This window comes from Laribacter hongkongensis DSM 14985, from assembly GCF_000423285.1.
GTDB lineage: Bacteria > Pseudomonadota > Gammaproteobacteria > Burkholderiales > Aquaspirillaceae > Laribacter > Laribacter hongkongensis.
In genome coordinates this window covers 1-115,343 of record NZ_AUHR01000011.1, presented here as the reverse complement: position 1 = coordinate 115,343, position 115,343 = coordinate 1, and the positions used below count along the sequence as shown (strand labels likewise).

The window sequence follows — 115,343 nt, the reverse complement described above, 5'->3', positions numbered from 1 at the left end:
CTGGACGCCCTGCGCAGTGAACGGGCGCAACTGCTGGAGCGGGCTGCGCGCCTGCCCGAGCTGGAAGCCGCCCTGCAACACAGCCGTGGCCAGCAGGAAGCGGCGCAGCAGCTGGTTGCCGAACTGCGGGCACAGTGCGCACAGGCCGAAACCCGCCTGCAGGCCGAAGTCGCCCAGGGCGAAGAAAAACTGGCCCTGCTGCGCGAAGCACGCGAGCAGCTGTCCGTACAGTTCCGCAATGTCGCCAACGAACTGCTGGAAGAAAAATCCCGCCGCTTTGTCGAGCAGAACCGCGAAAGCCTCGGCGCCGTGCTCGAACCCCTGCGCGAACGGCTGGGCGAATTCACCCGCAAGGTGGAAAGCAGTTACGCCCAGGAAGCCAAGGAGCGTTTTTCCCTGCAACAGGAAGTGCTGCGTCTGGCAGAACTCAACCGCAAGATCAGCGACGACGCTGTCAACCTGACCCGCGCCCTCAAGGGCAGCAACAAGCAGCAGGGCAACTGGGGCGAAGTGGTACTGGAAAGCGTGCTCGAATCCTCCGGCCTGCGCCGCGGGCAGGAATACGAAGTGCAGACGAGCTTCACCCGTGAAGACGGCCAGCGCCACCAGCCCGACGTGGTGGTGCACCTGCCGGAAGGGCGCGACATCGTCATCGACAGCAAGGTGACGCTGACAGCTTACAGCCGCTACGTCGAAGCCGAGGAGGACGCCGCGCGGCAACTGGCGCTGCGCCAGCACCTCGATGCCGTGCGTGCCCACGTAAAGGGTTTGTCGGCCAAGCGTTACGACACGCTGTATGACCTGCGTTCACTGGATTTCGTGCTGCTGTTCATCCCGGTCGAGCCGGCCTTCATGCTGGCCGTCACCGAAGACCGCGAGTTGTTTGCCGATGCCTATGCCCGCAATGTGCTGCTGGTCAGCCCGTCCACCCTGCTGGCCACCCTGCGCACCATCGCCAACCTGTGGCGGCAGGCGCAGCAGTCGCACAACGCGCAGGAAATCGCCCGCCAGGCCGGTGCGCTGTACGACAAGTTTGTCGGCTTCATCGGGGATCTGGACGACATCGGCCGCCATCTCACGCAAACCCGCCAGGCTTTCGACGGTGCCTGCAACAAGCTTTCCAGCGGTCGCGGCAACCTGGTGCGCCAGACCGAGCGCCTGCGTGAACTGGGCGTGAAGCCGGGCAAGAGCATTCCCGCCGGCTGGAAGGAAAAGGCCGGAGCCGATGACGCCGACACACCGGTGCTGCCGGAGGGCCACGCCTGATTGCCGGTTATGCCAATTGGGGATTTCCCTGATGCAGGCATGATGGATATCGGTAATGTTTATTGCCATAATCGGTTTCACGCCCGGCATGGCAGGGGTTTGGCTCCGCCATGCGGCAGCAGGTGAACCACCGGGCCCACCTGCAACCGGAATCATGGCTTGCAAGGAGAACAGCCGCATGTACCAAGATCGCATCCGTATGCCGTCACTGCTCAACCGTGTCATGAGTGCGGATGAAGCCGCCGGCCTGATCCAGGATGGCATGGTTGTCGGGATGAGCGGCTTTACCCGCGCCGGCGATGCCAAGGACATTCCGGTGGCACTGGCCCACCGGGCACAGCAGCAGCCGCTCAAGATCACCCTGATCACCGGCGCGTCGCTCGGACACGATTCGGACAAGATCCTGGTCGAAGCCGGCGTGCTGGCGCGGCGGATGCCGTTCCAGGTCGATACCACCCTGCGGGCGGCCATCAACCGCGGCGAAGTGATGTTTACCGACCAGCACCTGTCGGAAACGGTGGAGTTCCTGCGCGCCGGCCAGTACGGCGACCTCGACGTGGCCGTGCTGGAAGCGGTGGCGATCACCGAAGACGGCGGCATCGTGCCGAGTTCGTCGGTGGGCAATTCGGCCAGTTTTGCCATCCTCGCCAAAAAGATCATCATCGAGCTCAACCTGGCGCAGCCGGCGGAATTCGAAGGTCTGCACGACATCTGGATTCCGCACCGGCGCCCCGAGCGCGAGCCGCTGCCGCTGACGCGCGTCAGCGACCGCATTGGCTCGGCCACCGTGCACGTGCCACCGGAAAAGATCGCCGCCATCGTCATCACCCGCACGCCGGACAGCCCGTCCAACGCGCAGGCACCGGATGCGGAAACGCAGCAGATCGCCAACCACCTGATCGAATTCTTCAAGCACGAAGTCCGGCGCGGCCGCATGCCGGATCCGCTGCCGCCGATCCAGTCCGGCATCGGCACCATTGCCAATGCCGTGCTGACCGGCTTCCTGCATGCGCCGTTCGAGCACCTGACCATGTACTCGGAAGTGTTGCAGGATTCCACCTTCGAACTGATCGATGCCGGCAAGATGGACTTTGCCTCGGCCTCGTCGATCACCGTGTCCAAAGCCATGCAGGAGCAGGTGTTCGGCCATCTGGAGCGCTACCGCGACAAGCTGGTGCTGCGGCCGCAGGAGGTCAGCAACCACCCCGAAGTCATCCGCCGGCTGGGGCTGATCGCGCTGAATACAGCACTGGAAGCCGACATCTACGGCAATGTCAATTCCACCCACGTCCGCGGCTCGCACATGATGAACGGCATCGGCGGCTCGGGTGACTTTGCCCGCAATGCCTTCATGGCCATTTTCGCCACCAAGTCGGTGGCCAAGGACGGCAGGATTTCCAGCATCGTGCCGATGGTGCCGCACGTCGACCACAACGAGCATGACGTCGACATCCTCGTGACCGAGCAGGGTCTGGCCGACCTGCGTGGCCTGGCACCGCGCGAGCGCGCCCTGGCCGTCATCGAGAACTGCGCCCATCCGTCCTACCGGCCGCTGCTGCGCGACTACTACAACGATGCGCTCAAGTACGGCGGCCATACGCCGCTGGCACTGGAACGGGCATTCGAGATGCACATCCGCCTGCGCGACACCGGCTCCATGCTGCCGGCCTGACCGGCCGCGTTTGCCGCCTGCCTCCTGACCGGCTCCGGCCTGGCTCCGCTGCCGGCCGGCAGCTATACCTGCAAGATGCCTTGCCGGGAGGTTGGTGTGCATGCCGTCCTGACTGAAATCCTGCTGTTGCTGGCGGCAGCGGTGTTTGCCGTGCCACTGTTCCGCCGTTTCGGACTGGGAGCAGTGCTGGGCTACCTGTTTGCCGGCGTGCTGATCGGTCCGTCGTTCACCGGCCTGATTTCCGACGTGACCCGCATCCAGTCGCTGTCGGAACTGGGCGTGGTGCTGCTGCTGTTCGTGATCGGTCTGGAACTGCAACCGTCGCGCCTGTGGGTGTTGCGCCGGCCGGTGTTCGGTCTGGGCAGCCTGCAAGTCGTTGCGTGCAGCCTGCTGTTTGGCGGCCTTGCTGCCATGCTGGGCCTGCACTGGCAGGCGGCACTGGTGGTGGGTGTGGCGCTGTCGCTGTCATCCACCGCCGTGGTGTTGCAGGTCATGTCGGAACGGCGCGAGCTCACCACCCGGCACGGACGCGATGCCTTTGCGGTCCTGCTGTTCCAGGATCTGGCTGCCATTCCGGTGCTGTCGTTGCTGCCGGCGCTGGCCGGCCGGGCCGAGGGCATGGACTGGCTGTCGGCCCTGCGCATCCTCGGACTGCTGGTGGCGTTCTTGCTGGCCGGCCGCTGGGGCTTGCGGCCCCTGCTGGGCTGGGTGGCACGTTCCGGCAACAGTGAAGTGTTCACTGCCATGGCGCTGCTGCTGGTGGTCGGAGCCGCCGTGCTGGCCGAACAGGCCGGGCTGACCATGTCGCTGGGGGCCTTCCTGGCCGGCGTGCTGTTGTCCGGCTCGGCTTATCGCCATGCACTGGAAGCCGACATCACGCCGTTCAAGGGCATCCTGCTCGGGCTCTTTTTCATGGCCGTGGGCATGGGAGCCAATTTCAGCCTGCTGCTGGCGCATCCCGGATGGATGCTGGGCGGATTGCTGGCCTGGCTGGTGCTCAAGACCGGACTGTTGCTGGCGCTGGGCTGGATCGCCGGCCAGCGCGACGGCGAGCTGTGGCGCTTTGCCGCGCTGATGGCCGTGGGTGGAGAGTTTGCTTTCGTGATGCTGGCGCAGGCGCGCAGCCTGTCGCTGCTGCCGGCCATGCTGGCGGATTCGCTGGTGGTGCTGATCACCCTGAGCATGATGCTGTCGCCCCTGATGCTGTGGCTGCTCGACCGCTGGCTGGCCCGCCGGCGGCCGGTGGCCGCACCGGTGGACCCGGCCCCGCCGCCGCCGGCACCGGTGCTGATCATCGGCTTTGGCCGTTTTGGCCAGATCGTGGCCCGGCTGCTGCGCGCACACGGCATCCGTTTTACCGCCATCGACATTGACCCGGCACGCATCGAGTTTGTCGGCCGCTTCGGCATTCGTGTGTACTTTGGTGACGCGCGCCAGACCGCCCTGCTGCAAACCGCCGGCATGGCCGAGGCGCAGCTGGTGGTGCTGGCCGTCGGTGACGTGGCGCGCTCGCTGGAAATCGCCCGGGTGTTGCGCGAAGCCTATCCGGACCGCAAAGTGCTGGCGCGTGCGCGCAACCGCCAGCATGTGTACCAGCTCTGGCAGCTCGGCATCCGCCAGGTCTGGCGCGAGACCTTTGATTCGGCGCTGTCGATGGGGCGGGCAGCGCTGGAAGCCACCGGGCTGACGGCCGCCCGTGCGCGGCGCGATGCGCGGATCTTTCGCCAGCGTGACGAGGCGCTGCTGGTCGAGCAGGCCGAGATCTACCTGAACGAGCCGGAACTGGTGCAGTCGATGCAGCACGCCATGAACGAATTGCGCACCCTGTTCGAGCGGCAGGACGAGGCGGATGCAGCCGGCGGCCCGCCTCCGGCTGCACCTGCGGCCGAGCCGCCGCTCAGGCCGGATCGCTGACCGCGTCCAGCAGGGCTTCGATGCTGTGGTAAGTCAGGCCGCTGTGGGAGCTCAGGCCGATCTGGCAGGTGCGGCTCATCGACACGCCGGCCTGGCAGCCAGCCGGCAGGGCCGGCGGCAGGCGCCTGAGGCTGTTGGTGTTGAGCTCGGGCAGCACGAAACCCTTGTCGCCGGCAAAGCCGCAGCAGGCGATGTCGGGCTCGGTGAGCGTACGGCAGCAGCGCTGCGCCAGCGCACGCAAGGCATCGCCGCAGCCGAGCGAGGTGGCACTGCACGGCACATGCAGGGCCAGTGAATCCAGCGGGCGAACGAAATCGATCCGGGGTGCGACAAAGCGGTGCAGGAAGCTCGCGGCGTCAAAGAGTTGCAGGCGGGCATCGACCAGCCCTTCGGCCTGGGCGCGGATCAGGCGCAAGGCACAGGGGCCGTTGTCGAGATACACCGGAATGCGCCCGTTGTCAGACGCCTTGAGCAGGGCGGCATTGGTGTCCTGCGTGGCATGACGGGCCGCGGCATTGGCGTTCATGGAGTCAAACGGCTGGCCGCAGCACAGCTGGTTGAGCGCGTCGGGATAGATGGCGCGGAACCCGGCCTTGCGGAACAGGTTGAGCGTCGAAGCCGCCACGCTGGCGCCGGTGTCGCCCTCGGCCAGCGTGCGATTGACGCAACTGACGAAATACACCACCGGCTCGCCTGCCGTGGCGGGGGCCGGCAGCGGGGCAGCGGCGCGCGGGGTGGCGGCAGGCACCACCGGAATCTGCTTCAGCAGCCGGTTGGCGCGCTGGTTCAGTCGCGCCGTGGTGTCCTCGCCCAGCACGCTGCGGGCGGCGGCCAGTGCGGACAGCCCCAGCCGGGCGCTGCCGGTGACGGTATCCATGTGGCCGGCGGCCCAGTCGGCCAGCTGCGGATGGGCGGCTGGCCCCTTGAGCTGCTTCATCAGGGTACCGGTATTGATGCCGACCGGGCAGCGGGTGGCGCACATGCCGGTGGCGGCACAGGTGTCGATGCCGAGATACGGATACTCCGCCTCGAATGCCGCCAGCCGTTCGGCTTCGGTGCCCCGGCGGCGCAGGTCCTGCATGGCGCGCCACAGCACGATGCGCTGGCGCGGGGTGAGCGACAGGCCGTTGCTCGGGCAGGCCGGTTCGCAAAAGCCGCATTCGATACAGCGGTCGACCAGCGGATCGGCCGCCGGCATGGCCTTGAGGTGACTGAGGTGCACCGCCGGATTGTCGGTGATGATCACGTCCGGGTTGAGCAGGCCCGCCGGATCGAACAGTTTCTTGAGCGCCACCATGATGGCGTAGGCCTCGTCGCCCCATTCCAGCCGGACAAACGGCGCCACATTGCGACCGGTACCGTGTTCGGCCTTGAGCGAGCCGCCGAATTCGACCGCAACCAGCTGGCTGACTGCATCCATGAAGTCGCTGTAGCGTTGTACCTCGGCGCTGCTGTCAAAGCCCGGCGTGAACACGAAGTGCAGGTTGCCTTCCAGTGCGTGGCCGAAGATCAGGGCTTCGGTGTAGCCGAAGCGGTCGAAGAGGGCGGTCAGGCGGCGCACGCCCTCGGCCAGATGCTCGACCGGAAAGGCTACGTCCTCGATCACCACCGTGGTACCGACCGGGCGCACCGCTCCCACGGCCGGAAACAGTCCCTTGCGCACCGCCCAGTAGGTATCGATGGTGGCGGCGTCGGTGGAAAAGCCGCTTTCGGCCGCCGGGGCAAAGCCGGCCAGCAGCGCGTTGATGGCGCGGCACTGCTCGTCCAGCCGGGCGGAATCCGGTGCCCGGGTGTCGATCAGCAGGGCGGCAGCACCGTCCGGGATGTCTCCGTACAGGAATGCCGGCAGGCCTGACTTGTCCTGCACGGCGCGGATGCCACGGGCATCGATCAGCTCGACGGCTTCGACCGGTGCCGATTCGCGCAAGGCGGTGACGGCACGGCAGCAGGCATCCAGATCGTTGAACAGGGTCAGTGAACTGGCCTTGTGCGGATAGTCCGGCACGGTGGCGTAGGTGATGCTGCTGATAAAGCCGAGGGTGCCTTCCGAGCCGATCATCAGGTGGGCCAGCATGTCCACCGGGTCGGTAAAGTCGAGCAGCGCATTGATGCCGTAACCGGTGGTGTTTTTCAGGCGGTATTTGTGACGCACCCGTTCCGCGAGTGCCGGGTTTTCACGCAGGCGGGCCGCCAGCCCGGCCAGTCCGTCCAGCAGGCTGGCGTGCGAGCTGCGGAAAGCGGCAACCGAACCGGTATCGGCCGTGTCCAGCACCGTGCCGTCAACCAGCATGACCCGGATGGCTGCCAGCGTGTGGTAACTGTTCTGCCGGGTGCCGCAGCACATGCCACTGGCGTTGTTGGCCGCCATGCCGCCGATGCGGGCGGTGTTGATCGAGGCCGGGTCCGGGCCGATCTTGCGGCCCAGCGGCGCCAGTGCGGCATTGGCGTGGGCACCGATCACGCCCGGTTGCAGGCGGATGCGGTCACCGTGCTCCTGCACCTCCAGTCCGTTCCAGTCCTCGCCCAGCCGGACCAGTACCGAATCGGTGACCGACTGGCCGGACAGCGAGGTGCCGGCGGCGCGAAAGGTGACGGCCACGCCGTGCTGGCGGGCCGCCGCCAGGATCCGGCGCACGTCGTCCTCGTGACGGGCCTCGATCACGATCTGCGGGATCAGCCGGTAAAAGCTGGCGTCGGTGCCGTAGGCCAGCGTGCGGGTCGGGTCGGTGGCCAGCCGGTCGGCTGGCAGCTGGGCGCTGAGCGTGTCGAAAAACGCCTGGTGGACAGGGGACAGCATGACGGTCTTTCAGGAACGGGGTTGCCGGCGGGCGATGAGTTCGGCCAGCCGGTGCGGAGCCGGCTGCAACGGGGTGCGGTGACGGGTCCAGCCACCTTGGCGGGCGGGCGTCAGGCGGCGCAGGCGGGTGGCTAGCCAGCCGAACAGGCGGTAGCGGCCCGGATGGGCATAAACCAGGCACCAGACGCGCCAGGCCAGCGTTTCGCGCCAGTCGCGGCCGGCGCCCTGGCCGCGCAGCGGATGCGGCACGTCGTCGTCGGGATCGCGCTGGGCTTCGGTGCGCAGGCGCACCAGCAGGTCGGGAATCGGAATCCGCACCGGGCAGACTTCGCTGCACGCACCGCACAGGCTGGAGGCGGTCGGCAGGCTGGCGGTGGCGGCCAGCCCCTGCAGGTGCGGCGACACGATTTCGCCGATCGGCCCCGGATAGACCGTGCCGTAGGCGTGGCCACCGATGCGGGTGTAGACCGGGCAATGGTTCATGCAGGCGCCGCAGCGGATGCATTGCAGGGTCTGGCGCAACTGCTCGTCGGCGTAGGCTTGCGAGCGGCCGTTGTCGAGCAGCACCAGATGGACTTCTTCGGGGCCATCCTTTTCGCCGGGCCGGCGCGGGCCGGAGACCAGGTTGAGGTAGGTGGTGACCGGCTGGCCGGTGGCCGAGCGCGTGAGCAGGGTGTAGAGCGGTGGCACGTCGGTGAGTTTTTCCACCACCTTTTCAATGCCGGTGATGGCGATGTGCACCGGCGGAATGGTGGTGCACATGCGGCCGTTGCCTTCGTTCTCGACGAGGCACAGGGTGCCGGTTTCGGCCACGGCAAAATTGACGCCCGACAGGCCGATGTCTGCGGCCTGGTAGCGGTCGCGCAGGGCATCGCGGCCGATCCGGATCAGCTCGTCCACGTCTTCGGTATAGGGCGCGCCGGGGACGTGCTGGTGAAACAGTCCGGCAATGTCGGCCTTGGTCTTGTGGATGGCCGGCATGATGATGTGGCTGGGCGTTTCGCCGGCGAGCTGAACGATGAATTCGCCCATGTCGCTTTCCACCGCCTCGATGCCCTGCCCGGCCAGATAGTGGTTGAGCCCGGTTTCCTCGCTCACCATCGACTTGCCTTTCACCACCAGCTGCCCGTGCCGGCGGGCGATGATGCCGTGGATCAGGGCATTGGCCTCGGCCGGGGTGTCGGCCCAGTGCACCTGGATGCCGTTGCGGGTCAGGCTGGCTTCCAGCGTTTCCAGCAGTTCGGGCAGCCTCGCCAGACAGCGCTGGCGGATGGCCTGTCCGAGCGTACGCAGGCGGTCGAGTTCGGCAGCATCGGGGAACTGCGCCGCCCGCTTCATCATCAGGAAATCCATGGCGCCACGGAACGACTGGCGCAGCGCCGGATCGTTGACGGCATCGCGGGCGCGGTCGTCGAAGCCGGCAGACGGATAGACGGTGATCGGCTGCGGGTTGCTCATGCCACTGCCTCCATGGCAGCTACGGTCAGGTCGTCGGGCAGCATGGCCAGGATGACCAGCTCGCGCGGGCCGTGGGCGCCGTAGGCCAGTGTCTGCTGGATGTCGGCAGTCTTGGACGGCCCGGACACCAGCAGCGCATTGGTCGGCAGGCCGTCGGCCCAGTCCTGCCCGGTGATGATGTCGTACAGCGTGGGGTAAAGCTCCTGCGTGTCCCACAGCACGAAGTGGACCGGTGGCACCAGGCTCATGCTGCGTGGCTCGTCGGCATCCGGCCACAACACCAGGCTGCCGGTATCGGCGATGCCGGCGCGGGCCAGCGTCAGGCTGGCGTCGACCGTACGGAACAGCTCGGCTTTCCAGCGCTCTAGCGGCAGGTCGAAGCCGAGTACCTGCGGCGGGCTTTCAAGCCGGGCCAGCGCGGCGAGGGTGCGGGCACCGTGGGCGGTCTGGCGGGCCAGCAACAGGCGCCGGACCTGGCGGGATCGCAGCTGCTGCAACAGCGCGTCTTCCCAGTCGTGGGCGTGGCACCAGACCACCTGTCCCTGGTAACTTTTCATGCTGCGTGCCCACTGGGCGAGCTGTTGCGGCAGCCCGGCCGGCGGACTGGCGGCATAAAAGCCGGCAATGTCCGGCTCGGGCAGGGGCGGACGCGGTGCAGCGCGCAAGCGGGCGAGGATGCGGTCGCGGGTGTTCATGGGCGGCCCTGGCTGCGTTCCAGCAGGAAAGTGGCAAGATGCTTGCCGGGCAGACGCTGGTGGTCGTGGGCCAGCTTGCCGTTGAGGTTCATCAGGCAGCCGGCGTCTGCCGTCACGAATTCGGTGGCGCCACTGGCGAGCAGGGCGGCGGTCTTGTCGTCGGCCATGGCGCCGGAAATGTCCGGGTGCTTGACGGAAAACACGCCGCCGAAACCACAGCATTCCGGCTCGTGATCGTGGACGACACGGGTGACGTGTGCCAATTGGTCTACCAGTTGCCAGCTGGTCAGGTGCGTGCCCATTTCGCGGCGTGCGCTGCACGAGGTATGTACGGCCACGCGGGCGGGAGCGCCCTGGTCCGGTCGCTGCCAGTGCAGGACGTTGACCAGAAAGTCGCTGAATTCGATGACCCGGGCGGCAACGGCGGCGGCGCGACCGGCGTCACGGTCGCCCTCGAACAGCTGCGGCCAGTGGTGCTTCATCATGCCGGCGCACGAACCCGACGGCACCACGATCGGCCACAGTTCGGGAAACAGCGCGAGCTGGGCCCGCGCCACTTCGCGGGCTTCGTCAGGGTGGCCGCTGCTGTAGGCCGGCTGGCCGCAACAGCTTTGCTCCGGCGGGTAATGCACGGCTACGCCTTCGCGCTCGATCAGCGTGACGGCATCCAGCCCGGCTTCGGGCAGGAACAGGTCGAGCAGGCAGGTGCCGAACAGGTAGACCGCGCTGGGGCGGCTGGCGGGAGCGGGCATGCTGTTCTCCGGTTTGGCTAATTGGTCAGGCCAATTTTCATGACATTGGCGAAAATCTAAAGGGATGGCAGAAGAGTCGTCAATTGTTGATAGTCCACGCGGGCCTTTTCTGTGGCGTGCGTGTCGCGGTCATCTGCCGGAACAGGTATGTCATGGGCATCTCTGGGCCAGACTGGAGTAACATCACCGCCGGCCCGCTTGCGGGCTGTACCGTTTGTTCTTCGTGGCCTGCCAACCCTGTGGATACCATGACTTACCAGCCTGTCCGTGTACCGCGTCTTGCCGACGCCATCGTCAAGGAGCTGGAAGCCATCATTCTTGATGGCGTGCTCAAGCCCGGCGACCGCCTGCCGCCCGAACGCCAGCTGTCCGAGCAGCTGGGCGTGTCACGTGCTTCGCTGCGCGAGGCGATCAAGCAGATGGCGGCGCGCGGATTGCTGGAAAGCCGCCAGGGAGGTGGCACGTTCGTGACCAACCGGCTGGATCGCACCTTTGCCGGGCCGTGGCAGGAAATGCTGGCGCAGCATCCGAACCTGCGCGAAGACGTGCTGGAATTCCGCCGCATGATGGAAGGCCAGGTCGCTGCCCTGGCAGCCGTGCGGGCCACCGAGGCCGACCGGGCCCGCCTGGTCCGGCTGTATGACGAACTGGAGTCAGCCTGTCAGGGCGATGACCTTGCCCGCCAGTCGCGGGCTGACGTGGCGTTTCACCTTGGCATTGCCGACGCCGCCCACAATGCCATGCTGGCACACCTGATGGCCGGGTTGCTCGACATGCTGGCCAGCAACATCCATGAAAACGTTGCCAACCTGTTCCACCATGCCCAGCCGGTTGCCGGACAGTTGCTGGCCCAGCACCGGGCGATCCAGGAGGCGGTGTTGGCCGGCCGACCGGACGAGGCGCGACAGGCCGCCGAAGGGCATATCCATTTTATCCATTCCACGCTGACCTCCTGGCGTGACGAGGCCCGCCGTATCGAGCGCGCCAGCCGGCGGCTGGCCGTCGACGACATGACAGGTTGACCGGTATCAGACTGGATTTCCGTTGCAAGTGGTTTCATGCTGGTTGAGTCACGCGAGCCGCGGGAGGCCGTCATGCAGTTTCACCGTTTGCAGTGCCGACAGGACAATGTGCAGGTATTGGGCGACTTGCCGCAGCCGGGACAGCCCTTGCCCGGTTTCATGCTGGTCGACAGCCAGTTCAACGATGTGTCGCTGGCGGCTTTTGCCGGCCAGCCGGTGGCGGTGATGACCGTCCTGTCGCTGGAGCTGGAAGACAGCCGGCGCCTGGCCCACCGGTTTGCCGAGCGGCCATGGCCGCCACAGGTCTGCCGGCTGCTGGTCAGCTCCGACCTGCCGCTGGCGCAGTCGCGGCACTTGCAGGAAATGGGTCTGAGCAGTCTGGTTCCGCTTTCGACCCTGCGCGGGCGCGATTTCCACCCGACCTGGGGGGTACTGGTGATCGAGCACCCGTTTGCCGGGCTGACGGCTCCGGCCCTGGTGCTGGCCGATGCCGGTCACCGGGTCTGGCATGCCGAGCGCCTGTGGGAAACCGAGGGTGACTTTGACTGGGATGCCCTGAGCGAATGGCCGCGTGAACTGGCCTGAAGGGCCGGTGACACCTGCCGGAAAGACCGGTGCCTGGCGAGGCTGTCCTGCCCGGAATGATGGTTGCAAACCATCGTCTGGCCGGGAAACCGGCGGGCTTGTCCTTGCCGTTTTCTTCCCTGCTTCCTTGCCGGTCGTGACCATGCTGTCACGTTGGCTGCCTGTCGCAGAGTAGAGGGCATGACCGGTGTGGCGCATGCCAGAGAGGATTGATGGTGCAAAAAAACCGCGCCGGTCGGGCGCGGTTGCAGGAGTGGGCCGGCGGGCCTCACTCGGTTTTGGGCTCGCGAGCAAGCAGGCTGGTGACCACGGCATCGGGCGAGGCGTGCTCGAACAGCATGGCGTGTACGGCCCGGGTGATCGGCATGTCGACACCGTGGCGCTCGGCCAGTGCAGCCACCTCGCGGGTGGTGGGTACGCCTTCGGCCACGTGGCCCAGTTCGGCCAGGATGGTGTCGAGATGCTTGCCCTGTGCCAGAAGCAGGCCGACCGTCCGGTTGCGCGACAGTTCGCCGGTGCAGGTCAGCACCAGGTCTCCCAGTCCGGCCAGCCCCATCAGGGTGGACGGCCGGGCACCGAAGGCCTCTGCCAGCCGGCTGACCTCGGCCAGGCCGCGGGTGATCAGTGCCGCGCGGGCGTTGTTGCCGTAGCCCAGTCCGTCGCTGACGCCGGTAGCGATGGCCATGACGTTTTTCACGGCCGCACCGACTTCGACGCCGGTCAGGTCATCGTTGGCGTACAGCCGCAGGCGCGGGGCGTGCAGCCTGGCCACCGTGGCCTGGGCAAACGCTAGGTCGGTCGAGGCGATGGTGACGGCAGCCGGCAGGTCGCGCGCCACTTCGCGGGCAAAGCTCGGACCGGACAGGACGCCGACCGGCACGTCAGCCGGCCACAGTTCGGCGACCACTTCGTGCGGCAGGCGGCCGCTGCCGGCCTCAAAGCCCTTGCAGGCCCACAGGATCGGCGGCGTATGACCAGCGTCGCGCATGGCGGTCAGCGTGGCCCGCAGCCCGGCGATCGGCGTGGCGACAATCACCAGTTCCGCCTTTGCTAGTGCGGTGCCGAGGTCGGCCGTGACGGCCAGCCCTTCGGGGAACGGGCACTCTTTCAGGTAACGCTGGTTGACACGGGCAGCGGCCATGTTGGCGCACTGCGCCGGATTGCGCGCCCACATCACCACCGGCTGGTGGCGGGCAAAGGCGATGGCCAGTGCCGTACCCCAGGCGCCGGCGCCCAATACCGCGAGCTTGTGATCTGCCATGACTACAGTCCCCACAAGGCTGCCAGCGGCAGGTAGCCGCCGCTGCCGTCGGCATGCCGCACCTTGGCCCAGCCCGATTTGGGCGGTTCGACCAGGTCCAGCACGACATCACGGGCAGCATGGAACGATACCGGTGCCCCGGTGTCCGGCGCGGTACGCACGCTGGCGTCGGCGGCGGTGACGATGACCGTGCGCTGCGGCGACAGCCGGGCGTAATCCACCCAGGCAATGCCGCCGGTCGCATCACGCACCCGGGCCCAGTTGCCCTGGCGGGCCAGTACTTCCACCGGATAGGCGCGGCTGACGACAAAGAGCTTTTTGCCCTGGCCGCCCGGCGCGTCGTACAGCAGGGTGCCGGTTTCCTTGACCGACCGGAATTCCAGTGCCTGGGCGCTGGCCGCAGCCAGTGCCAGACACGCCAGCAGGACGAGCTTAGTGGGTTTCATTGCTCGGATTGGCTGCAGCCTGGGCACGCTGCTGGGCGTACAGGGCGTCAAAGTTGATCGGAGCCAGCAGGACCGGCGGGAAACCGGCACGGTTGACCACGTCGGACACGGTTTCGCGCAGGTACGGGAACAGGATGTTCGGGCAGGCCACGCCGAGGATCGGGTCGATTTCGGCTTCCGGCAGGTTGCGGATCTGGAAGATGCCGGCCTGGGCGGCTTCGATCAGGAAGTTCACCTGGTCGCCCAGCTTGGCAGTGATGGTGACCGTCACGCTGGCCTCGTAGATGCCGTCTTCGAGCAGCTGGGCGCCGGTACCGAGCTGCATGTCGATTTCCGGTTGTTCGCGGCCGAGGAACACCTGCGGGGCGTGCGGGATTTCGAGGGACAGATCCTTGACGTAGATCTTTTCGATCGAGAAGACGGGCTGCTGGTCCTGTTGCTCACTCATGATGGACTTTCGGTGCAAAAGAGGTCAGAAAACGAAAACGCGGGCAATCTTCGCAGAAAGCCCGCGATGGCGCCACGCCGGGCCGGCATCAGCCGGCCAGCAGGGCATCAAGCTTGCCGGCGCGGTCGAGGGCGGCCAGATCGTCGTAACCGCCGACGTGGGTGTCACCGACATAAATCTGCGGCACGGTCCGGCGACCGGTCCGCTCCATCATGCGCTGGCGCTCGTCCGGGTCGAGGTCGACGCGGATTTTTGTCAGGTCGGTCACGCCCTTGCTGGCCAGCAGGCGCTCGGCCATCTGGCAGTAGGGACAGAACGCGGTGGTATAGAGGGTGACGGGGTTCATGGTCGGTTGGCCTGGATCAGGGTCGGGGAAAAGGCATCTGCAAGCGATGCCGTGCTCATCATTGTAGCCCGGCCGCGTCGTGGCCTGCGGCCTCGAGCTGCGGATACAGCCCTTCGAGCACCTGGTCGAGCTGGGCATTGCTGATGCCGGCGCGGTTGGCAATCAGCACCACCGCCCAGCGCCGGCCTCCGGCGTCCAGATAACCGGCCAGTGCCCGTACGTCGTTGAGGGTACCGGTCTTGAAGCGGGCCTGTTCGGCCAGCGCCGGCAGGCGCCGCTTCAGCGTGCCCTCACCCCCGGGGCGCGGCAGCAGGCTGGCAAACTCGGCCCAGAAAGGCGTAGCCTGGGCTGCCCGCAGCATTTCCCCGAGTCCGGCTGCGGTGACGCGCTCATGCCGCGACAGGCCGGCGCCGTTTTCGAAGGCAAAGCCCTGCGTGTCGATGCCGTGGCGGGCCAGCGAGGCACGCACGGCACTGGCGGCATCGCGGGCGGTATCACCGCTTTGCGGATTGGCCGCACCCAGTGTCAGGAACACCTGGCGGGCCATGACGTTGTTGCTGTAACGGTTGAGGTCGGTCAGCACCTGCGACAGCGGCGGCGAATCATGCCGGGCCAGTTCGCGGGCGCCGGCCGGGGTGCTTCCGCTGGCGGCGGCGGGCTGGCCCTGTCCGCCGGCAGCCTGCCAGGCGGCGGCGAAGGCTTCGCTCTGGAAACGGGCGTGGTCAAATACCGGTACGTACAGGTGGCTGCCATCGCAGCTTTCCGGCAGGCGGCCGCTCAGCCTGACCTCCTGGCCACGCACGGTCTGGCTGACCAGCCGGGCGGCAGACGGGCACTCGCGTCCGCTGTCGTCGCGTTGCAGCCGGTTGTCGATCTGCAGGCCGGGCAGGGCCGGGGCCGGACGGACGGCCCAGCCGGACGGCGTGGCAAGCAGGGTCAGCTCGACGGTCTTGAACTGGGTCAGCAGGGCGTCGGGCCCGACCTGATAGCTGCGGCCTTCGTCGGGATCGAGTTCGCTGGAGCTGCCCAGCGTGCGGAAGACCTGTCCGTCCAGCAGCAGCCGGCCGTCGATCTGTCCGATGCCGCGGGCGCGGATGGTACGGGCCATGTCGGCCAGCGCGTCACGGTCAAAAGCCGGGTCGCCGCTGCCCTGCCAGTAAAGGTCGCCGGTCAGGTGGCCGTCGCGGATGGCGGCCGGGCTGAGCCAGCGGGTGCGCCAGCGGTAATCCGGCCCCAGAAGGTCAAGGGCGGCAAAGCTGGTGACCAGCTTCATGGTCGAGGCCGGATTGACGGCCACGTTGGCCCGGTGGCTGAGCCACGGTGCACCGCCCTCCACCGGCGCGATCCAGACAGAGAGGTCGCGCGCAGAGAGGCCCGGTACGCCGGGCAGGGCCGGTGCTGCCACCGCCCATCCGGCCGGGCCGAGCAGGCCCGCAACGAGGACCGCTGCGCTCAGCCAGCTGTGAGACTTGTCACTGATATGTTTGAATTTCATTTTTTACTAATAAATTGAATTGATTAGGGCCGCCCTGTATCAGCTAGAAACGCGACATGCAGAGGGGGCAATGCTGGTGTCCGGCCGGGCTTGCCACCAGAATCCGTCCCTTGATAAACACCCGAACGCCGACTCCTGGCATTTGACATGGCTGCGACGCTCACCCGCTGGTATCCCGAAAACCTCGACTTCTGGCTCACACGAGGCCGCTTTGTGGCGCGCCGCAACTTGGCCTGCTCGGTCTTTGCCCTGCACCTGAACTTCAACATCTGGATGATGTGGAGCGTGGTGGTGGTCAACCTGCCGGCGGTGGGTTTCCAGCTGTCGACCGACCAGCGCTTCTGGCTGGTGGCGATTCCGCCGCTGGTGGGGGCTGTCATGCGCATCCTCTATTCGATGGCGTGGTCGTGGATCGGCGGGGCCAACTGGCTGGCCCTGTCGACGCTGGTCCTGCTGGTGCCGGCGCTGGGCGTGGGCTGGTCGGTACAGGATATTGCCACACCTTACTGGGTGTTGTTCCTGATGGCCGGCCTGTGCGGGATCGGCGGCGGCGCTTCGGCTTCGCATCTGGCCAATATCAGCTTCTTTTTCCCGGCGGCCAAAAAGGGCGGTGCACTGGGGCTGAATGCCGGCATCGGCAACCTGGGCGTCTCGGTGGCGCAGCTGGTGATTCCCATCGCCATCACCCTGCCGCTGTTCGGCAGCCTGGGCGGAGCGCCGCAGGTGTGGGGACGCGGTGACGAGGTGCGGCTGGTGTGGTTGCAGAATGCCGGCTTTGTCTGGGTGCCGATGATCCTGCTGGCGGCGTGGGCGGCGTGGCGCTTTGGCAACAACGTGGCCAGTGCGCGCATTTCTCCGAAAGAGCAGCTCAAGGCGCTGCGCGTGCCGCATACCTGGCGGGTGTGCATGCTCTACATGGGCAGCTACGGCACGTTCCTCGGCTTTGCCGCCGCGTTTCCGCTGCTGGTGAGTGCCATGTTCCCGCTGGAGGATGCATCGGGTTACCTGTTTGTCGGTCCGATGCTGGCCGCGCTGGCGCGCCCCCTGGGCGGCTGGCTGTCCGACCGCATTTCCGGCGGCGTGGTTACCTGCCTGGCCTACCTGGTGATGGCGCTGGCGCTGGCGGCGTTGCCGCTCAGCTTTCCGTCCGGCGGCAACGGCGGCATCTATCCCCTCTTCGTGGCGCTGGCGCTGGTCCTGTTCACCGCTGCCGGCTTTGGCAACGGTTCGTCCTACCAGATGTCGCCGAAGATCTTTCTGGTCGAAGCCGGCCGGGCGGCACGCCGTACCGGCCAGCCGGTGACCGAGGTCTACGCCGGCGCGTCGCGCCTGGGCGCGGCGGCGATGAACGTGTCGTCGGTGATGGCGGCGTTCGGCGGCTTTTTCATTCCCAAGAGCTTCAGCTGGTCGCTGGACCTGACCGGCGGCTTTACCGCTGCCATCGGCGTGTTCCTGCTGTTCTACGTGATGGCCATTGTGGTGTGCGCGCGTCACTATGCGCTGCCGCACGCGCCGGTGCGCGTATAGCGCTGCCGGCTGACGGCAGCCTGCCAGGAGCCGGCCTGACCGTGCAGGATCAGTGAACCGGCGGGCAGCGGGCTGCCCGGAGCCGGATCAGCGGGTCCGGAAAAAGCGGGTGGCGGCGTGCAGCTGGCCGGCCACTTGGTCCAGCGCCTGCACGTCGCCGGTCAGCTCCTGCAGGGTGAGCCGGGTGGTTTCGCTTTGCCGGCCGGATTGCTCCACTTGTTGCGCCACGCTGCGGGTGGTGTCGTTCTGCCGGTTCAGCGCGTCGGCCATGGTGGCGACTGAAGCCGTGGCCTGCTCGACGATGCGGCTGATGTCCCGGATGGCGCGGCCGGCCGCGCTGGCCTTGTCTACGCCCCGGCTGACGCTGCGGATGGCGTCGTCCATGGTGCCGAGCACGTCGGCGTTGGAGCGTTCCATTTCGCCCATGGTGGTGCTGATGACATCGGTGGCTTCACGGGTGCGCTGCGCCAGATGGCGGACTTCGTCGGCGACCACGGCAAAGCCGCGTCCGGTTTCACCTGCCCGTGCGGCTTCGATGGCGGCGTTCAGTGCCAGCAGGTTGGTCTGGTCGGCAATGTCCTTGATGACCTGCACCACGCCCATGGCACGCTCCGAGCGCTGGCGCAGGGTTTCGACATTCTGGTGGACCCGGGCGATGGCGGTGTCGATCCGTGTCATTTCTTCGGCGGCGGCTTGTGCCACGTCCCGTCCCTGTACGGCAATCAGCCCGGAATCGTTCATCAGCCGGCGCACGTTTTCGGCGTCGGTGCTGAGCTGGCCGATGCCGGCGCTGATGGCCTGGACGTTGCTGGTCATGTCGCGGGCGGCACGGGTCTGGGCTTCGGCCGTGTCATCCAGTGACCGGGCCTTGCCGGCCACGCCCTGGGCGGTGCCGGAAAGTTCGCCGGCGGCACTGATGACGTGGTCGAGGGCTTCGACCAGCTGGCGGCGCATGGCTTCGGCTGCCTGCAGCATGGCATCCTGGCTGGCCAGCCGCTCATCAAGCGGTTGCGCCAGATTGCCTTCGCGGGCTTCGCGGGCAAACTGGGCCAGCCGGCTGCTGGCCTTGAGCTGGCGCTCGATCTGGATGGCGATGACGGCCAGGGCGGCTGTTTCCACCACCACATAGGCCGCGTGGACCAGTACGCGGGCAAGGTCGGGGCCGCTCGGGAACAGTTGCAGGCGCGGCAGTCCGGCCTGGGCTGCGTAGTTGAAACCCAGATGGTGGACGGCAATGACGGCGGCGGCGAACAGCAGCACGCGCCAGTCGAAATACACCAGCAGCAGGCCGAGCAGGACAAAGATGGCGAAGTGCGCCTCGATGGCACCACCGGACAGGAAGATCGACAGGGCCGACAGCAGCATGGCAGCTGCGCCGGTGGCCAGCCGGGTGACAAGGGCTCCGGGTTCGCGCCAGACCAGCAGGGCGGGCATGGCCAGCAGGATGGCACCGCCAGTGATAGCGCTGGCCAGTTCGCCGGCCAGCCAGCCCTGGATCAGGGTGATGCCCCAGAAGGCGGTCAGGACCAGCAGCAGGAAACGGTCGGCGCGCCGGCGCAGCTGGCCGGTGAGGGGCAGGGAGTCGAGAGGCATGGATTTATTTCCGGACAACGGAGGAACACAGGGTCAGGCGGGTGGCCGATCTGGCCTCGGCCCACCAGAGGCCGGCGAGACTGAAAGCCAGCCACAGGGCCAGAAGGCCGCTCCAGAGCCGCTGACGGGCCGGTCTGCTCATGTCAAATGGGTAGTAAGTGCATGGTGAGGGGTCGCACTTTATGAATGATGATGAGATATGGCAAATGCAAAATGCGCGGGATTTGTATCGATATGTTGCAGACAGGGTGCGGATCATGCGGCAAAGGGGCTCTGGCCGTGCCGGAGCGGTGGCCGGCGGGATGACCGGAAACCGGCTGCGGCTTTTGCCTGGCGGGGAGCTCGGGTAACCTTGGCGCATGCGAGATTCCCTGTTCGTTGCCATGGATGACCCTCACGCCGTATTGCCGCTGGCGCGCCATTTCGTGTCACGCTGGTTTGCCCTGATATGGCTGGGCGTGATCGTCGTCGTCAGCTTCTATCCGTATGACTTGCAGGGCAGCAACGAGCCGCTGCTGGATTTCCTGTTCTATCCGCTGCCCTACTACCAGCGCGACTTTGACAATCTGGTCAACGTGGTGGCGTACCTGCCCTACGGTTTTGCCCTGGCGCGGGTGCCGCACCGGCGCTGGCTGGGCTTTTTGTTCGGCTGCTGCGTGGCGGCCGGGACCAGTCTGGCAGTGGAAGTCACCCAGCATTTCTTTGCCGGACGCGTGTCGTCCAACCTCGACCTGCTCTACAACAGCGCCGGTGGCGTGCTGGGCGCGCTGCTGGCCACTTCGCCGCTGTTCCGCTGGCTGGGACGCTGGGGGCTGTCGCGGCGCTATCGCTGGTTCGTCAAGGATTCGAGTGCCGACTACGCGCTGATGCTGCTGGCCGTCTGGTTCCTGACCCAGATCAATCCGGCCATTCCGCTGTTTGGCGTGGTGACGCTGCCGCGTGGCCTGCCGCAGCCGTTTGCTTCGCCGCTGCACGATCCGGCACTGTTCCTGATGCTGGTGGAGGCAGGCGGAGCAATGCTGCACCTGCTGGCCCTGCTCTTGTTCCTGACCGGCTTTCTGACCAGCCGGCGCTACCAGGTGCGTTCGGTCCTGCTGTTCCTTGGCATCGCCTGGTTCGTCAAGGTGGTGGCCGCCGGCGTGCTGCTCAAGCCGATGGCGTTTTTCGAGTGGATGAATTTCCACGTGGCGCTGGGGCTGGTCAGCGGCCTGCTGCTGGCGTGGGCCGCCACCCGGTTGCGGCGTGGCTGGCAGCATTTCCTGGCGCTGCTGGCGCTGGCCGGCAGTGTCTGGCTGTCGTCGGTGTGGCCGCTGGAGGCGTCGCCGCGCGACGACATGGTGTTGTTCCGTTGGTCATACGGCCATTTGCGCAACCTCAATGCACTGGCCGAGTACGTGTCGGACCTGTGGCCGTGGGCGGCGATGGCCGTACTGCTGCTGTCGCTGTGGCGGATCATGCGCGCGGCGCGCTGACGGTTCAGCGTACCAGCCGGACGAGATCGGACAGGCGGTTGAGCCGGTGGTCGACGTAGGCCGGCCGGCGTGGCTCTCCGGGGGCCAGCCAGACGGTGTTGAGCCCGAGGCGCTTGGCGGTTTTCAGGTTGTCGGCGCTGTCTTCGATCATCCAGCTCTGGCCGGGCCGGGCCCGCAGGCGGGACAGGACGGCGCGAAAGCCGTGCGGGGACGGCTTGGGGGCAAAGCGGATGTGTTCCAGTCCGAACTGGGCGCTGAAATGCCGGTCGATGCCGAGCCGGGTGAGGACGGCCGCGCAATAGTGTGCGGGCCCGTTGGACAGCAGGACCTTGCGTCCGGGCAGGCGGGCGAGTGTCCAGGCCACCTGCGGATCGGTTTCCACCAGGGGCAGCAGGTCTTCCAGCGGATGGGTGTGGCGCAGGAAGTGCCGGGGATCGACGCCGTGATGGCGCACGAGCCCGGTCAGCGTGGCACCGTAGCGGGTCCAGTAATGCTGGCGCAGCCGGTTGGCAGCGTCTTCGTCAACGTGCAGGTGGCGGATGATGTAGTCGGTCATCATCCGGTTGATGTGGGGAAACACGCCGGGGCTGGCGTGATGCAGGGTGTTGTCGAGATCGAAAATCCACAGCATTCTGGGTGAACCGGCGGCGCAAAAGCCGCCAGTGTACGCCTGCTAGCGGCAGCCCATGGTGCTGCATCCCATCACGTACTGGGTCAGCGAGTCGATGGCGATCTGTTGCTCGGCCAGGGTGGAGCGCACCACGTCGCCGATCGACACCATGCCGATGACGCGGCCGTTGTCGGCCACCGGCAGGTGGCGGATGCGTTTGTCGGTCATGATGGCCATGCACTGGCTGGCTGGCGTGTCCGGGTGGACCACGATGACGCGTTCGGTCATGACGGCCGTGACCGGCGTGCCGGACGACTGGCGGCCCTCAAGGATCATGCGCCGGGCGTAGTCGCGCTCGGAGAAGATGCCGACCAGCCGGGGGCCGTCCATGACCGCCACGGCACCGATGTCGTGTTCGGCCAGTTTTTGCAGGGCCTGGAACACGGTGCAGTCCGGTGAAACGGCGATCAGTGGCGGCTGGTTCTTGTCTTGCAGCAGCTGGCGGACGGTGGCGGACATGGCGCACTCCCTGGGGGTGACGGAGATTTCACTATAGGGAGGCGCCGCTGCGCTTTGCCAGTCAGGCTGCGCGGATCATGGTGCCGACACCGGCTGCGGTCAGGATTTCCAGCAGCAGCGCGTGCTTGACCCGGCCGTCGATGATGTGGACCGACTCCACTCCGCCGCGGGCTGCGTCCAGTGCCGAGCTGATTTTCGGCAGCATGCCGCCCGACAGGGTGCCGTCGGCAAACAGTGCGTCGATGCTTTTGGCGGTCAGGCCGGTCAGGAGGTTGCCGTCGCGGTCGAGTACGCCCGGGGTGTTGGTCATCAGCACCAGCTTGGATGCCCCCAGCGTTTCGGCCAGCTTGCCGGCCACCAGGTCGGCATTGATGTTGTAGGCCATGCCGTTCGGGCCGACGCCGACCGGTGCGATCACCGGGATGAAATCCTGCGTGTCCAGCAGCTGCACCACCTGCGGGTCGATGCTGTCGACCTCGCCCACCTGGCCGATATCGACGCCCTCGTCGCTGCCGTCCTGGATGTAGAGCTTGCGGGCGCGGATGAAGTTGCCGTCCTTGCCGGTCAGGCCGATCGCCTTGCCGCCGGCCTGGTTGATCAGGCTGACGATTTCCTTGTTGACGAGGCCACCCAGCACCATTTCGACCACGTCCATGGTTTCCGGATCGGTCACGCGCATGCCGGCCACGAACTCTCCCTGCTTGCCCAGCCGGCCCAGCAGGTCGTTGATCTGCGGGCCGCCGCCGTGTACCACCACCGGATTCATGCCGACCAGCTTGAGCATGACCACGTCGCGGGCAAATCCGGCTTTCAGCTCCGGGTCGGTCATGGCGTTGCCGCCATACTTGATCACGATGGTCTTGCCGGCAAAGGCACGGATGTAGGGCAGGGCTTCGGCGAGGATGGCGGCCTTGTTCTGGGCGTCTGCAAGCAGCATGGTTCAGGCTCCTGGCGGGGTATGTATGTCGGAAAGATGAAAATTCTATCCGCATTTATGTAAAAAGTGCGGTGCAATATCTGCTTGCCAAGGCAGATGGTGCGGGCGTCAGGTCAGCCAGTGTGACAAATATGCTTCATGCCTAATGAAAAGTTGGTCATTTACTTGAGGATTCCGGTCCGGCGCGGCACCATGTGGCACTTTTTCCGCTTCAGGCCGTTCGCATGGAACACGATACCGCCCCTCGCTGGGAGCGTCGCAAGGCTTCCCGCCCCGACGAAATCCTCGATGCTGCCCTGCCGCTGTTTGTCGAGCGCGGCTATGCCGCCACCAAGATCGAACACATTGCCCAGGCCGCCGGCGTCACCAAAGGCACGCCGTACCTGTACTTTGAAAACAAGGCGGAAATCTTCAAGAGCGTGGTCCGGCGCGGGCTGGTGCCCCTGACCCATTCCTGCGAGGCGCTGGCGCTCGACCGCAGCCGCCCGGCACGCGAGCGCCTCTTCGGTGCCGTCCGCCTGTGGGTCGAAGCCGTCGACTGTGCCGGCGGCGGCGGGCTGGTGCGGCTGATGCTGGCCGAAGCCGGCAACTTTCCCGAACTGTCGCGCTTTTATTTCGACGAAGTGGTCATGCCGACCCGCAGGCTGGTGCGCCAGGTACTGGCCGAAGGCGTGGCCAGCGGCGAATTCCGTGCCAGCCTCAGTCTTGACCACGCCACGGAAATCCTGATGGCGCCGGTCATGATGGCGTTGTTGTGGCGCCACTCGTTCCCGCAGTTTGAATCGACCCGCCACGACATCGGCAGCCATTTGCAGCAACTCGACGATCTTCTGGCGCTTGGCCTGCTGGCCCGTGCGCCGTCTGCCTGAAACCTAGCCATGACCATTTCCCTGACCCGAATCTGTCTGGGCGGCCTGCTGGCTGCCTCCCTCGCGGGCTGCGGCGACAAGCCGGCCGCCCAAGAAGAAACCCGTCCGGTACGCACCACCCGCGTGGCTGCGACCGACACGGCAGACATCCAGCGCTATACCGCCGAAATCCGGCCGCGCCACGAATCGAAGCAGAGCTTTCGCGTGCCGGGCAAGATCGACGCCCGGTTGGTCGAAGTCGGCCAGCAGGTCGGTGCCGGAGCACCGCTGGTGCGGCTGGACCCGGCCGACATCGGGCTGGAACTGGCCGCCAAGCGCGCCCAGCTTGCCGCCGCCCGCAGCGACTACACCCAGCAGCAGACCGACCTCGTGCGCTACCGCGAGCTGCTGGGCCAGCAGTTCATCAGCCAGGCCGACTTTGACCGCCGCCAGAACGGCGTGACCGTCGCCCGCGAAAAACTGCGCCAGGCCGAAGCCGACCTCGGGGTCAGCGCCAACCGTCAGGCCTATGCCACGCTGACCGCCGAGCGCGCCGGTATGGTGACCTACGTCGACGCCGAGCCGGGACAGGTGGTGCAGGCCGGGCAGGTGGTGGTCAAGGTGGCCGTGCCGGGCGAACTGGAAGCCGTGGTCAACGTGCCGGAAGCGCGGCTGGCCGAATTCCGCACCGCAGAGGCCTACACCGTGCAGCTGTGGGCCGGTGGCCGGCAGTACCCGGCGCAGCTGCGCGAACTGTCGCCGGACGCAGATGCGGCCACCCGCACCTATACCGCCCGCCTGACGCTGCGCCAGCCCGATGCCGACGTGCGCCTGGGCATGAGCGCCAGCGTGGCGGCCCGGGGCCGCGCCCCCGAAAACGCCGTACCGCAGCTGCCGCTGTCGGCCATTCTCGACGAAGGCGGCAAGCACTACGTCTGGGTGCTGGACGGCCAGACCCCGCGAGTGAAAAAGCGCCAGGTCAGCCTCGGCCGGGTTGATTCCAGACAGGCCGAAGTCAGTTCCGGGGTGAAACCCGGTGAAGAAATCGTCACGGCCGGTGTGCACCTGCTGCGCGACGGCATGGCCGTCAGGCGGCTGGCCAGCGCCGCACCGGGAAAGCCGGCACTGGCCACCGGCCAGGAAAACGGCAAGGCAGGTAACCAGTAAATGCGCGGCGTCAATCTTTCCGAATGGGCGCTGAAAAACCAGTCGCTCACCCGCTACCTGATCGTCGTCCTGCTGCTGGCCGGTGTCTGGGCCTATGGCAAGCTCGGCCAGAAGGAAGACCCGGAGTTCACCTTCAAGGCCATGCTGGTACAGGTGCAGTGGCCTGGCGCCACCGCCGAAGAGGTGGAGGCACAGGTCACCGACCGCATCGAGAAAAAACTGCAGGACATGCCCGAGCTGGAGTATGTCAAGAGCTTCTCCAAGCCCGGCGAGGCGCAGTTCATCCTCTCTACCCACGAGCACCTGCGCGGCCGCGACGTGGCCGATACCTGGTACCAGGTCCGCAAGAAGCTCGGCGACCTCAAGGCCACCGGCGGCCTGCCCGCCACCATCAAGGGGCCCTTCTTCAACGACGAGTTCGGCGACACCTTCGGCAACATCTATGCCTTTACCGCCGACGGCTTCAGCTACGAAGAACTGCGCCAGTACGTTGACCATGCCCGCCAGCAGGCCACCCGCATTCCCGACGTCGCCAAGGTGGAGATCATCGGCGAACAGGCGGAAAAGGTTTACGTCAGTCTTGATACCGCCAAGATCGCCAGCCTCGGGCTGGACCTGTCGGGTATCTGGAATGCCGTCGCGGCCCAGAATGCCGTCGAGGCCGCCGGTATCTACCACACGCCCGGCGAGCGTTTTTTCGTGCGGGTGGAAGGTGCCTACGACACCGCCGCCGCCGTGGCGGCCACGCCGATCGCGGCCGGTGGCCGGGTGCTGACGCTGGGTGACATTGCCACGATCGAGCGCCGTTTTGTCGATCCGCCGTCGTTCAAGGTGCACTTTGACGGCAAGCCGGCGCTGGCGCTGGCCGTATCGATGAAAAAGGGCGGCGATGTCATCAAGCTGGGCGAGTCGCTCAACGCCTTTGCCGCCGAGATGCGCGCCACCATGCCGGTCGGCATCCAGATCGACGCCGTCTCCGACCAGCCCAAGGTGGTGCAGAACGCCGTCGGCGAATTCATGCGCTCGCTGGTCGAGGCGGTGGTGATCGTGCTGGCCGTCAGCTTTGTCAGCCTCGGCCTGCGTACCGGCATCGTGGTGGCGCTGTCGATTCCGCTGGTGCTGGCCATCACCTTCCTGCTGATGCTGGTGTTCGGCATCGAGCTGCAACGCATTTCGCTGGGGTCGCTGATCATTGCGCTGGGGCTGCTGGTGGATGACGCCATCATCGCGGTGGAAATGATGGCGCTGAAGCTCGAGCAGGGCTGGACGCGCTTTCGTGCCGCCACCTTTGCCTATACCAGCACGGCCTTTCCGATGCTGACCGGCACGCTGATCACCGCCGCCACCTTCCTGCCGGTGGGGCTGGCGCGCTCCAATGCCGGTGAATACACCTTCAGCCTGTTTGCCGTGGTGTCGATCGCACTGATCGTGTCGTGGCTGGTGGCCGTGGTGTTCACGCCCTACCTCGGTTTCCTGATCCTCAAGGAGCATCCGGGCGTAACCCACGGGGATGCCGAGCACGATGTCTACAACAAGCCCTTCTACCAGCGCTTCCGCCGGATGGTGGTGTGGTGCCTTGACCACCGCAAGACCGTGATTGCGCTGACGCTGGGGGCATTTATGCTGTCGCTGGTGTCATTCAAGCTGTTCGTGCAGCAGCAGTTTTTCCCGTCGTCCAACCGGGTGGAGCTGCTGGTGGACATGTGGCTGCCGCAGGGTGCCAGCTTTGCTGCCACCGAGCGCGAGGTGAAAAAGCTGGAAGCCGCGCTGAGGCACGACAAGGGCGTGGCGTCGGTCACCAGTTACATCGGCAACGGCAGCCCGCGCTTTTACCTGCCACTCGACCAGCAGCAACCCAACCTCAACTATGCGCAGCTGATGGTGATGACCACCGACGACGCCGCGCGCGAGCAGGTCAAGCACAAGATCGAGTCGCTGTTTGAAAACGACTTTCCGACGGTGCGCGGCCGGGTGGTGCGGCTGGAAAACGGCCCGCCGGTCGGTTATCCGGTGCAGTTCCGCGTGATGGGCGACGACCATGCCACCGTGCGGCAGATTGCCGGCCGGGTCGAGGCCATGGTGCGCGCGCATCCGGATTCGCGGCACGTCAACAACGACTGGGGCGAGCAGGTGCGCGCGCTGCGGCTGAAGATCGACCAGGAACGCGCGCGTGCGCTGGGCATCAATCCGCAGTCGGTGGCACGCCAGCTCGGGCTGATGATTTCCGGTGCCGGCGTGACCGACCTGCGCGACCACGACCGCACGCTGGAAGTGGTGGTCCGGCTGTCGGGCAACGAGCGCCAGGACATCGACGCCCTGCCGGGACTGATGCTCCAGACCGCCAGCGGACGCATGGTGCCGGTGGCGCAGGTGGCCACCATTGAGTACGTGCCGGAAGAAAGCATCATCTGGCGCCGCAACCGGCTGCCGACCATTTCGGTGCGGGCCGACGTGCGCGACGGCGTGCAGGCGTCCGACGTGGCAATCAGCCTGTGGCCGCAGATGCAGGCACTGGAAAAGACCCTGCCACCGGGCTACCACATCGAACTGGGCGGTTCGCTGGAGGCCAGCCAGAAGTCGCAGAAGGCCATCGGTGCGGTGCAGCCGCTGATGCTGGTGATCGTCATGACCCTGCTGATGATCCAGCTCAAGAGCTTCAGCCGCAGCGTGCTGGTATTCCTGACCGCACCTCTGGGCCTGATCGGCGTCACCCTGTCGCTGATCCTGTTCCACGCACCGTTCGGTTTTGTTGCCATGCTCGGCGTGATTGCGCTGGCCGGCATGATCATGCGCAACAGCGTTATCCTGGTTGACCAGATCGAGCACGACACCCGCGATGGCATTCCGCCGTGGGAAGCCATCGTCGGCAGCACCGTGCGGCGCTTCCGCCCCATCATGCTGACGGCGGCGGCGGCCATCCTCGCGATGATTCCGCTGACCCGCAGTACCTTCTGGGGACCGATGGCCGTGGCCATCATGGGCGGTCTGTTTATCGCAACGGTGCTGACCCTGTTATTCTTGCCCGCTCTTTATGCCGCATGGTTCCGCATCCAGCGGCCCCCGGTTAACGACTAAAGGATGGTTGTCGTGAAGTTGCGCCTGTTCCGACCGATTGTGACCTGCTCGCTGGTGCTGGCCAGCGGGATGGCCTGTGCCACCGACCTCATGCAAGCCTGGCAGGCGGCCCGCCAGTTCGACTCCGTCATTTCCAGCGCCCGGGCCCAGCGCGAAGCCGGCATCGAAAAACGTACCCAGGGCCGGGCGCCGCTTTTGCCGCAGCTGGGTGCTTCGGGCAGCTATACCCGGACGTTTCCCGACCAGCCGGCTGCCGTACCCGACTATCACACCAGCGTGATGGGCGGGCAGGTGACGCAGGTGCTGTTCGACTGGGCCAAGTTTGCCGGACTGGCCATCGGTGACCAGCAGGCGCTGATCGCCGATGACCAGCTGACCGCCGCCGAGCAGTCGCTGATCCTGCGGGTGGCGCAGGCGTATTTTGACGTGCTGCTGGCGGAAAATTCGGTCACCTACGCCCAAGGTGCCAAGGAAGCCTTTGCCCAGGCGCTGGCACAGGCCAAAAAGAGCTTCGAGGTCGGCACCGTCACCATCGTCGACACCCGCGAAGCGCAGGCCAACTACGACAGTGCAGTGGCCGTGGAAATCCAGGCGCTCAACACGCTGGCGGTCAAGCGCAACGCTTTCCAGCTCCTGACCGGCCTGCCGGCCACCGGCCTGAAGCCGCTGGTGGACAACCTGCCGCTGAGCCAGCCGCAACCGAATGACGTGTCGGCGTGGCTGGCCGGCATCGAGAACGGCAACCTTGACGTGCTGATCCGGCAAAAGCAGCTGCTGATAGCGCAAAAATCCATCGAGGTCAGCCGCTCCGGCCACCTGCCCACCGTCAGCGCCAGTGCCGGCTGGCAGAAAACCGCCAGTAACCAGATTTCCGGCTCGCCCGGCGGCAGCGACAGCGAAGGCAAGACGGCCGGCATCAGCATCACCATTCCGCTGTTTGCCGGCGGTGGCGTGCAGTCGCAGGTGCGCGAAAAGGCCGCCTTGCGCGATGCCGCCCGTGATGACCTGGAAACCGCGCGCCGGACGGCAGAGCAAAGCGTCCGCACGGCGTATCTGGGCGTGACGGCCGGTGCCGCGCAGGTCATGGCGCGCCAGAACGTGCTGACTTCCAGCGAAAGCCAGCTGGCAGCCACCCGGCTGGGAATGGAGGTGGGCGTGCGTACGCTGCTGGACGTACTCAATGCCGAGCAGAAGGTATTCCAGGCCCGCCGTGACCTTGCCGAGGCCAAGTACACCTACCTGCTGGCCAAGTTGCAGCTGGCCCAGGGTGTGGGCCGGCTGACCCCGGAGGAGCTGGCCGTGCTGAACCGCCTGCTTGCCGGTGAGGGCTGATCTCTCGGCCCTGCCGTTGTCCGCAATCCTGTCGCCCGGCCGTGTGCCGGGCGTTTGCATTCCGGCGCCTGCCGGCTGCTCCGGGCAGGACATTGTCCGCGCAGCCGGTCGCCATGCCGGTCAGAGACCTGCCGGCGCCGGCCTGGCTGCTTCCGGAAGGAACACCAGCTGAAATTGGCCTACCGGGGGCAGGGCAACCAGCCGCCGGGGCATGCCCAAGGGGCGCAGCGGCTGAGCTTCCCTGTCCTGTCACGAGGGCGCCTGTCGCCTGACATGGCTGACGGCTGCCTGGCCCGGCTCGAGGCCAGCAGTGAAACCATCCTGTCGGACGGGCCGTGGTGCCATGCCAACCCGGAGGAAGGGGGCATGACACTGGAGATCATGTTCGACACGCCCGGGCAGGATGCCGCGTGTAGCTGCCGCTCCGCCAGGGCGCCCCGGGACGAGTGGCCGGCCGCCGGGAGACGGGGCATTACCGCTGACGGTATGGACACAGGACGCAAGCAGGTTCGCCCGTTGCAGATCCTGTCGTGCCGCTGCCGCACGCTGGGGACCGGCAGCCTGCGGACCGTATCCGCCGCCAGCCATGCCTGCCTGATACGCAGACCTTCCGGGGCGACCGTGCCCGGCCTGTCGGCGTCGTACCACAGGAAGACGGCAAAACCCGGCAGCCGGTTCGGCTTCCGGAGACCCGCTGCCTACACTCCAAGTCAGGTCCGCCGCAATGCGGCGGCGGTACGTTGTCCGGGTCCTCCGTCCAGTTCCGGCGGGCCGGTTTCCGAGGAGAAAGCCCATGTCGTCCCCTTTGACCGAACGCCGCCAGCAGGCCACGCCGCGCGGGGTGGCAGTCCTGTGTGATTTTTATGCCGACCGGGCCTGCAATGCCGAACTGTGGGACGAGCAGGGCCGGCGCCACATCGACTTTGCCGGCGGCATCGGTGTCCTCAACAGCGGTCACCTGCACCCGCAGGTAGCCGCCGCCGTCCAGGCGCAGATGCAGCGCTTTTCGCACACCTGCTACCAGGTCGTGCCCTATGCGCTGTATGTCGAGGTGGCCGAACGGCTCAACGCACTGGTGCCGGGTCCCCACGCCAGGAAAACCGCCTTTTTCACCTCCGGCGCCGAAGCAGTGGAAAACGCCGTCAAGATTGCCCGGGCCTACACGGGCCGTTCCGGCATGATCGGCTTTTACGGCGGCTATCACGGCCGCACCAACATGACGCTGGGCCTGACCGGCAAGGTCGCACCTTACAAGCTCGGTTTCGGGCCGTTTCCGGCCGAGGTCTACCACGCGCCTTATCCCAACACGCTGCACGGCATCAGCGAATCCGAAGCGCTGGCCGGGCTGGAGCGCCTGCTGCGCTGCGACATCGATCCGTCCCGGGTAGCGGCCATGGTGATCGAGCCGGTGCAGGGCGAGGGCGGCTTTTACATCACGCCGCCAAGCTTTTTGCAGGCCCTGCGGCGGATCTGCGACCAGCACGGCATCGTCCTGGTTGTTGACGAAGTGCAAAGCGGCTTTGCCCGCACCGGACGCTGGCTGGCCATCGAACATTCCGGCGTGGTGCCTGATCTGGTCACGCTGGCCAAGTCGCTGGCCGGCGGACTGCCGCTGTCGGCCGTCACCGGGCGTGCCGACATCATGGATGCGCCGGCTCCCGGCGGACTGGGCGGCACCTATGCCGGCAGCCCGCTGGCGCTGGCGGCGGCCAGGGCCGCCCTTGACGTCATCGAGTCGGAACAGCTGTGCCAGCGGGCCGAAGTGCTGGGCGCCCGCCTCTACACCTGCCTGCACGAACTGGCAGCCGTCGTGCCGCAGCTTGCCGACGTACGTGCGCTGGGCGCCATGGTGGCGGCTGAGTTCCTTGATCCGGCCACGCGGATGCCGGATGCGGCCTTTGCCAGAAGCGTGCAGCAGATTGCCATGGAGCACGGGCTGATCCTGCTGACCTGCGGCATGCATTCCAATGTGCTGCGCTTCCTGTTTCCGCTTACCATCGAAGACCCGGTTTTCGATGAAGCGCTGGCCATCCTGTCTGCCGCCATGCGGGCAGCGGCCAGCGCCCGCCAAGGATGAATCCATGCTGAAACTCAATGATCCCGGCCTGCTGGCCGACCGCTGCCTGATCGGCGGCGAGTGGTGCGCGGCAGACGACGGTGCCACGCTGGCCGTTACCAATCCGGCTACCGGCGCCGTGCTGGCGCGGGTGCCGAAAATGGGCCGTGCCGAAACCCGCCGCGCCCTCGAAGCCGCCGAGGCGGCCTGGCCGGCCTGGCGCCGCCGGACCGCCAAGGAGCGGGCCGTCATCCTGCGCCGCTGGTTTGACCTGGTGACGGCATATGCCGACGATCTGGCTGTCATCCTGACCGCCGAACAGGGCAAGCCGCTGGCCGAAGCCAAAGGCGAAATCCTCTATGGCGCCAGTTATCTCGAGTGGTTTGCCGAAGAGGCCAAGCGTGTCTACGGCGACACCATTCCCGCACCCGGCGCCGACCGGCGCATTGTCGTGACCAAGGAACCGATCGGGATCTGCGCTGCCGTCACGCCGTGGAATTTTCCCAACGCCATGATCACCCGCAAGGTCGGCCCGGCCCTGGCGGCCGGCTGCCCGATCGTGCTCAAGCCTGCCAGCCAGACGCCGCTGTCTGCGCTGGCGCTGGCGGTGCTGGCCGAACGCGCCGGGGTGCCGGCCGGGGTGTTCAGCGTCATCACCGGCGCGGCCGGTGAAATCGGTACCGAGCTGACCGGCAGCGCCATCGTGCGCAAGTTCAGCTTTACCGGCTCGACCGAGGTTGGCCGTCAGCTGATCGCCCAGTGCGCCGGCACGGTCAAGAAGGTCTCGATGGAGCTGGGCGGCAACGCGCCCTTCATCGTGTTTGACGATGCCGACCTGGATGCCGCAGTCGAAGGGGCGCTGGCCAGCAAGTACCGCAATGCCGGCCAGACCTGTGTGTGCGCCAACCGGCTGTACGTGCAGGCGGGAGTCTACGAGGCATTCGCCGCCAAACTGGCCGCCGCTGTGGCCGACCTCAAGGTCGGGGACGGCTTCGGGGCCGGCGTGACGCAGGGGCCGCTGATCGACGAGGCCGCCGTACGCAAGGTGGAAGAGCATGTGGCCGATGCGCTGGCGCATGGCGCGCAGTTGCTGGCCGGTGGCCGGCGGCATGCGCTGGGCGGCACCTTTTTCGAGCCGACGGTACTGACCGGGGTCACGCAGTCGATGCGGGTGGCGCGCGAGGAAACCTTCGGGCCGCTGGCGCCGCTGTTCCGCTTTGAAACCGAAGCCGAAGTGATCGCCATGGCCAATGCCACCGAATTCGGGCTGGCCAGCTATTTTTACAGCCGTGACATCGGCCGTATCTGGCGCGTGGCCGAGGGGCTGGAGTACGGCATGGTGGCGGTCAACAGCGGCCTGCTGTCCAACGAAATGGCACCGTTTGGCGGCGTGAAGCAGTCCGGCCTCGGGCGCGAAGGCTCCCGCTACGGCATCGAGGACTATCTGGAAATCAAGTACCTGTTGCTGGGCGGACTGGCTGGCTGAGGTCGCAACGGCCTTGCTTGAGGATCTGCGCCGGAGCGCGGCCAGGGCGGGAGCAGACCGGGTTGAACCCGGACCGGAAGTGTCCGCACAAGCGCATGTGTCCTGTGCAACACCCGCCTTGACCGGCTGTGATTTACAGCGATGAAAGCGACCCCGTATCGCTTCAGGCTACTGCCGCAACGATTGACTGCACTCCGTGCCCATGGCCGGGTGTTTCGAGATCCGATTCCTGTGAGTGCAGTGGACGAACAGCAAGTTTCGCTGGGTCAGTTCATCCAGTACGGCTTGCCTGCACACGATGGCTTTGTCATTCTCACTGGCGTCGGAAACTCCGGCGGATACCCGGTTGCAGGGTGCTGGTCTGACCGGCAGTCACCACGCCTGCCGCAATACAGAAAACGCCGCACATTACAGGATGGGCGGCGTTTTGGTTGGCATGGCCGGTCCGGCGGGGCAGGCCGGCCCGGTCATGTGTACGGCCGGTCGCAGCAGTGCTGCCAGCTCTCACAGGCCGCAGGGATCGACGTCGATGCTCCAGCGCAGGTGGCGGCCAAACGGTTTGGCCAGTGCCGGCGCGTATTCGGACAGGGCGGCCAGCATGGCCCGCAACGGTGGCCGGCGGTCGGCCTGGACCAGCAGCTCGGCCCGCTCGCGGCCTTCCAGCCGCGTCAGGGTGGCCGGCATGGGGTCGAATACGGTCACGCCGTCGATCAGCGGCAAAGTGGTGGAGATTTGCTGCAAAAATTCCATGGCATCGCTGCGTTGCGGGGCATCGGCGCGCAGCACGAACTGGTGGCAGAACGGCGGAAAGCCGGTCTCCTGCCGTTCCTGCAACAGGCTGGCGGCAAACCCCGGGTAGTCGTGCCGCACCAGCGCCTGGTACAGCGGGTGTTCCGGCAACTGGGTCTGGACCCACACCGTGCCGGGGATGCCGGCCCGCCCGGCGCGGCCGGCGACCTGCAACAGCTGGGCAAACAGCATTTCGCTGGCGCGGAAATCCGGGCTGTAGAGGCCACCGTCGACGTTCAGCGCCACCACGGTCGACAGTGCCGGGAAATCATGGCCCTTGGCCAGCATCTGGGTGCCGACCAGCACGTCCACCTCTCCGGCGTGGACTTCGCGATAGATGTCGTCCCAGGCATCGCGGTGGCTGACGGTATCGCGGTCGATGCGGCGGATGCGCGACCCCGGCAGCAGCTGGTGCAACGCCGCCTCGATGCGCTGGGTGCCCTGGCCCAGCGGCTTGATGTCCGGGTTGCCGCAGTCGGGACAGGCCAGCGGGATGGCCTCGTTGTGACCGCAGTGATGGCAGCGCAGCCGCCGTTCGCGCAGGTGCAGCACCAGCTTGACCGCGCAGTGCGGGCAACCGGCAATCCAGCCGCAGTCAGCGCAGGCCAGCGCCGGGGCATAACCGCGCCGGTTGACGAACACCATGCTGATTTCACCACGCTGGCGTGCGCCGACCAGCGCCTGGCGTGCCGGTGGGGACAGCCCGTCCTCCAGCGGCAGGCGGCGGATGTCGATCAGCCGCACTTCGGGCAGGCTGGCGCCGGTGGCCCGCCGGGTCAGTTCGATCAGCCGGTAGCGACCGTCCCGGGCGTGCTGCCAGCTTTCGAGGCTGGGCGTGGCCGATCCCAGAATCACCGGCACGCTGGCCTGGTGCGCGCGCCATACTGCCAGATCGCGTGCCGAATAGCGCAGGCCGTCCTGCTGCTTGAAGCTGGCATCGTGTTCTTCGTCCACCACGATCAGCCCCAGGTCCGGCAAGGGGGTGAACACCGCCAGCCGGGTGCCGATCACCAGCCGGGCCCGGCCCTGCCATGCCGACACCCAGGCCTCGCTGCGGGCGCGGTCCGGCTGGTGGCTGGTGAGGATCGCCATCGGCGTGGCCGGAAAGCGGGCGCGGAAACGTGCTTCCAGCTGCGGCGTCAGGTTGATTTCCGGCACCAGTACCAGCGCCTGGCGACCGGCGGCCAGCGTGGCTTCGATCCGGCGCAGGTAGAGCTCGGTCTTGCCGCTGCCGGTGACGCCGAACAACAGGGCCGGCGCAAAACCCGACTCCGGCAAGGCAGCCAGCGCCGCATCCTGCTCCGGAGTCAGCGCCGGGCGCGGGCCGGTTTGCAGCGCCGGCGCGCCCCGTTCGACCGTTTCCACCCGGCCGGTCGCCAGCCAGTCGGCCAGCTGGCGTGCGGCTTGCGGGTGCAGTGCCCGGGCCGCCGACAGCGGCAGGTCGCTCGCCTGCAAGGCGGCAAACAGGGCGCACTGGCGCGCTGCCCGGGTCGGCGGCGGGATATCCCGCCCGGCTGGTGTCAGGCGATAGACCGGATCGGCATGCGGCACAAAAGCCCGGGTTTCGCGCAGGGCCGGGGGCAGGGCCGTGAACAGCGCCTGGCCGAACGGGCAGGCGTAATAACCGGCCGCAAAGCGCACCAGCGCCAGCCAGTCGGCCGGCAGCGGCGGCAGTTCGTCTGCCAGCGGCACGGCCTCACGCGGAGTAAAGTCGCCCGCTTCACCGGGGCCGGTGACGATGCCTGCCAGCCGGCGCGGTCCGAACGGCACCTCGACCCGGCTGCCGGCCGGCAGGCTGACCGGTGCGGCGTAGTCGAATTCACGGGCCAGCGGCACATCCAGTGCCACCCGGAGCAGGATCGGATCAGACATCGTCAGGGCGGAGAAAGGCAGGGAGCGGCAGTGTGGCGCGCAAAGCAAGGGTTGTCGAGGCGGCTGGTGACGGGGCTGCCCACCGGTTTTTGTAAATGACAAAGCTATCGTGTGCAGGCAAGCCGCACTGGATGAGCTGCCCCAGCGAAACTTGCTGTTTGTCCACGGCACTCGCCGGAATCTGACCGCAAAACACCCGGTCATGGGGCTCGGAGTGCGGTCCACCTTTGTGGCAGTAGCCTGAAACGATGTTGAGTGGTTTTGTTTTTGTAAATCAATGGTATTGACGTCTGCGCGCGTACTGTCAGCTGTCTGTTCGCATTGTGTTGCCACCTGTGCCGGCCTGCGCAAAAACGCCCCGGCAGGCCGGGGCGTATGGCAGACGGCAGAGTGGTGTCAGCCGTGATACGGCCGCGACAGGCGCTGCACGGCTTCGACAAACGCGGCGGCGTGTTCCGGCGGTACGGTCTGGCCGATGCCGTGGCCGAGGTTGAACACGTGGCCGCTGCCGCTGCCGTAGGCGGCGAGGATGCGGGCGACTTCGGTTTCAATCGCGGCTGCCGGCGCGTGCAGGGCCACCGGGTCGAAGTTGCCTTGCAGGGCCACGCGGTCGCCGACGCGACGGCGGGCGTCGCCGATGTCGGTGGTCCAGTCCAGTCCCAGTGCATCGGCGCCGGTGTCGGCCATGGCTTCCAGCCACTGGCCGCCGCCCTTGGTGAACACGATGACCGGCACGCGACGGCCTTCGGCCTCGCGGTTGAGGCCGGCAATGATGCGCTGCATGTAGGCCAGCGAGAATTCGCGGTAGGCCGCATGCGACAGGGCACCGCCCCAGGTGTCGAAAATCTGCACTGCCTGCGCGCCGGCAGCGATCTGGGCGTTCAGGTAGTCGATCACGGTGTCGGCCGTCACCGACAGGATGTGGTGCAGCAGGTCCGGCCGGCTGTAGGCCATGGTCTTGATGGTGCGGAAGTCGCTGGAGCTGCCGCCTTCCACCATGTAACAGGCCAGCGTCCACGGGCTGCCGGAGAATCCGATCAGCGGCACGCGGCCGTCCAGTGCCTTGCGGATGGTGGATACGGCATCGGTGACGTATTTCAGTTCGGTGCCGACGTCCGGCTTGCACAGGCGGCGGATGTCGGCCTCGTCACGCAGCGGACGCTCGAATTTCGGGCCTTCGCCCTCGGCAAAATACAGCCCCAGCCCCATGGCATCCGGCACGGTCAGGATGTCGGAGAACAGGATGGCGGCGTCCAGCGGGAAGCGTTCCAGCGGTTGCAGGGTCACTTCGCACGCCAGTTCCGGCGACTTGCACAGGGCAAGGAAATTGCCGGCGCGGGCGCGGGTGGCGCGGTATTCCGGCAGGTAGCGGCCGGCCTGGCGCATCATCCACACCGGGGTGTAGTCAGTCGGTTGACGCAGCAGGGCGCGCAGGAAGGTGTCGTTCTTGAGGGCAGTCGTCATGCGTGGGGCCAGAAGCGGAGGGCGGAAAATGACGGGATTATACGGTATTGCCGCCGTGTGTCCGACGCAGGCGCCGCATCGTCCACTCGCCCAGCGCGTCCAGGTACCAGTACACCACCGGCGCCACCACTAATGTCAGCAAGGTTGACGTCACCAGGCCGCCGATGATCGCGTGCGCCATCGGCGCGCGGGCCTCGCTGCCTTCACCCAGTGCCAGCGCCAGCGGCAGCATGCCGAAGATCATGGCAAAGCTGGTCATCAGGATCGGCCGCAGCCGCACCTGGCCGGCTTCGACAATTGCCGCGGCCTTGTCCATGCCGGCGGCGCGGGCGTGGTTGATGAAGTCGATCAGCAGGATGCCGTTCTTGGCCGCCAGCCCCATCAGCATGATGATGCCGATCACCGAAAACAGGTTCAGCGTGCTGTGCCACAGCAGCAGCGCCACAAAGACGCCGATGAAGGCCAGCGGCAGCGACACCATGATCGCCAAGGGTTGCAGGAAGCTGCGGAACTGGGCGGCCAGGATCATGTAGATGAAGATGACGCCGATGGCCAGCGCCTGCACCGCATAGCCGAACGACTCGGCCATGTCCTGCTTTTCGCCGCCGAAGTCGAATGCATAGCCCGGCGGCAGCGGCGTGGCGTCGAGGATTTTCTGGATTTCGGCAAACACCGCCCGGCTGTCGCTGCCGGCCAGATTGGCCGTCAGGCTGACTTCGCGCGACTGGTCGTAACGTTCCACCCGCTGCGGTGTGGTGCCGGATTCGATGCGGCTGATCGCCGACAGTGGCGTCATGGCGGCACTGCCGGCCTCGTTGCGGTTGCCGGCAATGGTGAGCTGGTCCAGCAGGTCGGCCGTGCGCGCGTCCTCGGGGATTTGCAGGCGCACGTCGTAGTTTTCGCCGTCCGGCGCCTCCCATGTGCTGGCCACCTTGCCGGCAAACAGCACGGCAAAGGTGTCGGCCAGCCGGGGCAGGTTGATGCCCAGACCGGCTGCCGCCTCGCGGTCGAGCGCCACGTTGTAGGCCGGCGTGCGGTCCTGCACGCTGGTTTCCACATCGGTCAGCCCCGGCAGCCGGCCCAGCTGTCCGGCCAGCCGGGTGGCCAGCGGTTCCAGCGTGGCAAAGTCGCTGCCACGGATGCCGATGCGGACCGGCTTGCCGCCGCCGCCGGGGCCGCCCTCGGCGCTGATGCTGTCAAGCTGCACGCCACCGATGCTTTCCACATGCCGGCGCATCAGCGGCATCAGCGCAAAGATGCTGCGGTTGCGTTCGGCCTTGGGAGACAGGTAGACGCGCAAGGTGGCCTGGTTGCGGCCTTCGGCAAAACTGCCGGCAATGTTGGTGTAGACGTCACGGACTTCCGGCAGCTGGCGCAGGGCCGCCTCGACCGCGCGGGTCTTGCCGGCGGTGTAGTCGAAAGTGGAGCCCGGTGCCGTGCGCAGCTTGATGGCCACCCGGCCGGCATCGGTCCTGGGCATGAATTCGGCGCCGATGACCGGCACCAGCGCAAAGCTGGCCAGCAGCAGGCCGAGCGCCAGTGCCAGCGTGGTCTTGCGGTGGGCCAGAACCCAGCGGATCAGCCAGATGTAGGCCGTGGTAACGTGGTCGAGCGAGCGCTCGAACGCATCCAGCACCCGCCCGAACACGCCGCCCTTGTGACGGTCGCCGTGCCGGTGCGGATCAGGCCAGACCGATGACAGCATCGGGTCGAGGGTGAAGCTGACAAACAGCGAAATCAGCACGGCCACCACCACGGTCAGGCCGAACTGCTGGAAAAACTGGCCGATGATGCCGCCCATGAAGCCGATCGGCAGGAACACGGCCACCACGGTCAGCGTGGTGGCGAGTACCGCCAGCCCGATTTCGTGCGTGCCGTCCAGCGCTGCCTGCCGGTGGCTCTTGCCCATGTTGGCGTGGCGGACGATGTTTTCGCGCACCACGATGGCGTCGTCGATCAGCAGGCCGATCGACAGCGACAGTGCCAGCAGGGTCATGACGTTGAGGGTGAAACCGGCCAGCTTGAGGGCAAACAGGGTGCCGATCAGGGCGATCGGCAGCGTCAGCCCGGTAATCACCGTGCTGCGCCACGAACCGAGGAACAGCCACACGATCAGTACCGTCAGCAGCGCACCCTCGAACAGGGTGGCGCGCACGTTGGCAAGGCTCAGGCGCACCTGTTCGGCGGTGTTGCGCAGCACGGTCACGCGGGTGCTGGCCGGCAGGGCCGACTGCATCGAGGCCAGTGCTGCCTTGACTGCCTCGGCGGTGGCCACCACGTTGGCGCCGCGGGCGGCGGTGATCTCGATGGCCAGAGCCGGCGTGCCGTTGACCAGCGCCAGGCTGCTGCGCTCCTCTGCCCCGTCGCGCACGGTGGCGACATCGGCCAGCAGGATGCTGCGGCCTGCCCGGCTGGCGACCACCAGTGAATTGAAATCGCTGATATTGCCCAGCCGGTTGTCGACCCGCAGGCTGATGTCCTGACCGCTGGCGCGCACGCGGCCGGCCGGGGTGTCGAGGTTGTCGCGGTTGAGCGCTTCGACCACGTCGCTGGCCGCCAGTCCCAGTGCCTGGAGGCGTACCGGGTCAAGGTCGATGCGGACTTCGCGCCGGCTCAGGCCGACCAGCTTGACTTCACCGACCCCGCCCACCTGCATCAGGCGCTTTTTCACCTGCTGGTCGGCGAGGGTCGACAGCGCCACCGGCGTCAGCATGGACGAGGCCAGCGCCAGGGTCATTACCGGGTCATCGTTGGGATTGGCGCGGCTGACGGTCGGCGGATCGACTTCCCGGCGCAGGCGACCGGTGACGGTGGCGACCCGGTCGCGCGCGTCCTGCACGGCAACGGTGGGATCGGTGGCAAGGTCGAACTCGACCACCACGATCGAATTGCCCTCGAACGAATACGAGCGGATGTGCTTGACGCCGCTGATGGTGTTGACCGCCTCTTCGATCGGGCGGGTGACTTCGCTTTCCACCACCACTGGCGAAGCACCGGGATAGCTGGTGCTGACCACGGCGATCGGAAAGCGCACGTCGGGAAATTCTTCCACTGCCAGCCGCTGCCAGGAAAACAGTCCGAGCACGGCCAGCGCGGCCATCACCATGGTGGCCAGAATGGGATTGTCGACACTGACACGGGTCATCCACATGGTGCCGGTCCCTTACTGTGCCAGCCGGACGCGGTCGCCGGGCTTGACACCCAGCGTGGCCGACAGCACGACCGGCGTACCGGCAGCGATGCCTTCGACCGCCACCAGCTTGCTGACCGGATCACGCAGACCGGTCCTGACCGGCTGCCTGACCAGCTGCTGTCCGCGGACGGCCAGCACCCACGGTGCCTCGCCGGCATCACGGAGGGCGGCCAGCGGCAGGCTGGCGGCTTCGGTACTGGCCAGTGTCAGGGTGCCTCGGGCGTACTGGCCGGCGGGCAGGCGGCCGTCGCGGTTGTCCACCCGCAGGAACACCGCATGGCTGCGGGTAGCGGCATCGGCGACCGGGTTGATGCGGACCACGCTGGCCGTGAACGGCTGCTGGCCGCCGTCCAGCACCAGCCGGGCCGGCTGGCCGATGGCCACGCGGGCAATGTCGCGGGCCGGCACGCGGGCCGTGACTTCCAGTGTCGACAGGTCGGCCAGCGAAAACAGCGGGGCATGCCGGTTGACCGACTGGCCGGGGTCGATCTGGCGGGCAGTGATCACGCCGGCAAACGGGGCGCGCACGCGGGTGTCGCCCAGCGTCTTGCGGGCCCGCGCCAGCAGGGCGGCCTGGGCGTCGATCTGCGTCTGGCTGACGCGGTAGTCGTTTTCCAGCTCATCCAGTGCCAGCGGTGAAATGAAACCTTCCTGCGCCAGCTGGCGCTGGCGTTCGAGCTTTTTGCCGGCCAGCTCCAGCCGGGCACGGCGCGCTGCCAGTTCGGCGGCTTTTTCGTCGATCTGCCAGCGGGCATCCTGCGGGTCGATTTCTGCCAGTACCGTACCGGCCGCCACGCGCTCGCCTTCGCGCACGAACACCTGGCGCACCATGCCTTCGACTTCGGCGCTGACCACGGTGGCGTTGAGGGCGGCCAGCGGGCCCGAGAGCGGCAGGCTGTCGGTCAGCGTGGCCTGGCGGACATGGGCGAGGTCTTGCGGGACCAGCTGGCGGACGGGGGATGCCGGAGCGGCGGGAGTGGCCGGGCGCTGGCAGGCGGTCAGCAGGGCGAGCGCCAAGAGGCCGGCAAGAAGGCGGAAGGGCAGCATGGATCGTGTCGACGGGCAGAAAAAACGCCTGCCCGGATTGGGCAGGCGCGTATGGTGCGCGTTTCGTCAGGATAAGACAACGGGATGGAATCAGCGGATGTCCATTCCTGCCGGTGGCCGGACTTCGTTGGGCAGGAGCACCCACAGGCGGCCGGACTGCTTCATGCGGCCGGCGGTTTCTCCGGCTTCGCGGCCAAAGCCCCAGAAGAAGTCGGCGCGTACGGCGCCCTTGATGGCGGTGCCGGTATCCTGGGCCGCCATCAGCCGGTTGAGCGGGGCACTGCTGTTGGGGCGGGTGGTGGACAGCCATACGGGTGTGCCCAGCGGGATGTAGCGCGGGTCGATGGCGAGGCTGGCTTCGCCGGTCAGTGGCAGGCCCATGGCGCCGATCGGGCCTTCGCCGGTATCCGGCAGCGGGCGGAAGAACACGTAGCGCGGGTTGGCGGCGTACAGCTCGGGCAGACGTTCGGGATTGCGCCGGGCCCAGTCCTGGATGCCCTGCATCGAGGCCTGGTGGGATTTCAGCTCGCCTTTCTGGATCAGGTAGCGGCCGATCGACTGGTAGGGATAGCCGTTGTGGTCGGCAAAGCCTAGCCGTACGAAGCTGCCGTCGGCCAGCTGTACGCGGCCGGAACCCTGGATTTGCAGGAAGATGGCCTCGATCGGGTCGTTGACCCAGACTAGGGCTTCGGCCGGGCTGGGGCCTTTGCCGGCAGCAATGTCGGCTGCGGTGTAATAGGGTACCAGCCGGCTGCCGTCACGCCGGCTGCGCTGTAACGGGCCGGTGCTGCTGACGGTTTGCAGTTCCGGCGGGCGGCTGACCAGATCGCGTGGCGGAGCGTACAGCGGGACTGTGGACTGTGCTGTGCGCTGGCGGCTGCCGGTCAGCATCGGTTCGTAATAGCCGGTGATCAGGCCGGTGGCGGCGCTGCCGCTGGACAGTTGCCACACGGTGAAGCGCTGGGCGAAGTAGTCGCGGATGGCCTGCGGGTTCTGGCCGTCCACGCGCTGGGCCGCCTGGCAGGCGGATTTCCAGTCGGCACGCTTGGCCAGCGTGCGGCACGACACCAGCCATGCCTGCCAGCCGGGGCGCGGATCGTCCTGCTGCCATCCGGGCAGGTCGTTGAAGCTGGCGCGGGTGTAGCGGGCGGGTTCGGCGGGGGTACCGGGAGCCGGCGTACCCGGAGCGGGTTTCTGGGTGGCACATGCTGCCAGCAGCAAGGGCAGCAACAGCGTGGCAAGACGGCGGACAGACATGAGGTGTAACGCTCGGAACAAGGCAAAGGCAGGATTGTAGACCGGGAGGATTGCCGTTGTCCGGCAGCGATGATGAGCAGGATTGCACTGCCGGATGCCTTGCCGGCGCGGCTATCCGCTCGTCTGAGCCGGGGCTTCGGGCGGGGTCGATGCCCATGTACCGGGGGGATTGCATGGGGTGTGCCGGCAGCCGGCGGTTTGTAGGGGGAGGGTACCGGCAGCGATCTGCCGGTGGTTCTGGTGTTTGCAGTTCGGGCGGGAGTCTTTTTAAGAGGGTTGATGTTGTGCGTGACCCGTGCCGGGGCTTTGTCTGGCTTGCGGTGTGACCATGGTTGCCGGCCATGAGGGCGTTGGCGTGCAGACGAGGTGGTGCCGTGGCTGGCTGTAGGGGAAGCGGTACGCGGATTCTTTCGCAGTGGCGAATGAGGTCCGCCTCAAAAGACGGCTTTGGCAGCGGAAGCCATTACGCTGTGGTCGGGGTGTTGCAGGTCTGTCATGGCCCGGACGGCAACTCGGGAGCCGGGTAGCAGCGGGCAGCCGCTGTGGATGTTCCTGCCGGAGCGGGCGCCTGGCAGCCGGGCCGGGCGGGGCTCTGTCTGGCTTGCCGCGCCGGTCCGGGTCCGGAAACCGTGATGATGGAGGAATGCAGGTCAGGTTCTTCCGGCATGATTCCGGTCAAATTTTATGCTTTTGTCATGATTTCGGGGTGGGGCGTCTATTTATGACAAATAATTTTTATGGCTGAATAGCGGCTTCCTTCATCTTGCGCGGTCTCGGGACACCCACTGGTCATGAGACGAATCCGTCAATCCGAGCTCCAGCTTCACCAGCCCCTGCCCTGGTCGTTGTACGACTCCCAGGGCAACCTTTTGTTGCGGCAGGGATTTGTGCTCAGCATTCCGCGCCACGTCGACATGCTGCTGCATCGTGGCGTCTACGTGCATGACGAGGACGACGGGATGCCTGCCGCCACGACGACCGGTACTGCGGCCATGGTTTCTTCTCTTCATGCGGAACCTGCCGGTGGGTTGCCGGAACGGCATGAGCGCGTGCCGGAGGCCGCTGGAGCAGCGGGCCGGCCGGACATTCATGCTTACGAAATCGGTGGCCGGCTGATGCAGGCACTGCGCCGCCTGCATTTGCAGGTACAGGCGGATGTGACCCGCGCCCGGCTGGCAGAGCAACTGGCGCAACTGGCCGACATGCTGCTGTCCGGGCTGGACCGGGACCGGGATGCCCTGCTGGCAGCCTGTCACCTGGAGCGGCAGGCTGCATACATTGATGTACAGCAGGTGCTGGGGGCCGTGGTGGCGGTGCTGGCTGCACGCGAGGCCGGCATGGCGGAAACGGTACAGAAAAGCCTGGCATGTGCAGCGCTGGGGCGGGATCTGGCCCTGCTGCCGGTCCAGCCACAGCTCGATGAATGGAGCGGGCCGCTGAGCGACGAGCTGTGCCAGCTCATCCGCCGGCATCCGGAAGAAGGTGCACGACTGGTACGCACGGCGGGCGTGCAGGACGGCATGTGGCTGGACGTGATGCTGCACCATCACGAACGCTACGACGGCAGTGGCTATCCGCACGGCCTGCATGGTGACCAGCTGCATCCCGCCTGCGCCTTGCTGGCCGTGGCCGACTCCTACGCGGCCATGGTGACGTCCCGCGCCAACCGCGAAGGCCGGTTTCCGCAGGAGGTGCTGCGGGAACTCTATCTGGCCAGTGGCGTGCTGTATTCACCGGCCGCGGTGCGGCTGGTCGTCAAGACGCTCTCCCCGTATCCGCCGGGTACGCTGGTACGGCTGCATGGCGGCGAGGTGGGCGTGTTCCGCAATGGCGCGCGCAGCGGGGAGCGGCCTGGGGTCTGGGTCCTGTACGATCCCAGCGGCATGCCTCTTTTGCGGCCGCAGGCGCGGCAACTGGATGTCCGCAAGGATATTACCGGTCATGTGCGGCCGGAAACCTGCCGTTCGGCAGCGCTGATTCTCAAACAATTGTGGTGCAAACCGCTGGAGGGACTGACAGCATGAAACGCAACCTTCCGATCATCGACCGCGAAGTCGCAGTGCCGCACGGCGTCATGCTGGTCTCCAAAACCGACCTGGCCGGCATCATCCGTTATGCCAACGATGCCTTTGTCAGCATTAGCGGATTCGAGCGTGAAGAACTGATCGGCCATTCGCACAACATCGTGCGGCATCCTGACATGCCGCCCGAAGTGTTTGCCGACATGTGGGCGACGCTCAAGTCCGGTGAGCCGTGGCGCGGTACGGTCAAGAACCGCCGCCGTGACGGTGCCTATTACTGGGTCGATGCCTGCATCGTACCCATCCGCCAGCATGACACCACCGTGGGTTACATGTCGGTCCGGCAGGCTGCCTCCGGGCAGGCGATTGCCAGAGCCCGCCAGGCCGGACCGGCTGCATCCCAAAGCTGGCAGCAGCGGCTGGTTGCCCGGCTGGGTATCCGCAAGGGATTTTATCTGGGCACTTTTTTTGTGGCGCTGTCGATGCTGGCAGGCGGAGTGCTGGGAGTGGGCGGGCTTTACATGGCGGACCAGAGCGTCAGGCAACTGACCCGCCAGCATGTCGTGCCGCTGGAGGTGGTGGCCCGAATGAGCCGGGCGCTGGCAGATACCCATCGGGCGCTGACCGTGCTGCGCTACGATATTTCCGGGGCCGTGCCGCCTTCCGAGTCCGGACAGCGCCGGCGCGAGCTGCAGCAAAGTGCAGAAGCAATCAGTGCCGACCTGAAGCAGCTGATGACCTTGCCGGTCGGGCCGGGGCTGAGGGTGCAGGCCGAGCAATTGCGTACGACCCTGCTGCAGTTGCAGCAGACCGGCCTGCAACCGGCAGACCAGGCGCTGGCCAGCCGCAACTGGCGGGAACTGGACCAGCTGCTGGGAGACAGCCTGTTGCCGCTGTCGGCGCGCGCCGAGCGGCAACTGGAAATGCTCGGCGTGGCGCTGGCCGAAACTGCCCGGCAGGAAGAACAGGATGCCATTGCCCGCAATGACCTGATCCGGCTGCTGGCCATCGTGGGCATTGCCATTTCACTGCTGGCAGTGGTGCGGGTGGGGCGTCTTTATCTGGCCAACATCATCGATCCGCTCAATGAGGCCATCAACCGCTTTGACCGCATTGCCCAGGGCAACCTGTCCGGTGAAATCAACCTGGGCGGTGTCGGGGAAACCGGGCGGCTGAACCGGGCGACTGCCACGATGCAGCTGCATCTCAAGGTCATGCTCGACGAAATCAGCCTGATGGCGCGCCAGATCGATACCCAGTGCCTGCGGCTGAAAGACATCCTGTGGCTGGTGGTCGAACACTCGGAAACACAGCATGACCAGGTATGCCAGGCCAATGAGGCCCTGATGCAGATGGCGGACGAGGTCAACCGGCTCGGACAGGGCATGTTGTCATTGTCAGAGCCCGAAGGCGGCGGGGTGGGCAACATGGTTTGGCCGGATCTGGATGCCGGCATCCGGCTGGCTGCGCTGGGCGCGGCGGAAGCAGAGGCCTGCGTACGTGAGGTGGCGGCCCGGATTGTGGATAACCGCGAGGCGGTCCAGAGTGCCTGGCATGCCTCCGAGGCGCTGGAAAGCACGTCCAGGGAACTCAAGCGGCTGGTTTCGCGGTTTGCGCTGGTGGTAACCCATGAGCCTGAGAGTGTTGCGAGTGCCTAACCCTTGCTCGTAGCGACTGGCGGTTTGTAATGCAGGTGGATTTTTTGTGGCGGGAACACATACCAGGTTTTATGCGTTCAAGACAAGGACTGTACGAATCGGGCAGCTTGTTTGCCACGAAGGCAAACCCGGGTACTAGAATGTCGACATTGAAAACGGTTTCGGAGGAAAAAATGCACTGGTATCTGGTTCATACCAAACCCAGACAGGAGCAATGTGCTTTGCAAAACCTGCAACAGCAGGGGTACCAGTGCTACCTCCCCATGCTTGCAACAGAAAAACTCCGCCAGGGACGCCTGGTAGTGAGTGAAGAAGCCCTGTTTCCCCGCTATCTCTTTATCCGGCTGGGGCTGGGGCAGTCGGACAAAAGCTGGGCACCGATCCGCTCGACCCGGGGCGTGAACCAGCTGGTCCGGTTCGGAACGGAGCCCGCAAGGATCGATGACGGACTGATCGAGCGCCTCAGGGGCCATGACGCCGCAAGAACCCATCCAGAGCCGCTGTTCCGTACCGGAGAACGGGTACGTTTGACCAATGGACCGTTTGCCGGCATCGAAGGCATTTACCAGATGACGGACGGCGAGAGCCGGGTCATGGTGCTGATCGAATTCCTGACCAGGCCTGTTGTTGCCCGTGTCGCCCCGGGCAGCTTGCGCAAAGTGGTCTGACTTTGCGGGTCGGCATGGTTTTATCCGGCCAGACCGTCCGCTTCAGGCCAGTGCCTGCCATCCATGCCAGCCGACATACATGCCCGTCAGGATGATCAGCAGCCCTGACACATAGGGTGCCTTGCGGGCAAATTCTCCAAACCCGCTCCAGTGGCCGGCCAGGTGGCGCACGCTCAGCGCTGCGAGAACACCGGACGCCACGATCGTCAGGGCCAGACCCACGCTGAAGCCGAGTACCAGCGTGGCGCCCAGTGCCACTTTCTTGAGTTGCAGGCAGAGTAGCAACACGGTGATTGAAGCCGGGCAGGGAATCAGGCCACCAGTCAGCCCGAACAGGACAATCTGGCCGGTCGTGGCTTCCCGGTTGGCAAAGCGCCGGCGAATGTCCTCCGCGTGAGCCCGCTCGTGTGCATCCTGGTATTCCGTCTCCGGCATGGCAACGGTCGCTGCGTGGTGATGCGGATGGGGCTCGGCAAATCCGATTTCGTAATCGTGATCGTGCTTCTCATGGCGCAGGCACAAGCGGGCAATGAATTCGTGTGGCTCCGGCACCGGCTGGTGTGATTCGATAAAGCCGTCGTGCTGGGCAAACGTGAATTGCTGGCGGCTGCCGTCGGGGCGCTCGGTTTCCAGCCGGACCTGATCAGCTTGCCAACCATGGTCATGTGCATCTTCAAAGAACAGCCGGAAACGCGGCGGTACACCGTCTTCGAATACCTCCAGCCGTGCCGTGCCATGGTCGGTGGTGACTGGTTTTGCTTCAGTAGCATGATGGTGGTGGGCATGAGCGGTGTGTTGCTGTTGCCTGGTACGCCACAGCATCCAGAGGGCAATGGTGATGATCAGCACACCGGAGGCCAACTGGAAGTAGGGCTCGGTGGTTTCCGCGCTCCAGCCCTGTCCGAAATACAGGCCCGTCATGGCAATCGCCCAGACGACTGCCGTATGCGACAGGGTCGCCGCCAGTCCGAGCAGGATGGCCTGCGTCAGGGTGCCGCGGATGGCCACGATGAATGCAGCCATCATGGTTTTCGAGTGCCCGGGTTCCAGTCCGTGCAAGGCACCCAGCAGGATGGCGCCAGGAACGAACAGCCAGGCGTTGCCTTGCTGCAAAAGGGTGGAAAATTCGGTCATGGCCGCACATCAAGATAATGATAAAGGCATGGCATGATACTACCCCCTAGTATCTGCATGCTACCCTCCAGTATGTTTTTGATTCAGGAGTCCTGCAAATGGCGCATACCTTGCGAGACAAATCCAGGCTGTTGGCGCGTGTCCGGCGGATTCAGGGGCAGACTGCCGCGCTGGAGGCCCAGCTGGTCAGCGGGGAGGATTGCAGCGCCGTCCTGCAACAGATTGCGGCCATCCGTGGCGCGGTGAACGGCTTGATGGTGGCGGTCATGGAAGGACACTTGACTGACCATGTGGTCAATGAGCCGGAGCTGGCGCAGCGGCAGCATGATCTGGACGTGATACTTCAGATCATCAAGTCGTATGTGAAATAGGCGCAGAGGCTGGCCAGAAGGACTGGGCCAAGGGTTGACGCGGTCAGGATGACGCGGCGGAAGGTGGCATGGCTTGCGCAGTGCGAGATGGAATTTGATTTACATCAAACAAAAGTCATGGCAAGTTGGTTGAGCGGGCTTCGTTGAAGGGGCGCGTCTCGTTTTGTTTGAAAGCCCCGTTAACCGGGGCTGTTTTTTTGTCTGCTCATGTCAGCCGGACGTGTCCGGCTGGTGTTGGCGAGGCCGGTGGCCTACCGGCCCGCGTGCATGATGATCCGCTTCAGCGGATGCCGTTCATCATCTTTTGCAACGGCTTGGTCAGTAGCAGCAGCAGGATGCCGCCACAGGCTGCAAACCAGACGAACAACATGAAGAAATCGTGCAGGGTGACGATCTGCCAGCCCAGAAAGCTCGGTGCCGGCTGGCCCGGTTCCGGGTAGAAGCCGGAGAAGAAACCGGCCAGCCAGTTGGCTGCCGCATTGGCAGCGAACCACACCGCCATCATCAGCGAGGCAAACTTGGCCGGTGACAGCTTGTTGACCAGCGACAGGCCCACCGGGGACAGGAACAGTTCGCCCATGGTGTTCATGAAGTACATCGCCACCAGCCACAGCAGGCTGATCTTGATGGCCGGAGCCACGCCCTGCACGCCGACCGAGATGACCCAGAAGCCGCCGGCCAGCAGCAGCAGGCCCCATGCCATCTTGGTCGGCGAGGCCGGTTCGCGGCCGGAGCGGCCCAGGCGTCCCCACAGCCAGGCCATAACCGGAGCAAAGATCAGGATGAAAACCGGGTTGAGCGACTGGAACCAGCTGGCCGGAACGATAAAGCCGGAACCGAACAGTTCGCGGTTGACCGACTCTTCGGCGAGATAGGTGAGGGATACGCCGGCCTGTTCGAACACTGACCAGAAGAACACCACAAAGAGACTCAGGATGCCGATGACGGCCATGCGCTGGTAGTCAACGCGCGTCAGCGGCTGGTCAAGGTGCTGGCCTTGGCCGGCAGCCCGGCTGGCAGCGGGAGAGAGGCCCAGTGCATGGCCGTCCGGGCCGACCAGATAGCGGTTCTTGAACAGCGAGAACGTGATGACCGACAGCAGCATGCCAACGCCGGCCGTCAGGAAGCCCCAGCGGAAGTCGGCCGGGTTACCGGTGTCTCCGAGATAGCCGCAGATCAGCGGTGCCAGGAACGATCCCAGATTGATGCCCATGTAGAAAATGGTATAGGCGGCATCTCGGCGGCGGTCGCCCGGCGCGTACAGGTCGCCGACCATGGTGGAGATATTGGGCTTGAAGAAGCCGTTGCCGATGGCCAGCAGGGTCAGGCCGGCATAGAACAGAGGTACGGCCAGTGCCGCGTTGTAGTAGACGCTGCCGGCCCAGAAGAGCACGAATTGCCCGGCTGCCATCAGCAGGCCGCCCACCAGAATCGAACGCCGGTTGCCCCAGTAGCGGTCCGCCACGTAACCACCGACCAGTGGTGTCAGGTACGCCAGTGCGGTGTAGCTGCCGTACAGGTGCGAGGCCATCTGCTTGTCAAATGCCAACGCGCCCAGCATGAAAAGGGCCAGGAGTGCGCGATTGCCATAATAGGAAAATCGCTCCCACATCTCTGTAGCAAATAGCAGGTACAGCCCGCGTGGATGTCCTTGCGATGCCGAATACATAAGTATTTCCTTATGAACAAGGGTAATTTTAAGGCGCTCGCTTTCGTTATAGAGCGAGCGCCCGGAAGGAAAAGGTTATCGCGTCAGCGTCAGGTGCGATAGCGGCAAGGCTGTGGTCTGCTTGATCTCCTGCAGCACAAAGCTCGACTTGACGTCGGAAACGCCGGGATGAGTCAGGAGGTTGTTCAGCACAAAGCGTGAAAAATGCTCCAGATCTTCAAAGTAAACGTGCAGGAGGAAATCCATTTCACCAGTCATGGCAAAGCAGGCGATGACTTCGGTCCAGCCCTGTACGGCTTGCCCGAAGGCGCCGATAGTCTCGGCATCACGCTTTTCCAGTGCGACCCGCACGAATGCCTGCAGGCCGAGCCCGATTCGGCTTGGCTCAAGGAGGGCAACGTACTGGCGGATGACGCCGCTCTCTTCCAGCTGCTTGAGGCGACGCAGGCAAGGTGATGGAGACAGGGCCACGGTTTCGGCCAGTTCCACATTCGTCAGCCGGCCGTTCTTCTGCAAGGCGGCCAGAATCTTCAGATCAGTTTTGTCCAGTTCGATATTTGGCATTTTGTGCTACAGGGTTTCGGCGTTATGGGCCGATTTTATGCTATTTATTTGCCGTGGGCGCAACTTTGCAACATAAGGTGAAGATGAGCAGATATCTGTCTGTTTGCCTGTCCGCGCCGTGTTGTCTCATGTTCTGATGTTTTTTGTTTAAAAAACAGTTGGTTGATGATTTTTGTTCGAATGGTTTGTGAATTGTGCCGGGTGTTGTCGCATGGTTTGCCGGATTTTTTTGATACTCGGTGGTTGACGCAGGGGCTGGTTTCCTGTTTAATTCGCCACCTCGACGCAGCGAATGCGGCGAAGACGGCCAGGTAGCTCAGTTGGTAGAGCAGCGGATTGAAAATCCGCGTGTCGACGGTTCGATTCCGCCCCTGGCCACCATTTTTAAAGCCCAACCTTTCTCGGTTGGGCTTTTTCGTATCCGTGCTTTCCTTTCGTTGTACGGGAATTCGGCACTGTCACATAACCCGGTTTCTGGCCAGGCTACCCTTACCCTCAGCCGGATTTCAGTCGTGAGCAACCGTCACCGGCATGCTGAACCGGTTGAAGGTATTCAGGGTCACGCAGCACACATGCACCTCGGCCACCTGTCGCTCCGACTGGCGAGAGGCCAATCATTCGTCCAGCAATTTGAAACTCCTCATGGTGGTTTCGACCAGGCTGCGCCGATGGTGGTGACCGCTCCACTTTTCCATACCGCCAGTCCAAATGCTGGGCCGCCGCCAAGGTAGCGTTCCGGACCTGGGCAAAGTCAGTGCGGTCTTTCCATTGCTTGCCGTTCCGTCGCGGTGGTGCGATGACTGCAGTGCCCCGTGAGTGAACCGCGCCAGAAACCTTGGGTATCGCAAGCACCGTCACCGCTGACGCTCGTCATCAGCTCTGCCGGGTCCAGCTGCGGCAGCAGTTCTTCTGCTTGCGCAGCGTCTCCCTGTTGGTGGTCGGTCATCTCCACTACCCGGACATCCAGCATCTCAGTATCGATAGCCTGATGGGCCTTGCTCTAGGTCCGGCGGTATTCGGAGCCATGCTTTTTGACCTTCCATTCGCCTTCGCCACAGATCTTGAGCCTCGTGCTGTCGACCAGCAGATGCAAGAGCTCTGTCCAACGCTGCACCGGAATAGTGGCGGTCAGGGTGCCTTGCCGCCGGATGATGACGCAGAAACAGGGTGCCGCCAGTCGAGTCCGGACAGCTTCAATAGACTACATACCAAGCCGTGCGTTTGCCGCAAGGCGAGCCTGAACAAAACCTTTAGTGTCAGTGCCGTTTGAATGGCGGCACCGCTTTAGGCCGGGAGGTGTCCGTTGACCCCAGTACGTCCGCCCAGCCAAGGTGTGTCGGGAGGGAGTCACACCGTCAGATAGCTCCGGTTCTGCAGGCTTCGGTTGTATTCGGGCCGGTTGGTGGTGCGGTAGCGGAGCTTGTGTGGGTAAATGCGGTGAGTCTGCTCCGCACTCACCTGGATAGCCTTGGCAGGGGTTATGCAACAACGCCCGTTCGACCAAGGGCGTCAGTCGTTTGGTCGGCCTCGGGATCGAACCGGTACGGGTTGATGATGGCCTGATCGAACTGCTGCTAACTCAGGAGGTATTTGTGTAGTCCGAGCGCTTGTTCAGGCTGGATGAGATCGTTCGTCTGACGGAGGCGCCGTTCTCCGACATTGAAGGCATGGGCGATGGGGAGCGTCGGGTCATGGTGCTGATCGAGATTCTGGGCAAGCCAGTGGCAGTGCGTGTTGCACCGGCCAATCTGTGCAAGACGCAACTGACGAATCTGCCTCGTTATTGCCTGTTTGACAAAAAATATTTCTCAAAGTTATGCCGGAGTGGCACAATTCTGTTCATGTGTCGAACATGCAGTAGCGTCTTTTGTATTGCACTTCATTGTTCCGGACTCGCTGACCGCGCTTGCTGATCGTGAAACGGCATGGCGGTAGCATGCCTAAATCTCCTTGAGCCTAGTATCCTCACTTTAGAAATTGGCTGGTTTCCAACAGGAAATCCAGTTCGAAGTCCCGCGCCGTCCGCATCAGACGCCCCAAGTCCGTCGGTGTGCGCTGGCCAAGGATCTGGGGATAGAACTTGGTACGATCAATTTCTGCTTCCAAGCCCTAGTGAAAGAATATTCGGTCAAGATGCAAAACCACAGTCAGAGTAAGAACAAGCTGCACTACGCCTATTTGCTCACCCTGGCAGGGGGGGCGGAGAAATCCAAGCTGACGGCGGAGTTTTTAAGGCGGAAGGTGGTGGAGCATAAAACGCTTCAACCCGAAATTGATGTACTGCAGTCTGAACTTGAATTTGAAGCGTGTTCCCAAAAGGGCTGGCAAAGCCAATGAACGTGCTGCTCACGGGCGGAATGGGTTACATTGGTAGTCACACGGCAGTAGTGCTGTCGGAATTGGGTCATCAAGTAGTCCTGTATGACAACCTGTCAAACAGCAGTAGTTCCGTTATCGAGAAACTTTTCCAAATTACTGGGCAGAAAATCCTCTTCGTTAGAGGCGATGTGCTCGACACCGAGTTGCTCAGAAATACGCTCACTTCGCACAGCATTGATGCCGTTATTCATTTCGCTGGTTTAAAGGCTGTTGGGGAGTCGGTTGAAAAACCGGTCAACTATTACGTCAACAATATTCAGGGCACCATCAGTTTGCTGCGGGCGATGCAGTCGGCCCGAGTCGAGATGCTCGTGTTCAGCAGCAGTGCCACCGTTTACGGCGAACCCCAGTACCTTCCGTTGGATGAGAATCATCCCACCAGCGCCACCAACCCTTATGGGCGCAGCAAGCTCCACATTGAGGAAATGTTGAACGATGTTACCTCATCGGATTTGAACTGGCGGATCGCTTGTTTGCGCTATTTCAACCCGGTAGGCGCTCACGAAAGTGGCCTCATTGGCGAGAGCCCCCATGGCGTGCCCAACAACCTCATGCCCTACATCGCTCAGGTGGCTGCTGGTCAGCGAGCGAAACTCAGCGTGTTTGGTGACGATTACCCCACTGCCGATGGTACGGGCATCAGGGATTACATCCATGTCATGGACTTGGCGGAAGGGCATGCGGCTGCATTGGGCTTCCTGTCTCAAACCACCGGTTGGCATGCCATAAACTTGGGTACAGGGAAGGGCTACAGTGTGCTTGAAATGATCCGAGCGTTTGAAAACGCATCAGGCCGCCAAGTGCCTTACAAAGTGGTCTCCCGTCGTGTGGGTGATGTAGCTGCATGCTACGCGGACCCAAACAAGGCCATTGAAGTATTGAACTGGAGCGCTACGCGCACTTTGGACGACATGTGTGCCAGCACATGGCGGTTCCAGCAGGTTCAAGGATTGAGTATTGCTTCATGATCAATAAAACCAAGGTGCAACCCGTTATTCTTTGTGGTGGCTCTGGTACCCGACTGTGGCCGCTTTCGCGGACAGGTTTCCCCAAGCAGTTTCTGTGTCCGACGGGGGCCGACAGCCTGTTTCAGCAAGCGGCCAAACGATTGACGGACTTGGGCGCTGACAACATTCAGGTCGCAGATCTCCTTGTTGTCACGGGGGAAGATCATCGGTTTCTGGCAACCGAACAATTGCGTGAAATCGGTGTATCTCCAGCTGCCGTCCTTTTAGAACCAGTGGCCCGAAACACCGCACCTGCGTTGACCTTGGCCGCGCTGGCTGCCGTCGAGAACGGTGACGACCCCGTGCTGGTCGTCACCCCAGCAGACCAGAGCGTGATAGACGATACGGCATTCAATGGTGCCATGCATGACGCCATACGCCAGGCGGCAGAGGGCGCTATCGTGATCCTTGGTGTCACTCCCGACCGCCCGGAGACTGGCTACGGCTACATTCAAGCTGTTATGGCGCCCACGCCCACCTTGGTGGTCGAGCGGTTTGTCGAAAAACCCGATGAGGCCACCTCCAGGCAGTACTTGGCAGAGGGAGGCTATTACTGGAACGCTGGCATGTTCGTGCTCAAGGCGTCTGTCTGGTTCCAGGCGATCGAAAGCTTCCGGCCCGACATTGCGGCCACTACCCGCGCCGCCTGGGCCCAGCGCAGTACAGATGCCACATTCGTTCGGCCTGGCAAGGTCGAGTTTATCGACATCCCCAGTGACTCCATCGACTACGCCGTCATGGAACGCTGCCCCGGAAGCCGCTTCTCCATCCGTATGGCCCCACTCGACGCCGGCTGGAGCGACCTCGGCGCTTGGGGCGCCGTGTGGAGCGTATTGCCCAAAGACCCACAGGGCAACGCCCATGTGGGCGACGTGCTGGCCACCGACTGCCGCGACACCTTGGTGCATGGCACCAGCCGCCTAGTGACCCTGGTGGGTGTTCAAAACCTGGTGGTGGTGGAAACTCCCGACGCCGTGCTGGTGGTCGACCGTTCGCGTAGCCAAGATGTGAAGCACATCGTCAACGTTCTGCAGCAGCAGCAGCGCAAAGAGCACACCCTGCACCGCAAAGTGCACCGCCCTTGGGGCTGGTACGACAGTATCGACGAAGGCGGGCGTTTCAAGGTCAAGCGCATCCAGGTCAAGCCCGGTGCCTGCCTCAGTCTGCAAAAGCACCACCACCGTGCTGAGCATTGGGTCGTCGTGAGCGGCACGGCCGAAATCACCTGCGGCGACAAAAAGCTGCTGCTTACCGAAAATCAGTCCACCTACATTCCGCTTGGCGAGGTGCACCGCTTAGCAAACCCCGGTACCATCTCGCTGGAAATCATCGAGGTGCAATCGGGCAGCTATCTGGGCGAAGACGACATCGTCCGTTTTGAAGACCACTACGGGCGCAGTCAGGCATGAACATTCCACCGAAGATTTACGTGGCCGGTCACCGTGGCATGGTGGGTTCGGCCATCGTGCGCCAGTTGCTGACCCATGGCCATCCGGCCGATCGCATCGTCACCCGCACGCATGCAGAACTCGACCTTACCCACCAAGCCGCTGTCAACACCTTCTTTGCAGACGAAAAGCCCGACCAGGTCTACTTGGCCGCGGCCAAGGTGGGTGGTATCCACGCCAACAACACCTACCCAGCCGAATTTATCTACCAGAACCTGATGATGCAGGCCAACGTCATCGATGCGGCGTTCCGCCATGGCGTGCAAAAGTTGCTGTTCCTAGGTTCCAGCTGCATCTACCCCAAGCTGGCCCCCCAGCCCATGCGCGAGGATGTGCTGCTTACCGGAACGCTGGAGCCTACCAACGAGCCCTACGCCATTGCCAAGATCGCCGGCATCAAGCTCTGCGAAAGCTACAACCGCCAGTACGGTGCCAGCCACGGAGTGGACTACCGCAGCGTCATGCCCACTAACCTCTATGGTCCCGGTGACAATTACCACCCGGAAAACTCTCACGTCATTCCGGCGCTCATCCTCCGCTTCCACGAGGCCAAGGTCAATTACGCCCCCGGCGTCACCATCTGGGGGACGGGCACCCCCAAGCGCGAATTCCTCTATGTGGACGACATGGCAGCGGCCTGCGTGCACGTCATGGACCTGCCATTGTCCATTTACAGGCAGCACACCCAGCCCATGCTCAGCCACATCAACGTGGGTTGCGGGCACGACACCACCATCCGAGAGCTAGCCGAAACTATTGCCGGAGTTGTCGGCTTCAAGGGAGACATCGTTTTCGACCCCAGCAAGCCTGACGGCACCCCGCGCAAGCTCATGGACGGTACCCGCCTCAACGCTCTAGGATGGCAGGCCTTGGTGGGTTTGGAGGCCGGCTTGGAAAAAGCCTACCAAGACTTCCTGCAGAACAACACGCCGCAGACTTGAAAGACCACTCCATGACAGCACGACCCAAAGTCGCCCTTGTTACCGGCATCACCGGCCAAGACGGCGCCTACTTGGCCGAATTTCTACTCAACAAGGGCTACATCGTACACGGAATCAAGCGCCGTACCAGCCTTTTCAATACAGATCGTATCGATCACCTCTATCAGGATCGCCATGAAAAAGGGGTTCGCTTTTTCCTTCATCATGGCGACATGACAGATAGTTCCAGCCTCATCCGCATCATTCAACAGACCCAGCCGGACGAAATCTACAACCTGGCCGCACAAAGCCATGTTGCGGTTAGCTTCGAGGAACCTGAATACACGGCCAACTCCGATGCACTGGGGGTGCTGCGCCTATTAGAAGCCATTCGCATCCTCGGCCTGGAACAAAAAACCAGGTTCTACCAAGCCAGCACCAGTGAACTCTACGGGCTGGTTCAGGAAACCCCCCAGAAAGAAACTACTCCTTTCTACCCGCGTAGCCCGTACGCAGTAGCAAAGCTCTATGGCTACTGGATTGTTGTAAACTACCGCGAGGCTTATGGTCTTTATGCTTGTAACGGCATACTCTTCAACCACGAAAGCCCTGTACGTGGAGAAACCTTCGTCACTCGCAAAATCACTCGAGCACTCGCCAGGATCAAGCTAGGCCTCCAAGAGTGTTTGTATTTGGGTAACCTTGATGCAAAACGAGACTGGGGTCATGCGCGAGACTATGTCGAAATGCAATGGTTAATGCTCCAACAGGAAAAGCCGGAAGATTTTGTTATCGCTACCGGAGTTCAATATAGTGTGCGTGATTTTGTTAATGTAGCGGCCCAAGAGCTTGATATTAAAATTAATTGGCAGGGTCACGGAGTCGAAGAAAAGGGTTTCGATAACTTGGGAAAATGTATCGTTGCAGTCGACCCCCGCTATTTCCGTCCTACAGAAGTTGAGACCTTACTTGGTGACCCGGCAAAGGCTAAGAATAAGATTGGCTGGACTCCGAAAACCAGCTTCAACAGCTTGGTTGCTGAAATGGTTCGAGCAGATCTAAGTGCGGCGGAGCGAGATGAGCTGGTCAAGCACCATGGTTACAAGACCATGGATTATCACGAGTAGGGTTTTTGGTGGAAATGCCTGTTTTGCTCGTACGCCTGTGGAGACACATCTCCCGAGAGAGAAGAATTCAGCTCGGGATCCTGTTTTGCGTGATGCTGATCGCTTCCTTTGCGGAATTGTTCAGCATTGGCATGGTGATCCCTTTCCTCGGCGCACTGACCACGCCAGAGATTATCTACGAACACCGATTCGCCAAGCCGCTGATCGCCATCTTTGGCTTGGTGCATCCCAAGGATCTGCTCTTGCCGACGACCTTGGTCTTCGTGACGGCAGTGGTCCTTGCTGGTAGTGTTCGATTCATCCTGGTGTGGATGCAGGCACGGATCAGCTTGAGTATCGTCAACGAACTGGCTACCGGCATCTATCATCGGACGTTGAGTCAACCCTATGCGGTGCACATTTCAAGAAACAGCAGTGAAATCATCTCAGGCATCTTGAGCAAGGTCAGCGGGGCCATAGGGGGCACTTTGGGGGCTAGCCTAGTGATCATCAGTTCGCAGCTCATTCTGGCGGCCATCCTGCTGACGTTGTTGATGGTCGACCCGGTGGTGGCCTTTTCTTCGCTGCTCAGTTTTGGCACCGTCTACCTGCTGATCACCCAGCTAACCAAGAAGCAGCTGGCCCAAGACAGCGAACACATCAGTCGCGCATCGACGGAAGTCGTGAAAGTGTTGCAGGAGGGTCTGGGGGGCATCCGCGAAGTGCTGCTGGACGGTACGCAATCCATTCATAGTATGGCCTATCGTCGGGCCGACACCAACCTGAGAAAAGCCCAGGCCAATATCCAGATCATTAGTATCGGTCCTAGGTATGCAATAGAAGCGCTTGGGATGGTCATTATCGCGGTGATTGCCTACGTACTCACCAACCGGCCGGGTGGCTTCGTGACGATGATTCCGGTAATAGGCGCTTTGGCGATCGGCGCACAGAGAGTGCTGCCCTTGTTGCATCAGTCCTACTCCAGTTGGGCATTGATCTTGGGAAACCGAGATTCTCTGCGCGATGCCTTGGATCTCCTAGAGCAGCCGCTTGTCGAGGACGGTGGGTCGTCGTCAACACCGGTCAACATCCGGTTCAACCAGTCGATCCGACTCGATAGGGTCTCCTTTCAGTACGCTCCTCAAGCTCCTCTGGTTCTTAGCAATCTGAGCCTCTCGCTCCCGAAGGGGGGGAGGATTGGATTCATTGGTGCCACAGGGAGCGGGAAAAGTACCTTACTCGATATCTTGATGGGGTTGCTACAGCCGACCGAGGGCAGTCTTCTTATCGATGAGGTGGTTTTGAGCGGGGTCAACCGCAGAGCATGGCAATCCCATATTGCGCATGTGCCACAAACGATCTTTCTGTCGGATGCAACGATTGCAGAAAACATCGCATTCGGGGTGCCGCGTGATGAAGTCGATCTTGAGCGTGTCAAGATTGCTGCAGGACAGGCTCAGATTTCGGGTGTCATCGAGTCTTGGAGCGCTCAGTACGATACCCAAGTCGGAGAAAGGGGCATCAAGCTCTCCGGCGGCCAGCGGCAACGCATTGGTATCGCGCGGGCACTATACAAACAGGCGGATGTGATCATCTTCGATGAGGCGACCAGTGCGCTCGACAACGAGACGGAGCAGGCCGTCATGCAGGCTATTGACGGCCTTGGGGACCATCTGACCATTCTTATAGTCGCCCATCGCCTGACGACATTGAAGAATTGTACTCAGATCATCGAATTGCAAAACGGTGAGCTGAAACGGATCGGAAGCTATGCCGACATTGTTGAAAAGCCCGGCCAGTTGGATGGGTAGCTTGGTAGGTACGATGCAAGCGGCCCTGTTCCTTGACCGTGATGGCGTGATCAATGTCGACCACGGCTATGTGCACCGCCATGAGGAGTTTCATTTCATGGACGGCATTTTCGATGTCGTTCGGGCGGCCCGTACGCACGGTTATCGCGTCGTGGTCGTCACCAATCAGGCGGGCATCGGTCGTGGCTACTACAGCGAAAAGCAGTTCCGTGTACTTACGGACTGGATGTGCATTCGCTTCAGTGAGGAACGAGCTCCTATCGACCGAGTGTATTTTTCCCCCTACCATCCGACTGCCGGGCTGGGAGAATACAAGCAGGACCATATATCCCGTAAGCCGCGGCCAGGCATGCTCTTCCAGGCCCAGCGCGAACTTGGGATCGACTTGGCCGCCTCGATTCTGATTGGCGACAAGCTCAGCGACATAGAGGCAGGTATCGCTGCCGGGGTTGGCAGGAATCTCTTGTTGCAGGCAGAGGGTAGGGATGCCCTTCCCTCTGCCGGATATGTGCAGATCAGAATGTTGTGCGAGGCTCTGTCGTTCCTCGCTGATCCCGGATTATGGAGATCCTGACTTGAAGTTACTTGTTCTGGCTGGAGGCTTTGGCACCCGTCTGCAATCCATGCTCCCGGGTATACCCAAGGCCTTGGCTCCGGTAGGAGAAGTGCCCTTTCTCGAGCTGCAGCTTGAAAACTGGGTTGCCCAAGGAGTCCGTTCTTTCGTATTTCTCCTGCACCACCAAGCCGATCAAATCACGGGCTTTCTGGGCACGGTCAAGAACGGGCTGCTCAAGGATTGTGAGGTCATGAGCTTGGTCGAACCCGCGCCGATGGACACCGGAGGGGCCGTTGCGTATGCGGTTCGGGAACTGGGCCTCAATGGCGACTTTCTCGTCACCAATGCCGATACTTGGCTCGGCTCGGGCATTCGGGAGCTGACCGCGTCGCGTGCGCCTGCGATAGCGGTGATCCGGCTGGATGATTCCAGCCGCTATGGACAGGTGCAATTCGACGACAGCCACCGGGTCGCAGCGTTCACAGAGAAGAATGCCATGGGCGCGCCAGGCTGGATCAATGCAGGGCTTTGCCGATTGCGCGCCGGCATATTCGATAATTGGGACGGGTCCAAGTTTTCCCTGGAGAGACAGACATTTCCGGAATTGGTCCAGCGTGGTGAATTGCGGGCCGTCGCCATCGAACCTGATTTCATCGACATTGGCATCCCCGAAGACTATCAGCGATTCTGTCGCTGGATCGAAGCAGGCCGCAAGGGCACGTTATGCAAATAGACAAATTCCTGATTGCCGAGAACGCGACGCTGCGGGAAGCGCTGTCCCACATCGAGCTCAACCATCATGGCATTGTCATGGCGGTGGATATGTTCGGGCGCGTCACCGGCCTGGCCACCGATGGGGACATCCGGCGCGAACTGCTGAATGGCCGCACGCTGGATGACCGGATCTCCACCTGTATCAATGCCGAGTTCTTCTTTGAAGATCCCGCGACCCCGCGCGAGGCATTGCTCAAAAAGCTTGACCACCGCATTCGTGTCATTCCCCTGCTTGACGCTGATCGCCGCTTGGTGGGGGTGGTCAGCCGCGATCACTTGCCGGTGCGGGCCGAGGAGGCAGTCTTTGCCCGCGCCAGATCGCCGGTTCGGATCAGCTTCGGCGGCGGCGGCTCGGATCTGACCCATTTCTTTTCCGGCCAGGATGGAGCCGTGATCAACACCACCATCTCGCTCTACAGCCATGCCACCCTGCGCATCCGGGACGACGAGAAAATCACCATTCATTCTCTGGATCTCAAGGATACGCTGCATGCCGATAGCCTCAAGCACGCGCTGGAAAAGGATGACCGTTTCGGATTGATCAAGGCCCTGCTGTGGACCGTGCAGCCGGACTTTGGCTTCGATCTCTACCTGCACTCGGATTTTCCAATGAACTCGGGCCTCGGAGGTTCGGCGGTGGTGTCGGCGGCCATCCTGGGATGCTTCAACCAGTTCAGGCTCGATCAATGGGATCTGCACGAGCTGGCCGAGCTCGCGTTCCAGGCCGAGCGGCTGCATCTGGGCGTGGCAGGGGGCTGGCAGGATCAGTATGCGACTGTTTTCGGTGGCTTCAACTTCATCGAATTCAAGATGGAGCAGAATATTGTCCACCCGCTCCGCATCCACCCCGATATCCTGCTTGAACTCGAGGAAAGCCTGATCCTGTGCGACACCGGCACCACGCACGACTCGGGGGGCATCCACGAGGATCAACGGCGTCAGATGGCGGACCATTCCATTCGCCGGCATGTCAACACCAACGTCGAGCTGTCCTACCAGATCCGCAATCAATTGCTGCGTGGCAAGCTGCTTGATTTCGGGCATTCCCTGCATGAAGCCTGGCAGTTCAAGCGCCAGTTCAGCAGCAAGATTTCCACCGGCCGCCTCGATCGGATCTACGAGGAAGCCCGGGGCCACGGCGCCCTCGGCGGCAAACTGCTTGGCGCGGGCGGGGGAGGATTCTTCCTCTTCTATGTGCCGCCATTCAGGAAACACGAATTGATCCAGCACCTGGAAGCGTCGAAGCTGCAGGTGCGCCCCTTCCGCTTCGAGCAGGAAGGCTTGCGCGCGTGGACCGTGCGCGAGCACAGAAATCACATGGCAATCGAGAGCGTATGAAAATGAAAATCGGGCAATGCGAGATCGGCACCGGCCGCACCTACGTCATCGCCGAAATCGGCAACAATCACAACGGCAGCCTAGAACGCGCGATCGAGCTTATCGATCTCGCCCTCGATGCGGGCGCGGATGCAGTCAAGTTCCAGATGCGGCACTTGGACCAGGTCTATCGCCAGCGCACCTTGCGCAAGGACGGCGAGGATCTGGGCACCGAATACGTGCTCGACTTGCTGCGCAGGTTCGAACTCACGGTGGACGAGCATCGTCAGCTGGCCGACTACTGCCGCACGAAGGGCGCCGTCTATCTCTGCACGCCGTGGGATGCGCGTAGCGTGGATGTGCTCGAATCGTTTGGCGTCCCAGCCTACAAGGTGGCATCGGCCGACCTCACGAACCTGCCCCTACTGGACTACCTAGCGAAGACCGGCAAGCCGCTGATCCTGTCCACGGGGATGAGTACGCCGCAGGAGGTGAAGACCACAGTCGCCTATCTTGTCAAGCGCAACGCGCAGTTTGCGCTGCTGCATTGCAACAGCACCTATCCGGCGCCCCTGCATGACATCAACCTGAAATGGATGGAGCCACTTCGCAAGATCCACCCCTTGGTGGGCTACTCGGGGCATGAGCGCGGCATCCATGTCTCCCTTGCCGCCGTGGCATTGGGTGCCGTTATCATCGAACGCCATTTCACCTTGGACCGATCGATGGAGGGACCGGACCATGCGGCGAGCCTGACTCATGCGGAACTCAAGCGTCTGATCGAGGGTATCAGGGAAATCGAGCTGGCCCTTGGTGACGGCCGGGACAGAGTCATGTCCCAGGGGGAAATGATCAACCGCGAAAACCTGAGCAAGAGCCTGGTGGCGTCCATCGCCCTGCCCAAGGGCACCGTGCTCACGCCGGAACATATCAAGGTGCGTAGCCCGGGGCAGGGACTGTCGCCGCAAAGGTATGAGGAACTGCTGGGGAGGACGCTGCAGCGGGATATGGGAGAGGAAGATTTCTTCTATCCGTCGGACCTGTTGGAGACGCGGGTGTCTCCCCGCGCCTACCGTTGCAGCCGGCCGTGGGGTGTACCGGTCCGCTACCATGATTTCGCGGAATACGCGGCCATGATCAAGCCGGACCTCTGGGAGTTCCACCTGTCCTATTCGGACATGGATATCGATCCGGCGGGTTTCCTCCAGGGCACCTATGCAGAAGACTTCGTGGTGCATGCGCCGGAACTCTTTGCCGGCAGCCGCCTGATGGACCTGGCCACACCGGATGAGGCCTACCGCAAGGAATCCCTGCGGGAGACCCAGCGCGTAATCGATATCACCCGGGATCTCAAGCGTTTCTTTCCGAAGACCCGCCGGCCCCTGATCGTCGCCAATATCGGCGGCTTCACCATGGACGAGCCGCTGCCTGCCAGCGTGATCACGAGCTACTACGAGCGTTTTGCCAGCAGCTTGGCCGAGCTTGACTTGGAAGGCGTCGAGCTGATTCCGCAGACCATGGCACCTTTCCCTTGGCATTTTGGTGGCCAGCGCTATCAGAACCTGTTTGTGAAAATTGAAGAAATTGTCCACTGGTGTGGCAAGCTGGGGTTGCGCATGTGCTTCGATGTGTCGCACAGTGCCTTGACCTGCAATTATCTGGGATACGACATTTACGACTTCAGCGAAAAAATCGCACCGTTTACAGCGCACCTGCACCTCGGGGATGCCAAGGGCCTCAATGGTGAGGGCCTGCAAGTCGGAGAAGGCGATCTAGATTTCACCCACCTTGGTGCCATTCTGAAAAAGGGATGCCCGACCGCCTCCTTCATTCCAGAGATCTGGCAGGGGCACAAGAACGGTGGTGAGGGATTCTGGGTTGCCATGGAGCGGCTGGAAGGGGTTTTTTGATGCAGGGCATTGAAAGCATCCATGCCGAGTTGTCGGCATCCATCGCGGTCAAGCAGGCACTGCTGAATGATGAAAAGCTCCTTGCCCAGATTGAGGCGCTGGTCGTCAGGTGCATAAGCTCCCTGCGAGGCGGCGGCAAGATCATTTTTGCTGGCAACGGTGGCAGTTTTGCCGATGCCCAGCACCTGTCTGCGGAATTTGTCTCCAGGTTCAAGTTCAACCGTGCACCTCTGGCGTCGCTGGCACTGGGAACGAACAATTCTGCAATCAGTGCGATCGGCAACGACTATGGCTACGACCAGGTTTTCGCGCGGGAACTGGAAGCGGTAGCCAAGGCGGGTGATGTCTTCGTGGGCATCAGCACGAGTGGCAACAGCCCCAACATCCTGGCTGCAGCGGAAAAAGCGGCCGCGCTGGGAATCAGCTGCTTCTCCCTTACCGGTCGCACTGGAGGGAAACTGGCCGACATTTGTGAGTGCCTGAGAATGCCGTCGGACGAAACTGCGCGCATCCAAGAGTGTCACATCACTATCGGACACATCATCTGTGGGCTGGTGGAGAGTCAATATTTTGCAAAAAAGTGAAATCTCAATGAGCAATGTTGTCGCCCTGATCCCCGCCCGCTCCGGCTCCAAGGGGGTGCCGCACAAGAATATCAAGAGTCTGGGAGGGCATCCCTTGATCGAATGGTCGATCAAGGCCTGTCTGAAGTCACGGCTGATCGACCGCGTTATCGTCTCGACGGATTCCCAGGAATATGCCGATCTCGCCATCAAGCTCGGCGCCGAGGCGCCGTTCCTGCGTCCTGCGGAAATCGCGGGCGACCGCTCGACGGATTTCGACTTCGTGCTCCACGCTCTGGACTGGTTTGCCATCCATGGAGGTGAGCCGGAATTCCTGGTTCACATGCGACCGACTACCCCCTACCGCACGCCAGAACTGATTGACCAAGCCATCGAGGCATTCCGTAGGGAGTCTCAGGCAACCGCACTGCGCTCAGTGCATGAAATGTCCGAGTCAGCCTACAAGACTTTCGAAATCGCTACGGCAGGCCAGTTGAAGCGGCTGGGTGCCGACAATACCGCGCTCGATGCGGCCAATAACGCTCGTCAGCAGTTCCCTGTCACCTACCAGGCCAATGGCTATGTCGATGTACTGTTGTCAAGTTTCGTCAGAAGCCACGGATTGATTCACGGTGACTGGGTCATGCCGTTCATTACGCCGGCCGTGGTGGAGGTCGACACCGAAGAGGACTTCGTCCACCTTGAATTCCTGCTGGATCGCAATCCTGAAATCGCTCACCAACTTTTTGCCTGAGGTCAGACATGGCTGGACATGAATTTTCCCGTAGTCCTCAACAAGTGCCCTTGGTGAGTACTGCACATCGCACCATCAAGACGGCAATTCCAGCGCCGGGAACCGAGCAGATCCTCGATAACCTAGACCGCTATGAATCTCGTTCCATGCATGGGCAGTTCCCCCTGATCTGGGAGAGGGCCGTGGACGCCAGTGTGTTCGATATTGCCGGCAATCGCTGGATTGATTTCACCTCCACGATCTTCGTTGCCAATGTGGGCCATTCAAATCCCCGGGTGACGGCTGCCATGCAGGCCACGATGGAAGCGCCCATCTACAGCTGCTATGCCTATCCAAACCGCATCCGTGACGATTACCTGCAAAGGCTGATTGCCTTCGCTGGCAAGCCTTTTGAAAAGGCTTTCCTGCTGTCGGCCGGGACCGAGGCTACCGAGGCTGCCCTGAAGCTCATGCGCATGCATGGGCAGAAGCAGGGCAAGCGCCGCCGCGGCATCGTCTGTGTGGAAGGTAACTGGCATGGACGCACCATGGGTGCGCAAATGATGAGCAGCAACCTGGCGCAGCGGGATTGGATCGGCTTTCAGGATGCTGACATTCACCACATCCCCTTCCCCTACCCTTGGGTGCTCAACGGTTCGAGTCCGCAAGCTTTCCTCGAGGCGGGCCTAGAAAAACTGGCAGCCAAGGGCGTCGATCTGGCGCAGGACGTGTGCGGTTTCATGCTTGAAACCTTCCAAGGCTGGGGCGCTGTGTTCTACCCCAAGGAATTTGTCCAGGCCATCGAAAAGGTATGCCGCAAGCATGATATCCTGCTTGCCTTCGACGAAATGCAGGCGGGTTTCGGCCGCACTGGCCGTCGCTTCGGCTTCCAGCATTACGAGGTGACGCCGGACCTGTTTGCCTGCGGCAAGGGTATGGGCGGTGGTGTGCCTCTCTCTGGCGTGGTGGGTAGGGCCGAGATTATGGACCTACCGGAAATCGGCAACATGAGTAGCACCCACTCCGCCAACCCTCTGGTGTGCGCGGCCGGTCTGGCCGTCATCGATGAACTGGAGCAACGTGACCTGCCCGGCGAAGCCGCCCGCAAGGGTGAGCTGCTGTTCAAGGGCCTAGGTGCCCTGCAGCAGCGCTTCCTAGACCGCATCTCCACCCTGCTCGGCAAGGGCTTGGTTGCAGCCGTCCTATTCCGCCATCCTGAAACCGGCGCCCCCGATGGCGCCTTCACTAGCCGGGTCGCGGAGCGCTGTATGCAGAAGGGACTGCTGGTGGTGCACACCGGGCGCGAGTCGATCAAGATCGGTCCGCCCCTGACCATTGCGGACGATGCCTTGCTGGAAGGCGTGGAAGTGCTGGGTGAGGCAATCGCGGAAGTGGCCACAGAATGATCCGTGCGATTCGGCATACCGGCTTGGTTGTGGCGGACCTAGACCGTGCACTGCACTTCTGGTGTGACGTGCTGGGCTTCAAGGTGACAAAGCAGATGGAGGAGACCGGTTCTCATCTGGATGCGATGATGGGCCTGACGGGTGTGCGTGTGACCACGGTCAAGATGGCGGCGCCCGACGGGCACTTGCTCGAATTGCTGCGCTTCCACTCCCATCCCGACAAACCAGGTTGGGAAGGTACCCCCTATTCAACCGGGTTTACCCACATTGCCCTGACGGTGGACAATCTGGACCAGCTCGTTTCTCAGCTCATGCAGGAGGGTGTCAGCTTTCCCGCATCTCCCCAGTGCTCGCCGAATGGCTACGCGAGGGTTATTTATGCCAAGGGACCCGAAGGCATTTTGTTGGAATTAGTTGAAGTTCTTAAAACATGACAGAAAAACGTGGTTATGCGGATGTCGTATGTAGCGAACAGGATCGGCCGCTGACAACGTACCCAGAGAAATTAGCGCGCTATCTTTTTGAGCGGTTCGATCTGAAACCGGGCGACAAGCTGCTGGATGTCGGCTGTGGCCGTGGCGAATTTCTAAGTGGCTTTATTCAATGTGGTGCCGTTGGCTTTGGCGTTGATCAGTCGAGAGCTGCGGAAAGTTACTGTCCTGATGCAACACTGAAAATTTCCGTCATTGAGAATGACTGCATTCCTTATGATGACAATTTCTTCGATGTCGTATATTCAAAGTCAGTATCGAACATTTCTACTATCCAGAGAGGATGGTTAAAGAAATTTTTAGAGTGCTGAAACCTGTGGATACGGTTTTCGAAGGAGATCATGCTGCTTTCTTGTGTAACCAAGCCTTTGGACTAGCTTGAAGGCGAGGAATTTATCCAACGATTGAGATTGCTAATTGAGATGGGCGCATGGCCAGTGGGATGAGTATAGTTCTGCAATACAGCTTTTCTGTTCCGATGTATCGGAATATATGAACACTCAGAATACCGTTATGGATGAAAGACGGAGCGAGTGGTAATCAAAGGTACTCACCGCTCTAAATTTCGCGAAGTCCAACATGGCTCGTGACGACAACTCATGCCAAGGTCAGCTTAGAGGTTACCGAGTTTGCGATTCATTTTTCTGATAGAAAAACCTTTTTCAGAACACGACGCCAATCGATTTGGCGTGAAAACCCTGAAGGAAAAAGGTTTCAACGTTGAAGTATGGGATGTAGGTCCGCTATGTGTCCCAAGGTATCCCCGTGATGACAGCGCTAAGAGACCCAACATCGAAATCAAAACATTCGAAAGCTACGAATGCCTGCAGTGTGCTTTAGGTGCTTTGTCTTCAGATGATGTGATTCTTGGGTTAGCAGGCATGTCTCTTGAGCAAGCGTGGCCGTATCGACGGCTGCGGAAAGCTGTCTTCAACGCGTCTGCGAGAATTGCCACAATCACAAATGGACACTCTCCTTTCGATCGTTGGAGTACGAGTTGGGACAAGCTAAGAAATCTGTTCTCGGCCCACTTTAGTGTTACAGCATTTGCGCGGAGTCTGGCAGGCTTCATGGTGTATGAAGTAAAGACAGTCGTCGGAACCGTGATAACCCTAGCTAATCGCCACAGGCTAGACTATGTGTTTGCTGGCGTAAGCACTTTGGGGCTTGACCAAGGACTCATCGGAAAGAAGACAGCAATATTCCATATTCATAATTTAGATGCTGACGCTCTGTTGAAAGTAGAAAATCGCGGAATCGCGACGGGAGAGAAGCACATCGTCTATCTGGATTCGATGGGGCCTTTGCATCCAGAGCTGGTGGCGTATCAGATGTCATTCAAAATTGGCACATCCGAGTTCTTCTCGTCGAACCTTAGGTGCCTGGTACATCTGCAACGGCAGTTGGGGATGCCCTGTGTGGTTGCTGCGCATCCTAGGACACAGCCCGGTCAACTAGACGCATTCTTTTCTCCATATCCTGTTTTTCATCAACAGACCCCCGAACTGGTTGCCCAGAGTGTTTGTGTAATTGCTGAACCAAGCCTGTCGTTGGGCATGGTCGCTTGGTTCAATAAGCCCGCAATCATCCTTTGGCATAGAGATCTTCCGGACTGGAACAAACAACTGCTCAAGGATTTTCAAGATGCCTTGGGATGTGCGGTATGGGATGTGTCCGACGAAAAAACCTGGGTGATTCCCCGAGTCGACCCGGTGCGTTATGCCCGCTATCGTGAGAGTTATTTGAAGAAGCCCGGTACGACAGACAAGCCATTCTGGGAGTTTGTTGCTGAAAAGTTGCTGATCGAGTAATTTCAAGGGGGCCATGTGTATTTCAAATTACCATGCAACCATAATGCCCAAGGTGAGCACAAATGAATACAATCAGCCAACGAATTGGATTCATGCAGGGGCGTTTGTCGCCGCTGATCGATGGAAAAATCCAAGCATTTCCCTGGCCATGGTGGCAGCAGGAGTTCCATGCAGCCAGTCAGCTCGGGCTACACTTGATGGAATGGACTATCGATCAGAATCGACTGCATGAAAACCCGCTGATGACTCCTGAAGGCCAAGAGGAAATAAGAGGTCTCTGCAAGCAATTCGACCTAACCTTACCTTCCCTGACCGGCGATTGTTTCATGCAAGCGCCATTCTGGAAAGCAGAGGGACAAGCTAGGGCGTCCTTGGAGACCGACTTCGTGGCCATTGTTCGTGCTTGCGCTGCGGTTGGCATAAAGATGATTGTCGTGCCGCTGGTCGACAATGGCCGGCTTGACAGCGCGGTACAGGAAAATACGCTGGTGGAGTACCTGCAGGCGCAGTCTGCCCTTTTGTCTGAACTTGGTGTTCAGGTTCTGTTCGAGAGTGATTTCTCTCCCCGCGAGCTTGCGCGTTTCATCGGTCGCCTCGATCCGGATCGGTTTGGCATCAACTACGACATCGGCAACAGCGCCGCCTTGGGCTTCAATCCGGCCGAAGAGTTTGATGCTTATGGCTCCCGCATCTTGAATGTTCATGTAAAGGATCGCGTATTGGGCGGCACTACCGTACCACTTGCCACGGGCAACGCGGATTTCCCAACCGTTTTTGCATTGCTGCGTGCCCATGGTTACCAAGGCAACTACATCATGCAGACTGCTCGTGCGAGCGACGAGCGCCATTCTGAAACTCTGAAGACGTATATGCGGCAGATCGAGGCTTGGGGCTCTGGCGGCTGAGCAAAATGCAACTGAATCTAGCAAACAAGAGCGTACTGGTTACTGGTTCATCGCGCGGCATCGGTCGTGCAATCGCCGAGTCCTTTCTCGCTGAGCAAAGCAAAGTAGCATTCAACGGGCGTGATCCGATCCAGCTTGAGCAGACGGTCTCAGATATACGCCACAACAATGCAATTGCGGTTGCGGGTGACGCCAGTAAACCTGCGCAGGCGCAAGCCACCCTTGAGAAGGTACTTAAGGCTTTCGGCAGGCTGGACATACTAGTGTGCAATGTTGGAGGTGGACGCTCCGTACCCCCCGGGCAGGAAAGTTACGATGAATGGCAACGGGTATTTGAATTGAACCTGTGGAGCGCAACCACAATGATCGAAACTTGCCGGCAGGCATTAGCCGAGACACAGGGAGTTATTGTATGCATTTCGTCAATCTGCGGCCAAGAAGTTGTGCCGGGCGCTCCCGTCACATACTCGGCTGCCAAGGCCGCACTGAACGCCTATGTCCGCGGTTCGGCACGCCCCTTGGGCGAACTGGGCGTTCGGATCAACGCAATCGCTCCTGGTAACATCCTGTTCGAAGAATCCGTCTGGAACCGTAAACTTAATGAAGACATCAAAGCCGTTGAGGATATCTTGAAACGCGATGTGTCGCTGGCAAAATTCGGATCTCCGCAAGACGTCGCCAACTTGGCACTCTGGCTGGCTTCGCCAGCGGCGGGTTTTACTACCGGAAGCATCTTTGTAACTGATGGCGGCCAGGTCCGCTCGTAAGGAAAAATACGATGAAGTGTCACCTTTGTGGCAGTGAGGCGATCGAGACCGTTTCCGGAAAGGTTCGGGATCGCCCCGAAATTCCTATCCTCCGTTGTGTTTCGTGCGGACTGGTGTTCCTAGGCAGTTTCTCGCATGTGCATGAGTCTTTTTATGACACGGACTATACCGATGAAAACCATGCGGAACATGATTGGCAGGCTTTTCTGAACGACTGCCGTCAGGATGACGAGCGACGTTTCAGGCAGTTGCGCCCCGTGATCGCCAATCAGAACTTCCTTGATGTGGGTTGCGGCGCCGGCGGCGTCCTACTGATGGCGCGCGAACACTGCAGGCAGGCAACAGGTGTGGAGCCGCAGTCGCGCTGGCGTGGCGTGTTGACTGAAGCAGGCGTCAAAACGGTTGCCTCGCTGGGTGAGGTGCCGGACGCCAGCCAGGACGTCATCTCGCTCTTTCATGTGCTTGAGCACATTCCGGATCCTGTGCCCTTTCTTCGTGAATTACTGACCAAGAGCACACCGGGCGGCCGCATCCTGATCGAGGTGCCCAATGCCGATGATGCACTGCTAACCCTCTACAGGAACAAGGCGTTTTCGGAATTTACGTACTGGAGTCCCCATCTGTTCTTGTATAACCCCGGTACCATAGCGCGTCTGCTCGAAAAAGCAGGAATTAAGAGGGAACATTTCTCCATTAGCCAATTTCAACGCTATCCCTTGTCCAACCATCTGATGTGGTTGTCAGAAGGTCGCCCCGGTGGCCACGCTACGTGGTCTTTCCTAGACTCGCCCCTGTTGAATGAAGCCTATGCTGCCCAACTTGCTACCTTTGGGCGTTGCGATACTTTGATTGCCTGGATAGATACATGACCGATCGATTGAAGAAATTTGATCTCACTGGCAAGACAGCCCTGATCACCGGTGCCGCCGGCTTACTGGGCGTAGAGCATGCGGCAGCGCTGCTGGATAGCGGCGCGATGGTTGTGCTAACCGACATGAGCGCCACCGCGCTTGACGCCGCAGCGCAACATTTGAGTGAGCACCACGATCGCGCGAGAATCCTGATCGCAGTGATGGACGTGACCGACCCGGCAGCTATAAGCGTTGTCGCGGAAATGCTGTCCGGACGTGGTTTGCGTGTGGATATTCTGCTGAATAACGCAGCCATCGACCCCAAGGTCAAAGGCGACCAAGGAGTGGTTGAGACTTCGCGCCTTGAACACTTTCTCCTAGACCAATGGAATCTACAGGTGGCTGTCGGCCTGACTGGCGCGTTCCTGTGCAGCCAAGTCTTTGGCAGCGCGATGTCGCGGGACGGAAAGGGCGGCGTCATCCTGAACATCGCTTCCGATCTCTCGGTCTTTGCCCCCGACCAGCGGCTCTATCGCAAGAATGGCCTGCCCGATGAGCTGCAACCCGTGAAGCCGGTGACCTATTCGGTGATCAAGGCAGGGCTGATCGGATTGACCCGTTATCTGGCTACCTACTGGGCTGACAAGGGCGTGCGCTGCAATGCCCTATCGCCCGGTGGCGTCTATAACGGCCAAGGCGATGAATTTGTCCAGAGGCTAACCTCTCTGATTCCACTTGGGCGGATGGCCGATACGGATGACTACCGGGCTGCGGTACAATTTCTCTGCTCGGATGCCTCGGCCTATATGAATGGGCAGAACATCGTTATGGATGGAGGGCGTAGCGTCCTGTAACTGGTCGCTTTCAGTTCGAATTCATTAACCGTTGAAAATTTAATGACAATCATGCTGTTCGGTATCGGAACCGTGCTAATGCTTCATCGCGTGCAACCGGAACGTGAAAGCGATTTTTCCCCCAATGGGGATATGGCTGTCTCGCCAAGGTTTCTCGAGGGTTTCATTCGGGATGCCCAACAGCGGGGCTATACCTTCGTAAGTTTGGACTATTTGAGTGAACAATTAATGGTCGGCTCGGGGGAAAAGCTTCTGGCGTTGACGTTCGATGATGGCTACCGGGACAATTTCACTGTGGCCTATCCCCTGCTCAAGCGCCTCAATATCCCCTTTGCCATCTACGTCACCACGTCGTTTCCAGACGGTGAAGCGGTCCTTTGGTGGTATGCCGTGGAAGGGTTGCTGCAGGGTCATGACCATATCACATTGGCTGAAGGGCGTGTGTTGCCCTGCCGTACAACCCAAGAGAAGCTAGATGCCTTTGTTTTTCTGCGGCAGTCGATTATGGCACTGTCAAGTGACGGGCTGGAAGGGGAGGTTAATGCAATGCTCGGACTAGCGGATTTCGACTGGCGGCAAATGTGTGTAGCGGAAGCCTTGAGTTGGGATGATCTTTGCACGCTGGCACTGGATCCCCTTGTGACCATCGGTGCGCATACCGTGACCCATCCGGTTCTGGCTGAACTGTCTGCGGAACAGGCCTGTGCCGAAATGCGCAATAGCCGGGAGCGGATCGAAGCTCGCATCGGCGTGCCCGTCACGCACTTTTGCTACCCCTTCGGTAGCCGCGACGAGGTCGGAACCCGGGAGTTTGACCTGGCTCGTAAGCTGGGTTTCAAGACCGCCACCACGACCCGCTGGGGCAATATTTTCCGCGCACACCGGGCCCATTTGCATGGGCTGCCGCGAGTGCCGCTGACCAATGCATTCAGCTGGGACGGCTTTCGCCGGCAGTCCCTCCGGCGCTTCTGGCGCGGGCGCGTGGTCAGCGCATGAAAATCGCGATGCTCAACACCTTCGACGGCGGGGGCGGCGCTGCCCGTTCGGCCTATCGCCTGCACCAAGGGCTCGTGCGAAGCGGGGTCGCGTCGCGCTTCGTTACCCAGTACAACAAGCGTGCCGATCCTGCCATCGTTTGCGGAAGCAGTCGCATCGAGAAGCTGATCGCGCTGCTGCGGCCGCTGGCGGACATGCTGCCCATGAAGCTGTACCGGAAGCGGGGCCGCAGGCAGCCCTTCTCCACCGCCTATGTTCCCGTCGCGCAGCGGGTCAGGCAGGCCGTTGCGGAAGCGGATGTGCTCCATTTGCACTGGGTCGTCCACGGCTTCGTCAATATCCCATTTCTACGGCAGGCGCGCCGCCCCATCGTCTGGACCCTGCATGATTCTTGGGCCTTCACCGGGGGCTGCCATCTGCCGGCGGGGTGTCGACGCTACCGAGAGGCTTGCGGCCGCTGCCCGCAACTGGGTTCCCGGCGCGAGGCCGATCTGACGCGCCTGAACTGGCAGCGGAAATTGCGGGCGTGGAGGGATGTAGACATGGTCGTCGTCACGCCGAGCAACTGGCTGGCGGCATGCGCCCGCAGCAGCAGCCTGTTTGCCGGGCGTCGCGTGGAAGTGATTCCCAACGGCATCGATACCGATGTCTTCAAGCCGCTGGGTCGCGTGGCATGCTGCCGCATTCTGAACCTGCCCGAGGACAAGCACCTGATCCTGTTCGGAGCGATGGGCGCCACCAGCGACGAAAACAAGGGATTCGAACTACTGCGCCAGGCCATGGCTGCCCTGCCGCGACAGGTGGCCGGAAAGGAATGCATGCTGGTGGTGTTTGGCTCACAGCAGCTCGACCTGCCGGACCTGAATATCGAGGTGCGCTTCATGGGCACGCTGACAGACGATATCGCGCTATCGGTGCTGTATGCCGCAGCGGATGTCATGGTGGTTCCCTCCAGACAGGAAAACCTGCCCAACACCATCATGGAGGCCATGGCCTGCGGGACACCCGCTGTGGCATTCCGCACGGGCGGCATTCCCGACCTGATCGAACACCAGCACTCGGGCTACCTGGCCGAGCCCTTCGATACCGGGGATCTGGCCCAGGGGATTGCGTGGACACTGGAGCAGTCCGGCCTGGGGATCCATTGCCGCCAGAAGGTCGAAAGGGAGTTCGCCCTCGATGTGGTAAGCGCACGCTATGTGAAGCTTTATTCGGAATTGACAGGGAACGGACATGGTCGCCAGTAGCGCCGAATGGCGATTTGCGCCGGTGCAAGAAAGTACGTCGGAGACATTAAAGCGGCGAGAGCGCGTATCCAGCCCTCCCGCAAACAGGATGGGAATCTATGAGTGATCACTTGGTGAACGAAGAAAGAGTCCGTGAACGCAGTCCCGGCGAGAAATTCTACACGCGGGAAGTGGCGGCTCAATACGAATCGCTTCGGCAGAACGACCGATATTGGGCTTGGGAGAATGACGTCGTTGACCATTGCCTGCGCACGTTTCAGGTCGTCGATAAAATTGCCGATTGCCCTGTGGGTACGGGGCGATTTATGGATATCTACGCCAAGCACGGCCTGCAAGTGTTGGGCATAGACATTTCCCCAGATATGCTCAATGAGGCCGGTAAGAAGGTGGAGGCCAGCGGCTTGGCAGGGCGGGTTAAATTGATTCAGGCTGACGCTTCAAGCATGGCCTTGGATCACCCCGCTGCAGAAGCCTTGGTCTGCTTTCGGCTGTTGCATCTGATTTCCGACAATAATCTGGACGACCTGATAAAAGGATTGGCTGCGATGCCCTCGCGATATATTTTCCTGCAGCAATTTTCAGTGAAGGATTACAACCCTAGGCGAGTAGCGGGGAGAGTGCTGCATGCCATTGGTTCAGGCGAAATCGGTTTTGTCAGAAAGTTGAAGTATGTCTACCGCACGCTGCGAGCCCTGGTCGCGGCCTTGTTTGGCCCGAGGGAAGCTCCCTCCGTTAATCAGCACAAAGAAAACACGTTTTGTGATGTGACGTACGCGCATCCTTTGCCCCGCATCCTTGACGCCTTCGCGCGACATGATTTCCTCATGAAAAAAAGCTTTGACTTCAGGGACAATGCGCACCTGATGGGCGAGTCCGGCTGCTATCTTTCTATGGTTATTGTCATGCAAAAGGCCCCGCCGGTTGGTCGCTAAGGTACCTTTGATAGAATTGCTGGGTCGGGTCTATCCCGATCGCCGGGACCGATACGGCTACACGGTCCTGTCGCGGTCACGGGCAATTCGTGCGATCAAAAGAAGCGACGATGAAGCCGTGCGCCGCCTCATCGATACGGATGTGCTGGATACGCTTGTCACAGCACAGGCCATCCTTCCGCCAAGAATCGTTCGCGGCAGACAAGACGAATATGTCTTTCTTGTTCAAAAAAGAATCCGGCCGGTCCTGGTCCCGTCCGAATGGTCGCCCACGATGTTCGCCGATGCCGCACAGCTGGTATTGCGTGCAGAAAAGGCACTGTGCCTACATGGCATGACCGTTGACGATCCTCACCCATGGAATGTCCTTTTTGATGAAGGAAAACCTTATATTGTCGATATGGGGGCATTCAACGTAGTCGGCACAAGATTGCATTGGTCAGCCAAACTGGACGCCGACATTTGGCCCGCGGCAAGCGTCTTCAACGCGTTCTTTCTTAATGTCGTTACCCTGGCGGCGGCAGGCAGAGGGCATCATGTTCGGCGGGTACTGACTGACTGGAATCCAATCCCCGGATCCGATACAGCACTGTTGCTGCTGAAAAGCCCGGCAATGCTATTCCCATTCCTTGCGAACCGGCTTCATACTGTCATCTTTCGTTGGGCATGGCGGCTATTAACGCCCGTGGCTTCTGCGGCCCGGAAAAAGAAACTCAGGTTAGCCTATTTGACTGCGCTGAACCGGTATATCGAGCGGATGCGGGCCAGCATTGTTCGGCGGATGACCTCTGTCGATACCCACACGAATATCAGTGCCGGCACGGCCGATGCCATACGGACACTCATTGATCAGCACCCGTCGCAGCGCCTTCTGGTGTACGGGGCCAACCGGAAAACAGTTGACTACATCCATCATGCTGCAGGGACAGCCAGGCTTCTGGTTGTGTCGCCTGACGATGCACTCATAGACGGTCTTTACCGGTCTGCACCCGACCGCATGGCGGTCGCGGTAATGGACTTGCGCTCTCCAACGCCCGGCGCGGGTCCGGGCAATCGATGGATATCGCCCGCAATCGAGCGTTACAGATCCGAAGTCGGCGTATTTTTCTTCGACCTGGAAGAATTGGTCATTGAGAAATGCCTGACAGTTACTGAGCTGATCCAGGCCGCTCGCAACATGAGCGATGTGGCCGCATTAATTGTATTTGGCAAGCTGCCGCGCGATATCGATATTTCAGGCCGCGATTACGGCCAAACAGCGGATCAGGTATTGCTAGCCTGCCTGGAGCAGAACCTTGAGGCATTTGAAATCATTCATAACGACAGCAGCGAAATGGCAGTCGCCTTCGGCCACAACAACCCGAACTACCCTTCCCGTGAAATCTAAGAACAAGGTACTGTCACAAGGTCGAAGTTCATTTCTACCTACAGTTGACTATCAGAATACCGTATTCATAATAGACACTATCAGCACGGCTTATGCCGTTGCGATCATGGCGAAAGGCCGTGCAATTCACTGCATTTATGAATGCAAGGAAATCACTTGGCGCAAGGCTGACTATGTAGCGCTTTTCGACTTCATTCTCTCTGGTGTCACGTTTTTATCGAAAGAGGTGATATCTGTTCCGCACCCATATCTAAACCCCAGCAAGACATTGTTTGGACGGATTGTGCGACAGATTATGTTTGCTAGGTCAGTAAGGAAGCTGCACTCCCTAGATCCGAGCCGTACTTATATATCGTCAATGGTTTCATCGCTGCTAATTGCCAATAAACACCATGTGAAGTCGATCCTGATCGATGAAGGAATGGGTTCGGTAGTGGCGAGGAACCGCATTGCATTTCGTGGAAATCGATTTTCTGAACGGCTGAAAATCGCCATTGGCGATCGGGTATTGAGTTTTCAGTTTCCGAACAGCACACCGCAGATCACTTTGACAAATGACGTGCATCCATCGGTTGTGAAAAACCTAGACTACCGGGATTTTGAATCGAATGCCTTCTCATCGTCTTTAGGCCGGCTCAGCGCGCTGATGAAAAGCAGCAAACGCAATGTGCTTGTACTCTTGAAAGGGCCATCCTCGGGCGTTGCGGGGCATCCCGATGAAGCAGACCAGTACGGAGATGCCTATATCGAGTTTAATCTACGCGCAATTCTGGCCTACCTAGATCAGTTGCCGAGAGATATTTCCTCTGCGCTCTTTCTGAAATCCCACCCAAGCCTCGGCAGCAGTAGCGGAAAACTCACCGAGTTGATTGACACACTAGAAGGCAAAGGGATCGTTGCTTATGACGCCCTCAACTATATCGATTTTGCTGAAGCTTCATCCCTTCCCGCGGAGGGCCTGTTGCGCTATTTGCATTTCGAATATATTTTGGCGCTGGATGCATCCAGTTTGCTCTGGAATGTTGCCTACAGAGGGGGCGTCAAATGTTTTATGCCGTTAAAGCATATCGTTGAGTTTTCAGAAGTTGAGGGCGGTATTCATACAGAACTGTATAGGTTCCAGGACCAAATCAACCAGCTGATGGGTGGCCATGTGCATTTTTTTGATGTTGGAAGCACTCTTGTATGATGGCAAGCAAAGGACAGGAAAGAAGCGCAATGGCAGTCAAAATACCCCGTATATGCTTCGTCATAGATTGCCCGTTAAATGCCCTGATGGCGTCCTTTCTTGCCGGGCAGAGTGAAAGTGTTTACCTCATTTATGCCTTGGATCCTGCATGCAAGGATATAGATGAGTATCTCCGGGTGTCGAAGGCCTTGCTCGACGGTCTGAACATCGCATCCGAAAACGTCATTGAGATCGATTCTGCCCGCTTCTGGGGTGGTGAGAAAAATGATCTGCTGCCGGCCGTCCGCCAAGCCTTGGCGCCCCTGATCAAACAGCATCCCCGGGGAACCGTGTATTTCGGGAACTGCTTGACCAATCCGGTCGCCCTAGCCTTAAAACGTTTTGCCAAAGTCAATCACATTTACCATTCTCCGAGCGATTTCGTGAGCATGCTGTTTCCTCAAACAAACCCTTTGAAGTCAGGCTTCAAAAATCTGGCGAAGCGGATTCTTGGGCGGGAGCTCTACAAAATCGAGATCGGAGACTTCCCCGTCTATTCCTTACTGAACTTCGCTTCCCAGAAGGATTTCCAGTATCTGGATTTCAATGATTTCTCCTCGAAGGCTGTTGAGAGCATGCTCGCTGAATTGAGCCGGGAGCTGGATGGCACGAACAGGAACGTCATGTTGTTATTGGCTGGCGATGAACCCGAGCCAGGGGACAACAACCACTCGAATATTACCAAGTATCTGCAGCCGCATCTGGCGGCAGTGGAAATGCTGATGCAAGAGCACGGGTTGCAGGAGGTCACGCTCTGGATTAAGGAACACAAATCCTATCTTCCCTTGGTGGCCGAGGAACGTATCCTGCTGGCTGACGGGTTTTCCAGATTGGGGTGTTCGGTGCGGTTTGTCGCCGATTATCTGCCGAAGGCGTATCGCCTGCTTCCGGGAGAGTGTCTCCTTAAATATTGTCGCTATGACCACATTATTGCGGAGCCGTCTTCATTCTTGCTGAACGTTGCGGGTAGCATCAACGCAGTGCTTGCAATCAGCCCATTTGCGCCTTACCGCAACGCAGACCAGATTAGGCGGAATAATGAGTTCCTGAAGATCAACGAGCTGCTGGCCAAGCCGTGCCGCGTTTACTAACTTACGGATCCGACAAGATGAAAGCAGTGATTCTGGCAGGCGGCCTTGGTACTCGAATCGCAGAAGAATCGAGCACCAAGCCCAAGCCCATGGTCGAGGTGGGCGGAAAGCCAATCCTCTGGCATATCCTTAAAACGTATTCAGCCCATGGTGTGAATGATTTTGTCGTATGCTGTGGCTATAAGGGCTACGTGATTAAGGAATACTTTGCCAATTATTTTCTGCACATGTCGGATGTTACTTTCGACCTTGAAAAAAACCAGGTGCAGGTGCACAACAACAACTCCGAGCCATGGCGAGTGACACTGGTTGATACGGGTGAATCGACGATGACAGGTGGTCGCTTGAAGCGTGTCAGGGCTTATCTCGACAATGATGATGCGTTTTGTTTCACCTATGGCGATGGTGTGGGTGACATTGATATCAGCGCACTAATCGCACATCACCGTCATGAAGGACTGCTTGCGACATTGACTGCAACGCAACCGCCGGGACGGTTCGGTACCGTTGAGCTAGAAGGTCACCGCGTACGCCGGTTTCAGGAGAAGCCGCATGGCGACGGTGCGTGGATCAATGCCGGGTTTTTCGTGCTTTCGCCCAAAGTTATCGACTACATCGACAACGATCAAACGATATGGGAGCAGAGCCCGCTGGAGCGATTGGCGCGGGAAGAACAGCTTAACGTATGGCGCCATGAAGGTTTTTGGCAGCCAATGGATACCCTGCGGGACAAAAATCACCTAGAAGAACTTTGGACGAGCGGTAAAGCTCCTTGGAGGGTCTGGTCATGACACCAGATTTCTGGCGTGGCAGGGACGTATTCATTACGGGGCACACCGGCTTCAAGGGTAGCTGGTTGTCGCTGTGGCTGCAAAGCCTTGGCGCCGGGCTGACCGGCTATGCCTTGAAGCCGCCGACGAGCCCAAGCCTTTTCGAGCGAGCTGGAGTCGCCGAAGGGATGGCATCGATCCAAGGAGACGTCCGCGACTTGGATGCTCTAACCCGTTCCATGCAGGCAGCTAGGCCGGAAATCGTTATCCACATGGCCGCCCAGCCCTTGGTACGGTATTCCTACCAAAATCCGGTAGAGACCTATGCAACCAATGTGATGGGCACGGTTCATTTGCTTGAGGCGGCACGCGTCACACCCACCGTGAAGGCCGTGGTCATTATCACGACTGACAAGTGCTATGAAAACCACGAGTGGGTCTGGGGATATCGCGAGAACGACACCATGGGGGGATATGATCCCTACAGCAACAGCAAGGCTTGCGCGGAGTTGGTGAGCTCGGCCTATCAGTCTTCGTTTTTCAATGCCCGTGACTATGCCCGGCATGGTGTCGCGCTAGCCTCTGCCCGTGCCGGGAATGTCATCGGTGGAGGAGACTGGGCTAAGGATCGTTTGATTCCCGATATCGTGGCTGCCTTCGAGCAGGGCAAATCCGTATGCATCCGCAATCCCCGCGCTGTGAGGCCTTGGCAGCATGTGCTGGAGCCCCTGCGGGGCTATCTGATGCTGGCTGAAAAGCTCGTTCGCGAGGGCCCTGTCTACGCTGGAGGCTGGAACTTCGGACCGAATGGCGAAGATACCAGACCGGTGCGCTGGATCGTCGAACAAATGGCCACACGCTGGGGGGAGGATAACCAATGGCATGTGGAAGAGGGCGAGCAGCAGCATGAAGCGGCCCATCTCAAACTTGATATTTCCAAAGCGCGGGACATGCTGGGTTGGTACCCCCAGCTTAGGTTGAACGATGCATTAAACTTGGTGGTCGACTGGTCTCGGCAGCGGCAAGCGGGAACGAATGTCCGCACGCTGACCGAGCAACAGATCACCGCCTATCAAAAACTGACCCAAATTTCATAATGCAGAACGAACAGACAAGCGCCATCCGCGCCCAGATCGCCCAACTGGTTGAGCAGTACGCTGAGATCGCCTTGGCCCAGCAACAGTTCAAGCCGGGAACCAGCACCGTGCCCCCATCGGGCAAGGCGATTGGCGCAGAAGAGTTGAAACTGATGGTTGAGGCGTCCCTTGATGGCTGGCTGACGACCGGGCGCTTCAATGATGAATTCGAGCAAAAGTTGGCCAAGTTTATCGGGGTGAAGCACCTCCTCACCGTCAATTCGGGGTCATCTGCCAATCTGGTGGCCTTCAGCACCCTGACCAGCTCCAAACTGGGCAACCGTGCCATCAAGCCGGGCGATGAGGTCATCGGCGTGGCAGCCGGCTTCCCCACGACGGTGAATCCCATCCTGCAGTTTGGGGCGGTTCCCGTATTTGTCGACGTAGAACTCGGCACCTACAACATCGACCCGGAAAAGATCGAAGCGGCCATCAGCCCCAGGACCAAGGCCATCATGTTGGCCCATACCCTGGGCAACCCCTACAACCTCTACGCGGTTACGGCCCTCTGCAAAAAGTATAATCTCTGGCTGATCGAGGATTGCTGCGATGCGCTGGGATCCACCTACGACGGCTGCATGGTGGGCACATTCGGCGACATCGGTACCTTGAGCTTTTATCCTGCGCATCACATCACGATGGGCGAGGGCGGGGCAGTGTTCACCAATAACAGCGAACTGCGGCAGATCGCTGAAAGTTTCCGCGACTGGGGCAGGGACTGCTATTGCCCGCCCGGCAAGGACAACACCTGCGGGCGTCGGTTCTGCTGGAAGCTGGGGGACCTGCCGGAAGGGTACGACCACAAGTACACCTACTCCCACCTTGGCTACAACCTGAAAATCACGGATATGCAAGCCGCGTGCGGCTTGGCGCAGCTAGCCAAGGCCGATGGTTTCATTCGGCGCCGCAAGGACAATTTCGCTTTCCTGAAAAACCGCCTCGCATCGTGCGAAGAGTTCGTGATCCTGCCCGAGGCGACAGCTAGGTCCGAGCCCTCCTGGTTCGGTTTCCCCATTACCCTGCGCGACAATGCACCGACCACGCGGGGCGACTTGCTCGACTACTTGAATCAGTTCCATGTGGGCACCCGCTTGTTGTTCGCCGGCAACCTGATGCGACAACCCTACATGCAGGGGCGTAATTTCCGAATCAGCGGCGAGCTAACCAACACCGACGTCGTCATGAACAAGACATTCTGGATTGGAGTGCAGCCCAGCCTGAGCGAGGAGATGCTCGATTATTCCGCGAGCCGGATCGAAGCCTTCCTCGGCGTTGCTTTTTAAGGTGGAGCGGTGAATTCTGGCACTTTCCGTTTTGACCCGCGGCAATTGCGCCGCACCGTGCTCCAGATGGCATTTTCCGGAGCCACCGTGCATATTGGCTGCGCTTTTTCCATCATCGAAATCATGGCGGTGCTTTACCGCGGGCGTCTTCGCTATCCGGGTAACGATCCCGAGGCCGCGGGTCGCGATTATCTCGTGCTGAGCAAGGGCCATGGCGTTATGGCTCAGTACGCATGCATGCGCGAGCTGGGGTGGCTGAATGATGAGGCGATACAGGGATATTTCTCTGATGGCAGTTCGCTCAAGGGGTTGTCCGATTCCCGGATTCCAGGCTTGGAGGTGACGTCGGGCTCCCTCGGGCATGGCTTTTCGGTCGGAGTCGGCCTAGCCCTGGCTGCCAAACGCCGCAACAGCGGCCAGAAAACTTTCGTCGTCGTCGGGGATGGGGAAGTCAATGAGGGAGCTGTCTGGGAAGGCGCGCTTTTCGCTGCCCATCATGCCCTGAAGGATTTCATGGTGATCGTGGACGAGAATGGCTTCCAGGCCATGGGCAGAACCAGCGAGGTGCTGGCACTCGACCCCTTGGCGCGAAAATTCGAGGCCTTCGGCTTCGAGACGGTCACGGTTGACGGCCATGACGAGCATGCCCTCGATAAGGCCATCACGGCCTTGGAATGCAGCGGGAGCTCAGCGCCCAAGGCAATCATCGCGCGAACGGTCAAGGGAAAGGGCGTGCCGTTCATGGAGAACGACAACAGGTGGCATTACACGCGGCTGACGGCTGAGACCTATCAGCAGGCCCTGGCATGTCTGGCGGAAGAGACGCGATGAGAGCTGCCTTTTCGAAGACGCTGGCCGATATCGCACGGGCCGACTCGCGCGTTTTGCTGCTGACCGGTGACCATGGGTATGCGCTATTCGACGAGTTCCGCAAGGCTTGCCCGAATCAGTACATCAATGCCGGCATCGCCGAACAGAACATGATTGGCGTCGCTGCTGGGCTGGCCCGTGCCGGCTTCAGGCCCTATGTCTATGGCTTGAGTGCCTTCGTGCCGATCCGGGTATTGGAGCAGATCAAGATCGACCTTGCTCACGACAGCCTGCCCGTCGTCCTGATCGGCGACGGCGCCGGCTTTGTCTACAGCCATCTGGGAACCAGCCACCAATCGACCGAGGACATCGCCGCCACCCGTGCACTGGCCAATCTTTATGTGTATTCCCCGGCCGATCGCCACGAGCTGACCCTCTGTCTCGAGTTGAGCGCCCAAGCCACAACCACCACCTACCTGCGGATCGGCAAGGCGGATCGGGGCGATGTTCACGCCGGCCCGGTTACGGCCAATATTGGCGACGTGTTGCAGGTTCGCCAAGGCGGGCCGGAACTGGTCTTTCTCGCCACGGGTTCCATGGTGCGCACAGCCATCGACATCGCCGAGCGCGCTTATCCCGAAGCGGCGGTTTGGAGCGCACCCTTTATCAAGCCGATTGACGAGGCCCGGGTCGTCGAAATCGCCCGCCAGGCCCGGATGATCGTATGCCTTGAGGAGCACTCGATCCATGCGGGCTTCGGCTCCCTCGTCACCGAACTGGTCGCCGAGCATGCACCCACCCGGGTGTTGCGGATTGGCGTCCGGGACCGCTACTCGAAGGCCTGCGGAACCTATGACTACCTGTTGCAGGAGCATGGGCTGGACGCGAGAGCCGTCACCGAGAGCATCGGGCAGTTCATGAAGCCTTCCCGATGAGGCGCATCGCCATCCTGGGGGCTTCGAGCCGAATTGCAGGGGACCTCATCCTCTGGCACGGCCGGCAGGCCGGCATCGAACTCCACCTATTTGTCCGCCGCCCCCAGGAGATGCTTGCTTGGCTTGAGCAGCGAGGCATCGCCGGCCAGGTCCGGGTGAGGTCCTATCAGGATTTTGGCGCGGACGACGCATACTTCGCGGCGATCAATTTCGTCGGCGTCGGCGATCCTGCCAAGGCCTTGTCCATGGGCCCGGACATCCTGGAGTTGACGCATCGGTTCGACAGCCTCGCGCTGGATTACCTGCAGCGCCATCCTTGCTGCCGCTACGTGTTCATGAGCAGCGGCGCCGCCTATGGCAGCCGTTTCGAGACGCCCGCGGAAGAGGAAAGTTCCGCCATCTTTCCTCTCAACGCCTTGGAAAAAAAGGACTGGTACGGCATGGCCAAGGCCTATGCGGAATGCAGGCACCGCGCCCATTCTGGGCTGCCGATCATGGACATCCGAATTTTCAATTACATCAGCGAGACCCAGGACCTGTCCGCGCGCTTTCTGGTCACGGATGCCATCCGGGCGATCCGGGACCGGACGGTGCTCATGACGTCCGCTGACAGGACCGTGCGCGACTATCTCCATGCCCGGGATTTCTGCGCCCTGATCGATGCGGTCCTGGCCGCGCCGCCGGTTAACGATGTCATCGACTGCTACAGCAAGGCGCCGATCGAGAAAGCGGAATTGCTGCAGGCCTTGCAGGAGGCATTCGGCCTGCGTTATGAAGTATCGCCCACCCGGACGGAAATCAACGCCACCGGTCTCAAGCCCTGCTATTACTCGCTAAACCGCCGCGCCAGCCGCTTGGGCTACCGGCCGGAACTCACCTCGCTGGAGGGGGTCCTTGAGGCCGTGCGCGGGATGCTGGCCTGAGATCGCTCGGCCCCGACCAGACCTGAAGAAGCTACCATGAATCGTCCCAGCGGTAACATCTATATCGATCCCTCCTATCCTGTCTTCAATCAGGACAGGCTTTTTGACCTTAGCGATCCGCTGCTCAATCGCGACGACCAGTTGCTGCCGTTCCATCGGCTACGGGAAGACCTGCGCGGCAGGGGCAAGTCCATCCATACAGCGGATCAGCTGTCGACCGTAGACGCAGGGGCAGAAGGAGCCAGCGCGTATATATCGCTTGGTATTCCTGACAACTTCCGTCAGATTGCTTCGGAGGGCCGGGCCAAGCTCAAAGCCTTCGTGATCATGGAGCCTCCCGTCGTCGCGCCGCATCTCTACCGGATGCTGCCTGAACTGACAGACGCCTTCGAGCGGGTCTATGTACACAATGTCGATGGCGATGGCTATGACATGGCTGGCGTGCAGCGTGACAAACTCAGGCGGCTGTACTGGCCACTACCCTATGACAAGGTGCTGGAGTCCTGCTGGAGCCAGCGTGACCGGGCCCACAGGATCGTGGTCATTAACGGTAGTCACAAGCCGCAGTCGTTTCGCGCGGAGCAATACAGCACGCGAATAGAGGCGATGGCGGCACTTGCGTCAGCTGGCGTCGTGGACTTGTATGGCCGGGGGTGGGAGCGCTGGTGGTCGCGGGAGGCTCTGTGGCTGCCCTATTGGCGCAACCGTCGCATCTTGATGTCGATCTACAAGGGGGCTTGCGCCTCCAAATTTGAAATGCTGCAGCGCTACAAGTTCTGCCTCTGCTTCGAAAACATGGCGATGAACGGCTATATCACGGAAAAGCTGTTCGATTGCCTGTACGCAGGAACCATTCCGCTCTATCTTGGCGCGCCGGATATCGAGCGCTACGTGCCAGAGGATGTCTATATCGATTGCAGGAAATACAGGTCGTGGCATGACATGTGGGCGCAGGTGCGCGAGCTTCCGCAGTCCCGCATCAATGCGATGCGGGAGGCTGGTCGCCAGTTCCTGGAGAGTGAAAGTGCGAGGCCCTTTGTCGATTCGCTGGAGAACTTGGTTCGGGAATGCGATGTCTGAGAACATTGCTCCGCTGGTCTCGATCTGCATTCCGACCTACAACTCGGAAGCAACGCTGGCGCAGACGCTGGCCTCTATCGTCGGGCAAAGCTACCTTCGGCTTGAAATTCTGGTGGTCGACAATGCCTCCACCGACAACACTGTCGAGGTGGCCTGTCGCTTTGATGATCCCCGTATCACGATTCACCAGAACGCCACGAACATCGGTGCGGAAGGGAACTTCAACCGCTGCATCGCACTCGCCAGTGGCTTTTACACCGCGATATACCACGCTGATGATCTGTATACAGCGCAGATGGTCGCGCAGCAGGTGGAATTCTTGGAGCGCCATCCCGAGGCTGGTGGTGTGCTTACCGAGGCCATGGTGGTTGACGGGCGGGGCCGCGAGTGTGGCGCCATCAGCTTCCCGGCCGAGCTGAGAACGCACGGCGCGCGGACTGTTACCTTCCCTGAACTGTTCAGTGCGCTGCTGCGCCACTCGAATTTCCTTATCTGCCCCAGTGCCATGGTCCGGACCTCGGTCTACAAGAATGACATCCAAGGCTGGCGTGGAGAGCTGTTTGGATCGTCGGCTGACTTGGATATTTGGTTGCGGATCGCCCGTCGGTCTGGACTGGGATTGCTGCCCGGCAAGCTCATGAAGTATCGGGTGAGCGATGCCCAATACTCTGCCAAGGTGCGTCTCCAGACTGCACGGGCCGACTTCTTCCGTGTGATGGACCATTATCTTGAGCAATACCATGTCCGCGTGCATGTGAGCCCTACCGATCTCGACAACTACCAGAAGTTGGTCCGCCGCGACACGGTGATGCGTGCCGCCAATCTGTTCCTGATGGATGACTTTTCCCGTTCGGCATTGCTCATGAAGGGCTTCCTCAATTACGCCACGCTGTCTGGGGCTTGGCAGAGCAAAAGAAGCTTTGGCGTTCTCGTGCTGGGGTTGTATTTGACCTGCGTGAATATCCCGGGACTGCGCCGATGGGGACAGTTCCCCCTCAGGCAGATGAAGCGGATCCTGCGGAAATAGGAATCTACACACTTGGTGTGGCTTATGAAAAGTTCTGAAGACAAACTGGGGCAAAGGCTCTTGATCCATGCTACCAACGTTCACCAGGGAGGAGGTCGAACGCTGCTGAATGCCCTGCTGAAGTTACCGTTGAAGCCCGGCACGACGGCCTTGTTGGATGCGCGCATGCCTTTGTTATCGACTAAGCTTGCCAGCACTACTGTTATCAGGGTGAAGCCCTCGATTCTAAGTCGGTTGCTTGCGGAACGCTGGCTCCGAGCCTTGGCCAGACCTGGCGATGTAGTCCTGTGCTTCGGCAATCTTCCCCCCCTGTTCAATGTGGTTGGGCGTGTCGTTGTGTTCGTGCAGAACCGGTACCTGATTGAGGATGTTTCACTGGGGCGCCTGCCGATCAAGGATCGCATGCGCCTGACGGTTGAGCGTGCCTGGTTCAGGATGCGTGCTGGAACAGTGGATGAATTCGTTGTGCAAACGCCCAGCATGAAGGACTCATTGGTACGCCATCTTTCGACCATAAAAATGAAGCCCGGACTTTGCTTAAGGATTCAGCCCTTCGTGAGTAACGAATCCCAATCCTGTCAGGCTAAAGCGGATAGTACCAATGAGACGTCTGACGTCTACGACTTTATGTACGTCGCATCCGGGGAGTGCCACAAGAACCATCGCCGACTAATCGAAGCCTGGATTCTGTTGGCGCAGGAGGGGTGCCGACCTTCACTTGCACTGACTATCGATATAGCGGAATTTTCCGATTTATGCGAATGGATTGATATCCAAAAGCAATTTTATCACTTGCGCATCGACAACAAAGGGGTGTTGCCGACGTCCCGGGTGGCCGATCTTTACAAGTGCTCCGGTGCGCTGATCTACCCGTCGACCTTAGAGTCTTTCGGTTTGCCCTTGATCGAGGCGAGGAATGCTGGATTGGCGGTCTTGGCGGGGGAGCTCGACTATGTCAGGGACATACTGAATCCTGATGAGACGTTCGATCCAAACTCTGCTGTCTCGATTGCTCGAGCCGTTAAGCGATTTATGCGTATAGAAGAACCGGCATTGCAAATTGTCGATGCAGGCACATTCGTCGCGTCCCTCGAGCGTGATTGAGGTAAATCGTGCAGTCTTACGTGGTTTTGTTGCACAACTCCCTCACGCTGACCTTGGTGGGGAGCATTTGGGCATGAGCAAACCCGCACCGGCCCGCTACAAGACGACCAACTGGGCCAACTATGATTCCGTGCTCAAGGCGCGTGGTTCCCTTCAGATCTGGCTGGACACCAACTTGCAATGGCAGGCCGAACCTTCCAGCAAGCCCAGCTGCTACACAACCTTCAGCGATGCAGCCATCCAGTTCTGCCTGTCCATCAAATGCCTGTTCGGTTTGGCGTTGAGGCAGACCATCGGCTTGATTGAAAGCCTGATCAAACTGGCAGGGTTGGACTGGCAAGTGCCGAATTTCAGCACGCTCAGCCGTCGCCAGCATTCGATTGCCGTCAAAATTATGGCTCAGCAACACGGACGAGGGCTTCAGCTGCTGATCGACAGTACGGGTATCCAGTTTCTTGGTGAGGGTGAATGGAGGCGCAAGAAACACGGTGCCGAATACCGGCGGCAGTGGCGCAAAGTCCATCTGGGAATCGATGCAGACACGTTGGAGATTCGCGCGATCGAAGTGACTGGCAACGGCGTGGGTGACGCCCTGATGTTGCCAGAGTTGCGCAACCAGATCCCATCTCACGAGCTGATTGCGAGCATCAGCGCTGACGGCGCGTACGACACCAACGCCTGTCACGCGGCCATTGCGGCACGCCACGCCGAAGCCATTATCCCGGTTCGCAAGAATGGTTGACAGTGGAAGGAGGATGGTGTGGACACCAAGGCGCAGACGTTTGAACGTCAGGTGGCCGAGGTGCAGATTCGCGCGGCACTCCTCAACCGCTTCACGCAGTTGGGTAGGTTAGTTACGGTACGCGTGGGGTAACTGCGTCTGGGGAAAGGGAAAGCTTCGCCTTCAGGTGATTTGTGCAACAAAGCCGATTCCGCTTCTGATCGCATTGATAGCTATGACGAAACTCTTGGTCTGGAAGCAGCGCCGCCATGTACTTTCGGCTCTTCTTCTGCTGGATACCACAATGGCAGCCGGATATCTGCTTTTGGCCGAGATCATGTTCAATATCGGAATGCGTCAGCTCTATCTGGAAATCCTTGCTTTTTTCATTCTCGGACTCCTGATTTCTCGTTTGGGGTCAGTCAAATAACTGGTGTGCAGGTATGCGTATTCTGATCGTATCTCAGTATTTCTGGCCGGAAAGCTTCCGAATCAATGAGCTGGTTCAATCACTTGTCAAGCGTGGCATCGCTGTAGATGTCTTGACCGGTAAACCTAATTATCCAGAAGGAAGGATTTACCCCGGATACCGGGCCGCTGGCAGCATGTACGAATTCTGGCAAGGCGCCAATATTTTCAGGGTCCCTCTGTTTCCTCGTGGATTCAGAAGCGGCTTCCGCCTGTTTCTCAATTACCTGTCGTTCATATTCTCGGGTACGATCCTAGGGGGGTGGCAACTTCGAAATACCAAGAGCGACGTCATCTTCATATATGCTCCATCCCCACTTTTACAGGCTCTTCCAGCGCTTTTCATCGGGTGGATCAAACGTATCCCTGTGGTAGTCTACGTCCAAGACTTGTGGCCGGAAAGCCTCGCAGCGACTGGTTACGTCCGCAATCCTTTCGTCATTCGCATGGTCGAGTTGTTGGTGAAGTGGATCTATCGTCGCTCAGATTTGATCTTGGTATCGTCGCGGCCGTTCAAGGGCTCTATAGAGAGGTTCTCGCCATCTGCTGAGATTATTTACTATCCCAACTCGGTAGATGTTTCGTTCTGTCATCCTGACAGCGGACTCAAGCCAGACGTGCCCGCTTTGGATAAGGGCTTTTGCGTTGTCTTTGCTGGCAATGTCGGCGCAGCACAGGCGGTACGTATCATCGCCGAGGCAGCAGAGCGACTTCGGGATCATGGTGATATCCGCTTTGTAGTGCTCGGAGCGGGGAGTGAGCTTGAATGGATGCGTGCCCGGATAGTTGAACTTGGACTGAACAATCTGTTCTTGGCTGGGAGATTCCCGGTTGAGGCTATGCCCAATCTACTGTCTCGTGCAGATGTCCTTCTCGTCACTCTTGCTGATCAGCCAATTTTTGCGGCTACGGTGCCCAACAAGATCCAAGCGTATATGGCTGTTGGTCGCCCCATCATTGCTTCAATGAATGGTGAAGGTGCGAGATTGATACAGGAAGCTGATGCTGGAATTTCGGTGCCTGCCGAGGATGGCGCGGCTTTGGTGGGGGCAATTCTAAAGCTGCATTCAATGCCAGCCGTGGACCGCGATCGTCTTGGAGAAAACGGTCGACGCTATTATCAGCAGCATTTCGATCACGAGCAATTGGTGGACAAGTTGATTGGCCATTTAACAAAAGCAATGAAAGCGAAATAATGAAAATACTGGTTCTCGGATCTAGCGGCATGATTGGTCGAACTATGTTTCATGTCCTTGCTCAACGCTCAGACTGGCAAGTTATTGGATCCATGCGCGCAAAGGTGTTCGAGGGGACCGCACCCGGCCCAATTGTAGGAGGCATTGATCTTACTAATTACGATCACCTAGAGCATCTCTTTGGCCAGACACATCCAGAAATCGTGATCAACTGCGCTGGTTTAACCAAGCATCTTCCCGAAGGGAATGCCCCCATCCCAGCATTGGCGATGAATGCATTGTTGCCTCATAGACTTGCGCAATTATGCGAGATTGCCAAGGCACGACTGATCCATGTAAGCACAGATTGCGTATTTTCGGGAAACGTTGGTGAATACAAGGAGCAAGATGCTACCGATGCGACTGATGTCTATGGCAAGACAAAGGCACTCGGAGAAGTAGTCACGGGTAACGTGGTCACATTGCGTACTTCCACCATCGGACACGAGCATGGCACTCGCTTCGGTTTGCTAGAATGGTTTCTTGCTCAAAATCAATGCAAGGGATTCCGGCATGCCATTTTTTCAGGGTTGCCTTCAGTGGAATTCGCACGCGTGGTACGAGATATTGTTATTCCCAACCAATCGTTGAGCGGGCTATATCACGTGGGGGCAAACCCAATCGATAAACTAAGTCTATTACAGATTGTGGCTCGCATTTATCAGAAGGATATCAGTATCGTAATCGATGAAACGTTCCGGATCAATCGCAGCCTGAATACCGATAAGTTCTCGATAGCAACTGGATATCGCGCACCGGCTTGGCCTGAACTAATTGAGGCGATGTATCAGGACCATATATTTATGGGGAAATCGTATGTTTGATGAAAGTGTTTTGATGATCACCGGAGGAACCGGCTCTTTTGGCCATACCGTGCTCAATCGCTTTCTGAATACTGGAGTTCGTGAGATTCGGGTATTCAGTCGAGATGAGAAAAAGCAGGAAGACCTTCGTATCGCGCTCAATAATGAGAAGCTGCGGTTCTATATCGGTGACGTACGTGATCCAGAAAGCCTTCGTGCTGCCATGAAAGGTGTCGATTATGTTTTTCATGCGGCAGCGCTGAAGCAGGTACCGTCCTGTGAGTTCTATCCAATGGAGGCGGTAAAAACCAATGTGATCGGAACGGAAAACGTGCTGAAGACTGCCACGGAGTTCGGGGTGCAACGGGTGGTTGTGCTCAGTACCGACAAGGCGGTCTATCCGATTAACGCCATGGGGATTTCCAAGGCCATGGCGGAAAAGGTCATGGTTGCCTCTGCTCGTGCACAAGGACCTTGCGAAACAGTGTTTTGTGCGACTCGATATGGCAATGTTATGGCCTCGCGGGGGTCTGTGATTCCTCTGTTTGTATCGCAGATTAAGTCTGGTAATCCAATCACTGTGACTGATCCGAATATGACCCGCTTCCTCATGTCGTTAGAAGACTCGGTGGACTTGGTGTTGTATGCATTTCAGTATGGACAGCAAGGTGATATTTTTGTACAAAAGGCTCCTGCCTCGACTGTTGCTGATTTAGCGCAGGCTCTCAAAGAGCTTTTTGGTAGTGATGCTGCGATCAAAACTATCGGTACTCGCCATGGGGAGAAGCTTTACGAATCACTCATTTCCCGCGAGGAGATGGCCCATGCCAAGGAAATGGGCAATTACTATTGTATCCCTGCTGACAATCGAGACCTCAATTACACAAAGTACTTCAGTGAAGGCGATCAGGATATCTCCCTGTTGGATGACTACACATCGCATAATACTCAGCGTCTTAATGTTCAGGAGATCAAGCAGTTGCTGTTGGGACTGGATTTTATTAAGGAAGAATTAAATGCTTAAGGTCATGACAATAGTTGGAACACGCCCTGAACTGATCAAAATGAGTAGGGTAATTGCCGAGTTGGATCTACACACCCAGCATGTGTTAGTTCATACCGGGCAAAACTATGACTACGAACTCAATCAGCTCTTTTTCGAAGAGCTGGCTATCCGCAGGCCAGATCATTTCTTGGAAGCCGTCGGAAGTAATGCTGCTCAGACCATCTCACGCGTCATTGAAAAATCAGACGAGGTCATGGAGCAGGAAAAGCCTGATGCTGTCTTGCTTTACGGCGACACCAATTCTTGCTTGGCGGTTATTTCGGCCAAGCGTCGGAAGATACCCGTATTTCACATGGAGGCCGGCAACCGCTGCTTCGATCAGCGCGTTCCCGAAGAGCTGAACCGCAAGGTATTGGACCACCTCAGCGATATCAACTTGGTACTGACAGAGCATGCGCGTCGCTACCTGATTGCAGAAGGCGTTCGCCCGGAAACCATCATTAAGACTGGTTCGCACATGCGCGAAGTGCTTGATTATTACATGCCTAAGATCCAAGCATCGGATGTTCTGGCGCGTATGGGGCTTGAACTTGGGCGGTATTTTATTGTGAGTGCTCACCGTGAAGAAAACGTTGATACTCCTAAGAACCTCACCGATATGGTGGAGACGCTTAATTCCTTGGCGGCGCAATACCAGCTCCCGGTCATCGTGTCGACTCATCCGCGAACTCAGAAGCGTCTGGATGCGCTTAACGGCGTTTATCTGGACAGCCGTATCCAGTTCCTTAAGCCATTCAGCTTCTGTGATTACGTCAAACTTCAAATGGAGGCGCTCTGCGTCGTTTCAGATAGTGGGACCATCACTGAAGAAGGTTCTTTGCTTAACTTGCCCGCAGTGACTATTCGGAATGCACACGAGCGCCCGGAAGGAATGGATGTTGGCACTCTGATCATGGCAGGTTTAAGAAAGGATCGGGTACTTGATGCAGTGCGTGTAATCATTGCACAGCATGAACGAAACGCAAGGGTGATGGCACCTGTAGAGGACTACGAAGCACAGTCGGTTTCCAAGAAAATCTTGCGCATAATCTTGAGCTATACCGATTACGTAAATCGAACTGTTTGGCGAAAAGACGACTGAGAAATGGCTGTCCTCATAACCGGAGCGAATGGATTTGTCGGTTCTGCACTGTGTGAAAGGCTGAGCAAGGCTCGGCTATCGGTGCGCTGCGCTGTTAGAAAGCAGACTATGGCACAAGACCGCAACAGAGAAATTGTGGTGGGCAGCCTCTCGTCTGAAACCGACTGGGCAGTTGCCCTCAGAGAGGTGGATCAGGTCGTACATTTGGCTGCCCGTGTCCATATTATGAATGATAAGAGCACGGACCCATTAGCTGAGTTTCGTCGCGTCAATGTTGAGGCGACTGTCAATCTTGCTCGCCAAGCAGCATCTGCCAGAGTGAGTCGCTTTGTATTTATAAGCTCTATCAAGGTGAACGGCGAATTCACTGAACCGGGGAGACCTTTTACTGCAGATGATGTGCCCAAACCGGAAGATCCATATGGAATATCGAAGTGCGAGGCAGAAAAATTGCTCCGAGAAATTTCGGCAAGCACTGGTATGGAAGTGGTGATTATTCGGCCGCCTTTGGTGTATGGGCCAGGGGTGAAGGCGAACTTCGAGTCCATTATGCGCTGGCTGGCATGTGGTTTACCGATACCACTGGCTGCTGCGACCGAAAACCGCCGTAGCTTGGTCGCTCTGGATAATTTGGTGGACTTGATCGTGACGTGCTTGAATCACCCTGCAGCGGCGAACCAGACTTTCCTGGTAAGTGATGGCGAAGACCTTTCTACGGCACAACTTTTCAAGCGCATGGGGGCTGCGATGGGGCATTCGGCACGACTATTTTACCTGCCGCTTGTATTGTTGAAGCTGGGGGCGATCGTATTAAATAAGCCAAGCATATATCAGCGTCTGTGCGGTTCATTGCAACTGGATATTGCCAAAACTATTCAACTATTGGATTGGACTCCTCCTGTGTCAGTGGATGAAGAGCTGCGGCGTGCTGCTGAAAGTTTTAAGCGATGAAGCGTTTGTTTGACTTGGTGCTGGTGTTGGTGGTCACCGTATTTTTGGCGCTGCCAATTGTAGCTGTGGCGGTGGCCGTTCGGCTGACTTCCCCAGGGCCCGCTCTTTACTGGAGCGACCGGGTCGGTCGCTACAATCGTATCTTCAAAATGCCCAAGTTCCGCAGCATGCGTATTGATACCCCTGCGGTGGCTACGCACCTGCTGCAGAACCCGAGCCAATGGCTGACCCCGATTGGCTCCTTTCTGCGTAAATCCAGTTTGGACGAGTTGCCCCAGTTGTGGAGTATTCTGAAAGGCGATATGAGCTTTGTGGGCCCACGACCTGCGCTGTTTAACCAAGAAGATCTAATTGCCTTACGCACTGAAAAGGGCGTGCACGAACTGGCGCCAGGCCTGACTGGGTGGGCACAAATCAACGGAAGAGATGAACTGCCGATTCCTCGGAAAATTCAATTGGACTTGGAATATCTGCAGCGACGGTCGCTACTGTTCGATCTGAAGATTTTATGGATAACGGCATTGAAGGTTCTGGCAAGACATGGAGTGTCACATTGAAAAAAATAATAGATTATTTTCAGGGCTCAGGACTCAAGAGACTCCACGCCATGACAAAACCTCTGATTAAACTGGCCCTGCCTATCTTGGCATTGCCTAGAGCGGCGAAGCGCTTCATCGTCTTGTCCGTTGATTTGGGGCTCTGCATCCTGACGGTATGGCTGGCCTACTACCTGCGACTCGGCGAGTTTGTCGCGTTGTCTGGTACTGCCTTGTGGGCCGTTGGTGCTTCCATTGGTATTGCGCTGCCTATCTTTATCGTGTCAGGACTTTACCGGGCTATCTTCCGTTACAGCGGCTGGCCGGCTTTATTGGTGGTGTCTCGTGCCGTGGGCATTTACGGTTTGCTGTATGCGTCTATCTTCACCGCCATCGGGGTAACTGAGGTTCCCCGCACTGTAGGTATCATCCAGCCCATATTGCTGCTACTGCTCGTCGGTGTTACACGAGCTTTGGCTCGTGTCTGGTTAGGTGACCAGTACCTGAATATCCTGAAAAAAGCCTCTCGCTCCAAGGTTCTTATTTACGGTGCGGGCTCAACTGGACGTCAGCTAGTTGGTGCTATGGCTAATAGCCATGAGATGCAAGTCGTTGGGTTTCTCGACGACGATGATCGCCTCCATGGTCATGTATTAAATGGCCAGCCCATCTATAATCCATCAGATCTCGTCAACCTGGCTCCGACATTAGCCATCAGCGATGTGTTGCTGGCCATGCCCAGTCTGAGTCGCAAGCGACGCAACGAAATTCTGAGCCAGATTCGCACAACACGCGTGGCCGTACGCACCTTGCCTAGCGTCACCGACTTGGCTCAAGGCAAGGTAAGCGTCTCGGATCTGCGTGAACTCGACATTGACGACCTGCTCGGCCGAGAGCCTGTCAGGCCCAATCACGTCCTGCTGGCCATGAATGTGCGCAGCAAGGTTGTCATGGTGACCGGCGCTGGTGGTTCGATCGGAAGCGAATTGTGCCGTCAGATCCTTGCTGTTGGACCAAGCAAGCTGCTGCTAATTGAGCAGAGTGAATTCGCTCTCTATAACATTCACCAAGAGCTCGAAGAAAAGCTCTCTGGTCGTGATATCGTCTTGGTGCCCTTACTGGCCTCAGTACAGGACGACGAGCGGATGCACGAAATCATGTCGACTTGGCATCCTGACACGGTCTATCACGCCGCTGCCTACAAGCATGTACCCTTAGTCGAGCACAACCCTGCCGAGGGTATCAAGAACAACGTGCTCGGCACCATGCGTACAGCTAAAGCTGCTGCCGAAAACGACGTTTCTGACTTCGTCCTAATCAGCACCGACAAAGCAGTGCGTCCGACCAACATCATGGGTGCCAGCAAGCGATTGGCGGAAATAGTGCTGCAGGCACTTGCTTCAACAAGCCCAAGTACCAAATTCAGCATGGTCCGCTTTGGTAATGTGTTGGGCTCGTCAGGTTCGGTGGTGCCCAAGTTTCGCCAGCAAATCCGTGACGGTGGCCCCATCACGTTGACCCATTCCGAGATCACCCGCTATTTCATGACGATCCCTGAAGCCTCTCAGCTTGTGATCCAGGCTGGTGCAATGGCCAAGGGCGGTGATGTGTTTGTCCTTGATATGGGCCAGCCGGTCAAAATCATGGACTTGGCGCGGCGCATGATCGAACTCTCGGGATTGACCATCAAAGATGAGCAAAACCCAGACGGCGATATTGAGATTGAAATCACCGGCCTGCGCCCCGGTGAAAAGCTCTATGAGGAATTGCTCATCGGCGACAATCCTAAGCCTACATCTCATTCTCGGATCGTGAAAGCCCACGAAGAGTTCATTCCTTGGTCAGAGTTGGAGGGCAAACTGAAAGCCTTGGAAGTAGCGCTCAATGTGAATGATGTCGGCGTCATTCGCTTGGCAATGAAAAAGCTCGTCAGTGGCTATACGCCGAGCGATGAGATTGTCGACTGGGTGTATTTGGAGCAAGAATCCGAGGTACAGGCTCTCGGATTGGCGGGGTAAGTGTCCACCCCGGACGATTGCAAACGCGTTTTTTGAACAATTATAGGCGCTATTTATGCCATTTCTTCATTGGACTGCCCCGGCTCTTGTAGGCAATCCTGCCCTATGAGTTGAGCATAGGAGGATGTCCATGAGCACACAGCGTTTCACCCCTGAATTCAAAGAAGAGGCCGTCAAGCAGGTCACTGAGCGCGGTTACTCTGTTGCCGAGGTTTCCGCCCGGCTTGGGGTTTCCAGCCACAGCCTGTACAAATGGGTGAAAGCAGTCAGCCCGGACAACCCGGAGAGACAGGCTGCCGGGCTGATCGAGGCCGGGAGAGAAATCCTTCGCCTGAAGGCGCAACTGCGTCGCACAGAAGAAGAGCGGGATATTCCAAAAAAAGCCGCGCGGTACTTTGCCAGGGAGTCCGGGGGTAATCCCCCCGTTTTTAACGGGAGTCAGAAGTAGAGCTATGCGACCATGGCCAGCCGCTGTTTGGGGGTGATACCGCCCAAAGCCATGTTTGGGCGTTCGTGATTGTAGAGCCAGAGCCAGTTCGTGGCGTAGTCCTGGACCTCGGCAATCGACTCGAACAGATAGTGGCCAAGCCAGTCGTAGCGCACGGTGCGGTTGAAACGTTCGACATACGCGTTCTGCTGCGGCTTGCCTGGCTGGATAGGGTCGAGCCGGACTCCATTTCTCTGCGCCCACTCGGTCAGCGTCTTGCCCACGTATTCCGGGCCGTTGTCACTGCGAATGGCCGTCGGTTTGCCCCGCCACTCGATCACCTGGTCCAGTGCACGCACCACCCGCTCCGCCGGTAAAGACAGGTCAATGTCCATCGCCAGCGCTTCCCGGTTGAAATCATCAATGATGTTGAGCAGCCGGAAACGACGTCCATCAGCCAGCTGGTCATGCATGAAGTCCATTGACCAGCACTGATTCATCGCGTCGGGCACCGTCAGGGGTTCCGGTTTCTCGCGCACGATCCGTTTGCGCGGTTTGATGCGCAGATTCAACTCAAGCTCGCGATAGATCCGGTACACCCGCTTGTGGTTTCATGGAAAGCCTTTAACGTTACGTAGGTACAAGAAACACAAGCCGAAACCCCAGTTGCGCTGGTTGTGGGTCAACCGGACCAAGTGGTCAGCAATCCCGGCATTCTCGGCTGAGCATTTCACCTGATAGCGATAGCAGGTTTCGCTGATGCCAAACGCCCTGCACGCCACACGGATGCTCGTGCCTCGGCGCTGCACTGCCCGATGTGCCATCTCGCGCCGACGAGATGGCTTCACCACTTTTTTCGAGGGCTTCCTTGACGATCTCGGCCTTCAGGCGCTCTTCGGCATACATCTTCTTCAGCCGGACGTTCTCGGCTTCCAGTTCCTTGAGCCGCGCCATAAGCGACGCGTCCATGCCGCCGAATTTGGCGCGCCATTTGTAGAACGTCGCTGAACTGATGCCGTGTTCCCGGCAGAGCTCAGGCACCGGTTTGCCGCCCTCCGCCTGCTTCAGCACTGCAATGATCTGGCTGTCTGAAAACCGTGATGTCTTCATCGGGTAGAACTCCCTCTATGCGAGAAAATTCTACTTCTGAATCCCTTTAATTTCCGGGGGGATTACCCACAAAGCCATCCGGACTGATAACGGCAAGGAATTCTGCAGCCGTGCGATGTTGAGCTGGGCACACGCCCGTGGTGTGCAACTCTTTCTCATCGAACCGGGTAAGCCCAATCAGAACGCCTGTATCGAATCGTTCAACGGGCGTTTCCGGGACGAGTGCCTGAATGAACACTGGTTCACCAGCCTGCGCCATGCCCAGGTCGTTATCGAAGCCTGGCGTAGGGAATACAACAACGAAAGGCCGAAGAGGGCACTGGGTGGTTTGACGCCAGCAGCCTATGCCGAATCTCTCGCTGAGAAATCAGGTAAATTAAGCTCGGACTCTAAAGCCCGCTGCTACTGAAAACGGGGGAACGTCGCAACTACCTGAATTGCGAGTTCACGACGTCACAGCCTGACCAGACCTGGGTGACGGACATGACTTACATCCGTATCTGGCAGGGCTGGCTTTATCTGGCGGTGGTGATCGGCTTGTTCTCACGCAAGGTGGTGGGCTGGTCAATGAAATCGGCATTGATCCGCGAATTGGCGCTGGACGCTCTGCTGATGGCACTGTGGCGGCAGCAAACCTGCTGGTCGCGTGCTGGTCCATTCAGATCAGGGCTCGCAATATGGCAGTGATGACTGGCGCCGTTTCTGCCTCTCCCGCAACCTTGAACCCAGCATGAGTCGACGTGGCAACTGCCAGGATAATGCCGTGGCAGAGTCCTTCTCCAGCAGCTTGAAGAAGGAGCGTATCCGCAAACGGATTTACAAAACCCGCGACCTGGCCAAGTCAGATGTATTCGTATTCGATTACATCGAAGCTTTTTACAATCGAACCCGCCGCCACACGCACCTAGGCGGCATCAGCCCCGAGGCCTTTGAGCGGGCCTCGGCGTGAGGCAGGAGTTTGTCTACTGACCCCGGGACAGTCCACATTGTCGACTTGGTGTGCTGCGAACAAGGGGCCGAAGCTGATTGTCAGGCTTGGCTGGATAGATAGGTTACCAGCTCGGACAGCCTTTTCCTTCTCAAAAACAGGCAAAAATGCTGGCTTTTTGTATCAGCGTTAGCTCAAATTACGCATGTAAGCAGCAAATCCCGACAACAACATCTCGATGGATACTGCTGTCAAAACCAGCCCCATCAGGCGTTCCATGGCTGTAATGGCTTGTTTACCCAGCCATTTCTGCAGTCGGTCGGAAAACAGGAACACGGCGAGTGTGACCAAGATGCTGATGGCCACGGCGAGTGACCATTCGATCATCCGGGTCGGGTCATTCGTGGCCATCAGCATGACCGTGGCCATGGCAGATGGGCCGGCGATGAGCGGGATGGCAATCGGCACGATGAAGGGTTCGGGGCTGGGGTTGTCCGCCGCGCCAAACAGTCCGCCAGGGCTGGGGAAAATCATCTTGATGGCGATCAGGAACAGCACCACGCCGCCGGCGATCTTGATGGACTCGTCCGTCAGGTGCAATACCCGCAGGAACGACTGGCCGAAAAACAGGAAAATCAGCAGGACCACCAAGGCAATTGCACATTCGCGCACGATGATGTGACGGCGCCGCTCGGGCTCTACCTGCCGCATGGAAGCAATGAACAACGGAATGTTGCCCAGTGGATCCGTGATCAGGATGAGCAGGATGGTAGCGGAGATAAACGAGGGTTCCACGGTCTTGGTACGGGTTGGCTGAGCGTGGCCGGGATTATGCCATGCCAGTCGTCTTGCGCTGTCAGATGGCGGCACCCGATGCCTCAGGTCTGGAGCCGGACGGCGAATTTGCGCTACAACACCGGCCTCTTGGTCACGTCGGAGGTATCTGCTATCCGGGAGCACCGACGCTTTGTTACACGACAAGCCTGATCTGCCGCGTCCTGGATCTTCGGCCGGCATCGGTTTCAAGGAGCCAGGACAGGCTCGGGAGTGAGGCGGGAGCTTGCCTAGCCGCCTCTGGAACAGTCCATGCGGGGGCACCATGGCTGGGGCGAGGCTGGGGAACCGGGGCCATCCCGCGCGCTGGGGTCCTGTCTTTCGTACTTTGAACGCGCGCGGGCTGGATCCTGCTGGGTCTGAACGGCCGAAAGAAAGCCGTCAGCAGGAGCGCGCGGGAAAAGGCACTCCTGCCGCCATCGTCATCCGGTTTGCGCTTCATAAACTCTGCGACATGACCGCAGGCTCTTTGTCGCTCCTTGGCGCCGGACCCGGGTGCGGCCCACCGAGGCCCCGGTTCTCAGTCCGCAGCCTTGTCGCGCCGGTTGCTGCCGGGCACCACACGGATTTCAAACAGGCGGCAGTCGAGGGCGCCGTTGCGCAGCGGGGTACGCTTGCTGGGCGACAGTCGCACCATCTTGGCCAGCCGCAGGTCGGCGGTCAGTACGTAGGCAGTCCAGCCGGCCATTTCGCGCTTGAGCCAGTCGCCCAGCTGCGGATAAAACGCCGCCAGCATGTCGAGTTCGTCCAGACGCACACCATAGGGCGGGTTGCTGACGATGATGCCGGAGGGCGCTGGCGCCGGGGTACGCAGGAAATCCGCCTGGGTCAGGTGGATGGCGGCTTCCAAGCCGGCATGGGCCAGGTTCTGGCGGGCAGCCTGCAGGGCTTCGGGATCGCGGTCCACGCCCCAGAGCGGCAGATTGCGCGCCGGTTGCCGGCGTGCCTTGGCTTCGGCTTGTAGGCGTTGCCACGTAGCGGGCTGGAAGCTTTCCAGTGCCTCGAAGGCAAAGCGGCGCGACAGGCCTGGCGCATGGTCCAAGGCCATCATGGCCGCTTCGACCAGAAAGGTGCCGCTGCCGCACATCGGATCCAGCAGCGGGGTGTCCGGAGTCCAGTGCGCCAGCCGCAGGATGCCGGCGGCCAGGTTTTCCCGCAGCGGTGCCGCGCCGGTGGCAATGCGCCAGCCGCGCTTGAACAGCGGCTCGCCCGAGGTGTCGAGGTAGAAAGTAACTTCGTTGCCGGACAGGAACACGTGCACGCGCATGTCCGGTGCCTGGGTGTCGATGTTCGGGCGTTGTCCGCGGCGTTCGCGGAAGACGTCGCAGATGGCATCCTTGACGGTCAGCGACACGTAATCAATGCTGCGTACCGGGCTTTTGACCGCATCGGTCTTGACCTTGAACGTGCGCCCGACGCTGAACAGCAGCGGCCAGTCGATGCCGCGCGCCAGCCGGTAAATGTCGCGCTCGTCGCGGTAACGGCCACCGCCGATGCGCCACAGCACGCGGCTGGCGATGCGCGAGTGCAGGTTGACCCGCATCATCAGCTCAAGGTTGCCGCCAAAGCCGACGCCGCCATCCACCGGCTCGACATCGGCAGCACCCAGGGTGACAAGTTCGTCTGCCAGAACGGCTTCCAGTCCACGCGGGCAGGGGGCAAAAAAACGGTTGACTAACATGGCACGCTTTCAGATTACGGTCGACACAAAAAACGGCGCTCTGTCACACAGGCGCCGTGGGCGGATTCTAGCCCAAACTGCCGCGCTTGGCTTTATCGGCCGACAGGCTTGGCGTAGCATCCCCGGTTTTTGTCGGAGAGTCTGTCCGTGACCTGTCCGGGTCATGGCAGTGTCGTGCATGTCGTCTTCCGCTTCGTTTTCGCTTCGCCTGATTGCCTGGCAACGCCAGCATGGCCGTCATCACCTGCCCTGGCAATCGCCGGACCCGTACCGGGTCTGGGTGTCGGAAATCATGCTGCAACAGACGCAGGTCAGCACCGTGCTCGGCTTCTACGAACGCTTCATTGCCCGTTTTCCCGATGTTGCCACGCTGGCAGCGGCTCCGCTGGATGACGTGCTGGCGTTGTGGAGCGGTCTGGGTTACTACACACGGGCCCGCAACCTGCATCGTGCCGCCCGGCTGGTCGAGGATACGCTGGGCGGGGTGTTTCCCGTTGATCCGGCCGAACTGGAGCGTCTGCCTGGCATCGGCCGCTCGACGGCCGCAGCGATTGCCGCTTTTGCCGCCGGTGCCCGGGTAGCGATCCTCGACGGAAACGTCAAACGGGTGCTGACACGCTGGGCCGGCATTGAAGGCTGGCCGGGCGACAAAAAGGTCGAGGCGCGGCTGTGGCAGCTCGCTACCCTGTTGTTGCCACCCGGCTCCGGGGACATGGCAGCGTATACCCAGGGGCAGATGGATCTGGGCAGCCTGGTCTGTACCCGCAGCAAGCCGGGCTGTGGCGTCTGTCCGTTGTCTCTCGACTGCGTGGCGTACCGTGATGGCCGTTGCCGGGAGCTGCCGACCCCTCGTCCGAAAAAAACTATCCCAGTCCGGGATGCCTGCTGGTTATTGGCGCAGGATGAGCAGGGGCGGGTGCTGCTGACCCGTCGCCCCGAGCAGGGCATCTGGGGCGGGCTGTGGAGTCTGCCCGAGCTGGCCTCCAGTGACGCTGTCGATGAAGCCGCTTCCGCGCTCGGATTTGCCGTACGGGACATCGGGCCGGCCCTGCCGGAGGTCGAACACGTCTTTACCCACTTTCGCCTGATCGCCACCCCGGTGCCGGTGCGGGCGCAGCCTCTGGGTAGCGTACCCGGCTGCGGCTGGTTTACGGCGCAGGAACGGGATGAACTGGGGTTGCCGGCACCGGTCAGGCGCCTGCTGTCCGGTCTTTGAGCCGTTTCGGGCTCTTGTAGCCTGTTGCTATCGCCCCCATTTGTTGGCTCAATGAGCATTACCCAAAGCGAAACGTCCACATCATGGTTTCTGTAGCTCGTCCCCTTGCCGATTCCCTTGCTGATGCGGCTGATCCGAATGCTTGGCTGGCCGGGGCGCGGGCCGGGTTGCCGGCCGAAGACCTCGCGCAACTGGAGAGGGCTTTTTCGCTGGCGCGCGAGCAGTACGCCGGCCGCAAGCTGGGGCATACCGACGAGGAAATGTTCAGCCACGCGGTCCATGCCGCCGCCATCATTGCCGACCTGAACCTGCCCTCTGTTACCACCGCTGCCACTTTGCTGGCCGGGCTGCCGCTGTGCCGGGACGATGCCCATGCCTGGCTGACCGAAAAGATGGGCAAGGAAGTGGCCGATCTGGTCGAGGGCGTGGCCCGTCTGGGGCGGATTGCCGAGTTTGCCGGCCAGAGCGATGCCGTAACGTCCGAAGCCCGGGCCCAGCAGGCCGAAGCCATGCGCAAGATGTTGCTGGCCATGGTGGCCGACATCCGCATCGTGCTGATCAAGCTGGCCTGGCGCACCCAGACCATGCACTGGCTGGCCAAGGTGCCGGACGAACAGGTGCGCCGGCGCATCGCGCGGGAAACCCAGGAAATCTTTGCGCCGCTGGCCAACCGGCTGGGGGTGTGGCAGATCAAGTGGGAGCTGGAAGATCTGGCATTCCGCCATCTGGAGCCGGACAACTACAAGAAGATCGCCAAATTGCTCGACGAGCGGCGGGTGGAACGCCTGCAGTTCATCGAGGACGTACTGTTCACCCTGCGCAGCGAGCTGGCGCAGGCCAGAGTGCGGGCTGACGTGGCCGGGCGTGCCAAGCATATCTATTCGATCTGGAAAAAGATGCGCAAGAAGCATCTGGATTTTTCCGAGCTTTACGATATCCGTGCCGTGCGCGTGCTGGTCGACAAGGTGTCCGACTGCTATGCCGTGCTCGGTATGGTGCACAGCCTGTGGCAGCCGATTCCGGGCGAGTTTGACGACTATATCGCCCACCCGAAGGCCAATGATTACAAGAGCCTGCACACGGCTGTGATCGGGCCGCAGGACAAGGTGCTGGAGGTGCAGATCCGTACGTTCGACATGCACGAGCATGCCGAATTCGGGGTGGCTGCGCACTGGCGCTACAAGGAGGGCGGGCGCGGTGACGGCGAGTACGAGGAAAAGATCGCCTGGCTGCGGCAACTGCTCGACTGGCGTGAAGAGGTCAGCGACCGGCAGGGGCTGGCCAGCGCGTTCCAGACGGCACTGTTTTCCGACACCATCTACGTGCTGACCCCTCAGGGGCGGGTCGTGTCGCTGCCGCAGGGCGCGACCCCCATCGACTTTGCTTACGCCCTGCACTCCGACCTGGGGCACCGCTGCCGTGGCGCCAAGATCGACGGGACCATCGTGCCGCTGTCGACACCGCTGGAAAACGGACAGCGGATCGAGATCATGACCGTGAAGGAGGGTGGCCCCAGCATCAACTGGCTGCACGAGGGCTGGGTCAAGTCGCACCGGGCCATCACCAAGATCCGCCAGTACATCCGGCAGCAGAACGCCCATGTGGCGATTGATGCCGGCCGGGTAGCCTTTGAAAAGGAACTGGCCAAACTGCCGCCGGGGCAGCAGCCCAATCTGGAGCAGGTGGCAGAAAAACTCGGCCATGCCCGGATCGAGGACATGTACGCGGCCATCGGTCATGGCGAACTGGGCATGCGTGCAGTGCATCATGCGCTGCTGGCTCTGTTGCCGCCCGAGCCGCCACCGGAACTGGAGCCGGAAGACATCGTCCACAAGAGCCGTGCGGGGCATGACGCCAGCGGCATCCTGATCGAAGGTGTGGATAACCTGATGACGGTGCTGGCCAAGTGCTGTAAGCCGGCGCCGCCTGATCCGGTGGTGGGGTTCGTGACCCGTGGCCGCGGCGTGTCGATTCACCGGGCCAATTGCGTCACGCTCAAGCGGCTGTCGGCCGAGGCGCCGGAACGGCTGATCTCGGTGGACTGGGGCTTGCAGGAAGGCAGCATGTTCGCCATCGACATCGAAGTGATGGCGCGCGACCGCAGCGGCCTGTTGCGCGACATTTCCGACGTGCTGTCGCGGGAAAAGCTCAATGTCACTGCCGTTCATACGCAAAGCCGCGATGCGCATGCGCGCATGTGCTTCACCATCGAAGTGCGGCAGGTGGCCGATATCCAGCGTGTGCTGGCCCGGGTGGGGGACGTGAATGGCGTGCAGGAGGTACGGAGGATCTGAGCCGGTTGTGCGACAGCCTGCTTACCCGAAATACTGCACTGCACAAAAAATTCTTGCCAAATGATTAAGCGGTTTCCATAATTGCCGTACATCACGACGCTCAGCGATGCAGCGTTTTGGTGTTGTCTCCTCCATCCTCCTTTTTTAGGTGGAATTACGCGCAATCGGACTTTCCGGTTGCGCTTTTTTTTGGCCTTTCACATGGCATTTTTTCACGGCCGGATGGCCGTCGGCTCTGGCCTGGTCCGTACTCGGAGAGTCGCGCAAACCCGCGTTTTTCCGGGCAAAACCCCGGTGGCTACCCTGTGTACGAGGTTTGACAGCCGGGGGGGCGGTGTATAGAATTGGCAGCTTTCAAGAATTTCGACTGGAAGAGATCCATGAAGACCTTCTCTGCCAAGCCACATGAGGTCAAGCGCGACTGGTTCGTGGTCGACGCGACCGACAAGGTGCTCGGCCGCCTGGCTGCCGAGATCGCTCGTCGCCTGCGTGGCAAGCACAAGCCGGAATACACTCCGCACGTCGATACCGGCGACTACATCGTAGTCGTCAACGCCGACAAGCTGCGTGTGACCGGCAACAAGGCACTGGACAAGAAGTACTACCGTCACTCGGGCTACCCGGGCGGTATCTACGAGCGTACCTTCACCGAGCTGCAGAACGAGTTCCCGGAACGCGTGCTGGAAAAGGCCGTCAAGGGCATGCTGCCGAAGGGCCCGCTGGGCTACGCCATGATCAAGAAACTCAAGGTGTACGCCGGTGCCGAGCACCCGCACACTGCCCAGCAGCCGAAAGCGCTGGAAATCTGATTACTGAGGCACACGAATGAACGGCAAATACTACTACGGCACCGGCCGCCGCAAGAGCGCTGTGGCCCGCGTGTTCATGATCAAGGGCTCCGGCAAGATCACCGTCAACGGCAAGCCGGTTGACGAATACTTTGCCCGTGAAACCGGCCGCATGGTGATCCGCCAGCCGCTGGTACTGACCGAGCACACTGAATCCTTCGACATCCTGGTCAACGTGACCGGTGGTGGCGAAACCGGCCAGGCCGGTGCAGTGCGCCACGGCATCACCCGTGCCCTGATCGACTTTTCCGCCGAGCTCAAGCCGGCACTGTCCAACGCCGGCTTCGTTACCCGCGACGCCCGCGAAGTGGAACGTAAAAAAGTCGGTCTGCACAAGGCCCGTCGCCGCAAGCAGTTCTCCAAGCGTTAATCTGCTTTATGGCTACGCAAAAAGTCACCTTCGGGTGGCTTTTTTGTTGTTTGCCGTTTCGGTGTCCGGCAGGTGATTTGCTACCATCCCGGACATGAGTCTCCCGATTGCCGCCCCGCCCGCCACACTCAAGAAGCTGGCCCGCCTCGGCCTTGTCCGGCGTTTTGACCTGGTCCTGCACCTGCCGCTGCGCTACGAGGACGAAACGCAGCTGACACCGGTACGCGCCGCGCGTTACGGTGAACCGGTGATGGTGGAGGGCGAAATCACCGCCCAGCAAGTCCAGTACAAGCCGCGCAAGCAGCTGGTGGCGACGCTGGCGGACGAATCAGGCCAGCTGATCCTGCGTTTCCTGCACTTTTATCCCACCCATCTCAAGCAGCTGGCCGTCGGGCAACGTGTCCGTGCCATGGGCGAAGTGCATCACGGCTATTTCGGCGACGAAATGGTGCATCCTAAAATCCGGGACGTCACGCCGGATACCCCGCTGGCCGACCATCTGACCCCGGTTTACCCCGCCGTACAGGGCGTCACGCAGCCGATGCTGCGGCGACTGATTGCCGGAGCCCTGCGGGACGAGCGGCTGGATGACACCCTGCCGGAACCGATGCGGCACGAACTGGGGCTGGTCCCCTTTGCCGATGCCGTGCGCATCCTGCACCAGCCACCCGCCCGGATGCCGGTGTCGATGCTGGCCGACGGCGCCCTGCCGGCATGGCAGCGGCTCAAGTTTGACGAACTGCTGGCGCAGCAGCTCTCCATGCGGCTGGCCTACCGGGCGCGCCGGGCTTTTGCTGCCCCGGTCCTGAAGGGGAACGGCCTGCTGACCAGGGCCTTGTTGCAAGCCCTGCCGTTCGAACTGACGCGGGCACAGGCGCGGGTCATGGGTGAAATCAGCCACGATCTGGCGCAGTCACACCCGATGCACCGCCTGCTGCAGGGCGACGTGGGCAGCGGCAAGACCGTGGTGGCGGCCCTGGCGGCACTGATCGCCATCGAGGCCGGCTGGCAGGCAGCGCTGATGGCACCGACCGAAATCCTCGCCGAGCAGCATCATCGCAAGCTGGCCGGCTGGCTGGCACCGCTCGGCATCAAGGTGGTCTGGCTGTCGGGCAGCCTGAAAAAAAAGGACAAGCAGGCCGCTATCGAGGCCATGGCCTCGGGCGAGGCGCAGCTGGCCATCGGTACGCACGCCCTGTTTCAGGACGGTGTGAGCTTTGCCCGGCTGGGGCTGGTGCTGATCGACGAGCAGCACCGTTTCGGAGTCGGCCAGCGGCTGGCGCTGACGCAGAAGGGTGGCGAGCCGCACCAGCTCACCATGTCGGCCACGCCGATCCCGCGCACGCTGGCCATGAGCTATTTTGCCGACCTCGACGTGTCGGTGATCGACGAACTGCCGCCGGGGCGCACGCCGATCCAGACCAAGCTGATTTCCACCTCCCGGCGTCATGACGTCATGGCCGCCATCCGGAAGGAGATCGATGCCGGCCGGCAGGCCTACTGGGTCTGCCCGCTGATCGAGGAAAGTGAAACGCTGGAGCTGCAAAATGCCGTAGCGACGTTTGAAGAGCTGGCCGAATCCTTGCCCGGCATCGTGGTTGGACTGGTGCATGGCCGCCTGAAGCCGGATGAAAAAGCGGCAGTCATGGCGGCCTTCCAGCAGAACGTGGTGCAGCTGCTGGTGGCGACCACGGTGATCGAAGTCGGCGTGGACGTGCCGAATGCCACCCTGATGGTGATCGAGCACGCCGAACGCATGGGGCTGGCACAATTGCACCAGCTGCGCGGCCGGGTCGGCCGCGGCGAGCATGCCAGCCGCTGCGTGCTGCTGTTCGAAGAGCCGCTGTCCGAGATCGCCAAGGCGCGCCTCAAGGTGATTTACCAGCATACCGACGGCTTCGAGATTGCCCGCCAGGACCTGCACATCCGCGGGCCGGGCGAATTCCTCGGTGCCCGCCAGAGCGGCGCGCCGCTGCTGCGTTTTGCCGATCCTGAGCGCGATGCCGAGCTGCTGGAGTCGGCCAAACACTGGGCGCCGGTGTTGCTGGAACAGCACCCGGACATGGTCGAGCGGCATCTGGCGCGCTGGCTGTCCGGGCGCGAGCAGTTTCTCCGGGCATGAAAAAGCCCCGCGTGGTGCGGGGCTGTTGGATGGTGTGCCGGTCAGGCCTGGGCTGATTCCGCGGCCACTTCGCTGGCGGGCAATGCGTCCAGCCCTTCGTCGGCCGCGGTGGCGGCGCGCCGGCGGCCGGCAATGCGGTCGACCAGGGTGGCAATCGCACCGTCGCCGGTGATGTTGCAGGCGGTACCGAAGCTGTCCTGGGCGATGTGCAGGGCGATCATCAGCGCGGCGGCGGTTTCGCCGAAGCCGAGCATCGAGGTCAGCAGGCCCAGTGCTGCCATCACGGCGCCACCCGGTACGCCCGGGGCGGCCACCATGGTGATGCCCAGCACCAGGATGAACGGCACCATGCTCGACCAGGTCGGCGTCATCAGGTCCGGCATCAGGAACATCACGGCCGTGGAACCGGTCACGATCGAAATGATGCTGCCGCACATATGGATGGTGGCGCCCAGCGGTACGACAAAGCCGGTGATGCTTTCGGACACGCCGAGCTGGCGGGTCTGGCGCATCGTCACCGGAATGGTGGCGGCCGACGACATGGTGCCCAGCGCGGTGAAGTAGGCCGGCATCATGGTGGCGATCATTTTCAGCGGATTGCGGCCGGTGGTCAGCGCCGACAGGCCGAACAGCACCGCCAGCCACAGCCATTGCATGCTGATGGCGATGGCCAGCACCAGGCCGAAGGTCTTGAAGGTCTGGAACACCGTGCCCTGCGCGGCCATGCCGGCAAACACCGAGGCAATGTAAAGCGGCAGGAACGGGATGATGATCTTGCCCAGTACCAGTTCGATGATGTCGCGTCCCTGGTCGACTACGCCCTTGAGCTTGTCGGCACGGGTAACGGCAATGCCGATGCCGAACACGAATGCGGTGACCAGTGCGGTGGTCACGCTCAGCAGTGGTGCCACTTCAAACTTGAAGAACGGTGCAATGGCGGCGACCTTGTCCGGCGCCGAACCGGCGGTCAGGACGTGCGGCACGATGGAACTGGCAGCAAAAAACGCCAGGAAGCCGGCGCAGATGGTCGAGGCGTAGGAAATGCCGACCGTGGCGCCCAGCAGCTTGCCGGCGCCGCGTTCCAGGTTGGCGATGCCGGACAGGACGTAAAACAGGATCAGCAGGGGAATGGTGTAGCCGATGAACTGGCCGAACAGCCCCTTGAAGGTAGCCAGCAGCTGGATGACGAATTCTGGCGCATACAGGCCGGCGAGCAGGCCGCCGGCAATGCCGGCGAGCAGGCGGGTAATGAGCTTCATGATGTTTCCCTGAACTGAATGTGACAACAGCCCGGTCAGGGGCTGTGCGGCTGGCGGTCCTGAGGGTCTGTGCCCTCATGGGAGGCTCCGGGCGTGGTTCCAGCGAGGAGCCCGGTAGCGTGGCGGGAATGTATTAAATAATTTCACAAAAGACAAATATACTTATATTGAGTGAAAAGACAGTCAGGATGACCACGCTATCGTGGATGGCTGGAGTATTTCGCCATGGCTGACTGGCCTGGCGGGTGACGGGCATGAAAAAAACCCGGGCTGGGGCCGGGTGATCAGGACCGGGGCGAGCGTGACAGCCTGGGCGGGTCGCCGGGAAGTCTGCCGGATGTGCGGACAGGTTTTCTGGTCCTGTGCCGGTATCCGGCGCGTGACTCAGCTGCTCTGCTGGACCGTGCACCCGCTGAGTTCCTGGTACAGGGCTGCAAACTCGCCGGTGAGCTTGTGGCGGGCGTCCAGATGGATCAGCGGCTTGCAGGCTTCGTGCGATTCACGGATGCGGACCGAGCTGGAGATCCGCTGGCGACAGATCGGCAGGCCTTCGGCTTCCAGCTCGGTCACCTGGCGTACCGGCAGGCTGGAGCGCGGCTGGAACTGGTTGACCACGATGCCTTCGACCCGCAGGTCCGGATTGTGGTCGGCGCGGATTTCCGCCACGTTGTCCATCAGCTGGTAAAGCGCCTGACGGGCGAAGCTGTCGCAATCGAACGGTATCAGGCAGCGGTCGCAGGCGATCAGGGCGGAACGGCTGAAGAAATTGAGAGCCGGTGGCGTGTCGATCCAGATTTCGTCAAAACGGTCGGACAGCTCGGCCAAGAGGTCGCGCAGCTTGAACATCTTGTAGCGCGCTTCCAGCTTGGGCGCGAGTTCACCCAGGCCCGGATGGGAGGCCATCAGTGTGAGCTGCGGAAACGGCGTGGCGTGCAGGAAGCTATCGGTCGGTCTGGGAAACAGGCTGAAGCTCAGGGTCTGGTCGAACCAGTGCAGCAGCGAGTGTTCGGCCTGGGTGTCCGGCAGGGCATCACCGAGCAGGTAGTGGCTCAGGTTGCCCTGCGGGTCAAGGTCGATGACCAGGACGCGCTGGCCGTGCCGGGCGGCGATGGCGGCGAGGTTGGCAGTCAGGGTGGACTTGCCGACCCCGCCTTTCTGGTTGAATACCACACGCCGGATGGCCGTCATCGCTGCCCTTTCGTTATTTGCAAACGACCTGCATCTGCTGCCAGCTGGCCGAGTTGGGAATGATTGCTGCGGGTTTTATCTGTCGGTCATTATACGAGTAGCTGCCGATCTGCCGGCCGTTTTCGTCGAAGAGCTGCATGGCGGTCAGCCGGTAGGTACGTGCCTGGCAGTCGATCTGCCAGCTGTTGACTGACTGCTTGTGGCGCGGCGTGTCGCCGAAATTCTCTTTTTTCAGGTTGAAGATGGTCTTGCGGTCACGAAAGGTGACCTGTTGTCCGCTTTTCTTCACCGACAGCATGTCGATTTCGTTCATCACGTTCCCGTTGGGGGTGACGCCGAGGTTTTTCCACTCGGCATCCTGCGGGCCGGGGCGGGTACCGGGGGCTTTGCCGCCCGGGGCGGTCTGGCTGGCGCAGCCAGCAGCGAACAGGCTGACCACCGTGGCCAGGGCAAGAGTGCGGATCACGTTTTCCTCCTGAAATCCGTCGCTTTTCAAATGGCGCAAGTGTGGCACACGGCGACTGCCGGCGCGACCTTGTCGCCCGAATTCCGTAGAATGGCCGGGTGAAATCTCCCGACTCCCTGCTGGCCGAAGCGCGCCATCTGCTGAACACTGTTTTTGGCTACCCGGATTTTCGCGGTCCCCAGGCCGACATCATCACCCACGTCGCCAGTGGCGGCCACGCACTGGTCCTGATGCCGACCGGTGGCGGCAAGTCGCTGTGCTTCCAGATTCCGGCCCTGCTGCGCCCGGGCCTGACCGTAGTGGTCAGCCCGCTGATTGCGCTGATGCAGGACCAGGTGGCCACGCTGTCCGAACTGGGCGTGCCGGCCGCCTTCCTCAACTCGACCCAGGACGCCGATGCGGCGCGGGCAGTGGCCCGCCGCGTGCAGGCAGGTGAGCTGAAACTGCTGTACGTGGCGCCGGAACGCCTGCTGTCCGGGCGCTTTCTCGACTGGCTGGCTTCGTTGCCGATCGGCCTTTTTGCCATCGACGAAGCACACTGCGTCAGCCAGTGGGGGCATGATTTCCGCCCCGAATACCGGCAACTCGGCGTGCTGGCTGAACGCTTTGCCACCGTGCCGCGGCTGGCGCTGACGGCCACTGCCGACCCGGATACGCGGGAGGAGATCCTGCACTATCTGGGGCTGGCGGATGCCCGGGTGTTCCTGTCCAGTTTTGACCGGCCGAACATCAGCTATGCCGTGGTCGAAAAGCACCAGGCCAAGCAGCAGCTGCTGCGTTTCATCCGCCAGGAGCACGCCGGCCACAGCGGCATCGTCTACTGCCTGTCGCGCAAGCGGGTGGAAGATACGGCGGCTTTCCTGCGCGAAAACGGCATTGATGCCATGGCTTACCATGCCGGTTTTGATGCGCGTACCCGCGAGGCCACGCAGACGCGCTTTATCCGGGAAGAGGGCGTGGTCATGGTGGCGACCATTGCTTTCGGCATGGGTATCGACAAGCCCGACGTGCGTTTTGTGGCGCACCTGGACCTGCCCAAGAGCCCGGAAAATTTCTACCAGGAGTCCGGCCGGGCCGGGCGCGACGGCCAGCCGGCTTCCAGCTGGCTGTGCTATGGCCTGACCGACATGGTGCAGTTGCAGCAGATGATCTTTGATGGCGACCAGGATGAAGTCCGGCGCCGGGTCGAACTGTCCAAGCTCGATGCCATGCTGGCGTATTGCGAAACCGCCGGCTGCCGGCGCCAGTTGTTGCTGGCGCATTTTGGCGAAACCATGGCGCCATGCGGCAAGTGCGACAACTGCCTGCACCCGCCGGTGACGCAGGACATGACCGTGCAGGTGCAGAAACTGCTGTCGTGTGTCTATCGTGTCAGCCAGCGGGCTGCTGCCAATCACGTCATCGACATCCTGCTGGGGCGCGAAAGCGAAACGGTGACCAGTCGGGGACACCAGCATCTGAGCACGTTCGGCATCGGGCGCGAGCTGTCGCAGCGCGGCTGGCGTTCGCTGGTGCGGCAACTGGTGGCGCAGGGTTATCTGCAGGTCGACGTCACCCACTATCAGGTGCTGCGCCTGACTGACCGCTGCCGTGCCGTGCTGCGTGGCGAGGAGCAGGTCTGGCTCAAGCCGGTACGCGACGACAAGAAAGTGTCGCGGATGGGCGGCGAGGCCGAGCGCTGGCTGCGTACCGAACGGGAAGAACGGCTTTGGCAGGCCCTGCGCCGCTGGCGCAAGGAAACCGCCGATGCCCACAACGTGCCGGCCTACGCGGTGTTTTCTGACCGCACCCTGCGCGAGCTGGTCGAGCAGCGGCCGGAATGCGAAGACGGGCTGCGGCAGATTTATGGTCTGGGGGACAGCAAGCTGGCTCGTTATGGCGAGGATGTGCTGGCGGTATTGCGCGATACCGATGATTGATGCCGCACGCAATGCGCGGTGACCGGGCTACAATCCTGCGTCATGTCTGAATGCGTGTGGAGTGGCTCATGCCTGTCAATCTATCTGTCCCCGATCGTTCCCGTCTGTTGCCGGTTGCCGGTGTCACGCTAGGCGTGGCCGAGGCGGGTGTGCGCTACGCCAATCGCCGTGACCTGCTGGTGATGGAGCTGGCACCCGGCAGCACCGTGGCGGGCGTGTTTACCCAGAACCGCTTTTGTGCCGCACCGGTGGTGCTGTGCCGGGAACACCTGGCCGCCGGAAAGGGCATCCGGGCGCTGGTGGTCAATACCGGCAATGCCAATGCCGGGACCGGAGCCAGCGGCCGTGAGCATGCGCGCCTGACCTGTGCTGCGCTGGCCGAGGAGCTTGGCATTGCACCGGAGCAGGTGCTGCCGTTTTCGACCGGCGTGATTCTGGAGCCTTTGCCGGTCGAGCGCATCATTGCCGGTCTGCCCCGGCGTCAGCCGGCCGACTGGCTGGATGCTGCCGCGGCCATCATGACGACCGATACCGTGCCCAAGGCCGTGTCGCGTCAGGTCGTGATCAATGGCGTCAAGGTCAGCGTGACCGGCATGACCAAGGGCTCGGGCATGATTCACCCGAACATGGCGACCATGCTCGGCTTTGTGGCTACGGATGCGAAAGTTGCGCAGCCGGTATTGCAGCAGATGCTGGCCGAGGTGACCGAGCATTCGTTCAACTGCGTGACGGTGGACGGGGACACCTCGACCAACGACAGCTTCATCCTGATGGCGAGCGGGCAGGCCGGCATGGCCGAGATCAGCGACATGGAGAGCGGAGACGCCCGGCTGTTGCAGGCCGCCATCATGGAGGTGGCGGTCGAGCTGGCGCAGGCCATGGCCCGTGACGGCGAAGGTGCGACCAAGTTCATGTCGGTGGTGGTCGAAGGCGGGCGCAACCGTTCCGAGTGCAAGCAGATCGCGTTTGCGATTGCGCATTCGCCGCTGGTCAAAACCGCGTTTTTTGCATCAGACCCCAATCTGGGCCGCTTGCTGGCGGCGATCGGTTACGCCGGCGTGGAGGATCTCGATACCTCGACGCTGGAGCTCTATCTGAACGAAGTGCTGGTGGCGGCGCAGGGCGGGCGGCATCCGGACTATCGTGAAGAGGATGGTCAGCGGGTCATGAAGGAGAGCGATATCACCATCCGGGTCTGCCTGCACCGGGGCGAGGCCAGTGCAACGGTCTGGACCTGCGATTATTCGTATGACTATGTGAAGATCAACGCGGATTACCGTAGCTGATATCCGGCTGGTTGATCACCCTGTCAGCCGGCGCGTGCGGTTTCTGCTTCTGCCAGTCCGGTTGGCGGGAAAAATTTGTTGCCTTTGATTCAGTTTGTTAACGGATTTTTTCCTGGTTTTTGAAAAAACTTCCTGATGCCGTATTGACGAGTTGTGGTGAGGTGGGTATAGTTCGCCACCTCGCTGCACGACGCAGCGCCGGCTGGTCCGGAAAGCTCTTTAACAAACGAACAACCGATAAGTGTGAGCGCTTGTGGAAACCCACAGGCTCGCACTTCAAATAGACGCAAGGAAAAACATTTTCTTGTCGTTTCTTTGAGCAAGCCAAGTACTTAGCTGAGATTGAACGAAAGAGTTTGATCCTGGCTCAGATTGAACGCTGGCGGCATGCTTTACACATGCAAGTCGAACGGTAACAGGGACTTCGGTCTGCTGACGAGTGGCGAACGGGTGAGTAATGCATCGGAACGTA

At 61.1% G+C, this 115,343-nt stretch carries 94 protein-coding genes, 1 tRNA gene, 1 rRNA gene and 5 pseudogenes (1 of these 101 running past the window's edge); 73 read left to right on the top strand and 28 right to left on the bottom strand.

The window, feature by feature from the left end:
* The 3 genes from G542_RS0110780 to G542_RS16675 form a co-directional block, all read left to right on the top strand.
* Positions 1-1,266 carry the 3' portion of a DNA recombination protein RmuC gene (locus G542_RS0110780; RefSeq protein WP_027824113.1) on the top strand. Its footprint begins 222 nt before the window's first position, so the window shows 1,266 of its 1,488 coding nt (coding positions 223-1,488); its start codon lies off the left edge, out of view; the stop codon is at positions 1,264-1,266.
* 178 nt (positions 1,267-1,444) lie between these two features.
* Positions 1,445-2,938 carry a succinyl-CoA:acetate CoA-transferase ScpC gene (scpC, locus tag G542_RS0110775; protein ID WP_027824112.1) on the top strand — a complete coding sequence of 498 codons (1,494 nt, stop codon included), beginning with the start codon at positions 1,445-1,447 and terminating at the stop codon, positions 2,936-2,938.
* Positions 2,939-3,034: 96 nt separating this feature from the next.
* Positions 3,035-4,852 (top strand): monovalent cation:proton antiporter-2 (CPA2) family protein, encoded by a 1,818-nt coding sequence (locus tag G542_RS16675; RefSeq protein WP_211218817.1) that lies wholly within the window; start codon positions 3,035-3,037, stop codon positions 4,850-4,852.
* On the opposite strand, the gene G542_RS0110765 is transcribed toward G542_RS16675, so the two are convergent.
* From G542_RS0110765 to G542_RS0110750, 4 genes are read right to left on the bottom strand one after another with little or no spacing between them, the layout of a single operon-like run.
* Positions 4,836-7,649 carry an FAD-binding and (Fe-S)-binding domain-containing protein gene (locus G542_RS0110765; protein ID WP_027824111.1) on the bottom strand — a complete coding sequence of 938 codons (2,814 nt, stop codon included), beginning with the start codon at positions 7,647-7,649 and terminating at the stop codon, positions 4,836-4,838. The genes G542_RS16675 and G542_RS0110765 overlap by 17 nt on opposite strands.
* A gap of 9 nt (positions 7,650-7,658) precedes the next feature.
* Entirely contained in the window at positions 7,659-9,107 is a 1,449-nt protein-coding gene (locus tag G542_RS0110760) for a LutB/LldF family L-lactate oxidation iron-sulfur protein (protein ID WP_027824110.1), read from the bottom strand.
* Complete coding sequence (locus G542_RS0110755; RefSeq protein ID WP_027824109.1) at positions 9,104-9,802, bottom strand: LutC/YkgG family protein; 699 nt, start codon at positions 9,800-9,802, stop codon at positions 9,104-9,106. The genes G542_RS0110760 and G542_RS0110755 overlap by 4 nt, the downstream gene beginning before the upstream one ends.
* A complete protein-coding gene (locus G542_RS0110750) occupies positions 9,799-10,554 on the bottom strand; it encodes a (Fe-S)-binding protein (RefSeq protein WP_012698286.1) in 756 nt (251 codons plus the stop codon). The genes G542_RS0110755 and G542_RS0110750 overlap by 4 nt, the downstream gene beginning before the upstream one ends.
* Positions 10,555-10,802: 248 nt before the next feature.
* Between G542_RS0110750 and G542_RS0110745 the strand changes: the two genes are divergently transcribed.
* Entirely contained in the window at positions 10,803-11,576 is a 774-nt protein-coding gene (locus G542_RS0110745; protein ID WP_012698285.1) for an FCD domain-containing protein, read from the top strand.
* A 72-nt stretch (positions 11,577-11,648) separates the two neighbouring features.
* Complete coding sequence (locus tag G542_RS0110740; protein ID WP_027824108.1) at positions 11,649-12,161, top strand: thioredoxin domain-containing protein; 513 nt, start codon at positions 11,649-11,651, stop codon at positions 12,159-12,161.
* A gap of 268 nt (positions 12,162-12,429) precedes the next feature.
* On the opposite strand, the gene G542_RS0110735 is transcribed toward G542_RS0110740, so the two are convergent.
* The 5 genes from G542_RS0110735 to dacB all read right to left on the bottom strand — a co-directional run bounded on the left by G542_RS0110735 (position 12,430) and on the right by dacB (position 16,157).
* Complete coding sequence (locus G542_RS0110735) at positions 12,430-13,422, bottom strand: NAD(P)H-dependent glycerol-3-phosphate dehydrogenase (protein ID WP_012698283.1); 993 nt, start codon at positions 13,420-13,422, stop codon at positions 12,430-12,432.
* A gap of 2 nt (positions 13,423-13,424) precedes the next feature.
* Complete coding sequence (locus G542_RS0110730) at positions 13,425-13,868, bottom strand: SH3 domain-containing protein (RefSeq protein ID WP_027824107.1); 444 nt, start codon at positions 13,866-13,868, stop codon at positions 13,425-13,427.
* Positions 13,855-14,316, bottom strand: coding sequence for a protein-export chaperone SecB (gene secB, locus G542_RS0110725; protein WP_012698281.1), 462 nt, complete (start codon positions 14,314-14,316; stop codon positions 13,855-13,857). Before secB ends, G542_RS0110730 begins: the two co-directional genes overlap by 14 nt.
* A gap of 88 nt (positions 14,317-14,404) precedes the next feature.
* Positions 14,405-14,662: a glutaredoxin 3 gene (grxC, locus tag G542_RS0110720; RefSeq protein ID WP_012698280.1), complete on the bottom strand. Its 258-nt coding sequence runs from the start codon at positions 14,660-14,662 to the stop codon at positions 14,405-14,407.
* A 58-nt stretch (positions 14,663-14,720) separates the two neighbouring features.
* The gene (dacB, locus tag G542_RS16670; protein ID WP_012698279.1) at positions 14,721-16,157 is read right to left on the bottom strand and encodes a D-alanyl-D-alanine carboxypeptidase/D-alanyl-D-alanine endopeptidase; all 1,437 of its coding nucleotides are present in this window, start codon (positions 16,155-16,157) and stop codon (positions 14,721-14,723) included.
* Positions 16,158-16,304: 147 nt separating this feature from the next.
* On the opposite strand from dacB, the gene G542_RS0110710 reads away from it, so the two are divergent.
* A complete protein-coding gene (locus G542_RS0110710) occupies positions 16,305-17,684 on the top strand; it encodes an MFS transporter (protein ID WP_027824106.1) in 1,380 nt (459 codons plus the stop codon).
* Positions 17,685-17,771: 87 nt separating this feature from the next.
* Here the strand turns inward: G542_RS0110710 and G542_RS16665 are convergent, their stop codons facing one another.
* The gene (locus G542_RS16665) at positions 17,772-19,277 is read right to left on the bottom strand and encodes a methyl-accepting chemotaxis protein (RefSeq protein ID WP_051190021.1); all 1,506 of its coding nucleotides are present in this window, start codon (positions 19,275-19,277) and stop codon (positions 17,772-17,774) included.
* 359 nt (positions 19,278-19,636) lie between these two features.
* On the opposite strand from G542_RS16665, the gene G542_RS0110695 reads away from it, so the two are divergent.
* Positions 19,637-20,749: a VanZ family protein gene (locus G542_RS0110695; RefSeq protein WP_239857525.1), complete on the top strand. Its 1,113-nt coding sequence runs from the start codon at positions 19,637-19,639 to the stop codon at positions 20,747-20,749.
* A 4-nt stretch (positions 20,750-20,753) separates the two neighbouring features.
* Here the strand turns inward: G542_RS0110695 and G542_RS0110690 are convergent, their stop codons facing one another.
* From G542_RS0110690 to argB, 3 genes are all read right to left on the bottom strand, one after another.
* Positions 20,754-21,380, bottom strand: coding sequence for a pyrimidine 5'-nucleotidase (locus G542_RS0110690; protein ID WP_012698274.1), 627 nt, complete (start codon positions 21,378-21,380; stop codon positions 20,754-20,756).
* A 42-nt stretch (positions 21,381-21,422) separates the two neighbouring features.
* Positions 21,423-21,878, bottom strand: coding sequence for a CBS domain-containing protein (locus G542_RS0110685; RefSeq protein ID WP_012698273.1), 456 nt, complete (start codon positions 21,876-21,878; stop codon positions 21,423-21,425).
* A gap of 61 nt (positions 21,879-21,939) precedes the next feature.
* A complete protein-coding gene (gene argB, locus G542_RS0110680; RefSeq protein ID WP_012698272.1) occupies positions 21,940-22,815 on the bottom strand; it encodes an acetylglutamate kinase in 876 nt (291 codons plus the stop codon).
* Positions 22,816-23,039: 224 nt separating this feature from the next.
* On the opposite strand from argB, the gene G542_RS0110675 reads away from it, so the two are divergent.
* The 6 genes from G542_RS0110675 to G542_RS0110650 all read left to right on the top strand — a co-directional run bounded on the left by G542_RS0110675 (position 23,040) and on the right by G542_RS0110650 (position 32,779).
* Positions 23,040-23,684 carry a TetR/AcrR family transcriptional regulator gene (locus tag G542_RS0110675; protein WP_012698271.1) on the top strand — a complete coding sequence of 215 codons (645 nt, stop codon included), beginning with the start codon at positions 23,040-23,042 and terminating at the stop codon, positions 23,682-23,684.
* 9 nt (positions 23,685-23,693) lie between these two features.
* Positions 23,694-24,830 carry an efflux RND transporter periplasmic adaptor subunit gene (locus G542_RS16660; protein WP_012698270.1) on the top strand — a complete coding sequence of 379 codons (1,137 nt, stop codon included), beginning with the start codon at positions 23,694-23,696 and terminating at the stop codon, positions 24,828-24,830.
* Positions 24,831-27,905 carry an efflux RND transporter permease subunit gene (locus G542_RS0110665; RefSeq protein WP_027824104.1) on the top strand — a complete coding sequence of 1,025 codons (3,075 nt, stop codon included), beginning with the start codon at positions 24,831-24,833 and terminating at the stop codon, positions 27,903-27,905.
* Between the two features lie 12 nt (positions 27,906-27,917).
* Positions 27,918-29,237, top strand: a complete 1,320-nt coding sequence (locus G542_RS0110660; protein ID WP_162142355.1) for a TolC family outer membrane protein — start codon at positions 27,918-27,920, stop codon at positions 29,235-29,237.
* 793 nt (positions 29,238-30,030) lie between these two features.
* Positions 30,031-31,314: a 4-aminobutyrate--2-oxoglutarate transaminase gene (gabT, locus tag G542_RS0110655; protein ID WP_027824102.1), complete on the top strand. Its 1,284-nt coding sequence runs from the start codon at positions 30,031-30,033 to the stop codon at positions 31,312-31,314.
* Positions 31,315-31,318: 4 nt separating this feature from the next.
* Positions 31,319-32,779, top strand: a complete 1,461-nt coding sequence (locus G542_RS0110650; RefSeq protein ID WP_027824101.1) for an NAD-dependent succinate-semialdehyde dehydrogenase — start codon at positions 31,319-31,321, stop codon at positions 32,777-32,779.
* Positions 32,780-33,283: 504 nt separating this feature from the next.
* Here the strand turns inward: G542_RS0110650 and G542_RS0110645 are convergent.
* The 5 genes from G542_RS0110645 to mltA form a co-directional block, all read right to left on the bottom strand.
* Positions 33,284-35,440 (bottom strand): primosomal protein N', encoded by a 2,157-nt coding sequence (locus G542_RS0110645; protein WP_012698264.1) that lies wholly within the window; start codon positions 35,438-35,440, stop codon positions 33,284-33,286.
* A 396-nt stretch (positions 35,441-35,836) separates the two neighbouring features.
* The gene (gene hemE, locus G542_RS0110640) at positions 35,837-36,904 is read right to left on the bottom strand and encodes a uroporphyrinogen decarboxylase (RefSeq protein WP_012698263.1); all 1,068 of its coding nucleotides are present in this window, start codon (positions 36,902-36,904) and stop codon (positions 35,837-35,839) included.
* A gap of 37 nt (positions 36,905-36,941) precedes the next feature.
* Positions 36,942-40,055: an efflux RND transporter permease subunit gene (locus tag G542_RS0110635; RefSeq protein WP_027824100.1), complete on the bottom strand. Its 3,114-nt coding sequence runs from the start codon at positions 40,053-40,055 to the stop codon at positions 36,942-36,944.
* 12 nt (positions 40,056-40,067) lie between these two features.
* Positions 40,068-41,144, bottom strand: coding sequence for an efflux RND transporter periplasmic adaptor subunit (locus G542_RS0110630; protein ID WP_027824099.1), 1,077 nt, complete (start codon positions 41,142-41,144; stop codon positions 40,068-40,070).
* A 90-nt stretch (positions 41,145-41,234) separates the two neighbouring features.
* On the bottom strand, positions 41,235-42,401 hold the full coding sequence (gene mltA, locus G542_RS0110625; RefSeq protein WP_027824098.1) for a murein transglycosylase A: 1,167 nt from the start codon (positions 42,399-42,401) through the stop codon (positions 41,235-41,237).
* 791 nt (positions 42,402-43,192) lie between these two features.
* Here mltA and G542_RS17560 point away from each other — a divergent pair.
* The 3 genes from G542_RS17560 (at position 43,193) to rfaH (ending at position 46,748) form a co-directional block, all read left to right on the top strand.
* Positions 43,193-44,425, top strand: a complete 1,233-nt coding sequence (locus tag G542_RS17560; RefSeq protein WP_155826661.1) for an HD-GYP domain-containing protein — start codon at positions 43,193-43,195, stop codon at positions 44,423-44,425.
* Entirely contained in the window at positions 44,422-46,080 is a 1,659-nt protein-coding gene (locus G542_RS0110615; RefSeq protein ID WP_027824097.1) for a methyl-accepting chemotaxis protein, read from the top strand. The genes G542_RS17560 and G542_RS0110615 overlap by 4 nt, the downstream gene beginning before the upstream one ends.
* A 173-nt stretch (positions 46,081-46,253) precedes the next feature.
* Positions 46,254-46,748 (top strand): transcription/translation regulatory transformer protein RfaH, encoded by a 495-nt coding sequence (gene rfaH / locus G542_RS0110610; RefSeq protein ID WP_034985629.1) that lies wholly within the window; start codon positions 46,254-46,256, stop codon positions 46,746-46,748.
* A 42-nt stretch (positions 46,749-46,790) separates the two neighbouring features.
* Here rfaH and G542_RS0110605 read toward each other — a convergent pair whose 3' ends face one another.
* Complete coding sequence (locus G542_RS0110605; protein ID WP_027824095.1) at positions 46,791-47,882, bottom strand: nickel/cobalt efflux protein RcnA; 1,092 nt, start codon at positions 47,880-47,882, stop codon at positions 46,791-46,793.
* 98 nt (positions 47,883-47,980) lie between these two features.
* Between G542_RS0110605 and G542_RS0110600 the strand changes: the two genes are divergently transcribed.
* Positions 47,981-48,253 carry a metal/formaldehyde-sensitive transcriptional repressor gene (locus G542_RS0110600; RefSeq protein WP_012698254.1) on the top strand — a complete coding sequence of 91 codons (273 nt, stop codon included), beginning with the start codon at positions 47,981-47,983 and terminating at the stop codon, positions 48,251-48,253.
* 280 nt (positions 48,254-48,533) lie between these two features.
* Here G542_RS0110600 and G542_RS16650 read toward each other — a convergent pair whose 3' ends face one another.
* Entirely contained in the window at positions 48,534-49,922 is a 1,389-nt protein-coding gene (locus G542_RS16650; RefSeq protein ID WP_012698253.1) for a peptide MFS transporter, read from the bottom strand.
* Between the two features lie 75 nt (positions 49,923-49,997).
* A complete protein-coding gene (locus tag G542_RS0110590) occupies positions 49,998-50,486 on the bottom strand; it encodes an Lrp/AsnC family transcriptional regulator (protein WP_012698252.1) in 489 nt (162 codons plus the stop codon).
* Between the two features lie 305 nt (positions 50,487-50,791).
* Between G542_RS0110590 and G542_RS0110585 the strand changes: the two genes are divergently transcribed.
* Positions 50,792-50,867, top strand: a tRNA-Phe gene (locus G542_RS0110585).
* A 747-nt stretch (positions 50,868-51,614) separates the two neighbouring features.
* Here G542_RS0110585 and G542_RS19735 read toward each other — a convergent pair.
* Positions 51,615-51,716 (bottom strand): hypothetical protein, encoded by a 102-nt coding sequence (locus tag G542_RS19735; RefSeq protein ID WP_444542966.1) that lies wholly within the window; start codon positions 51,714-51,716, stop codon positions 51,615-51,617.
* Positions 51,717-52,463: 747 nt separating this feature from the next.
* Here G542_RS19735 and G542_RS0110575 point away from each other — a divergent pair.
* From G542_RS0110575 to G542_RS16615, 45 genes and pseudogenes are all read left to right on the top strand, one after another.
* Positions 52,464-52,823: a MarR family EPS-associated transcriptional regulator gene (locus tag G542_RS0110575; RefSeq protein ID WP_034985600.1), complete on the top strand. Its 360-nt coding sequence runs from the start codon at positions 52,464-52,466 to the stop codon at positions 52,821-52,823.
* Entirely contained in the window at positions 52,820-53,833 is a 1,014-nt protein-coding gene (galE, locus tag G542_RS0110570) for a UDP-glucose 4-epimerase GalE (RefSeq protein ID WP_027824092.1), read from the top strand. The genes G542_RS0110575 and galE overlap by 4 nt, the downstream gene beginning before the upstream one ends.
* The gene (locus G542_RS0110565; RefSeq protein WP_027824091.1) at positions 53,830-55,281 is read left to right on the top strand and encodes a mannose-1-phosphate guanylyltransferase/mannose-6-phosphate isomerase; all 1,452 of its coding nucleotides are present in this window, start codon (positions 53,830-53,832) and stop codon (positions 55,279-55,281) included. Before galE ends, G542_RS0110565 begins: the two co-directional genes overlap by 4 nt.
* Positions 55,278-56,261 carry a GDP-L-fucose synthase gene (gene fcl / locus G542_RS0110560; protein ID WP_027824090.1) on the top strand — a complete coding sequence of 328 codons (984 nt, stop codon included), beginning with the start codon at positions 55,278-55,280 and terminating at the stop codon, positions 56,259-56,261. The genes G542_RS0110565 and fcl overlap by 4 nt, the downstream gene beginning before the upstream one ends.
* An 11-nt stretch (positions 56,262-56,272) precedes the next feature.
* Positions 56,273-57,367 carry a GDP-mannose 4,6-dehydratase gene (gene gmd / locus G542_RS0110555; protein WP_034985597.1) on the top strand — a complete coding sequence of 365 codons (1,095 nt, stop codon included), beginning with the start codon at positions 56,273-56,275 and terminating at the stop codon, positions 57,365-57,367.
* 92 nt (positions 57,368-57,459) lie between these two features.
* Positions 57,460-59,157 carry an ABC transporter ATP-binding protein gene (locus tag G542_RS0110550; RefSeq protein ID WP_081666816.1) on the top strand — a complete coding sequence of 566 codons (1,698 nt, stop codon included), beginning with the start codon at positions 57,460-57,462 and terminating at the stop codon, positions 59,155-59,157.
* On the top strand, positions 59,117-59,731 hold the full coding sequence (locus G542_RS0110545) for a D-glycero-alpha-D-manno-heptose-1,7-bisphosphate 7-phosphatase (protein ID WP_211218815.1): 615 nt from the start codon (positions 59,117-59,119) through the stop codon (positions 59,729-59,731). Before G542_RS0110550 ends, G542_RS0110545 begins: the two co-directional genes overlap by 41 nt.
* Position 59,732: 1 nt before the next feature.
* Positions 59,733-60,446, top strand: coding sequence for a sugar phosphate nucleotidyltransferase (locus G542_RS0110540; protein WP_162142353.1), 714 nt, complete (start codon positions 59,733-59,735; stop codon positions 60,444-60,446).
* Entirely contained in the window at positions 60,437-61,825 is a 1,389-nt protein-coding gene (locus G542_RS16645) for a GHMP family kinase ATP-binding protein (protein WP_027824085.1), read from the top strand. Before G542_RS0110540 ends, G542_RS16645 begins: the two co-directional genes overlap by 10 nt.
* The gene (locus G542_RS0110530; protein WP_211218814.1) at positions 61,822-63,714 is read left to right on the top strand and encodes an N-acetylneuraminate synthase family protein; all 1,893 of its coding nucleotides are present in this window, start codon (positions 61,822-61,824) and stop codon (positions 63,712-63,714) included. The genes G542_RS16645 and G542_RS0110530 overlap by 4 nt, the downstream gene beginning before the upstream one ends.
* On the top strand, positions 63,714-64,298 hold the full coding sequence (locus G542_RS0110525) for an SIS domain-containing protein (protein ID WP_027824083.1): 585 nt from the start codon (positions 63,714-63,716) through the stop codon (positions 64,296-64,298). The genes G542_RS0110530 and G542_RS0110525 overlap by 1 nt, the downstream gene beginning before the upstream one ends.
* 7 nt (positions 64,299-64,305) lie before the next feature.
* On the top strand, positions 64,306-65,031 hold the full coding sequence (locus tag G542_RS16640; protein WP_051190018.1) for an acylneuraminate cytidylyltransferase family protein: 726 nt from the start codon (positions 64,306-64,308) through the stop codon (positions 65,029-65,031).
* 8 nt (positions 65,032-65,039) lie between these two features.
* Positions 65,040-66,416, top strand: coding sequence for an aspartate aminotransferase family protein (locus G542_RS0110515; protein WP_027824082.1), 1,377 nt, complete (start codon positions 65,040-65,042; stop codon positions 66,414-66,416).
* Positions 66,413-66,850, top strand: a complete 438-nt coding sequence (locus G542_RS0110510) for a VOC family protein (RefSeq protein ID WP_027824081.1) — start codon at positions 66,413-66,415, stop codon at positions 66,848-66,850. The genes G542_RS0110515 and G542_RS0110510 overlap by 4 nt, the downstream gene beginning before the upstream one ends.
* Positions 66,847-67,218: a class I SAM-dependent methyltransferase gene (locus G542_RS18050; protein ID WP_081666811.1), complete on the top strand. Its 372-nt coding sequence runs from the start codon at positions 66,847-66,849 to the stop codon at positions 67,216-67,218. The genes G542_RS0110510 and G542_RS18050 overlap by 4 nt, the downstream gene beginning before the upstream one ends.
* A gap of 378 nt (positions 67,219-67,596) precedes the next feature.
* Positions 67,597-68,718 carry a hypothetical protein gene (locus G542_RS0110505; protein WP_155826659.1) on the top strand — a complete coding sequence of 374 codons (1,122 nt, stop codon included), beginning with the start codon at positions 67,597-67,599 and terminating at the stop codon, positions 68,716-68,718.
* Positions 68,719-68,780: 62 nt separating this feature from the next.
* Positions 68,781-69,623: a sugar phosphate isomerase/epimerase family protein gene (locus tag G542_RS0110500; protein ID WP_027824079.1), complete on the top strand. Its 843-nt coding sequence runs from the start codon at positions 68,781-68,783 to the stop codon at positions 69,621-69,623.
* Positions 69,624-69,628: 5 nt separating this feature from the next.
* The gene (locus tag G542_RS0110495) at positions 69,629-70,390 is read left to right on the top strand and encodes an SDR family NAD(P)-dependent oxidoreductase (RefSeq protein ID WP_027824078.1); all 762 of its coding nucleotides are present in this window, start codon (positions 69,629-69,631) and stop codon (positions 70,388-70,390) included.
* A gap of 11 nt (positions 70,391-70,401) precedes the next feature.
* Positions 70,402-71,259: a class I SAM-dependent methyltransferase gene (locus G542_RS0110490; protein ID WP_034985594.1), complete on the top strand. Its 858-nt coding sequence runs from the start codon at positions 70,402-70,404 to the stop codon at positions 71,257-71,259.
* A complete protein-coding gene (locus G542_RS0110485; RefSeq protein WP_027824076.1) occupies positions 71,256-72,095 on the top strand; it encodes an SDR family oxidoreductase in 840 nt (279 codons plus the stop codon). Before G542_RS0110490 ends, G542_RS0110485 begins: the two co-directional genes overlap by 4 nt.
* A 42-nt stretch (positions 72,096-72,137) precedes the next feature.
* Positions 72,138-73,091, top strand: a complete 954-nt coding sequence (locus G542_RS16635; RefSeq protein ID WP_051190016.1) for a polysaccharide deacetylase family protein — start codon at positions 72,138-72,140, stop codon at positions 73,089-73,091.
* Positions 73,088-74,338, top strand: coding sequence for a glycosyltransferase family 4 protein (locus tag G542_RS0110475; protein WP_027824075.1), 1,251 nt, complete (start codon positions 73,088-73,090; stop codon positions 74,336-74,338). Before G542_RS16635 ends, G542_RS0110475 begins: the two co-directional genes overlap by 4 nt.
* 98 nt (positions 74,339-74,436) lie before the next feature.
* A complete protein-coding gene (locus G542_RS0110470) occupies positions 74,437-75,270 on the top strand; it encodes a class I SAM-dependent methyltransferase (protein ID WP_027824074.1) in 834 nt (277 codons plus the stop codon).
* A gap of 118 nt (positions 75,271-75,388) precedes the next feature.
* Positions 75,389-76,657, top strand: a complete 1,269-nt coding sequence (locus G542_RS0110465; RefSeq protein WP_155826657.1) for a hypothetical protein — start codon at positions 75,389-75,391, stop codon at positions 76,655-76,657.
* Positions 76,647-77,846, top strand: coding sequence for a hypothetical protein (locus tag G542_RS0110460; RefSeq protein WP_155826655.1), 1,200 nt, complete (start codon positions 76,647-76,649; stop codon positions 77,844-77,846). The genes G542_RS0110465 and G542_RS0110460 overlap by 11 nt, the downstream gene beginning before the upstream one ends.
* A complete protein-coding gene (locus G542_RS0110455; protein ID WP_027824071.1) occupies positions 77,843-78,976 on the top strand; it encodes a hypothetical protein in 1,134 nt (377 codons plus the stop codon). The genes G542_RS0110460 and G542_RS0110455 overlap by 4 nt, the downstream gene beginning before the upstream one ends.
* Positions 78,977-78,993: 17 nt before the next feature.
* Complete coding sequence (rfbF, locus tag G542_RS0110450; RefSeq protein WP_027824070.1) at positions 78,994-79,767, top strand: glucose-1-phosphate cytidylyltransferase; 774 nt, start codon at positions 78,994-78,996, stop codon at positions 79,765-79,767.
* On the top strand, positions 79,764-80,843 hold the full coding sequence (rfbG, locus tag G542_RS0110445; RefSeq protein ID WP_027824069.1) for a CDP-glucose 4,6-dehydratase: 1,080 nt from the start codon (positions 79,764-79,766) through the stop codon (positions 80,841-80,843). The genes rfbF and rfbG overlap by 4 nt, the downstream gene beginning before the upstream one ends.
* The gene (rfbH, locus tag G542_RS0110440; protein WP_027824068.1) at positions 80,843-82,165 is read left to right on the top strand and encodes a lipopolysaccharide biosynthesis protein RfbH; all 1,323 of its coding nucleotides are present in this window, start codon (positions 80,843-80,845) and stop codon (positions 82,163-82,165) included. The genes rfbG and rfbH overlap by 1 nt, the downstream gene beginning before the upstream one ends.
* A gap of 9 nt (positions 82,166-82,174) precedes the next feature.
* Positions 82,175-82,996: a transketolase gene (locus G542_RS0110435; RefSeq protein WP_027824067.1), complete on the top strand. Its 822-nt coding sequence runs from the start codon at positions 82,175-82,177 to the stop codon at positions 82,994-82,996.
* Positions 82,993-83,910, top strand: a complete 918-nt coding sequence (locus G542_RS0110430) for a transketolase family protein (protein ID WP_027824066.1) — start codon at positions 82,993-82,995, stop codon at positions 83,908-83,910. Before G542_RS0110435 ends, G542_RS0110430 begins: the two co-directional genes overlap by 4 nt.
* Positions 83,907-84,833 carry an NAD-dependent epimerase/dehydratase family protein gene (locus tag G542_RS0110425; protein ID WP_027824065.1) on the top strand — a complete coding sequence of 309 codons (927 nt, stop codon included), beginning with the start codon at positions 83,907-83,909 and terminating at the stop codon, positions 84,831-84,833. Before G542_RS0110430 ends, G542_RS0110425 begins: the two co-directional genes overlap by 4 nt.
* A gap of 36 nt (positions 84,834-84,869) precedes the next feature.
* Positions 84,870-85,913, top strand: coding sequence for a glycosyltransferase family 10 domain-containing protein (locus tag G542_RS17555; RefSeq protein ID WP_027824064.1), 1,044 nt, complete (start codon positions 84,870-84,872; stop codon positions 85,911-85,913).
* Positions 85,906-86,940 carry a glycosyltransferase family 2 protein gene (locus G542_RS17550; RefSeq protein WP_027824063.1) on the top strand — a complete coding sequence of 345 codons (1,035 nt, stop codon included), beginning with the start codon at positions 85,906-85,908 and terminating at the stop codon, positions 86,938-86,940. The genes G542_RS17555 and G542_RS17550 overlap by 8 nt, the downstream gene beginning before the upstream one ends.
* 24 nt (positions 86,941-86,964) lie before the next feature.
* Complete coding sequence (locus G542_RS0110410; protein ID WP_211218813.1) at positions 86,965-88,044, top strand: glycosyltransferase; 1,080 nt, start codon at positions 86,965-86,967, stop codon at positions 88,042-88,044.
* A gap of 73 nt (positions 88,045-88,117) precedes the next feature.
* Positions 88,118-88,918, top strand: a pseudogene (locus G542_RS16620) (IS5 family transposase).
* An 82-nt stretch (positions 88,919-89,000) separates the two neighbouring features.
* Positions 89,001-89,195 (top strand): hypothetical protein, encoded by a 195-nt coding sequence (locus G542_RS0110400; protein WP_027824061.1) that lies wholly within the window; start codon positions 89,001-89,003, stop codon positions 89,193-89,195.
* Positions 89,196-89,208: 13 nt separating this feature from the next.
* Positions 89,209-90,429, top strand: a complete 1,221-nt coding sequence (locus G542_RS0110395; RefSeq protein WP_027824060.1) for a glycosyltransferase family 4 protein — start codon at positions 89,209-89,211, stop codon at positions 90,427-90,429.
* The gene (locus tag G542_RS0110390) at positions 90,429-91,292 is read left to right on the top strand and encodes a dTDP-4-dehydrorhamnose reductase family protein (protein WP_027824059.1); all 864 of its coding nucleotides are present in this window, start codon (positions 90,429-90,431) and stop codon (positions 91,290-91,292) included. Before G542_RS0110395 ends, G542_RS0110390 begins: the two co-directional genes overlap by 1 nt.
* Positions 91,285-92,295: a polysaccharide biosynthesis protein gene (locus tag G542_RS0110385; RefSeq protein WP_027824058.1), complete on the top strand. Its 1,011-nt coding sequence runs from the start codon at positions 91,285-91,287 to the stop codon at positions 92,293-92,295. The genes G542_RS0110390 and G542_RS0110385 overlap by 8 nt, the downstream gene beginning before the upstream one ends.
* Entirely contained in the window at positions 92,288-93,418 is a 1,131-nt protein-coding gene (gene wecB, locus G542_RS0110380) for a non-hydrolyzing UDP-N-acetylglucosamine 2-epimerase (protein ID WP_027824057.1), read from the top strand. Before G542_RS0110385 ends, wecB begins: the two co-directional genes overlap by 8 nt.
* A gap of 3 nt (positions 93,419-93,421) precedes the next feature.
* Positions 93,422-94,369, top strand: a complete 948-nt coding sequence (locus G542_RS0110375; RefSeq protein WP_027824056.1) for a UDP-glucose 4-epimerase family protein — start codon at positions 93,422-93,424, stop codon at positions 94,367-94,369.
* Positions 94,366-94,926, top strand: coding sequence for a sugar transferase (locus tag G542_RS0110370; protein WP_027824055.1), 561 nt, complete (start codon positions 94,366-94,368; stop codon positions 94,924-94,926). The genes G542_RS0110375 and G542_RS0110370 overlap by 4 nt, the downstream gene beginning before the upstream one ends.
* Complete coding sequence (locus tag G542_RS0110365) at positions 94,878-96,923, top strand: polysaccharide biosynthesis protein (RefSeq protein WP_244878700.1); 2,046 nt, start codon at positions 94,878-94,880, stop codon at positions 96,921-96,923. Before G542_RS0110370 ends, G542_RS0110365 begins: the two co-directional genes overlap by 49 nt.
* 130 nt (positions 96,924-97,053) lie before the next feature.
* Positions 97,054-97,334: pseudogene (locus tag G542_RS16615) on the top strand (transposase); the annotation flags it as partial.
* 39 nt (positions 97,335-97,373) lie between these two features.
* Here the strand turns inward: G542_RS16615 and G542_RS16610 are convergent.
* A pseudogene (locus G542_RS16610) lies at positions 97,374-98,460 on the bottom strand (IS3 family transposase).
* A 70-nt stretch (positions 98,461-98,530) separates the two neighbouring features.
* On the opposite strand from G542_RS16610, the pseudogene G542_RS16600 reads away from it, so the two are divergent.
* Together G542_RS16600 and G542_RS17545 are read left to right on the top strand one after the other, a co-directional pair.
* Positions 98,531-98,869: pseudogene (locus tag G542_RS16600) on the top strand (integrase core domain-containing protein); the annotation flags it as partial.
* Between the two features lie 17 nt (positions 98,870-98,886).
* Positions 98,887-99,409 (top strand): annotated as a pseudogene (locus G542_RS17545) (IS3 family transposase); the annotation flags it as partial.
* Positions 99,410-99,577: 168 nt separating this feature from the next.
* Here G542_RS17545 and G542_RS0110335 read toward each other — a convergent pair.
* Complete coding sequence (locus G542_RS0110335; RefSeq protein WP_244878699.1) at positions 99,578-100,258, bottom strand: MarC family protein; 681 nt, start codon at positions 100,256-100,258, stop codon at positions 99,578-99,580.
* Positions 100,259-100,742: 484 nt separating this feature from the next.
* Positions 100,743-101,903, bottom strand: a complete 1,161-nt coding sequence (locus G542_RS0110330) for a THUMP domain-containing class I SAM-dependent RNA methyltransferase (protein ID WP_027824051.1) — start codon at positions 101,901-101,903, stop codon at positions 100,743-100,745.
* 178 nt (positions 101,904-102,081) lie between these two features.
* Between G542_RS0110330 and mutY the strand changes: the two genes are divergently transcribed.
* From mutY to recG, 5 genes are all read left to right on the top strand, one after another.
* A complete protein-coding gene (gene mutY / locus G542_RS0110325; RefSeq protein WP_027824050.1) occupies positions 102,082-103,119 on the top strand; it encodes an A/G-specific adenine glycosylase in 1,038 nt (345 codons plus the stop codon).
* 83 nt (positions 103,120-103,202) lie between these two features.
* Positions 103,203-105,413 (top strand): RelA/SpoT family protein, encoded by a 2,211-nt coding sequence (locus tag G542_RS0110320; RefSeq protein ID WP_027824049.1) that lies wholly within the window; start codon positions 103,203-103,205, stop codon positions 105,411-105,413.
* A 380-nt stretch (positions 105,414-105,793) separates the two neighbouring features.
* Positions 105,794-106,222, top strand: coding sequence for a 50S ribosomal protein L13 (gene rplM / locus G542_RS0110315; protein WP_012698221.1), 429 nt, complete (start codon positions 105,794-105,796; stop codon positions 106,220-106,222).
* Between the two features lie 16 nt (positions 106,223-106,238).
* Complete coding sequence (gene rpsI, locus G542_RS0110310; RefSeq protein WP_027824048.1) at positions 106,239-106,631, top strand: 30S ribosomal protein S9; 393 nt, start codon at positions 106,239-106,241, stop codon at positions 106,629-106,631.
* A 94-nt stretch (positions 106,632-106,725) separates the two neighbouring features.
* Positions 106,726-108,753 (top strand): ATP-dependent DNA helicase RecG, encoded by a 2,028-nt coding sequence (recG, locus tag G542_RS0110305; RefSeq protein WP_027824047.1) that lies wholly within the window; start codon positions 106,726-106,728, stop codon positions 108,751-108,753.
* Between the two features lie 41 nt (positions 108,754-108,794).
* Here the strand turns inward: recG and G542_RS0110300 are convergent, their stop codons facing one another.
* The 3 genes from G542_RS0110300 to G542_RS0110290 all read right to left on the bottom strand — a co-directional run bounded on the left by G542_RS0110300 (position 108,795) and on the right by G542_RS0110290 (position 111,666).
* A complete protein-coding gene (locus G542_RS0110300; RefSeq protein ID WP_027824046.1) occupies positions 108,795-110,012 on the bottom strand; it encodes a dicarboxylate/amino acid:cation symporter in 1,218 nt (405 codons plus the stop codon).
* A 384-nt stretch (positions 110,013-110,396) separates the two neighbouring features.
* Entirely contained in the window at positions 110,397-111,200 is an 804-nt protein-coding gene (locus tag G542_RS0110295) for a ParA family protein (RefSeq protein WP_012698216.1), read from the bottom strand.
* A 13-nt stretch (positions 111,201-111,213) separates the two neighbouring features.
* Positions 111,214-111,666 carry a surface-adhesin E family protein gene (locus G542_RS0110290; protein ID WP_012698215.1) on the bottom strand — a complete coding sequence of 151 codons (453 nt, stop codon included), beginning with the start codon at positions 111,664-111,666 and terminating at the stop codon, positions 111,214-111,216.
* A gap of 98 nt (positions 111,667-111,764) precedes the next feature.
* Between G542_RS0110290 and recQ the strand changes: the two genes are divergently transcribed.
* From recQ to G542_RS0110275, 3 genes are all read left to right on the top strand, one after another.
* The gene (recQ, locus tag G542_RS0110285; protein WP_081666809.1) at positions 111,765-113,585 is read left to right on the top strand and encodes a DNA helicase RecQ; all 1,821 of its coding nucleotides are present in this window, start codon (positions 111,765-111,767) and stop codon (positions 113,583-113,585) included.
* Between the two features lie 68 nt (positions 113,586-113,653).
* Entirely contained in the window at positions 113,654-114,871 is a 1,218-nt protein-coding gene (gene argJ / locus G542_RS0110280; protein WP_027824043.1) for a bifunctional glutamate N-acetyltransferase/amino-acid acetyltransferase ArgJ, read from the top strand.
* Between the two features lie 344 nt (positions 114,872-115,215).
* A 16S ribosomal RNA gene (locus G542_RS0110275) occupies positions 115,216-115,343 on the top strand; the annotation flags it as partial.

Excerpts from the sequence above, each read along its gene's own strand:
- G542_RS0110300 (WP_027824046.1), bottom strand. The coding sequence starts at position 110,012 with ATGAAGCTCATTACCCGCCTGCTCGCCGGCATTGCCGGCGGCCTGCTC.
- G542_RS0110295 (WP_012698216.1), bottom strand. The coding sequence starts at position 111,200 with ATGACGGCCATCCGGCGTGTGGTATTCAACCAGAAAGGCGGGGTCGGC.
- galE (WP_027824092.1), top strand. The coding sequence starts at position 52,820 with ATGAACGTGCTGCTCACGGGCGGAATGGGTTACATTGGTAGTCACACG.
- G542_RS0110755 (WP_027824109.1), bottom strand. The coding sequence starts at position 9,802 with ATGAACACCCGCGACCGCATCCTCGCCCGCTTGCGCGCTGCACCGCGT.
- G542_RS0110485 (WP_027824076.1), top strand. The coding sequence starts at position 71,256 with ATGACCGATCGATTGAAGAAATTTGATCTCACTGGCAAGACAGCCCTG.
- G542_RS0110490 (WP_034985594.1), top strand. The coding sequence starts at position 70,402 with ATGAAGTGTCACCTTTGTGGCAGTGAGGCGATCGAGACCGTTTCCGGA.
- argJ (WP_027824043.1), top strand. The coding sequence starts at position 113,654 with ATGCCTGTCAATCTATCTGTCCCCGATCGTTCCCGTCTGTTGCCGGTT.
- G542_RS16650 (WP_012698253.1), bottom strand. The coding sequence starts at position 49,922 with ATGTATTCGGCATCGCAAGGACATCCACGCGGGCTGTACCTGCTATTT.
- gmd (WP_034985597.1), top strand. The coding sequence starts at position 56,273 with ATGACAGCACGACCCAAAGTCGCCCTTGTTACCGGCATCACCGGCCAA.
- G542_RS0110675 (WP_012698271.1), top strand. The coding sequence starts at position 23,040 with ATGGAACACGATACCGCCCCTCGCTGGGAGCGTCGCAAGGCTTCCCGC.
- secB (WP_012698281.1), bottom strand. The coding sequence starts at position 14,316 with ATGAGTGAGCAACAGGACCAGCAGCCCGTCTTCTCGATCGAAAAGATC.
- G542_RS0110495 (WP_027824078.1), top strand. The coding sequence starts at position 69,629 with ATGCAACTGAATCTAGCAAACAAGAGCGTACTGGTTACTGGTTCATCG.
- G542_RS16645 (WP_027824085.1), top strand. The coding sequence starts at position 60,437 with ATGCAAATAGACAAATTCCTGATTGCCGAGAACGCGACGCTGCGGGAA.
- G542_RS0110685 (WP_012698273.1), bottom strand. The coding sequence starts at position 21,878 with ATGTCCGCCACCGTCCGCCAGCTGCTGCAAGACAAGAACCAGCCGCCA.
- G542_RS0110760 (WP_027824110.1), bottom strand. The coding sequence starts at position 9,107 with ATGAGCAACCCGCAGCCGATCACCGTCTATCCGTCTGCCGGCTTCGAC.
- G542_RS0110475 (WP_027824075.1), top strand. The coding sequence starts at position 73,088 with ATGAAAATCGCGATGCTCAACACCTTCGACGGCGGGGGCGGCGCTGCC.
- G542_RS0110525 (WP_027824083.1), top strand. The coding sequence starts at position 63,714 with ATGCAGGGCATTGAAAGCATCCATGCCGAGTTGTCGGCATCCATCGCG.
- G542_RS16635 (WP_051190016.1), top strand. The coding sequence starts at position 72,138 with ATGACAATCATGCTGTTCGGTATCGGAACCGTGCTAATGCTTCATCGC.
- fcl (WP_027824090.1), top strand. The coding sequence starts at position 55,278 with ATGAACATTCCACCGAAGATTTACGTGGCCGGTCACCGTGGCATGGTG.
- G542_RS0110510 (WP_027824081.1), top strand. The coding sequence starts at position 66,413 with ATGATCCGTGCGATTCGGCATACCGGCTTGGTTGTGGCGGACCTAGAC.
- scpC (WP_027824112.1), top strand. The coding sequence starts at position 1,445 with ATGTACCAAGATCGCATCCGTATGCCGTCACTGCTCAACCGTGTCATG.
- rpsI (WP_027824048.1), top strand. The coding sequence starts at position 106,239 with ATGAACGGCAAATACTACTACGGCACCGGCCGCCGCAAGAGCGCTGTG.
- G542_RS0110750 (WP_012698286.1), bottom strand. The coding sequence starts at position 10,554 with ATGCCCGCTCCCGCCAGCCGCCCCAGCGCGGTCTACCTGTTCGGCACC.
- G542_RS0110375 (WP_027824056.1), top strand. The coding sequence starts at position 93,422 with ATGGCTGTCCTCATAACCGGAGCGAATGGATTTGTCGGTTCTGCACTG.
- G542_RS0110735 (WP_012698283.1), bottom strand. The coding sequence starts at position 13,422 with ATGGCAGATCACAAGCTCGCGGTATTGGGCGCCGGCGCCTGGGGTACG.
- G542_RS0110710 (WP_027824106.1), top strand. The coding sequence starts at position 16,305 with ATGGCTGCGACGCTCACCCGCTGGTATCCCGAAAACCTCGACTTCTGG.
- G542_RS0110425 (WP_027824065.1), top strand. The coding sequence starts at position 83,907 with ATGAGGCGCATCGCCATCCTGGGGGCTTCGAGCCGAATTGCAGGGGAC.
- G542_RS0110385 (WP_027824058.1), top strand. The coding sequence starts at position 91,285 with ATGTTTGATGAAAGTGTTTTGATGATCACCGGAGGAACCGGCTCTTTT.
- mutY (WP_027824050.1), top strand. The coding sequence starts at position 102,082 with ATGTCGTCTTCCGCTTCGTTTTCGCTTCGCCTGATTGCCTGGCAACGC.
- G542_RS0110365 (WP_244878700.1), top strand. The coding sequence starts at position 94,878 with ATGGATAACGGCATTGAAGGTTCTGGCAAGACATGGAGTGTCACATTG.
- rfaH (WP_034985629.1), top strand. The coding sequence starts at position 46,254 with ATGCACTGGTATCTGGTTCATACCAAACCCAGACAGGAGCAATGTGCT.
- G542_RS0110745 (WP_012698285.1), top strand. The coding sequence starts at position 10,803 with ATGACTTACCAGCCTGTCCGTGTACCGCGTCTTGCCGACGCCATCGTC.
- G542_RS0110590 (WP_012698252.1), bottom strand. The coding sequence starts at position 50,486 with ATGCCAAATATCGAACTGGACAAAACTGATCTGAAGATTCTGGCCGCC.
- G542_RS0110650 (WP_027824101.1), top strand. The coding sequence starts at position 31,319 with ATGCTGAAACTCAATGATCCCGGCCTGCTGGCCGACCGCTGCCTGATC.
- hemE (WP_012698263.1), bottom strand. The coding sequence starts at position 36,904 with ATGACGACTGCCCTCAAGAACGACACCTTCCTGCGCGCCCTGCTGCGT.
- G542_RS0110645 (WP_012698264.1), bottom strand. The coding sequence starts at position 35,440 with ATGTCTGATCCGATCCTGCTCCGGGTGGCACTGGATGTGCCGCTGGCC.
- G542_RS18050 (WP_081666811.1), top strand. The coding sequence starts at position 66,847 with ATGACAGAAAAACGTGGTTATGCGGATGTCGTATGTAGCGAACAGGAT.
- rfbH (WP_027824068.1), top strand. The coding sequence starts at position 80,843 with ATGCAGAACGAACAGACAAGCGCCATCCGCGCCCAGATCGCCCAACTG.
- G542_RS0110765 (WP_027824111.1), bottom strand. The coding sequence starts at position 7,649 with ATGCTGTCCCCTGTCCACCAGGCGTTTTTCGACACGCTCAGCGCCCAG.
- mltA (WP_027824098.1), bottom strand. The coding sequence starts at position 42,401 with ATGTCTGTCCGCCGTCTTGCCACGCTGTTGCTGCCCTTGCTGCTGGCA.
- G542_RS0110545 (WP_211218815.1), top strand. The coding sequence starts at position 59,117 with ATGCCGACATTGTTGAAAAGCCCGGCCAGTTGGATGGGTAGCTTGGTA.
- G542_RS0110515 (WP_027824082.1), top strand. The coding sequence starts at position 65,040 with ATGGCTGGACATGAATTTTCCCGTAGTCCTCAACAAGTGCCCTTGGTG.
- G542_RS17555 (WP_027824064.1), top strand. The coding sequence starts at position 84,870 with ATGAATCGTCCCAGCGGTAACATCTATATCGATCCCTCCTATCCTGTC.
- G542_RS0110470 (WP_027824074.1), top strand. The coding sequence starts at position 74,437 with ATGAGTGATCACTTGGTGAACGAAGAAAGAGTCCGTGAACGCAGTCCC.
- G542_RS17550 (WP_027824063.1), top strand. The coding sequence starts at position 85,906 with ATGTCTGAGAACATTGCTCCGCTGGTCTCGATCTGCATTCCGACCTAC.
- G542_RS0110370 (WP_027824055.1), top strand. The coding sequence starts at position 94,366 with ATGAAGCGTTTGTTTGACTTGGTGCTGGTGTTGGTGGTCACCGTATTT.
- G542_RS0110665 (WP_027824104.1), top strand. The coding sequence starts at position 24,831 with ATGCGCGGCGTCAATCTTTCCGAATGGGCGCTGAAAAACCAGTCGCTC.
- grxC (WP_012698280.1), bottom strand. The coding sequence starts at position 14,662 with ATGAACCCCGTCACCCTCTATACCACCGCGTTCTGTCCCTACTGCCAG.
- argB (WP_012698272.1), bottom strand. The coding sequence starts at position 22,815 with ATGCTGCTTGCAGACGCCCAGAACAAGGCCGCCATCCTCGCCGAAGCC.
- G542_RS0110390 (WP_027824059.1), top strand. The coding sequence starts at position 90,429 with ATGAAAATACTGGTTCTCGGATCTAGCGGCATGATTGGTCGAACTATG.
- rfbG (WP_027824069.1), top strand. The coding sequence starts at position 79,764 with ATGACACCAGATTTCTGGCGTGGCAGGGACGTATTCATTACGGGGCAC.
- G542_RS0110395 (WP_027824060.1), top strand. The coding sequence starts at position 89,209 with ATGCGTATTCTGATCGTATCTCAGTATTTCTGGCCGGAAAGCTTCCGA.
- G542_RS0110550 (WP_081666816.1), top strand. The coding sequence starts at position 57,460 with ATGCTGATCGCTTCCTTTGCGGAATTGTTCAGCATTGGCATGGTGATC.
- recG (WP_027824047.1), top strand. The coding sequence starts at position 106,726 with ATGAGTCTCCCGATTGCCGCCCCGCCCGCCACACTCAAGAAGCTGGCC.
- G542_RS16665 (WP_051190021.1), bottom strand. The coding sequence starts at position 19,277 with ATGCCTCTCGACTCCCTGCCCCTCACCGGCCAGCTGCGCCGGCGCGCC.
- G542_RS0110695 (WP_239857525.1), top strand. The coding sequence starts at position 19,637 with ATGCGAGATTCCCTGTTCGTTGCCATGGATGACCCTCACGCCGTATTG.
- G542_RS16640 (WP_051190018.1), top strand. The coding sequence starts at position 64,306 with ATGAGCAATGTTGTCGCCCTGATCCCCGCCCGCTCCGGCTCCAAGGGG.
- G542_RS0110730 (WP_027824107.1), bottom strand. The coding sequence starts at position 13,868 with ATGAAACCCACTAAGCTCGTCCTGCTGGCGTGTCTGGCACTGGCTGCG.
- G542_RS0110600 (WP_012698254.1), top strand. The coding sequence starts at position 47,981 with ATGGCGCATACCTTGCGAGACAAATCCAGGCTGTTGGCGCGTGTCCGG.
- G542_RS0110635 (WP_027824100.1), bottom strand. The coding sequence starts at position 40,055 with ATGTGGATGACCCGTGTCAGTGTCGACAATCCCATTCTGGCCACCATG.
- G542_RS0110500 (WP_027824079.1), top strand. The coding sequence starts at position 68,781 with ATGAATACAATCAGCCAACGAATTGGATTCATGCAGGGGCGTTTGTCG.
- G542_RS0110330 (WP_027824051.1), bottom strand. The coding sequence starts at position 101,903 with ATGTTAGTCAACCGTTTTTTTGCCCCCTGCCCGCGTGGACTGGAAGCC.
- G542_RS16660 (WP_012698270.1), top strand. The coding sequence starts at position 23,694 with ATGACCATTTCCCTGACCCGAATCTGTCTGGGCGGCCTGCTGGCTGCC.
- G542_RS0110455 (WP_027824071.1), top strand. The coding sequence starts at position 77,843 with ATGATGGCAAGCAAAGGACAGGAAAGAAGCGCAATGGCAGTCAAAATA.
- rfbF (WP_027824070.1), top strand. The coding sequence starts at position 78,994 with ATGAAAGCAGTGATTCTGGCAGGCGGCCTTGGTACTCGAATCGCAGAA.
- G542_RS0110565 (WP_027824091.1), top strand. The coding sequence starts at position 53,830 with ATGATCAATAAAACCAAGGTGCAACCCGTTATTCTTTGTGGTGGCTCT.
- G542_RS0110410 (WP_211218813.1), top strand. The coding sequence starts at position 86,965 with ATGAAAAGTTCTGAAGACAAACTGGGGCAAAGGCTCTTGATCCATGCT.
- G542_RS17560 (WP_155826661.1), top strand. The coding sequence starts at position 43,193 with ATGAGACGAATCCGTCAATCCGAGCTCCAGCTTCACCAGCCCCTGCCC.
- dacB (WP_012698279.1), bottom strand. The coding sequence starts at position 16,157 with ATGAAATTCAAACATATCAGTGACAAGTCTCACAGCTGGCTGAGCGCA.
- G542_RS0110615 (WP_027824097.1), top strand. The coding sequence starts at position 44,422 with ATGAAACGCAACCTTCCGATCATCGACCGCGAAGTCGCAGTGCCGCAC.
- G542_RS0110430 (WP_027824066.1), top strand. The coding sequence starts at position 82,993 with ATGAGAGCTGCCTTTTCGAAGACGCTGGCCGATATCGCACGGGCCGAC.
- G542_RS0110320 (WP_027824049.1), top strand. The coding sequence starts at position 103,203 with ATGGTTTCTGTAGCTCGTCCCCTTGCCGATTCCCTTGCTGATGCGGCT.
- G542_RS0110605 (WP_027824095.1), bottom strand. The coding sequence starts at position 47,882 with ATGACCGAATTTTCCACCCTTTTGCAGCAAGGCAACGCCTGGCTGTTC.
- G542_RS0110400 (WP_027824061.1), top strand. The coding sequence starts at position 89,001 with ATGACGAAACTCTTGGTCTGGAAGCAGCGCCGCCATGTACTTTCGGCT.
- G542_RS0110630 (WP_027824099.1), bottom strand. The coding sequence starts at position 41,144 with ATGCTGCCCTTCCGCCTTCTTGCCGGCCTCTTGGCGCTCGCCCTGCTG.
- G542_RS0110690 (WP_012698274.1), bottom strand. The coding sequence starts at position 21,380 with ATGCTGTGGATTTTCGATCTCGACAACACCCTGCATCACGCCAGCCCC.
- rplM (WP_012698221.1), top strand. The coding sequence starts at position 105,794 with ATGAAGACCTTCTCTGCCAAGCCACATGAGGTCAAGCGCGACTGGTTC.
- gabT (WP_027824102.1), top strand. The coding sequence starts at position 30,031 with ATGTCGTCCCCTTTGACCGAACGCCGCCAGCAGGCCACGCCGCGCGGG.
- G542_RS0110530 (WP_211218814.1), top strand. The coding sequence starts at position 61,822 with ATGAAAATGAAAATCGGGCAATGCGAGATCGGCACCGGCCGCACCTAC.
- wecB (WP_027824057.1), top strand. The coding sequence starts at position 92,288 with ATGCTTAAGGTCATGACAATAGTTGGAACACGCCCTGAACTGATCAAA.
- G542_RS0110740 (WP_027824108.1), top strand. The coding sequence starts at position 11,649 with ATGCAGTTTCACCGTTTGCAGTGCCGACAGGACAATGTGCAGGTATTG.